Annotated in this window: 85 protein-coding genes, 1 tRNA gene and 1 pseudogene; 28 read left to right on the top strand and 59 right to left on the bottom strand. The window is 72.0% G+C overall.

The features are described from left to right. Positions 1 to 84: 84 nt before the first annotated feature. From ahcY to AB0J67_RS03220, 7 genes are all read right to left on the bottom strand, one after another. Positions 85 to 1,536 carry an adenosylhomocysteinase gene (gene ahcY / locus AB0J67_RS03250; protein WP_363475698.1) on the bottom strand — a complete coding sequence of 484 codons (1,452 nt, stop codon included), beginning with the start codon at positions 1,534 to 1,536 and terminating at the stop codon, positions 85 to 87. Positions 1,537 to 1,917: 381 nt separating this feature from the next. Beyond that, complete coding sequence (gene manA, locus AB0J67_RS03245; RefSeq protein WP_363475696.1) at positions 1,918 to 3,087, bottom strand: mannose-6-phosphate isomerase, class I; 1,170 nt, start codon at positions 3,085 to 3,087, stop codon at positions 1,918 to 1,920. A 2-nt stretch (positions 3,088 to 3,089) separates the two neighbouring features. Next, the gene (locus tag AB0J67_RS03240; RefSeq protein WP_363475694.1) at positions 3,090 to 4,028 is read right to left on the bottom strand and encodes a cation diffusion facilitator family transporter; all 939 of its coding nucleotides are present in this window, start codon (positions 4,026 to 4,028) and stop codon (positions 3,090 to 3,092) included. A gap of 46 nt (positions 4,029 to 4,074) precedes the next feature. After that, positions 4,075 to 5,277, bottom strand: coding sequence for an SIS domain-containing protein (locus AB0J67_RS03235; protein WP_363475692.1), 1,203 nt, complete (start codon positions 5,275 to 5,277; stop codon positions 4,075 to 4,077). Then, positions 5,277 to 5,459 (bottom strand): Trm112 family protein, encoded by a 183-nt coding sequence (locus AB0J67_RS03230; protein WP_363475690.1) that lies wholly within the window; start codon positions 5,457 to 5,459, stop codon positions 5,277 to 5,279. Before AB0J67_RS03230 ends, AB0J67_RS03235 begins: the two co-directional genes overlap by 1 nt. Before the next feature lie 95 nt (positions 5,460 to 5,554). After that, positions 5,555 to 6,934 carry a phosphomannomutase/phosphoglucomutase gene (locus tag AB0J67_RS03225; RefSeq protein WP_363475688.1) on the bottom strand — a complete coding sequence of 460 codons (1,380 nt, stop codon included), beginning with the start codon at positions 6,932 to 6,934 and terminating at the stop codon, positions 5,555 to 5,557. 158 nt (positions 6,935 to 7,092) lie between these two features. Further along, positions 7,093 to 8,526: an aldehyde dehydrogenase family protein gene (locus AB0J67_RS03220; RefSeq protein ID WP_363475686.1), complete on the bottom strand. Its 1,434-nt coding sequence runs from the start codon at positions 8,524 to 8,526 to the stop codon at positions 7,093 to 7,095. A gap of 84 nt (positions 8,527 to 8,610) precedes the next feature. Between AB0J67_RS03220 and AB0J67_RS03215 the strand changes: the two genes are divergently transcribed. From AB0J67_RS03215 to AB0J67_RS03200, 4 genes are all read left to right on the top strand, one after another. Beyond that, a complete protein-coding gene (locus AB0J67_RS03215) occupies positions 8,611 to 10,041 on the top strand; it encodes a gamma-aminobutyraldehyde dehydrogenase (protein WP_363475684.1) in 1,431 nt (476 codons plus the stop codon). Positions 10,042 to 10,043: 2 nt separating this feature from the next. Then, a complete protein-coding gene (gene gabT / locus AB0J67_RS03210; protein ID WP_363475682.1) occupies positions 10,044 to 11,321 on the top strand; it encodes a 4-aminobutyrate--2-oxoglutarate transaminase in 1,278 nt (425 codons plus the stop codon). Between the two features lie 187 nt (positions 11,322 to 11,508). Beyond that, on the top strand, positions 11,509 to 12,600 hold the full coding sequence (locus AB0J67_RS03205; RefSeq protein WP_363475680.1) for an LCP family protein: 1,092 nt from the start codon (positions 11,509 to 11,511) through the stop codon (positions 12,598 to 12,600). Positions 12,601 to 12,668: 68 nt separating this feature from the next. Then, positions 12,669 to 14,225: an O-antigen ligase family protein gene (locus AB0J67_RS03200; protein WP_363475678.1), complete on the top strand. Its 1,557-nt coding sequence runs from the start codon at positions 12,669 to 12,671 to the stop codon at positions 14,223 to 14,225. Positions 14,226 to 14,719: 494 nt separating this feature from the next. Here AB0J67_RS03200 and AB0J67_RS03195 read toward each other — a convergent pair whose 3' ends face one another. From AB0J67_RS03195 to AB0J67_RS03160, 8 genes are all read right to left on the bottom strand, one after another. Further along, entirely contained in the window at positions 14,720 to 18,289 is a 3,570-nt protein-coding gene (locus AB0J67_RS03195) for a M4 family metallopeptidase (protein ID WP_363475676.1), read from the bottom strand. A 350-nt stretch (positions 18,290 to 18,639) separates the two neighbouring features. Beyond that, positions 18,640 to 20,082, bottom strand: a complete 1,443-nt coding sequence (locus AB0J67_RS03190; RefSeq protein WP_363475674.1) for a trypsin-like peptidase domain-containing protein — start codon at positions 20,080 to 20,082, stop codon at positions 18,640 to 18,642. A gap of 161 nt (positions 20,083 to 20,243) precedes the next feature. Beyond that, positions 20,244 to 21,707 (bottom strand): sugar transferase, encoded by a 1,464-nt coding sequence (locus AB0J67_RS03185; protein WP_363475704.1) that lies wholly within the window; start codon positions 21,705 to 21,707, stop codon positions 20,244 to 20,246. A gap of 227 nt (positions 21,708 to 21,934) precedes the next feature. Beyond that, positions 21,935 to 23,077: an endo-1,4-beta-xylanase gene (locus AB0J67_RS03180; protein WP_363475672.1), complete on the bottom strand. Its 1,143-nt coding sequence runs from the start codon at positions 23,075 to 23,077 to the stop codon at positions 21,935 to 21,937. 106 nt (positions 23,078 to 23,183) lie between these two features. Next, positions 23,184 to 24,350 carry a polysaccharide pyruvyl transferase family protein gene (locus AB0J67_RS03175; protein ID WP_363475670.1) on the bottom strand — a complete coding sequence of 389 codons (1,167 nt, stop codon included), beginning with the start codon at positions 24,348 to 24,350 and terminating at the stop codon, positions 23,184 to 23,186. Continuing rightward, entirely contained in the window at positions 24,350 to 25,756 is a 1,407-nt protein-coding gene (locus tag AB0J67_RS03170) for an oligosaccharide flippase family protein (protein ID WP_363475668.1), read from the bottom strand. Before AB0J67_RS03170 ends, AB0J67_RS03175 begins: the two co-directional genes overlap by 1 nt. Continuing rightward, positions 25,737 to 26,618 (bottom strand): glycosyltransferase, encoded by an 882-nt coding sequence (locus tag AB0J67_RS03165; RefSeq protein ID WP_363475666.1) that lies wholly within the window; start codon positions 26,616 to 26,618, stop codon positions 25,737 to 25,739. The genes AB0J67_RS03170 and AB0J67_RS03165 overlap by 20 nt, the downstream gene beginning before the upstream one ends. A gap of 14 nt (positions 26,619 to 26,632) precedes the next feature. Next, positions 26,633 to 28,057 (bottom strand): hypothetical protein, encoded by a 1,425-nt coding sequence (locus AB0J67_RS03160; protein WP_363475664.1) that lies wholly within the window; start codon positions 28,055 to 28,057, stop codon positions 26,633 to 26,635. Positions 28,058 to 28,585: 528 nt separating this feature from the next. On the opposite strand from AB0J67_RS03160, the gene AB0J67_RS03155 reads away from it, so the two are divergent. Next, a complete protein-coding gene (locus tag AB0J67_RS03155; protein WP_363475662.1) occupies positions 28,586 to 29,401 on the top strand; it encodes a glycosyltransferase in 816 nt (271 codons plus the stop codon). A 72-nt stretch (positions 29,402 to 29,473) separates the two neighbouring features. Here the strand turns inward: AB0J67_RS03155 and AB0J67_RS03150 are convergent, their stop codons facing one another. From AB0J67_RS03150 to AB0J67_RS03110, 9 genes are all read right to left on the bottom strand, one after another. Further along, positions 29,474 to 31,003, bottom strand: a complete 1,530-nt coding sequence (locus AB0J67_RS03150; protein WP_363475660.1) for a TROVE domain-containing protein — start codon at positions 31,001 to 31,003, stop codon at positions 29,474 to 29,476. Positions 31,004 to 31,278: 275 nt separating this feature from the next. Continuing rightward, positions 31,279 to 31,424, bottom strand: a tRNA-OTHER gene (locus AB0J67_RS03145). 524 nt (positions 31,425 to 31,948) lie between these two features. Continuing rightward, complete coding sequence (locus tag AB0J67_RS03140; protein WP_363475658.1) at positions 31,949 to 33,211, bottom strand: saccharopine dehydrogenase C-terminal domain-containing protein; 1,263 nt, start codon at positions 33,209 to 33,211, stop codon at positions 31,949 to 31,951. Between the two features lie 105 nt (positions 33,212 to 33,316). Next, entirely contained in the window at positions 33,317 to 34,744 is a 1,428-nt protein-coding gene (locus AB0J67_RS03135) for an FAD-dependent oxidoreductase (RefSeq protein ID WP_363475656.1), read from the bottom strand. A 158-nt stretch (positions 34,745 to 34,902) separates the two neighbouring features. After that, positions 34,903 to 35,736, bottom strand: a complete 834-nt coding sequence (locus tag AB0J67_RS03130; protein ID WP_363475654.1) for an ABC transporter permease — start codon at positions 35,734 to 35,736, stop codon at positions 34,903 to 34,905. Then, entirely contained in the window at positions 35,736 to 36,659 is a 924-nt protein-coding gene (locus AB0J67_RS03125) for an ABC transporter permease (protein ID WP_363475653.1), read from the bottom strand. Before AB0J67_RS03125 ends, AB0J67_RS03130 begins: the two co-directional genes overlap by 1 nt. A gap of 1 nt (position 36,660) precedes the next feature. Next, a complete protein-coding gene (locus tag AB0J67_RS03120; RefSeq protein ID WP_363475651.1) occupies positions 36,661 to 37,752 on the bottom strand; it encodes an ABC transporter ATP-binding protein in 1,092 nt (363 codons plus the stop codon). 4 nt (positions 37,753 to 37,756) lie between these two features. Continuing rightward, entirely contained in the window at positions 37,757 to 38,944 is a 1,188-nt protein-coding gene (locus tag AB0J67_RS03115; RefSeq protein WP_363475649.1) for a spermidine/putrescine ABC transporter substrate-binding protein, read from the bottom strand. A 100-nt stretch (positions 38,945 to 39,044) separates the two neighbouring features. Next, positions 39,045 to 40,529, bottom strand: coding sequence for a gamma-aminobutyraldehyde dehydrogenase (locus AB0J67_RS03110; RefSeq protein WP_363475647.1), 1,485 nt, complete (start codon positions 40,527 to 40,529; stop codon positions 39,045 to 39,047). Positions 40,530 to 40,809: 280 nt separating this feature from the next. Here AB0J67_RS03110 and AB0J67_RS03105 point away from each other — a divergent pair, with 280 nt between their 5' ends. After that, positions 40,810 to 41,316 carry an Lrp/AsnC family transcriptional regulator gene (locus AB0J67_RS03105; protein WP_363475702.1) on the top strand — a complete coding sequence of 169 codons (507 nt, stop codon included), beginning with the start codon at positions 40,810 to 40,812 and terminating at the stop codon, positions 41,314 to 41,316. 96 nt (positions 41,317 to 41,412) lie between these two features. Here AB0J67_RS03105 and AB0J67_RS03100 read toward each other — a convergent pair whose 3' ends face one another. Continuing rightward, the gene (locus tag AB0J67_RS03100) at positions 41,413 to 42,648 is read right to left on the bottom strand and encodes a spermidine/putrescine ABC transporter substrate-binding protein (RefSeq protein ID WP_363475645.1); all 1,236 of its coding nucleotides are present in this window, start codon (positions 42,646 to 42,648) and stop codon (positions 41,413 to 41,415) included. Positions 42,649 to 42,942: 294 nt separating this feature from the next. On the opposite strand from AB0J67_RS03100, the gene AB0J67_RS03095 reads away from it, so the two are divergent. Further along, positions 42,943 to 44,289 carry an aspartate aminotransferase family protein gene (locus AB0J67_RS03095; RefSeq protein WP_363475644.1) on the top strand — a complete coding sequence of 449 codons (1,347 nt, stop codon included), beginning with the start codon at positions 42,943 to 42,945 and terminating at the stop codon, positions 44,287 to 44,289. Continuing rightward, positions 44,286 to 45,629, top strand: a complete 1,344-nt coding sequence (locus AB0J67_RS03090; RefSeq protein ID WP_363475643.1) for an FAD-binding oxidoreductase — start codon at positions 44,286 to 44,288, stop codon at positions 45,627 to 45,629. The genes AB0J67_RS03095 and AB0J67_RS03090 overlap by 4 nt, the downstream gene beginning before the upstream one ends. A gap of 243 nt (positions 45,630 to 45,872) precedes the next feature. Here the strand turns inward: AB0J67_RS03090 and AB0J67_RS03085 are convergent, their stop codons facing one another. Further along, complete coding sequence (locus AB0J67_RS03085; protein ID WP_363475641.1) at positions 45,873 to 46,232, bottom strand: DUF3499 domain-containing protein; 360 nt, start codon at positions 46,230 to 46,232, stop codon at positions 45,873 to 45,875. A 120-nt stretch (positions 46,233 to 46,352) separates the two neighbouring features. On the opposite strand from AB0J67_RS03085, the gene AB0J67_RS03080 reads away from it, so the two are divergent. Then, entirely contained in the window at positions 46,353 to 46,799 is a 447-nt protein-coding gene (locus AB0J67_RS03080) for a metallopeptidase family protein (RefSeq protein WP_363475639.1), read from the top strand. 109 nt (positions 46,800 to 46,908) lie between these two features. Here the strand turns inward: AB0J67_RS03080 and AB0J67_RS03075 are convergent, their stop codons facing one another. Both AB0J67_RS03075 and AB0J67_RS03070 read right to left on the bottom strand, forming a co-directional pair. Beyond that, positions 46,909 to 47,166: a WhiB family transcriptional regulator gene (locus tag AB0J67_RS03075; protein ID WP_203755039.1), complete on the bottom strand. Its 258-nt coding sequence runs from the start codon at positions 47,164 to 47,166 to the stop codon at positions 46,909 to 46,911. 320 nt (positions 47,167 to 47,486) lie between these two features. Continuing rightward, positions 47,487 to 49,994 carry a bifunctional FO biosynthesis protein CofGH gene (locus AB0J67_RS03070; RefSeq protein WP_363475637.1) on the bottom strand — a complete coding sequence of 836 codons (2,508 nt, stop codon included), beginning with the start codon at positions 49,992 to 49,994 and terminating at the stop codon, positions 47,487 to 47,489. 58 nt (positions 49,995 to 50,052) lie between these two features. Here AB0J67_RS03070 and cofD point away from each other — a divergent pair, with 58 nt between their 5' ends. From cofD to AB0J67_RS03045, 5 genes and pseudogenes are all read left to right on the top strand, one after another. Then, complete coding sequence (gene cofD, locus AB0J67_RS03065) at positions 50,053 to 51,012, top strand: 2-phospho-L-lactate transferase (protein ID WP_363475635.1); 960 nt, start codon at positions 50,053 to 50,055, stop codon at positions 51,010 to 51,012. Positions 51,013 to 51,049: 37 nt separating this feature from the next. Then, a pseudogene (locus AB0J67_RS03060) lies at positions 51,050 to 51,790 on the top strand (coenzyme F420-0:L-glutamate ligase); the annotation flags it as partial. A 255-nt stretch (positions 51,791 to 52,045) separates the two neighbouring features. Then, the gene (locus AB0J67_RS03055) at positions 52,046 to 52,465 is read left to right on the top strand and encodes a hypothetical protein (protein ID WP_363475633.1); all 420 of its coding nucleotides are present in this window, start codon (positions 52,046 to 52,048) and stop codon (positions 52,463 to 52,465) included. Beyond that, positions 52,462 to 53,709 carry a hypothetical protein gene (locus AB0J67_RS03050; RefSeq protein ID WP_363475632.1) on the top strand — a complete coding sequence of 416 codons (1,248 nt, stop codon included), beginning with the start codon at positions 52,462 to 52,464 and terminating at the stop codon, positions 53,707 to 53,709. Before AB0J67_RS03055 ends, AB0J67_RS03050 begins: the two co-directional genes overlap by 4 nt. Further along, complete coding sequence (locus tag AB0J67_RS03045; RefSeq protein WP_363475630.1) at positions 53,706 to 54,785, top strand: S8 family serine peptidase; 1,080 nt, start codon at positions 53,706 to 53,708, stop codon at positions 54,783 to 54,785. The genes AB0J67_RS03050 and AB0J67_RS03045 overlap by 4 nt, the downstream gene beginning before the upstream one ends. Here the strand turns inward: AB0J67_RS03045 and AB0J67_RS03040 are convergent. The 4 genes from AB0J67_RS03040 to AB0J67_RS03025 all read right to left on the bottom strand — a co-directional run bounded on the left by AB0J67_RS03040 (position 54,768) and on the right by AB0J67_RS03025 (position 59,639). Continuing rightward, positions 54,768 to 55,766: a winged helix-turn-helix domain-containing protein gene (locus AB0J67_RS03040; RefSeq protein ID WP_363475628.1), complete on the bottom strand. Its 999-nt coding sequence runs from the start codon at positions 55,764 to 55,766 to the stop codon at positions 54,768 to 54,770. The genes AB0J67_RS03045 and AB0J67_RS03040 overlap by 18 nt on opposite strands. 486 nt (positions 55,767 to 56,252) lie before the next feature. Further along, the gene (locus AB0J67_RS03035) at positions 56,253 to 57,284 is read right to left on the bottom strand and encodes a hypothetical protein (RefSeq protein WP_363475626.1); all 1,032 of its coding nucleotides are present in this window, start codon (positions 57,282 to 57,284) and stop codon (positions 56,253 to 56,255) included. Between the two features lie 10 nt (positions 57,285 to 57,294). Then, on the bottom strand, positions 57,295 to 58,395 hold the full coding sequence (locus tag AB0J67_RS03030; RefSeq protein WP_363475625.1) for a sugar phosphate nucleotidyltransferase: 1,101 nt from the start codon (positions 58,393 to 58,395) through the stop codon (positions 57,295 to 57,297). Between the two features lie 92 nt (positions 58,396 to 58,487). After that, positions 58,488 to 59,639, bottom strand: coding sequence for a glycosyltransferase family 1 protein (locus tag AB0J67_RS03025; protein WP_363475623.1), 1,152 nt, complete (start codon positions 59,637 to 59,639; stop codon positions 58,488 to 58,490). Positions 59,640 to 59,796: 157 nt separating this feature from the next. On the opposite strand from AB0J67_RS03025, the gene AB0J67_RS03020 reads away from it, so the two are divergent. Beyond that, complete coding sequence (locus AB0J67_RS03020) at positions 59,797 to 60,510, top strand: TIGR03089 family protein (RefSeq protein ID WP_363475621.1); 714 nt, start codon at positions 59,797 to 59,799, stop codon at positions 60,508 to 60,510. A 177-nt stretch (positions 60,511 to 60,687) separates the two neighbouring features. Here AB0J67_RS03020 and AB0J67_RS03015 read toward each other — a convergent pair whose 3' ends face one another. Continuing rightward, positions 60,688 to 62,628 (bottom strand): acetoacetate--CoA ligase, encoded by a 1,941-nt coding sequence (locus tag AB0J67_RS03015; RefSeq protein WP_363475619.1) that lies wholly within the window; start codon positions 62,626 to 62,628, stop codon positions 60,688 to 60,690. Between the two features lie 227 nt (positions 62,629 to 62,855). Continuing rightward, positions 62,856 to 63,308, bottom strand: coding sequence for a hotdog domain-containing protein (locus AB0J67_RS03010; RefSeq protein WP_363475700.1), 453 nt, complete (start codon positions 63,306 to 63,308; stop codon positions 62,856 to 62,858). A 239-nt stretch (positions 63,309 to 63,547) separates the two neighbouring features. Here AB0J67_RS03010 and AB0J67_RS03005 point away from each other — a divergent pair, with 239 nt between their 5' ends. Beyond that, on the top strand, positions 63,548 to 64,447 hold the full coding sequence (locus AB0J67_RS03005; protein ID WP_363475617.1) for a hypothetical protein: 900 nt from the start codon (positions 63,548 to 63,550) through the stop codon (positions 64,445 to 64,447). 154 nt (positions 64,448 to 64,601) lie between these two features. Here the strand turns inward: AB0J67_RS03005 and hrpA are convergent, their stop codons facing one another. Beyond that, the gene (gene hrpA, locus AB0J67_RS03000) at positions 64,602 to 68,579 is read right to left on the bottom strand and encodes an ATP-dependent RNA helicase HrpA (protein ID WP_363475615.1); all 3,978 of its coding nucleotides are present in this window, start codon (positions 68,577 to 68,579) and stop codon (positions 64,602 to 64,604) included. Positions 68,580 to 68,642: 63 nt separating this feature from the next. Beyond that, positions 68,643 to 69,611 (bottom strand): FAD-dependent oxidoreductase, encoded by a 969-nt coding sequence (locus tag AB0J67_RS02995; RefSeq protein WP_363475613.1) that lies wholly within the window; start codon positions 69,609 to 69,611, stop codon positions 68,643 to 68,645. A 170-nt stretch (positions 69,612 to 69,781) separates the two neighbouring features. On the opposite strand from AB0J67_RS02995, the gene AB0J67_RS02990 reads away from it, so the two are divergent. Together AB0J67_RS02990 and AB0J67_RS02985 are read left to right on the top strand one after the other, a co-directional pair. Next, a complete protein-coding gene (locus AB0J67_RS02990) occupies positions 69,782 to 70,738 on the top strand; it encodes an SCO2521 family protein (RefSeq protein ID WP_363475611.1) in 957 nt (318 codons plus the stop codon). An 11-nt stretch (positions 70,739 to 70,749) separates the two neighbouring features. Then, on the top strand, positions 70,750 to 71,718 hold the full coding sequence (locus tag AB0J67_RS02985; RefSeq protein ID WP_363475609.1) for a phosphatidylserine/phosphatidylglycerophosphate/cardiolipin synthase family protein: 969 nt from the start codon (positions 70,750 to 70,752) through the stop codon (positions 71,716 to 71,718). On the opposite strand, the gene AB0J67_RS02980 is transcribed toward AB0J67_RS02985, so the two are convergent. From AB0J67_RS02980 to AB0J67_RS02950, 7 genes are all read right to left on the bottom strand, one after another. Then, positions 71,681 to 72,688, bottom strand: a complete 1,008-nt coding sequence (locus AB0J67_RS02980) for an SCO2522 family protein (protein ID WP_363475607.1) — start codon at positions 72,686 to 72,688, stop codon at positions 71,681 to 71,683. The two genes, AB0J67_RS02985 and AB0J67_RS02980, sit on opposite strands and share 38 nt — an antisense overlap. Beyond that, positions 72,685 to 73,602, bottom strand: a complete 918-nt coding sequence (locus AB0J67_RS02975; RefSeq protein WP_363475606.1) for an SCO2523 family variant P-loop protein — start codon at positions 73,600 to 73,602, stop codon at positions 72,685 to 72,687. Before AB0J67_RS02975 ends, AB0J67_RS02980 begins: the two co-directional genes overlap by 4 nt. Before the next feature lies 1 nt (position 73,603). Further along, a complete protein-coding gene (locus AB0J67_RS02970; RefSeq protein ID WP_363475605.1) occupies positions 73,604 to 75,451 on the bottom strand; it encodes an SCO2524 family protein in 1,848 nt (615 codons plus the stop codon). Between the two features lie 21 nt (positions 75,452 to 75,472). Next, entirely contained in the window at positions 75,473 to 76,336 is an 864-nt protein-coding gene (locus tag AB0J67_RS02965; protein WP_363475603.1) for an SCO2525 family SAM-dependent methyltransferase, read from the bottom strand. Positions 76,337 to 76,621: 285 nt separating this feature from the next. Beyond that, a complete protein-coding gene (locus tag AB0J67_RS02960) occupies positions 76,622 to 78,040 on the bottom strand; it encodes a glycoside hydrolase family 18 protein (RefSeq protein WP_363475601.1) in 1,419 nt (472 codons plus the stop codon). 112 nt (positions 78,041 to 78,152) lie between these two features. After that, positions 78,153 to 79,184, bottom strand: a complete 1,032-nt coding sequence (locus tag AB0J67_RS02955; RefSeq protein WP_363475599.1) for a glycosyltransferase family 2 protein — start codon at positions 79,182 to 79,184, stop codon at positions 78,153 to 78,155. Between the two features lie 41 nt (positions 79,185 to 79,225). Next, positions 79,226 to 79,999 carry a VOC family protein gene (locus AB0J67_RS02950; protein WP_363475597.1) on the bottom strand — a complete coding sequence of 258 codons (774 nt, stop codon included), beginning with the start codon at positions 79,997 to 79,999 and terminating at the stop codon, positions 79,226 to 79,228. Positions 80,000 to 80,079: 80 nt separating this feature from the next. Between AB0J67_RS02950 and AB0J67_RS02945 the strand changes: the two genes are divergently transcribed. Together AB0J67_RS02945 and AB0J67_RS02940 are read left to right on the top strand one after the other, a co-directional pair. After that, the gene (locus AB0J67_RS02945; RefSeq protein WP_363475595.1) at positions 80,080 to 80,574 is read left to right on the top strand and encodes a TspO/MBR family protein; all 495 of its coding nucleotides are present in this window, start codon (positions 80,080 to 80,082) and stop codon (positions 80,572 to 80,574) included. Positions 80,575 to 80,650: 76 nt separating this feature from the next. Beyond that, positions 80,651 to 81,241: a DNA starvation/stationary phase protection protein gene (locus AB0J67_RS02940; protein WP_363475593.1), complete on the top strand. Its 591-nt coding sequence runs from the start codon at positions 80,651 to 80,653 to the stop codon at positions 81,239 to 81,241. Positions 81,242 to 81,406: 165 nt separating this feature from the next. Here the strand turns inward: AB0J67_RS02940 and AB0J67_RS02935 are convergent, their stop codons facing one another. Beyond that, positions 81,407 to 81,898: a general stress protein gene (locus AB0J67_RS02935; protein ID WP_363475591.1), complete on the bottom strand. Its 492-nt coding sequence runs from the start codon at positions 81,896 to 81,898 to the stop codon at positions 81,407 to 81,409. 92 nt (positions 81,899 to 81,990) lie between these two features. Further along, a complete protein-coding gene (locus AB0J67_RS02930) occupies positions 81,991 to 82,443 on the bottom strand; it encodes an SgcJ/EcaC family oxidoreductase (protein WP_363475590.1) in 453 nt (150 codons plus the stop codon). A 94-nt stretch (positions 82,444 to 82,537) separates the two neighbouring features. Between AB0J67_RS02930 and AB0J67_RS02925 the strand changes: the two genes are divergently transcribed. Next, positions 82,538 to 83,023 carry a MarR family transcriptional regulator gene (locus AB0J67_RS02925; RefSeq protein WP_363475588.1) on the top strand — a complete coding sequence of 162 codons (486 nt, stop codon included), beginning with the start codon at positions 82,538 to 82,540 and terminating at the stop codon, positions 83,021 to 83,023. Positions 83,024 to 83,026: 3 nt separating this feature from the next. Here the strand turns inward: AB0J67_RS02925 and AB0J67_RS02920 are convergent, their stop codons facing one another. Beyond that, positions 83,027 to 83,509, bottom strand: coding sequence for a hypothetical protein (locus AB0J67_RS02920; RefSeq protein ID WP_363475586.1), 483 nt, complete (start codon positions 83,507 to 83,509; stop codon positions 83,027 to 83,029). Between the two features lie 193 nt (positions 83,510 to 83,702). Further along, on the bottom strand, positions 83,703 to 84,857 hold the full coding sequence (locus tag AB0J67_RS02915; RefSeq protein ID WP_363475584.1) for an acyl-CoA dehydrogenase family protein: 1,155 nt from the start codon (positions 84,855 to 84,857) through the stop codon (positions 83,703 to 83,705). 170 nt (positions 84,858 to 85,027) lie between these two features. On the opposite strand from AB0J67_RS02915, the gene AB0J67_RS02910 reads away from it, so the two are divergent. Both AB0J67_RS02910 and AB0J67_RS02905 read left to right on the top strand, forming a co-directional pair. Next, positions 85,028 to 86,446, top strand: coding sequence for a UDP-glucose/GDP-mannose dehydrogenase family protein (locus tag AB0J67_RS02910; RefSeq protein ID WP_363475582.1), 1,419 nt, complete (start codon positions 85,028 to 85,030; stop codon positions 86,444 to 86,446). Positions 86,447 to 86,750: 304 nt separating this feature from the next. Beyond that, complete coding sequence (locus AB0J67_RS02905; protein ID WP_363475580.1) at positions 86,751 to 91,754, top strand: permease; 5,004 nt, start codon at positions 86,751 to 86,753, stop codon at positions 91,752 to 91,754. Between the two features lie 89 nt (positions 91,755 to 91,843). On the opposite strand, the gene purE is transcribed toward AB0J67_RS02905, so the two are convergent. From purE to AB0J67_RS02880, 5 genes are all read right to left on the bottom strand, one after another. Beyond that, on the bottom strand, positions 91,844 to 92,350 hold the full coding sequence (purE, locus tag AB0J67_RS02900) for a 5-(carboxyamino)imidazole ribonucleotide mutase (protein ID WP_363475578.1): 507 nt from the start codon (positions 92,348 to 92,350) through the stop codon (positions 91,844 to 91,846). Between the two features lie 91 nt (positions 92,351 to 92,441). Beyond that, the gene (locus tag AB0J67_RS02895; RefSeq protein ID WP_363475576.1) at positions 92,442 to 93,584 is read right to left on the bottom strand and encodes a 5-(carboxyamino)imidazole ribonucleotide synthase; all 1,143 of its coding nucleotides are present in this window, start codon (positions 93,582 to 93,584) and stop codon (positions 92,442 to 92,444) included. A gap of 16 nt (positions 93,585 to 93,600) precedes the next feature. Further along, positions 93,601 to 95,778: a hypothetical protein gene (locus AB0J67_RS02890; RefSeq protein WP_363475575.1), complete on the bottom strand. Its 2,178-nt coding sequence runs from the start codon at positions 95,776 to 95,778 to the stop codon at positions 93,601 to 93,603. Between the two features lie 127 nt (positions 95,779 to 95,905). Then, complete coding sequence (locus tag AB0J67_RS02885) at positions 95,906 to 97,915, bottom strand: thioredoxin domain-containing protein (protein ID WP_363475574.1); 2,010 nt, start codon at positions 97,913 to 97,915, stop codon at positions 95,906 to 95,908. Between the two features lie 160 nt (positions 97,916 to 98,075). Further along, positions 98,076 to 98,471: a hypothetical protein gene (locus tag AB0J67_RS02880; protein ID WP_363475572.1), complete on the bottom strand. Its 396-nt coding sequence runs from the start codon at positions 98,469 to 98,471 to the stop codon at positions 98,076 to 98,078. Between the two features lie 214 nt (positions 98,472 to 98,685). On the opposite strand from AB0J67_RS02880, the gene AB0J67_RS02875 reads away from it, so the two are divergent. Continuing rightward, positions 98,686 to 99,807, top strand: coding sequence for a DUF3626 domain-containing protein (locus AB0J67_RS02875; RefSeq protein ID WP_363475571.1), 1,122 nt, complete (start codon positions 98,686 to 98,688; stop codon positions 99,805 to 99,807). 3 nt (positions 99,808 to 99,810) lie between these two features. Here the strand turns inward: AB0J67_RS02875 and AB0J67_RS02870 are convergent, their stop codons facing one another. The 5 genes from AB0J67_RS02870 to mca all read right to left on the bottom strand — a co-directional run bounded on the left by AB0J67_RS02870 (position 99,811) and on the right by mca (position 105,982). Beyond that, complete coding sequence (locus AB0J67_RS02870) at positions 99,811 to 100,524, bottom strand: PspA/IM30 family protein (RefSeq protein WP_363475569.1); 714 nt, start codon at positions 100,522 to 100,524, stop codon at positions 99,811 to 99,813. Between the two features lie 17 nt (positions 100,525 to 100,541). Then, positions 100,542 to 102,146, bottom strand: coding sequence for a hypothetical protein (locus AB0J67_RS02865; RefSeq protein WP_363475567.1), 1,605 nt, complete (start codon positions 102,144 to 102,146; stop codon positions 100,542 to 100,544). Between the two features lie 63 nt (positions 102,147 to 102,209). Further along, positions 102,210 to 104,753: a bifunctional diguanylate cyclase/phosphodiesterase gene (locus tag AB0J67_RS02860; RefSeq protein ID WP_363475566.1), complete on the bottom strand. Its 2,544-nt coding sequence runs from the start codon at positions 104,751 to 104,753 to the stop codon at positions 102,210 to 102,212. A gap of 111 nt (positions 104,754 to 104,864) precedes the next feature. Continuing rightward, positions 104,865 to 105,086, bottom strand: coding sequence for a hypothetical protein (locus AB0J67_RS02855; RefSeq protein WP_363475706.1), 222 nt, complete (start codon positions 105,084 to 105,086; stop codon positions 104,865 to 104,867). Positions 105,087 to 105,091: 5 nt separating this feature from the next. Beyond that, positions 105,092 to 105,982: a mycothiol conjugate amidase Mca gene (mca, locus tag AB0J67_RS02850; RefSeq protein WP_363475564.1), complete on the bottom strand. Its 891-nt coding sequence runs from the start codon at positions 105,980 to 105,982 to the stop codon at positions 105,092 to 105,094. Between the two features lie 79 nt (positions 105,983 to 106,061). Between mca and AB0J67_RS02845 the strand changes: the two genes are divergently transcribed. Further along, the gene (locus tag AB0J67_RS02845; RefSeq protein ID WP_363475562.1) at positions 106,062 to 106,505 is read left to right on the top strand and encodes a DUF4307 domain-containing protein; all 444 of its coding nucleotides are present in this window, start codon (positions 106,062 to 106,064) and stop codon (positions 106,503 to 106,505) included. A gap of 122 nt (positions 106,506 to 106,627) precedes the next feature. Next, positions 106,628 to 107,116 carry a transcription elongation factor GreA gene (greA, locus tag AB0J67_RS02840; RefSeq protein ID WP_363475560.1) on the top strand — a complete coding sequence of 163 codons (489 nt, stop codon included), beginning with the start codon at positions 106,628 to 106,630 and terminating at the stop codon, positions 107,114 to 107,116. A gap of 79 nt (positions 107,117 to 107,195) precedes the next feature. Here the strand turns inward: greA and ilvA are convergent, their stop codons facing one another. Then, positions 107,196 to 108,422 carry a threonine ammonia-lyase gene (ilvA, locus tag AB0J67_RS02835; RefSeq protein ID WP_363475558.1) on the bottom strand — a complete coding sequence of 409 codons (1,227 nt, stop codon included), beginning with the start codon at positions 108,420 to 108,422 and terminating at the stop codon, positions 107,196 to 107,198. Between the two features lie 157 nt (positions 108,423 to 108,579). Beyond that, the gene (locus AB0J67_RS02830; protein WP_363475556.1) at positions 108,580 to 109,968 is read right to left on the bottom strand and encodes an amidase family protein; all 1,389 of its coding nucleotides are present in this window, start codon (positions 109,966 to 109,968) and stop codon (positions 108,580 to 108,582) included. Between the two features lie 134 nt (positions 109,969 to 110,102). On the opposite strand from AB0J67_RS02830, the gene AB0J67_RS02825 reads away from it, so the two are divergent. Next, complete coding sequence (locus AB0J67_RS02825; protein WP_363475554.1) at positions 110,103 to 110,729, top strand: hypothetical protein; 627 nt, start codon at positions 110,103 to 110,105, stop codon at positions 110,727 to 110,729. 78 nt (positions 110,730 to 110,807) lie between these two features. Beyond that, positions 110,808 to 111,398, top strand: coding sequence for a hypothetical protein (locus tag AB0J67_RS02820; RefSeq protein WP_363475553.1), 591 nt, complete (start codon positions 110,808 to 110,810; stop codon positions 111,396 to 111,398). Positions 111,399 to 111,440 lie beyond the last annotated feature (42 nt).

The following is a 111,440-nucleotide window of genomic DNA, read 5'->3' as shown; positions in this document are numbered from 1 at the left end:
CGGCGACCGCCGGCATCCGCTGAGGATTTCTCGCGATCCGGCCCGGCCGGGGCCGACACCGGCCTTCGCTCATGCGGTGGCGGCTCAGTACCGGTAGTGGTCCGGCTTGTACGGGCCCTCGACCGGCACGCCGAGGTAGTCGGCCTGCGGCTTGGTCAGCTCGGTGAGCCGGACGCCGAGCGCGGCCAGGTGCAGCCGGGCCACCTTCTCGTCCAGGTGCTTGGCGAGCGTGTAGACGCCGATCGGGTACTGGTCGAGCTTGGTGAACAGCTCGATCTGCGCGATGACCTGGTTGGTGAAGCTGTTGCTCATCACGAACGACGGGTGGCCGGTCGCGTTGCCCAGGTTCAGCAGGCGGCCCTCGGAGAGCACGATGATCGAGTGGCCGTCGGCGAAGCGCCACTCGTCGACCTGCGGCTTGATGTTGATCTTCTCGATCCCGGGCAGCCGCCCGAGCCCGGCCATGTCGATCTCGTTGTCGAAGTGGCCGATGTTGCCCACGATCGCCTGGTGCTTCATCCGGCTCATGTGGTCGGCCGTGATGACGTCCTTGCAGCCGGTCGAGGTGACGAAGATGTCGGCCGTCTCCACCACGTCCTCCATGGTGGCGACCTGGTAGCCGTCCATCGCCGCCTGCAGCGCGCAGATCGGGTCGATCTCGGTGACGATCACCCGGGCGCCCTGGCCGCGCAGCGACTCGGCGCAGCCCTTGCCCACGTCGCCGTAGCCGGCCACGACCGCGACCTTGCCGCCGATCAGCACGTCGGTGGCGCGGTTGATGCCGTCGATGAGCGAGTGGCGGCAGCCGTACTTGTTGTCGAACTTGCTCTTGGTGACCGAGTCGTTGACGTTGATCGCCGGGAAGAGCAGCGTGCCGGTCTGCTGCATCTCGTAGAGGCGGTGCACGCCGGTGGTGGTCTCCTCGGTCACGCCCTTGATGCCCGCGGCGATGTTCGTCCAGCGCTTGGCGTCCTCGACCAGGGAGCGCTGCAGCACGCCCAGGATGATGGCGTACTCCTCGGAGTCGGCGCTCTCCGGCGACGGCACCGCGCCGGCCGCCTCGAACTCCACGCCCTTGTGCACCAGCAGCGTGGCGTCACCGCCGTCGTCGAGGATCATGTTCGGGCCCGCGCCGTCCGGCCACTGCAGGATCCGCTCGGTGCACCACCAGTACTCCTCCAGCGTCTCGCCCTTCCAGGCGAACACCGGCACGCCGGCGGGGGCGTCGACGGAGCCCTCCGGGCCGACCGCGATCGCGGCGGCGGCGTGGTCCTGGGTGGAGAAGATGTTGCAGCTGGCCCAGCGCACCTCGGCGCCCAGCGCGACCAGCGTCTCGATCAGCACCGCGGTCTGCACGGTCATGTGCAGCGAGCCGGCGATGCGTGCCCCCGCCAGCGGCTGCGCGGACGCGTATTCGCGGCGTACCGCCATCAGGCCGGGCATCTCGTGCTCGGCGAGCTGGATCTCCTTGCGGCCGAAGGCCGCGAGGGAGAGGTCGGCGACCTTGAAGTCGCCGGGGGCAAGGGTGCGGGCCATAGATGAACTCCCAATCGGTCGGCTGACCAGTGCGTGCTACAGCCTACGCCGGGGGGCGCCTACGGCGGAGAACCGGTCGCCGGCGGTGGGTCGGCCGTCTCATACGTGTGGCCCGGTTCCCGGACGGACCCTCCGCCTCAGGAACCGGGCCACACTCCCCCCGGTTTGGTTCCCCCGCGCGTGACCCGGACGGTGATGATCCCGATAACGCTGCGTGGTTAAAAGGCTACACTCCGCGTTTCCGCTGTCAAGCAGAACCGACAAGTCGTACGGCGCGCCGCGGCGCGACACGTCTCCGGGCACGGAAAACGGCCCGCCGGTTGAGAAATGGGGATCATTTTCAACCGGGCGGACCGTCGTCCGTTATGGAATGCGGGCCGCTCAGAGCGAGGCCAGGTACGCCTCTCCCGCGCCCGAGAAGATCATCTTGCCGCCGTCCGCGGCGCCGAACGCGGCCTCGCCGCCGGACAGCCGCGCCGACCCGGCGCCGTCGCGGACGGTCACCGTGCCCTCGACGCAGAACGCGGTCCGCGGGCCCGCGGGCTCCAGCGCCGCCTCGCCGACCGCGCCGTCGAGCCGGACGCGGTGCAGGCGGAAGTCGTCGACCGGCACCGACCAGGTCACCACGCCCGGGGCCACCGGCTCGGGGTCGCGCACCGGGGCGTGCAGCGGCTCGAAGCGCAGCACCCGCAGCAGCTCGGGCACGTTCACGTGCTTGGGGGTCAGCCCGCCGCGCAGCACGTTGTCACTGGCCGCCATGATCTCGACCCCGGCGCCGCGCAGGTAGCCGTGCAGGTTGCCGGCGGGCATCCAGATGCCCTGGCCGGGCGCCAGCACCACGTGGTTGAGCAGCAGCGCCACCAGCACGCCGACGTCACCCGGGTAGTCGTGCGCGAGCAGCCGCACCAGCCCGCGCGGTCCGCCGCCGGCCGGGCCGTCAGGCAGTGCCCCGGACGCCGCCACGGCCTGCTCCACCAGCTCCGCCCGGGTGTGCGCGGGCCAGGACAGCAGCATGCGTACGGCCTCGCGCAGGTCGCCGACGGCCAGCGCGCCGACCACCGGCTTGAGCGAGGTGACGCCGAGCGCGTCCACCAGCTCCGCCGACTCCTGCGCCGGGCGGAACCCGCACAGCGCCTCGAAGTCGGTGTACGCCACCAGCAGCTCGGGCTTGTGGTTGGCGTCGACGTAGCTGCGGTGGGCCGCGTCACGCGGCACGCCCGCGGCGTCCTCGGCGGCGTAGCCGTCGGCCGCCTGGCGCGCGTCGGGGTGTGCCTGCAGGGACAGCGACCGCTCCGCCGCCAGCAGCTTGAGCAGGTACGGCAGGCGCGCGCCGTACCGGGACAGCGCGTCGGCGCCGAGCAGGTCGCCCGGCGCCGACGCGATCACGTCGGCCAGCGGTTCGCCGTCCACCAGTGAGGAGCAGTCGGGATGTGCACCGACCCACAGCTCGGCCTCGGGCCCATCGCTGGGCACGGGCCGGCCCTGCACCCGCGCGATGACCTCGCGCGAGCCCCACGCGTAGGGCCGGATCCGGTTGTGGAGTCGGCGCACGGTCAGCCCTTCTGGTAGTAGATGTCCGGCTCTAGGTAGATCACCCGGGCGATCGGGACGGCCGCCCGGATCCGGGCCTCCGCCGCGTCGATGCCCTTGGCCACCTCGTCCGCGGACTCGTCGTGCCGGACCGCGATCTTGGCTGCGACCAGCAGCTCCTCCGGGCCGAGGTGCAGGGTGCGCATGTGGATCACGCGCTCCACCTCGGGCCCGTCGGTGATGGCGGCGGAGATCGCCTTGACGTCCTCGTCGGTCGCCGACTCGCCCAGCAGCAGGCTCTTCGTCTCGACCGCCAGGATGATCGCGATGACCACCAGCAGCAGGCCGATCATCATAGTGCCCGCGGCGTCCCAGAGACCGTTGCCCGTGATGAGGGTCATCGACACGCCGAACAGGGCCAGGATCAGACCCACCAGCGCGCCGAGATCCTCCAGCAGGATCACCGGCAGCTCCGGCGCCTTCGCCCGGCGGACGAACTCCTTCCACGAGGCCTTGCCACGCACCGCGTTGGACTCGACGATGGCGGTCCGGAACGAGAACGACTCCAGGACGATCGCGACGATCAGCACCGTGACCGGCAGCCACTGCCAGCTCGTGATCGCGCCCCGGTCCGGCGAGTCGATCGCCTCGTGGTACTTGTGGTACGCCTCATACAGTGCGAACAGGCCGCCCACGCTGAACAGGACGATCGACACGATGAAGGCGTAGATGTACCGCTCCCGGCCGTAGCCGAACGGGTGCAGCGGCGTCGCCTCCCGCTTGGCCCGGCGGCCGCCGAACAGCAGCAGCACCTGGTTGCCCGAGTCGGCGACCGAGTGGATCGCCTCCGCGAGCATCGACGACGACCCGGACAGGGCCCACGCGATGAACTTGGTGATCGCGATGCCGACGTTGGCCAGCAGCGCCGCGACGATCGCCTTCGTCCCGCCGCCCGCGCTCACGCCGACACCCCGTAGTGCATGTAGTTGTTGAGCTCGCCTCGGATGCTCACTTGCGCAACTGCTCCTTCAGCTCCGTGACGGCCGGCACCGCCATCGGGTCCAGGCCATGCCCGAGGCCGAGGTAGACCGAGGCGAAGTCAGTCGCCGCGACCAGTGAGGCGAACCGCTCCAGCGCCGATCCGCCTTCGGCGGTGAGCACGTCCACCTCGATCCCGCGCCTCGCCGCGATGTCCTGCACCACCTCGGCTCGCCGGTCCGTCGTCTGCGCCGCACTGTTCTCGTCGGCGAGACCACCGTCGCACAGCAGCACCACGCGCAGACGCGGAGGGTCGGCCGTCACGCCGTCGAGCTCCGGATCAGCGAAGATGTCCCGCTCGGCCGCCGCGAGCGCGCCGAACACGCCGTCGAGCAGACCGACCCGGCCACGGCCGGCCTCGCCGAGCGCGTCGGTGACGATCGGGTAGCGGGCGTTGGCGGAGAGCATGTCGCCGTAGCGGACCGCCGCGACCGCGGCCAGCGGCGAGTCGCCCCAGATCACCGGAACCGAGCCGGCCAGGTTCAGGGCGAGCGTCTTGGCCCGGTTGACGAACGTCTCGGCGGTCGGGCGGCAGCGGTCGGCCTCCTGGTCCAGCCGGGTCGCGCTCTCCGCCAGGTCCGCCTCGTTGACCTTGACCAGGCCCAGGGCACGGGCGGCCAGCAGCACCGGCACGGTCAGGCCCCACAGGTTCGCCCGCGCCGCGCCGCGGCGGGGCACCGGGATGAACGGGGCACGGTAGCGCTCGGCCACCGACTGCAGCGGCGAGCCCGGCGCGCCGATGCCCACCAGCCGGGCGCCGCGGCGGCCCGCCGCCTCGGCCACGGCCAGCGCCTCGGGCGAGCGGCCCGACGCCGACACGGCCAGCACCACGTCGGCGGCGCCGATCCAGCCCGGCACCTCCACGCTGCGGTGGGTCAGCACCGGCACCAGGCAGCGCGGCCCGGCGATGGTGGTGAGGATGTCACCGGTGCGTGCCGCGGTGCCCGCGCCGACCACCACGACCGCGCGCGGCCGGCCCTCGTCGGCCAGGTGCGTCAGGTCCACCTCGGCGGTCAGCGACGTCGCCTCGCGCACCTGCGCCCCGGCCGACGCGATCGCCCGGAGCATGCCTCCGGGGTCGCGCGCGGCCAGCGCCGGCGCGTTGTCCAGCAGCGCCTCGTCGAAATAGCGGTTGCCGCGTACGCCGGCGGAGCCGTCGATGGGAGCGCCCATCACTCACCCGCCGGTTCGGTCAGCACCTCGTCGAGCAGCAGCACCGGCAGCCCGTCCCGGACCGGGTACACCCGGCCGCAGGAGGTGCAGGTCAGCGTCTGCGCGTCGGGGTCGTGCCGCAGCGGGGCGTGGTCCTCCGCCGGGCAGGCCAGCACTTCGAGCAGTTGCGGGGCGAGCGACACGTCGGTCTCCTTCAGATCACCGGCTGAGCCCGGAGCCACCCGGTCCGCCGCCGCTTGCGCGCCGCACCGGGTGACTCGCACGTTCCGCGAGCAGCCTACCCACGGACCAGCTTGAGCACCTCGTCGCGCAGCTGCGACATCCGCTGCTGCGTCGGGGCCTCGACGTTCAGCCGCAGCAGCGGCTCGGTGTTGGAGGCGCGCAGGTTGACCCAGGCGCCGTCGGCGAACGAGACGGTCAGGCCGTCCAGCTCGTCCTGCTCCTCGCCGGCGAAGTGGGACCGCACCTGCGCCAGCTTCGCGCCCTGGTCGGCCACCACCGAGTTGATCTCACCCGACGAGATGTAGCGCTCGTAGCGGCGGCCCAGCTCCGACAGCGGGCCGTCCTGCTCGCCGAGCGCCGCGAGCACGTGCATCGCGGCCAGCATGCCGGTGTCCGCACCCCAGAAGTCGCGGAAGTAGTAGTGCGCCGAGTGCTCGCCGCCGAACACCGCGCCGGTGCTCGCCATCTCCGCCTTGATGAAGGAGTGCCCCACCCGGGTGCGCACCGGGACACCGCCCTGCTCGCGCACGATCTCCGGCACGGCCGAAGAGGTGATCAGGTTGTGGATGATCGTCGCGCCCGGGTACTTCGCCAGCTCGCGCGTGGCGACCAGCGCGGTCACCGCGGACGGGGAGACCGGCGCGCCCTCGGCGTCGACCACGAAGCAGCGGTCGGCGTCGCCGTCGAAGGCCAGGCCCAGGTCGGCCCCGTGCTCGCGTACCGCGGCCTGCAGGTCCACCAGGTTCGCCGGCTCCAGCGGGTTGGCCTCGTGGTTCGGGAACGAGCCGTCCAGCTCGAAGTAGAGCGGGACGATCTCCAGCGGCAGCGCCGGCAGCACCGCGTCGCCGAGCACCGCGGGCACGGTGTACCCGCCCATGCCGTTGCCGGCGTCGACGACCACCTTCAGCGGCCGGATCCCGCTCAGGTCCACCAGCGTGCGCAGGTGCGCCGCGTAGTCGGCGAGCAGCTCCCGGGTCTCGATCGTGCCGGCCGGCTCGGGCATTTCCTCGCCCGAGTCGAGCAGCGCCTGGGCGCCGTCGCGGATCGCGGACAGCCCGCTGGCCTGGCCGACCGGCTTCGCGCCCGCGAAGCACAGCTTGATGCCGTTGTACTGGGCCGGGTTGTGGCTGGCGGTGAACATCGCGCCGGGCAGGTCCAGGATGCCGGAGGCGTAGTACAGCAGGTCGGTGGAGCCGAGACCGGCGTTGACCACGTTCATGCCCTCGGCGCGTACGCCGTCGGTGAACGCCTTGACCAGGGCCGGACCTGACTCGCGCATGTCGTGCGCGACCACGACGGTGCCGCGGTCCTCCCCCAGCGCCCGCAGCGTCCGCGCGAACGCCCGGCCCAGCGCGCCGGCCACCGGCTCGTTCAGCTGGTCCGGCACGGTGCCGCGGACGTCGTACGCCTTGACGATCTGGGACAGGTCAGACACGGCTACTCCTCATACCTCGACTAAACGCTCACCCTAACCACCGTCTGTCACGTACCCGGGACTGGCGCGCGAACAGTCCTGTGAACGGAGGACTCCGCCCACGGCCGTCGTCGCAGCGTGGGCGGAGTCCGTGCAGGCAGGTGTCGGATGGTCGGCACTCAGAGCTGGAGGCCCGTGAGCACCATCACTCGGGGGTCGGTGTAGTCGTCCATGGCGCTGCGCAGGCCCTCGCGGCCGGTGCCGGAGCCCTTGACCCCGCCGTACGGCATCTGGTCGGCGCGGAACGACGGCACGTCGCCGACGATCACGCCGCCCACCTGGAGCGTCGCGTGCGCCGCGAACGCCGTCTGCAGGTCGGCGGTGAACACCCCGGCCTGCAGGCCGAAGGCCGAGTCGTTGACCGCCGCGAACGCGGCCTCGTCCGAGTCCACGGTGGAGACCACCAGCACCGGCCCGAAGACCTCGTCGCAGGCGACCTTGGCGGTGGCGGGCACGTCGGCCAGCACGGTCGGGGCGTAGTTCGCCCCGTCGCGGACGCCGCCCACCAGCACGCGGGCCCCGGCCGCGACGGCCTCGTCGACCCAGCTCGCCACGCGCTCCGCGGCAGCCTCGTTGATCAGCGGGCCGACCTGGGTGTCCGGTGCGGCCGGGTCGCCGGTACGCAGGCCCCGCACCGCCTCCACCAGCTTCGGCACGAACGCCTCGGCCTGGTCGCGGTGCACGATGACGCGCTGCACCGCGATGCAGCTCTGCCCGGCCTGGTAGTTGCCGAACAGGGCGATGCGCTGCGCCGCCCAGGCCAGGTCGCGGTAGTCGGCGCAGACCACGGCCGCGGCGTTGCCGCCCAGCTCCAGGGTGACGTGCTTGTGCGGCACGGCGGCCTGGATCGCGGCGCCGACGGGGCCGGAGCCGGTGAACGAGACGACCGGCAGCCGCGGGTCGGCGACCAGCGCGGGCGCCCGGTCGTTGGGGATCGGCACGATGGAGAACATGCCCGCGGGCAGGTCGGTCTCGGCCAGCAGCTCGCCGAGCAGCAGCGCGGACAGCGGGGTGGCCGGGGCCGGCTTGACGATGATCGGGGCGCCGACGGCGATCGCCGGGGCGACCTTGTGCGCGACCAGGTTCAGCGGGAAGTTGAACGGGCTGATGCCGAGCACCGGCCCCTTGGGGAAGCGGCGGACGATCGCCATCCGGCCGGCCGCGGCCGGGTCGGTGTCCAGCCGCATCAGCTCGCCGGAGAACCGGCGCGCCTCCTCGGCGGCCCAGCGGAAGGTCGACACGGCGCGGCCCAGCTCGGCCTTGGCCCACATGAGCGGCTTGCCGTTCTCGGCGCAGATCAGCGCGGCCACCTCGTCGCCGCGCTCGGCCAGCCGCCGGCTCACGTGGTCGAGGGCGGCGGCGCGGGCCGCGGCGGGCAGCCGGGCCGCCTCCGGCGCGGCCTTCACCGCTGCGGCGACGGCGTTTTCGACCTGTTCAGGCGTAGCGTTGGCGGTCTGACCGACCACCCGACCGTCGTAGGGGTTACGGACGACGACGAGGTCGTCGCTCGACTCCGGGGAGCCCGCGATCCAGTACGGGGTCTGATCGGCCATGAGACCTACCCTACTGCACGAAAACAGTTGCTCAAGACCCTTGCTGGTTGCGGATTTCGTCGCGAGGATAGCGCTATGCCACCGATGACAGAGACACTGGCCAACTTCATCAACGGAAAGCACGTAGCGCCCGTGGACGGCGGCTACGCGGACCTGATCGACCCGTGCACCGGTGAGGTGATCGCGAGCGCGCCCGTCTCCGGCAAGCAGGACGTCGAGGACGCCATGGCCGCGGCGGCCGCGGCGTTCGAGACGTGGCGCGACACCACGCCGAGCGAGCGGCAGCGGGCGCTGCTGAAGATCGCCGATGCGGTCGAGGCGCGCGCCGACGAGCTGGTGCGGCTGGAGAGCCGCAACACCGGCAAGCCGCTGCACCTGACCGCGAGCGAGGAGCTGCCGCCGGCGATCGACCAGCTCCGCTTCTTCGCGGGCGCCGCCCGGCTGCTGGAGGGGCGCTCCGCCGGGGAGTACATGGCGAACCTGACCAGCTACGTGCGCCGCGAGCCGATCGGCGTGTGCGCGCAGGTCACGCCGTGGAACTACCCGCTGATGATGGCGGTGTGGAAGTTCGCCCCGGCGATCGCGGCGGGCAACACGGTGGTGCTCAAGCCGTCGGACACCACGCCGATGTCGACGCTGCTGCTGGCCGAGATCGCGAGCGAGTTCCTGCCGCCGGGCGTGTTCAACGTGGTCTGCGGCGACCGCGACACCGGACGCGCGCTGGTCGCGCACCCGACCCCGGCGCTGGTCTCGATCACCGGCTCCACCCGGGCCGGGTCCGAGGTCGCCGCCTCGGCCGCGCCCGCGCTCAAGCGGACCCACCTGGAGCTGGGCGGCAAGGCCCCGGTCATGGTCTTCGACGACGCCGACCTCGCCGCGGCCGCCGAGGGCATCGCGATCGCCGGGTTCTTCAACGCGGGCCAGGACTGCACCGCGGCCACCCGCGTGCTGGTCACCGAGGGGGCGTACGACGCGTTCGTCGCGGCGCTCACCGAGCAGGCGCGCAACCTGAAGACGGGCGCGCCCGACGACGAGGACGTGCTCTACGGCCCGCTCAACAACGCCAACCAGCTCGCCAAGGTCACCGGCTTCCTGGAGCGGCTGCCCGCGCACGCGCGCATCACGGCGGGCGGCGAGCGCGTCGGCGAGCGCGGCTACTTCTTCGCCCCGACCGTCGTCGCGGACCTGGTCCAGGGCGACGAGATCGTCACCGACGAGGTGTTCGGCCCGGTCATCACCGTGCAGAAGGTCGCCGACGAGGCCGAGGCGCTGCGGTACGCCAACGACTGCCGCTACGGCCTGGCGTCCAGCGTGTGGACGGCCGACCACGGCCGCGCGATGCGGCTGAGCAGGCGGCTCGACTTCGGCTGCGTCTGGGTGAACACGCACATCCCGCTGGTCGCCGAGATGCCGCACGGCGGCTTCAAGCAGTCCGGGTACGGCAAGGACCTGTCCGCGTACGGGCTTGAGGACTACACCCGGGTCAAGCACGTCATGCACAACATCGGAGAGTGACCGTGAGCGCCTCTTCGGACCTCCACGCCCGCCGCGCCGGAGCGGTGGCCCGCGGCGTCGGCTCGGTGCTGTCCTCCTACGTCGAGCGCGCCTCGGGCGGCACGCTGACCGACGTCGACGGGCGGGAGTGGATCGACTTCGCGGCCGGCATCGCCGTCACCAACGTGGGCAACAGCGCCCCGGCGGTGGTCGCGGCGGTGCGCGAGCAGGTGGAGCGGTTCACCCACACGTGCTTCATGGTGACGCCGTACGAGTCGTATGTGTCGGTCTGCGAGCGGCTCAACGAGCTGACGCCCGGCGCGCACGAGAAGCGCTCGGCGCTGTTCAACTCCGGCGCGGAGGCGGTCGAGAACGCCGTGAAGATCGCCCGGTACGCCACCGGGCGGCAGGCCGTGATCGTGTTCGAGCACGGCTACCACGGCCGGACGAACCTGACCATGGCGCTGACCGCGAAGAACATGCCCTACAAGCACGGCTTCGGGCCGTTCGCGCCAGAGGTGTACCGGACACCGATGTCGTACCCGCTGCACGACGGGCTGACCGGCGAGCAGGCGGCGGCGCGGGCGATCGATGCGATCTCGACGCAGGTCGGAGCGGGCAACGTGGCCGCCGTCGTGATCGAGCCGATCCAGGGCGAGGGCGGCTTCGTGGTGCCCGCGCCCGGGTTCCTGCCCGCGCTGGCGTCGTGGGCCTCGGCCAACGGCGCGCTGTTCGTCGCCGACGAGATCCAGACCGGCTTCTGCCGGACCGGCGACTGGTTCGCCAGCGAGCACGAGCAGGTGGTGCCCGACCTGATCACCACGGCGAAGGGCATCGCGGGCGGCCTGCCGCTGGCGGCCGTGACGGGCCGGGCGGAGGTGATGGACGCGGTGCACGTCGGCGGCCTCGGCGGCACGTACGGCGGCAACCCGCTCGCCTGCGCGGCGGCGCTGGCCTCGATCGAGACCATGCGCGAGCTGGACCTCGCCGCCGCGGCCCGCCGCATCGGCGCGACGCTGACCGAGCGGCTGACCACGCTGGCCGGCAAGTACCCGCAGATCGCGCAGGTGCGCGGCCGGGGCGCCATGGTCGCGATCGAGCTGACCAGGCCCGGCACCCTCGATCCGGACCCGGTCCTGACGGGCGCGGTCAACAAGGCCTGCCACGCCGCCGGCCTGCTCACGCTGACCTGCGGCACCTGGGGCAACGTCTTCCGCTTCCTGCCCCCGCTGGTCATCTCCGACGCCGAGCTCGACCGGGGGCTGGCCATCCTGGAGCAGGCATTCGGCGCCAGCGCGTAATCGTCCGCGACGGGCGATGGCGGGGATGCGGCTGCCGACCGTCGCAGCATGCCGTTTCCGCCATCGCCCGTGAGGTCTCTGCAGCGGCGCTGACCTGCTGTGACGATAGCCACTATTCGGCACCGGCCCCCGCTGGCTGATCACAGCAGGTCACCGAAACAGTCTCACACTCAGTAGGATCCCGGCCATGGCACGCCGGTCCCCCTCGCATTCTGTGAACCCGTCCCACTCCCGACACGCCGACGATGACGAGACTCAGCTCGTCGACCCCGCAGCGGAGTTGCCCGACGGCAAGCAGCAGTCGCGGCGGCGCCGGAAGGCCAAGCGCATCGTCCTGATCACCCTGCTGGTGATCGCGCTGCTCGGCGGCGGCGGCCTGGTGGCCGGCGGCCTCTACCTGCGCTCGGTCGACTCCGGCATCGAGCGCGTCGACGCCTTCGAGGAGATCCCCGAGGCGGAGCGGCCGGTGAAGGCCGAGCCCGAGACCAAGAACTACCTGATCCTCGGCAGCGACACCCGCGACCCGGACGCCACCGCCGGGTCCCGCACCGACACCATCATCCTGGCGCACGTGCCCAAGGACCACGCGAGCGCGCAGCTGATCTCCATCCCCCGCGACACCTGGGTCCACGTCCCCCGGGCCAAGAACGGCAACGGAGGGCGCGAAGCGAAGATCAACGCTGCGTACGCCTGGGGCGGCATCCCGCTGATGGTGCAGACCGTCGAGAAGTTCACCAAGGTCCGCATCGACAACGTGATCGTGATCGACTTCGCCGGCTTCAAGGAGATCGTGGACGCCCTGGGCGGCGTGGAGATCACCGTCGAGAGCAACTTCACCTCCATCCACCCGCCCTTCCGCCGCTTCACCGCCGGCAAGCAGGTCATGGACGGCGACGAGGCGCTGGACTACGCCCGGCAGCGCAAGCAGTTCGCCACCGGCGACTTCGCCCGGATCCAGCACCAGCAGCAGGTCATCAAGGCCATCGTGAACAAGGCCTCCTCCGGCGGCCTGCTGTCCAGCCCCGGCAAGCTGAGCTCCTTCCTCAACGCGACCGCGGGCGCTGTCTCGGTCGACCGGACCATGTCGCTGCTCGACACGGCCCTGGAACTGCGCGGCATCAAGGGCGGCGCGCTGGAGTTCTACACCAGCCCCACCACCGGCACCGGCCGCAAGGGTTCGGAGAGCGTCGTGCTGGCCGACACCGCCAAGGTGGGGCCGTTCTACGAGGCACTGGTGGCCGACGACATCGCGCAGCTCAAGGCACTGGCCAAGAAGTAACGCCCCAGCGGTCCGGCCCCCGACGCCCGGACCGCCGGCAAACCTAAGCAACACGGGGAAGTGCTGTTGTGAACGATCGGAACCCACCGCCGGCCGCGACCGGGGCGGGGCGGGCCGCGGGCTCGCGGCAGCACCGCGCGCGACGCGGCCCCGGCCCGATCTCCCGGGGCCTGTCCCTGGTGATCCTGCTGGCCGTCGCGGCCACCCTGGCCGAGGTCCTGCTCAGCACCGAATCCGGGCTGCTGGGCAGGCCCGCCGGCAGCTTCGACCTCGACGCGGGCACGGTGCAGATCCGGCCGGCCGACCTGATCCTCATCGTGCTCACCGCGGCGACCCTCCTCAAGATCCTGGTGGACCGGAGCTGGGGACGGCTCCGCAGCGGCGCCGACCTCGCCCTGCTCGCCGTGGTCCTCGTCATGGTGCTGTCGGCCGTCGTGAACGACGTCGCGGCGTCGCTCGCCGGTCCGGCGCTGCTGACGTACGTGCGCGGCATCGCCGTCTTCTACGCCCTCCGGGTCGTGGACACCTCCTGGGCCAAGCTGGGCGCGATCCTGGCCATCCCGGCCGCCCTGCTCGCCGCCAACGTCGGCGCGGCGCTGGCACAGCTCGCCCTCGGCTCCCCGGCCTACCGGGCCGTCGGCCACGACGACCTGGCCTGGGCCGATCAGGACCGCGTGCAGGGGCTGCTGGCGCATCCGCAGCAGCTGGGGTACGCCCTCGGTCTCGCGCTGCTGGGCCTGACGGCGTGGCTGGCGGTCCGCGACCGCGTCGGGCCCGCCTGGTGGCTCGCCGTCGCCGGGTCCGCCGTCGCGCTGGCCGCCACCTACTCGTGGGAGTCCGTGGCCGCCGCGCTCGCCGGCGTCGTGCTGGTCGCGGTGCTGCTCCGCGCGCACCGCGGACGCGTTCTCGCGGTGGGCCTGATCCTCCTGACGTGCACGGCCGCGGCGGTCGCCGTCCGGCCCGGCACCGACCGGCCGGCACCGGCCGCGAGCGCCGCACCGACCGGCGCGGCGACCTCCTTCGCCCCGCAGCCGGACACGTCACCGGCCCCGGGTGCGGCCGACGACCGCCGCTCGGGCGTCATGGAGGCGGTCCAGAAGCTGCAGAGCCGGCCGCTGCTGGGCCACGGCACCGGCCGGTCCGCCGAGATCGTCGCGGTGGACGGTGCCGCCGCCTCCCCGCCCGGCACCGGGTCCGGGCAGCTCGACTCCTTCTGGCTGCGGCTGGTGGTGGAGACCGGGCTGATGGGCCTGATCGTCTACCTGGTGTGGCTGTTCGCCGTGGCCCGGGACCTGCTGACCCCCACCGCTCCAGCCGGTGTCCGCGGCCCCCGGCCGGTGCCGGACACCCGCGCCGTGTGGGCCGTCGCGGCGGTGCTCTTCGCGGCGCTGGCCTCGGTGGTGTCCCCGGCCCTGGCAGACCCGGTGCTGCCCGCGCTGCTGTGGACCGTGGCCGGCGTCGCCTGGTGGGCCAGGCAGCACGCGCAGGCCGTCCAGTCCTCCGTGGCCTCGGCCGAGACCGCGATGCTGCCCAGGATCCGCGACGTCGTGGGCAACATGAACCAGACGGAGATCCTGTCGAAGGACGCCATCGCGGCGTACGACCCCGAGTCGCGCCAGCGCTGAGCGAGCCGTCCCGTCGCTCCAGGACCGCGCCACCCCGGCGCGTCACCAACGGAGGCAGGCCGACAGTCCCTCGGCCCGATCCCGGCAACGGAGCATCGACGTCGGCGAGCTTGCGCACGAGCAGCGGCGCTACCTGATCGAAGCTCCGTTCCTGCTGTCAGAACAGCAGGAACGGAGCTTCGTGTCATCAGGCGCGCAGCTGACGAACCGACGCGCAGCGCGATGAGCAGAGACATGCAGCTTGACGAGCAGACGCGCAGCCCGATGAGCAGGGGCCAGCCGCGATGACTGCTCCGGGGTTCTCCGTCACGTTCGGACGGTGCGGCCTGCCCGACGGAGACCGCCCGGCTGCCCCGCCGCCGCTGCCGCCACCGCGTGGGACGACCGGATGCTCGTCGACGGAGGGATCGGCGGCCCTCGCGCACGGTGGCCGGGAACAGCGGAAGGGCCCGCCGAAGCGGGCCCTTCCTTGATGCTTCAGTACCGGTGCGGACTCAGCCGAGACCGCCACCGAACTTGGCCGACACCATACCGCCGCCGACCATGCCACCCTGGGTGTAGCCCTGGATGGTGCCCGTCCCGTACGCCGGCAGGAAGTGGATCATGCCCTGATCCACGAAGCCCGCGTCCTCGAGGGGAACGCCCACGAACAGGTCGAACTTGGTGCTGTTGCGGATCTTCGACGCGAGCAGCGCGGTGCCGAACTGGTCACCGGTCTCGGCCGTGTCGGTCACCCCGTTCGCACCCTGCTGCCAGATCGCTCCGGCGGTGGTCAGGCCCGTGGTCGAGCCCGGCAGGGTGATCACGGCACCGGCGTCGGTGGCCGCGCCGAGGTCCTCGCTCGGAGCCGCCGCGGCGACGTCGGCCTTGCCGTCGGCGTTCAGGTCACCGACGGTGACCGTCGCACCGAAGCGGTCGCCCGCCTCGGCGGTGTCCGGGACGACCCCGGCACCCTGGCGCAGGACCTGGCTCGACGCGGTGGTCAGGCCGGTCGTGGTGCCGCGGATCAGGAAGATCGCACCGGCACCGGTGTCCTCGCCCGGCGCGCCGACCGCGAGGTCGGCCTTGCCGTCACCGGTCACGTCACCGGCGCCCAGCGCGGCGCCGAACTCGTCGCCCGCCTCGCTGCTGTCCGCCAGGCCGCCCTGCTCGAACGCCTGCGACCCGGTCGCGGTGATGCCGGAGGCCGAGCCGAGCAGGACCGTCACCGAGCCCGCACCGTTCTCGCCGGGAGCGCCGACCGCGAGGTCGGTGCGCCCGTCACCGTTGAAGTCGCCCGCGGCCAGGGCCGCGCCGAACAGGTCGCCGTCCTCGGCGGTGTCCGGGATGGCACCGGTGTCCTGGGTGAACCAGTTGGCGGTGCCGGCGGTGACCACGAGCCGGTTGACCGAGCCGTAGATCACCTTCACGCCGCCGCGGTTGCCGGTGTTGCCCGGCGCGCCGACGGCGATGTCGCCGAAGCCGTCGCCGTTGAAGTCACCGGCGGCGACCGCCGCACCGAAGCGGTGCGGGCCCGTGCCCGGAATCGTCGCCGAGGCCGGGATGGAGGCCGAACCCTGTGCGGTCAGACCCCAAACCGTGCCACGCAGCAGGGTGAGCGCGCCCTCGTTGACCGGGCTGCCGGGCGAACCCGCCGCGATGTCGGCGAACCCGTCGGCGTCGACGTCAGCGGTCGCGACCGCGGCGCCGAAGTTGCCGTTGCCGGCCGAGGTGCCGGCCACGTAGGCGTTGTCCTGGCTGTAGAGCTGGTTGCCCAGCGGGTCCACGCCGCCCGAGTGGCCGTACATGGCGCGGATCGCGCCGCCGCCGTTCTGGCCGGAGATCTGCCGGCCCGGCTCGCCGATCGCCAGATCGCCGTAGCCGTCACCGTTGATGTCGTTGGTCAGCGGGCGCTTGCCCGAGCAGTTGTAGACCCGCAGGTTGTCGATCCACCAGCCGTACGCGGCACTGGCCGGGTCGACGCCGTCGGTCTGCACCTCGAAGCGCAGCTTCACCTTCTTGCCCTTGTAGGCCGTCAGGTCCACCCGGCTGGAAACCCAGCCCAGGCTGTCGCCGCTGAACCATTTGCCGCCGAAGTCGTACAGCGGCTTGGTGGGACCGTTGACCCATCCGGACGTCAGCGCCGTCCACGCGGTGGAACCCTCGACCTGGAGCAGCACGCGGCCGCCGTCGAAGTAAGTCAGCGGGTTCTCACCGTCGTTGCCGATGTAGTCGAACGAGTAGTGGTGGTTGAAGTACGCGTACACCGGCCCGGCAGCGGGCAGCTGCAGGTAGGCGCTGCGGGCCACCCAGTGCGTCGACGCCGCGGCGTCCGGGTACGGGTCCGGGATGTAGAGCGCGTTGCCCGCCGAGTGGCTGGGGCGCACGCCGCCGTCGATCGAGGCGGAACCCGACTCGGACCAGCCGGTGAACAGCGTGGGGCTGGCCGGCCAGTTGAAGTTGTCGAACAGCGCGTTGGTGCTGGTCGCCGGAGCGGTGCAGCGCGGCGCCTGCGGGAGGTACCCGTCCACCACCGACGGGGTCGACATCTTGGTCGCGCCCGTGGCGTAGAGGGTCGACGTGCAGTTGGCCTGCGTGATGCCCAGCGAGGCGTCCTTGGTCAGGTTGATGCACGCCTGGTGCAGCGCGTACGCCAGGTCGGTGTAGTCCGAGCCCGCGGTCAGCAGGTTCTCCGCCGCCAGCCAGATCCGCGCCGTCTTGCGGACGTCGCCGATCGGGTTGATGGTGAAGCCGCCGAACGTGCCGCCCTCGGTCATGAGGTAGGCCGTCTTGTTGCCCACACCGCTGTTGATGTGCACACCGGCGTTGTCGTACGGGTGCGACCACCACAGCGGGCTGGCCGTCGAGTCCGGCTGGTCGTGCAGCGCCGGGTTGGCCATGTCGCGGATCGCACCGCCGGGGATGTCCTCGGCGAGCTGCCACTTCGCACCGGCGCTGTCGTCACCCGCCGGCGGGCCGCTCGACACCTGGTCGAACGCCTCACCCAGCACGTCGGAGATCGACTCGTTGATCGCGCCGGACTGGCTGTAGTACAGCAGCTTCGAGGTGTACTCGGTGACGCCGTGGGTGAACTCGTGTCCCACCACGTCGTCGGCCGAGGCGTAACCCGCGCCGTAGGTCATCTGGTGGCCGTCCCAGAACGCGTTCGCGTACGGGCAGGAGCCACCGGCCGGGCAGAAGTTCACCGCCGAGATGAGGTCCATGCCGGCGTTGTCGATGCTGTTGCGGCCCATGCTCGTCAGGAAGTCACGGAACGCGCCCGACAGGTTGTAGGCCGCGTCGACGTCGGCGACGCCGGTGGCGCCCTGGCCCTCGGTGCGGGCGACGGGGGCGCTGCCCGGGCACAGGTTGTCCATGGTCGGGTTGTTGCCGAAGTTGCAGACGGTGCGCGCGCCGTTGGCGTGCGCGGTCTGCGAGAAGCTCAGCGCGACCCGGCCGTCGTCGGCGTTGACCAGAACGTACTGGCGGATCGAGCGGTCGGCGGTGCTGCGGACCTCGATCTGCCAGACGGCCCGGGTGCTGCGCACGTCGAAGGCCCCGATCAGGGCGGGGTCGTACGCCGAGAGCACCGGCTTGGAGGCCTTCAGCGTCTTGGCCGCGACCTTCTCCGCCTTGGCGGTGCTGGCGATGGCGGCGTCCTGGGCCGTCTTGGCGGTCACCTTCGCCGACCCCGAGAAGTCGGCCGCGGTGGTCTCGCCGTTGATGCCGACGAGGCTGCCGTCCTTGTCGACCTGGACGTTGAGCTCGCCGCCGATGACCGGCAGGCCCTGCAGGGTCTGCTGGAAGCGGAGCACCTTGGCGCCGCCCTGGGTGTCCGTGCGGACCAGGCCGAGTTCGCGCTGCGCGTCGCGCACCCCGAACAGCCCGGCGTAGCGGTTGAGGTGGGACCGGGCCGCGTCCTCGGGCGACGTGACCGCCCGGCCGTTCAGCGACTTGGCCTTGATGGACTTGCCGGCGGCCGGTCCGACGGACCGCACCCGCCCTGTCTCGTCCCGCTTGACGGTGACCGTCTCCTGCGCGGGCTCGGCCGTGGCCGGATATCCCGCCACGAGACCGCCGGCCACCAGTGCGGCAGCGACGGTAATGGCCAGCCTCGAGGCGGACCATCGCAGAGTATTCAAGATGTACCCCCGGTGGGTGATGCTGACCGAAGGACCGTAGTCGTCACGGAAGCCTGATTGGATCAGCTTTTACTCCGGGCATATCCACCGAACGCCTGAGTGACATCCGTTGACCAGGCGACCTTACGCTGCGAATTTGTACTATCACAGCCCTAATGTGAGCAAGAGCACTCGAAGGTGGCAGCCGCCGAATGGCCTGCGCCGCAGGCGTTCCAGGCTCGGACGTAACCTGTGCGCGGATGCGCCCAGGTACGTCCGAATTGCCTGGTCCGTGAATCTCCTGGTGCCCGAGCTCAGGCCCGCGGCGGCAGCGGCTCGGTGGGCGGGCCCGAGTCGTCGCCCCCGGACCACGTGGCAGGCGGCGCGGGGATCGGCGGCGGTGGCGGCACCTGGTACGCGTCGGCCGGCGCGGGCGGTTGCGGGGTCGGCACGTGCTCCGGAGCGGGGATCATGACCGCAGGGTGCTCGCCGGCGGTCTGGCCCCACCAGGTGCCCGGCGGCGCCGAGTAGGGCTGGGCCGAGGTCGGCGCCCACGGACCCGCGGAGATGGGCATCAGGCCCTCGTAGGGATGTGCGACGCGGCGGCGTCGGCGGGTCGCCAGGTAGACGACCACGCCGACCAGGCCGAGCAGCAGCACGGCGGCGAGCGCCAGGACCACCGGGTTGAGCAGCGGGTTGGCCGAGTCCCCCGAGCCGGCGTCGCCCTCGACCGCGAGCCGCTCGGCGGCCTGCTGGCGGTAGCTCGCGGCGGACTTGTTCGCCGGCGACGCCGCCAGCGTCTTGTCGAACTGCTCGACCGCCTCGGCGTAGCGGCCGCCGAAGTACGCGTTCAGCCCGGCCCGGTACGCCTGGTCGCCGGGGCTCAGGGCGTTGGCGACGTTGACGCTGTCCAGCAGCGACTTGATCGTCGCGCTGTCGGTGATCAGCCGGTTCAGCCGGTCCCCGCGCGGGTTACCGTTGATCATGCCGACGACGCGCCCGGCGGCGTCGAACACGGGCCCGCCGTGGCTGTAGCCGCCCAGGTCGGTGTCCATGCGGTAGCGCGGCGCAGCGCCCGACTTGTCCACTCCCACGATCTTGCTGGGCTTGGTGCGGACCGTGTAGGTGCCGCCGCGCGCGTTGGTGTCGTTGGTGCCGTACCCGGCGATGAAGTAGCCGGACGACGGGTTGATCTCGAAGTTGTCCGCCAGCACGACCGGGAGGTTCTCCGCCTCCAGCTTGACCAGCGCGACGTCGCCCTCGTTCAGCTTCCGGTCGGCCAGCACCTCACCCTTGATCGCCGGCGCCTGCTGCTGCCCTCCGGTGCCGATGCCGAGCTGGCCGTGCAGCTTGCCGCGCACCACGGGATCGCCGCTGAGGTCGGAGAAGAGGGCGGTGTCCACCACCCGTGCGGCGTAGGAGTCCAGCTGGTTGGGGGCGATCTCCTTCTTGCTCAGCTTGTCGCTGGCCAGCGTGTACGCCGCGGCCCACACGACCGACTCGGCCGTGGGCTGGACGCAGCGGCCGCTGGTGACCACCCAACCCGCCGCGCTCACGACGAACCCGCTGCACCGAAAGCTCGCGACCACGGGCGTGTCGGAGAGCGGCTTGCCGGTGACCTCGTCCTGGAACTGCCCCTCGTAGAGGGTCTCGAGGAACACCAGGGACGGTGTCGTGATCGCCTTGGCCCGCTCCTCCAGCGAGTACTCCGGCGCGGCGGCGATCGCCGGCGCAGGGGCGCCGACGAGCACTGCCACGGCCGTCAGCAATGCTCCAAGGGCATGCGTCGACATTCCGCGCAGGGGCATATCGATCTCCGGAAGGGGTGAGGGTGCGGCAGAGGGATACGTCGCAGGGTATTACACCCACTCCGGAGAGGTTCACCCCGCCGTTCGGCGAGAGGGCGCGGTCTGCTCGGTCAGTAGGCTCCGCGGCTGGCCAGGACCACGCTGACGGTGCGCCACAGGATGCCCAGGTCGTAGGCCAGCGACCAGTTGTCGACGTAGTACAGGTCGAGCCGGACGGCCTCCTCCCAGCTGATGTCCGACCGTCCGGAGATCTGCCAGAGACCGGTGATGCCCGGTCGCACCAGCAGCCGCCGGCGCACGTCGCCCTGGTAGGCGTCGTCCTCCGTGGGCAGCGGGCGGGGGCCGACCAGCGACATCTGGCCCATCAGCACGTTGACCAGCTGGGGCAGCTCGTCGATGGACAGCGCGCGCAGCCAGCGCCCGATCCCGGTGACCCGCGGATCGTCCTTGATCTTGAAGAGCAGGCCGTCGCTCTCGTTCTGGTCGCGCAGCGCCTCCAGCCGCTGCTCCGCGTCCACGTACATGGTGCGGAACTTCCAGACCCGGAAGGCCTTGCCCTGGTAGCCGATGCGGGTCTGCCGGAAGATGGCCGGCCCCCGGTCGGTGAGGCGGATCGCGATCGCGATGCCGATCAGGAAGGGGCTCAGCAGCACCAGGCCGACCAGCGCGGCGATCCGGTCCAGCAGGATCTTGGTCAGCAGCGAGAGGCCCGAGATGGTGGGCTCCTCCACGTTCAGCAGCGGCAGGCCCTCCACCGGCCGGACGTGGATGCGCGGGCCGGTGACGTCGGTCACCTGCGGCACCACCACGAGGTCCAGGCCGGTGCCCTCCAGCTGCCAGGCCAGCTTGCGCAGCTCGTACGACTCGAGGCTGGCCGGCCCGCACACGGCGATGGTGTCCGCCCCGATCTCGCGGACCAGCGGCACCAGCTCCCAGCCGACGTACACGGGGATCGGGGCGCTCACGGCCTCACCCGCGCGCGGGTAGGAGGGCAGGTGGATGGCGACGGGACGCAGGCCCGCGGCCGGGTTGCGCGAGGCGACCGTGTAGACGGCCATCGCGTCCGAGATCGTCCCCACCAGCAGCACGCGCTGCGAGGCACGCCGGCCCTTGCGGCGGAACCGGTGCAGCACCAGCCGCGCGACGAACCGGCCGAGCAGCGTGTACAGCACCATGGCGACGATCACCACGACCACCGTCATGCGCGACAGGTCCTTCTTGAAGGCGAAGGCCAGGAACGACACCGTCGCCGCCATCGCCAGCGTGGCGCGGAAGACCCGGGTCAGCTCCTCGGTGCCGATGCCCAGCGCCCGGCGCTGGTAGGCCCCGCAGGCCCAGAGCAGCAGCACCCAGCCCAGCGGCACCCCGACGTTCGCCACCAGCAGGAACGTGCTGACCTGACCGGCCAGCACGGGATCGTTGCGGAACCCGGCGTCGGCCTTCTCGAAAAGGGTGATCGCGGTGCTGCCGGCCGCCAGCGCGGCCAGGAAGTCCAGCAGGACGAGCCAGCCGACGTACGGCCGGTGCCAGCTCGCCCGGGGCGTGCCGGTGCGGGCGAAGACCGAGCGCGGCATGCCGTTGGCCGGTGGGACGATCACACCGAGGGCGGGGTCGAACGTCGGCGTCTGCCCGTCCGACAGCCTCGGCATGACCTTGGTGTCTGTGGTCACCCTTCGCGCCTTCCCGATCGCGTGCGCCCCGTGCGCCGCTGCGCTGAGCACTTTATGCAATGTGCGCTGATCTGCCTAGCCCTGGGCGAGACAGTGACCGTCCGGACCGGCCAGGTCGGACCAGCGGCCAGTCACGGCGTCGCGGAGGCCGTGGCCGGACGGGGGCGGCCGGCCGCCGCGAGCCGGCTCTCCGTGAGCAGCCTGCGCAGCGCGGTGTACGCCGGTTTGGGCCCGAACTCGGCGTTGTACACGCAGGCGGCGCCGTAACCGCGGTGGTATCCGGGAATCCAGCTGTGCCCGTCCGTGAAGCCCCACAGCGTGAACGACACGCAGGACGGCTGGTCCATGCAGACCGCCAGCACCTGCCGGTAGGCCCGCGCCTGCTGCTCCAGCTTCTGCCGGTTCGCCGGGAGCTTGATCCGGACGTCGAGCTCGGTGACCGCGACCTTCAGACCCGCCGCCGTGAACCGGGACAGGTTCTCCGGCATGCGCACGGGGGGCGCGGCGGCCTCGATGTGGAACTGGAAGCCGACCCCGTGCACCGGCACGCCTTCCGCGCGCAGCCGGGTGACCAGCTGGTACAGCATGTCGGACTTCGTGCCCCGCCCTTCCGCGCCGTAGTCGTTGATGAACAGCACGGCCTGCGGATCGGCCTCGTGCGCCCAGCGGAACGCGTCGGCGATGTAGCCGGGGCCCAGCTTGCGCAGCCAGATCGTGTCGCGCAGGGCGGAGCCGTCGTCGGCCAGCACCTCGTTGACCACGTCCCAGGCCCAGATCCTGCCCTTGTAGCGGGACACCACGTTGGTGATGTGCTGGCGCAGCAGCTCGCGCAGCTCGTCGGGCGAGGTCACCCGCGACAACCAGAACGGCAGGTCGGTGTGCCACACCAGGGTGTGGCCGTAGACCGACTGCCGGTTGGTCTTGGCGAAGTCGACCAGCCGGTCGGCGGCCGCCCAGTCGTACTCACCCCGGGACGGTTCGAGCTGGGCCCACTTCATCTCGCTCTCGGCGGTCACCGCGTTGAACTCCCGGGCCAGCACCTTCCGGTAGGACCAGTCCGCGTTCAACGTCTTGACGCGCACCGCCGTGCCGACGCGCAGCCCCTGCGGGGCGAACGCGCGCAGCGACGGCTCCGCGGGCGAGGGCTCGGGCGCGGGCGCCGGCGCGGCGGCCGGCGACCCCTGCGTCCGCGAGTCCCACGCGCTCTTTCCCGCGGTCAGCGCGATCACGACGAGGACCAGCACGACGCAGACCGCGAAGATGTTCGCGGCCATGTCAGCGCGTCGGGACCGGATCACCGCGCGACCGCCTCTCTTCTCGTACCGGAGCGGACCCGACCGGGGGCTACCACGACGACGCGGACGGCCCCCACCCGGGCAGCTAGCCGCGAACGGCCCACGGAGCGGCGGTGAAGTTGATCCGCGCGCGGTGGGCGAACTCCTCCCGGTCCAGCGCGGGCATCTGGTTGGTGTCCAGTATCGCCGCGAGCGCCCCCACGACGGCGTCCGGGTGGTCGGGCACCCGGCCCAGCCGCAGGCCCGCCGGCTGGCCCAGCTCGTCGAGCAGGTGATCGCACTTGGGCTGGTATGGCACGAGCGCGAACGGGACGCCGGCGACGTACGAGAAGATCGCGCCGTGCAGCCGCATGTGCAGGCCGAGGTGGCACTCCTTCATCGCCTGCCACGTCGCCCGCACGCCGTCGGCGGCCGTCACCACCCGCACGTCGCACAGCCCCTCGACCGCCGCCCGCAGCCGCTCGCTCACCCGCACGTCACCGTGCACCGGGTGCGTGTTGAACACGAACACGGTCACGTCGACGGCTTCCTTCTGCACGAAGTCGCGGATGCCCTCGATGAGCACGTCCTCGCGCAGCTGCGCCTCGCGCCCGGCCGACTCGTAGTCCACGCCCAGCAGCGTCACGCCCAGCCGGGGCCGCACGCCGTAGGACGGGCGCGCGACCGGCGGCAGCTGCTCGCCCAGCGCCTCGGGCAGCAGGCCCGCCAGGTCGCCCGCGGCGACGAGCTGCCCGCCGAAGCCGGCCTGGCGCAGCACGTCGACCGAGGCCTGGTCGCGGACCGCGATGTAGTCCATGGTCTTGATGACCTCGGTCAGCCGCTTCTGCGAGGCCGGGTCGAGGAACGGCCCGATGGAGACGCCCACGGCGGCCATCGGGCGGCCCGCCGCCCGGGTGAACAGCGAGTACATCCGCTTCTCGCTGAGCGGGCCCATCTCCCGGAACACCGAGCCGCCGCCGAAGAGCACCATCGACGCCTCGCGCATCAGGCTGGCCCGGCTCAGCAGGGACCCGACGCGGTTCTTCAGACCGTGCTCGCCCTCGTACCACCGGGGGTCGATCCGGGTGCGGTCGGCGGGGAGGTCGACGATCGGCGGCGCGGCGAAGATCGGCTGCTCGCTGCCCCAGTACGCGGACAGGGCCCAGTCCAGCACCACGCAGAAGGCGTTGTCGCCCACGTTCTCCATGCCGTAGTAGCCGACCACCAGCGGGTTTCTCGCCGCTGCACGAATACTGTCCCGATCGTTGCGCACTAGCCGTCCCTCGTGAGTCTCTTGCGAATCTGTGCCCAGCTCGGCACCGGGGCGCCGGCCACCACGTTGCGGACGACCTCCTGCCAGAACATGCCGAACAGGGCGGCCTCGGCCACGACCGTGGCGATGGCGCCACCCAGCATCCCGTACAGGGGCAGCGTGACGATCAGCCCCACCACGTAGATGCCGGCGCCGATGCCCTGGTAGACGACCTTCCGGCGGAGCAGGCCCCCGGTCGTCAGCAGCGAGGCCACGCCCGCGCCGGCGAAGCGCAGCGGGATCGCCGCGGCGAGCACCGCCATGACGGCGACGGACTCCTGGTACTCCCCGCCGAACACCACCGGGATGCCGAACCAGCCGACCGCCCCGACGAGCACGGCGATCACTGTGCCGAACGCCAGCATGCCGGTCGACCCGAAGCGGTACGCCATCAGGACGGCCTCGTTGTCGGAGCTCGACCAGCGGTGCAGCTTGCCGAGCAGGAACTGCTGGAAGACGACGCGCGGGATCAGGTAGACGGCGGCGAGCACGCTCATCGGCACGGCCATCAGCGCCGCGGCCTCGGGGCTCAGGAACTCGCCGATCACCACCGTGCCGCCGTTCATACCCACCAGGTAGAACACGTTGCCCAGCATGAACGGCGACGCGGCCGCGACCAGCGCGCGCCATGCCTGCGGCGGGGCGCCGCCCGCCCGGACCAGGCCGTGGCCCTCCAGCCGGGTCCGCCCGGTCCAGAAGGGACGCAGGACGACCAGGCACGGCACCACGGCGACCAGTGCGGTGGCCGCGTAGCCGAGTGCCACGCCGAACAGCGACAGGTCGAGCCACCAGGCGAGCAGGACCACGCTGATCCGCCCCACGTGCGGCAGGAACTGCAGGATCGCGACCGCGGAGTAGCGGCCCTGCAGCTGCAGCGCCGACGCGGCGCAGCTCGCCGCCGCCTGGGAGAGCACCACGGAGGCGAGCATGATCCGCACCGAGCCGTGCGTGGTCTGCACGCCCTCCAGGACTCCCCAGCCGACCAGCACGGCCGCCAGCACGGCGGTGCCTCCCAGCACCAGCCACAGCGACCGCCGGACCCAGCGGAACGCCGCGGCGCCCTCGCGGCCGAACACCTGCAGCCACAGCTCGGGGACGCCCGCCACGGCGAGCGGGGCGGTGAGCGAGATCAGGGAGAGCACGGTCATCAGGAAACCGAACTCGACCTGGGGCAGCGTGCGGGCGAGCACGATCTGCGTGCCGAACGCGGCGAGGGTGACCCCCACCTGGCTCAGCCCCAGCAGGCCGACGCTCACCGCGGTGCGGCGCAGCCGTCCCCCGGCGGGTGGCGCCGCGTGGCGCCGCACCGCTCCGGTGGCCGGCCGGCCGTCCGCGCCGTCCTTCTCGTCAACGGCCGATGCTGACAAGCCACTTCCCTATCTCGCTCATCGCCCGCAGCCCTTTGATCATCAGGCCGAGCCCCGGCCGGCGCCGCGGGCGGTACGTCTCGATGAGCGAGAACCAGATGCCGAGTCCGTCCAGCCGGCCGCGGGTGACGTTGCCGTCGTGCCGCCGGAAGCTGATGATCGGGTGGGCCAGGTGCTGCGGCCGGACCCCGGACCGCAGCGCGCGCAGCATCAGCTCGATGTCCTCGAAGATGCGCAGCGACTCGTCGTAGTGGCCGATCCTCTCCAGCAGCGCCCGCTCGACGGTCGTGCCCGAGTGCTTGAAGGGCAGCCGCGGCCGGGTGAGCACGCCCATGAGCATGCCCTGCGAGGAGCGGTACTCGGGCAGGCGGATCCGCTTGCGCGAGCCGTTGGAGTAGAGCTCCTCGTAGTCCGCGTAGATCCAGTTGGTCCCGGTGCTGGCGATGAGGCGCTCCAGCTTCATCAGCGCGTCCGGGCTGAGCTCGTCGTCGGAGTCGAGCACGGTGATGTACCGGCCGGCGGCCGCCCGCAGCCCCGCGTTGCGCGCGGGGGCGATGCCCGTCGGGGGCTGCCGGATGACCCGGATCCGGCCGTCGTAGAGCACGCCGGCCTTGGACAGCACCTCGGTGACGGGGATCTGCGAGCCGTCGTCGACGATCATGACTTCGAAGTCGGTGAAGTGGTTCGCCAGGACGCTCTCCACGGCCTTCACGAGCAGGACCGGGCGGTCCCGCACCACGATGCAGACCGAGAAGGTCGGGGTCACCGGCCGGGTCGGTGCGGTCTGGGGCAGGCCCGACTCGAACACCGGCGGCTGGGTGGCGCGCTGCACAGGGACGGCCGCGGGTGCGGATGCCCTCACTGGAGATTCTGTATTCATTGACGTTCCCCGTTATCGGCTCCGGTCGCCACACGACCGGAAGCCGCCCGATTACCAGAGATCACGATGATCACGATGTGGCAGAAGAGAAACAACCACATGAAGTACGGGTACGACATCGGCTTTTGGGTCAGCCCGAAGACGAACATCGTGACGTACAGCACAATCAGCGCGTGCCGGCCGGCACGGTCGCAGAAGCGCGAGGTGAACCGGTAGAGACCCGCGAAGACCGCCACCACCAGCAGCAGGCCCACGACTCCCCAGGTCACGGCCACCCGAACCAGGTCGTTGTGCATGTCCCAGGGCTCGTAGCCGAACCCGAAGCCCCACACGTCGGCCGACGCCTGGCCGAAGATGTCCGCCACGTCGCCCCAGACGGCACCGCGGCCGTGCATGAAGTTGTCGGAACGGATGTCCAGCGAGCCGATCTCGGTGAAGGTGATCACCACCCGGGACCAGATCGTGGGCCCCCACTGCCAGGCCGCGAAGCCGGCCACCAGCAGCACACCGCCGAGCGTGTACCAGACGGCCCGCTTGCTCACCGCTCCGGACCGCGCGGCCCGCACGAGCAGGCCCAGCCGCGGCACCTCGAACGCCGCCACGATGATCACCAGGCACACCAGGGTCAGCCGGTGCAGGCTGACCGCTCCGGTGGCCACGAACAGCACCATGAGGGCGTAGCGCTTCACCGCGGTCAGCGGCAGGTGGTCACGCATCAGGTACAGCAGGAGCACCGCGAAGATCAGCAGCCGGCCCAGCGACATCGGGTGGTAGTAACCGCCCGAGGCGCGACCGATGAAGCCCTGCGGCAGCTGGAAGAAGAAGGAGTACGGCACCACCCCGGCCACCTGGAGCCAGGCGATCAGGCTGTGCACGAACGCACCGGCGAGGATGACCCCGGTCACCAGGCGCAGCCGGCCCACCGCGAACCACTGCGGCCGCCGGAGCAGGACCGGCAGCAGCAGCAGCGGCGCGAAGCCGGTGAAGGTGCGCACTGCCTCGTTCACGATGCCGGAGTGCGGGGCGATGTAGCCGCCGTAGATCGACGTGCGCCGCACGTCGAACAGGGCCAGCAGGTCTGCCCGGCCGGACGTGGCCAGGTAGGCGAACACGGACAGCAGCAGCACGAAGGCGACGCCGAAGATGGCGACCAGCAGCGATCCGGGCACCGTGCGCAGATCCCAGGCGACGATGGCGAAGGCGACCACCATGCAGCCGGAGCCGGCGACGGTCAGCAGCACCCCGAGGTCCACGGCGTTGGCGGCGGACTTCTCGCTGACGATGTCCAGGAACGGCTTGATCGCGATCAGCGCCAGCGACAGCGTCGTCATGAGCTGCGCGAGGCGCTCCAGCCGGGAGCGGGAGGCCGGCAGGTCCGGCGAACCGGCGAGGTCCGCGGGCGCGGTTATGGATCCCTGCATCAGCCCGCTGCCGAATTCGTGGCAGAACGAGACGAATAGCTCAGAAAGGCGGATTCCACGAACTGGTCCACGTCGACGTGACCATTCGCAGTAAGGAGCCAATTTCGGCTATCGACCCTTGTGTCCACTTTGCCTCTATCTCGCGTCGAGCATTCCCCGCAGGTAAAACGAGGAGACAATAACAGTCCCGAGGCCGGGTCGCCGAGTCCAGAACGGCGGCAACCGCCCTGGCCAGCACGTCATCGACGCAGCGCGATCGGGGTCTGGGACTTCCTGCGGCACAGGGCCTCGCCCGCCCCACGTGATCATCTTGCCGGGGCGCCTCTTCAGGCGATTCCTGAGCGCACAAATCGGACTAGAGGGGACTCTCCGCCCACGAGCAAAGGGCGGCGCAGATCACCACCTCGACCTTGCGAGATGCGACTGACATGCGGCAAGCTGTCGCCCGTGCATAACGGATCGCCGCCTGTCGCCACCGAGCTGCCCGAACAGCCAATTCTTGACCGACGGCCGACGCGGACAATCAGTGTGATCGTCGCAGCGCACAACGAAGCCACGGTTATCGGCAAATGCCTTGATTCCCTCCTTGAGGGAACAGAACCGGATGAGCTGGACATCATCGTCGTGGCGAACGGCTGCAGCGACGCGACCGCGGCGGTGGCCCGCACCCGGCGCGGCGTGCGCGTCATCGAGCTGACCGAGGCGGGCAAGGCCCTGGCCCTCAACGCCGGCGACGCCGCGGCGACCACCTTCCCGCGGGTCTACCTCGACGCGGACGTGGTCCTCACCAAGGGCGCGCTGAGCGAGCTCGCCGACGCCCTGGACGAGCTGGCCCCCCAGGGGGTGCACGCGGTGATGCCGCGGCGCAGCCTGGTGACCACCGGCCGGACGCTGCCCGTCCGCGCCTACTACGCGATCAACTCCCGGCTGCCGATCTTCGAGGACGCGCTCTTCGGCCGGGGCGTGATCACCCTTTCGCGGGCCGGCCGCGCCCGGTTCGACAGGTTCCCCAACCAGGTGGCCGACGACCTGTTCCTGGACTCGCTGTTCGACTCCGCCGAGAAGCGCCAGATCGCGACCGCGACGTCGTTCGTGCAGACCCCGGTCCGCGCCCGCGACCTGATCCGCACGCTGGCCCGGGTGCGGGCCGGCAACGTCCGGCTGCGCGCGACCCACACCGGCATCCGCGAGACCAAGCGCTCGTCCTGGCTGCGCGACGTCGTGCTGCCCCGGCCCACCCTGCTCCCCGCCGCGGTGTGCTACGTCGCCATCACCGTGATCGCCGCGCTGCGCGCCCGCCGCCAGCGCGAGGGCAGCTGGGGCCGGGACAACTCGACGCGCTGAGCCGCGCCGCCCGCCTGCGACCGCAAAACAGCCGCGGACCCCCTCTTCGGAGGGGGTCCGCGGCTGTTCGGGTCAGAACGGCCAGGCGGCCCGCTCGCCGGACTCGATGAGGCCGATCATGCCGAACGCCGCGTCGGTGAGGCCGCCGAAGGTGTGGCGCCTGCCCGTGGCGGGCGTGTGGCCCAGCCGGTAGCCGGCCAGGTTCCAGGTGTAGACCGGGACCGTCGCCGGCACCGCGGCGGCCACGTCGCTGCTGCCGTGCCAGTTCGCCTGCTCGTCGGTGAGGATCACGACGCGGTCGTGCTTGGCGTAGTGCTTGCGCACCGCGTGCTCGGTCGCCGTGCCGCCGCCGAAGAACCAGCCGCCGCTCTTGAACCGCTGCACCGCCTTCAGCACCGACTCACCCCGACGCAGGTCGAACACCTTGGTGTCGTTCGAGAACGACACCACCGTCGCGTCCGCGGCCCGCGCCGCCAGCGCCAGCCCGAACATGGTGGCCGCATCCCAGCAGCGCAGCGAGCCGTCGCGGCTGAAGGTGCTGTTCATCGACCCCGAGGTGTCGATGAGGATCAGCGTGCGGCCGGCCAGCCGGGGCACGCTGCCCAGCGCGGACTGCAGCGCCTGCTCCAGCGGGTACGCCCAGCGCAGGCTCGGCGCCGCGTTGTACGCCGACAGGAATCGCATCGGCAGCACCCGCGACCGGGCCACCTCGTCCGGATCGGACAGCTTCGCCGCGACCGTGGCCGCTACCGCGTCGCTCACCCCGGCCTGGTCGAAGTTGCGCAGGTTGCGCAGCAGCGCGAGGTAACCCATCGACGGGATCACCGCCGACCAGGCCGCCGCGTCCAGCGGACCCTGCCGCCAGCCGGCCAGCGCCTCCCAGGTCATCCCGGCCGCCGCCAGCACCCGCGGGTCCTGCACGGCACGCCGCTGCTCGGCCGGCAGCGCCGCCAGCTCGGCCCGCGCCCGCAGCACGCCCAGCGCCTCCGGGATCGGGTTGTCCCGCCGGTGGCGCCGGTCGAGCGCGTGCCGGAACAGCTCGCCCTGCGCCGCGTCGCGCGGGGTCGGGTGGGTCAGCTCCAGCACGTCGGCGAACCGCAGCGCGTGGCTGTCCGAGTCGTACTTGAGCAGGCTGCGCTCGTGGTAGAGGCGCACCGCCGCGTCGGCGATGCCGCGCTTGACCGGCTTGGGCAGCGCCCGGCCGTACGCCGAGAGCCAGTACGCCAGCGCTTCGCCGGGCTCGTCGGCCCGCTGCAGCGCCGCGGCGACCATCGCGCGCGAACCGGGGATGCCGGCCGCGACCTGCGCCTTCGCGCCCTCCAGCGCGGCCACCACGGAGGCGCTGCGCAGGTTGGCGCCCAGCCGCAGCCACGGCACGAACCGGGTGAACCACTGAGGGTCGGCCACGGCCACCTTGGCGACCAGGTCGCGGAAGCGGTTGTCGCGGTCGTCGGCGCGCTCGTAGAAGGTCTGCTCGCCCACCATGTTCGACACCGCCAGCAGGAACAGCTCCAGCTTCGGCTCGCGGGCGTACCCTGGCGCGCCCTGGGCGGTCTTGCCCGCCGGGCGCTTGAGCAGCGTCGTAACGTTGAACTTGGCCATGTCCCCTCCCCCGGGGGTCAGGCGGGCGCGCGAAACCCAGCCACGGAGTACGGGGAAGGGAGACGCGCCTCCCGAGATCAGATCGGCGGCGGTGTGTGACGGCACTGCCGTCGTTCATAGCGAATGAAGTAACCGCTGCCAGCGCACCGGGAGGTGCGGGATTGAATCTAGGTCCCGCCCCCTTGCGGGGCAACGGATTTAGTCCGGTGGCACGCCCGAGATCGAATCGGCGACGGCGCGATGGCGCTCTACCGCTGAGCTACCGGGCCCCGAAAAGGCCCGGGCGGGAGTCGAACCCGCGACCTCCCCATTAAGATTGGAAGTAGCCGTCACCTGCGCACCGGGCGTGCCACTGGACGTCTTCCGAGATCAGAGTCGGCTGCGGCACATTCGGCTGCTCTACCACCTGAGCTACCGAGCCCCTGAGGCTCGGACGGGACTCGAACCCGCGACCCGCCGATCCCGAAGTATCCACTGCCTGCGCACCGGAAGACGTGACTCGAATCTAGATCCCCGACGGCACCGTCGCAATCGGATTCCGGGGCGCCCCAATGGCTTATGGGCGGGCCGGAAAAGCACACGACCGGCCCGAGATCGAGGGGGCGACGGCAGCCCGTTTCCGGGCCCAGTTCACAGGCCGCACCAGCGGCCTCCGTGGAGTATCCGTCGCCGGCGCACCGGGCCGGTCGTCGACGCGTCCTCCGAGATCAGAAGTCGGCAGCGGCGACGCTACTGCTCTGCCATTTGAGCTACCGAGCCGCGAATGGCCCGGGCGGGAGTCGAACCCGCAACCCGTAGAGGAAGAAGTAGCCGCTGCCTGCGCACCGGAGAACGCGAAGATCAGGCTAGGCGCACCTCTCCTGCCCGGCAACCGGTTTGCCGCCGTGGCCTACTCGTCTCGGGATGTGCGTACATCCCGCAACGAGTAGGCCACGACGGCACCTGTCAGGCGGGGATCTGCTCGCGGGCCGGCTGGGTCACCGCCCGGAACGGCTGCTGGTCGCGCATGCCCCAGGGCGAGCCGTACGCGGTCAGCAGGTCCAGGAACGGCACCGGGTCCAGCGCCTCGGGGCCGAGCACCCCGACGCCCTGCCACACGCCCCCGGCGAGCAGCTCCAGCGCGACCACGGGGTTCACCGCGGTCTGCCACACCACCGCCTGGTGGCCGTACTCGCGCATGGACCACTCGTTGTCGACGACGTGGTAGAGGTACATCTCCTTGGGCGCGCCGTCCAGGCCCCTGCCCTTGACCCAGGTGCCGGCGCAGGTCTTGCCCTTCATGCGGGAGCCCAGCGTGGCCGGGTCCGGCAGCTGGGCGGCCAGCACGTCCCGCGGTGACACCATGACCTGCGACTTGCCGCCGCCGATGGCGACCGGCCTGGTGGAGTCGAGGCCGAGCTTGTGCACCGTCTTCAGGATCTCGATGAACTCGGTGCCGAGGCCGTACTTGAAGGTCACCCGCCTGGCGTCGACCCAGCGCGGGATGAGCAGCACCTCCTCGTGCTCCACGTTGACGCACTCGACGGGGCCGATGCCCTCCGGGAAGTCGAACACCTCGGGCTCGCTGAACGGGGCGGTGGTGAACCAGCCGCGCTCGCGCTCCCAGACGATCGGCGGGTTGAGGCACTCCTCGATGGTGGTCCAGATGGAGAACGACGGGGCGAAGTCGAAGCCCTCGACGGTGATGTTGGAGCCGTCGCGCACCCCGATCTCGTCGATCTCGGAGAACAGGCGGTCGGCGGCGTACCGGGCGAAGATGTCGGACAGGCCGGGTTCCACCCCGATGCCGACCAGGGCCAGCCGCTGCGCGGCCGCCCAGGCGACGGCCTTGCCGAACTGCTCGTCGCCGAGCATCACCCCGGTCTTGGCGTACGGCTCGGTCGGGTGCGGGCGCGACAGCGACATGGCCATGTCGAGGTAGTCCGCGCCGGCGTCGAACGCGCCGTCGAAGATGGGCATCACGAAACGGGGATCGACCGCGTTCAGCACGTGCGTGATGCCGTGCGTGCGGCACAGCTCGGCGACGTCGCCGGGGCGCGAGGCGTCGAGCCTGGCCGCGAGGAAGCGGTCGTCGAGCCCGGAGACGGCGCGCCGGGCCCGCTCCAGGGAGTAGTCGGCCACGACCATGAGCTGGAAGAAGTCACGGCGAGCGGCGATGGCGGCTGCTGCACTGCCGACGCCACCAGCGCCGACCAGCAGGATGCGCATAAAGGTCCCTTCAACGTCGTGGCGACAATCGCCACGAATGGTGCATTCAAGGTTTGTGGTTCTCCCGCGTCCCCGGCGCGGCGCCGGGGGCGGCGGGACGGGGTGTCAGGAGTCGAAGCCGAGACCGGCGTGGTCCAGCGTGCGCAGCCAGAGGTTGCGCCTGCCCTGGTGTTCGTCGGCGCGCGCCAGCGACCAGCGGGTGAGCTGGATGCCGAGCGAGCGCAGCGGTTCCGGCGGCAGCGGCCAGGGCGTGGACCGTACGAAGTCCAGCCCGGTGCGCTCCGTCTTCGCGCCGGCCAGGTGGTCGAGCATCACCTGCGCACCGAAACGGGTCGCCCCGACGCCCAGCCCGGTGTAGCCGGCCGCGTAGGCCAGCCGGCCGTCGAAGGCCGTGCCGAAGAAGGCGCAGAACCGGGTGCAGGTGTCGATCACCCCGCCCCAGCTGTGGGTGAACCTCAGGCCCTCCAGCTGCGGGAACGTGGTGAAGAAGTGCTCGGCCAGCCGGGTGAAGGTGGCTTCCCGCTGTTCGAGGGTCGGCGCGATCCGGTTGCCGAAGTGGTAGATCGCGTCGTAGCCGCCGAACAGGATCCGGTTGTCCGCCGTGAGCCGGTAGTAGTGGAACTGGTTCGCCGAATCGCCCAGCCCCTGCCGGTGGCGCCAGCCCAGCGCACCCAGCTGCTCCGTGGTGAGCGGCTCGGTCATCAGGGCGTAGTCGTACACCGGGATCAGGTAGCGCTTGAGCTTGCGCAACAGCGGGCGCGCACCTGGGATGCTCAGCGCGCTGGTCGCCAGCGCCACCCGGGACGCCCGCACCTCGCCGTGCGGCGTGCGCAGGGTGAGCCCGTCGCGCCCGCTGCTCAGCCCGAGGACGGGGGTGCCCTCGTAGATGCGCACGCCCAGCGACAGGCACGCCTGCCGCAGGCCCCAGGCCAGCTTCGCCGGGTCGACCATGGCCACCCGGTCGCGGTCCCACCAGCCGCCCAGGTAGGTGGGCGAGTCGACCTCGGCCCGCACCTGGTCGCGGTCGAACACCTCGGCGCGGTAACCCATCGACCGGGTCAGCTCCGCCGACTCGTGCAGCCAGTCCAGCTGGTACGCGGAGGTGGCCACCTCCAGCTCACCGGTGCGCTCGAAGTCGCAGTCGATGGCATACCGGCCCAGCGTGTCCTCGATCTGGTCGAGGTTCTCCCGGCCGAGCCGTTCCAGCTCGGTGATCTCGTCCGGGAAGCGGTCCACCCCGTTGGCGAGCCCGTGGGTCAGGCTCGCGGAGCAGAAGCCGCCGTTGCGTCCGGAGGCGGCGTGGCCGCACACCCCCGACTCGAGCAGGACCACGTCGGCCGACGGGTCGCGCTCCTTGGCCAGCAGGGCCGTCCACAGGCCGCTGTAGCCGCCCCCGATCACCGCCAGCTGCGCGGTGGTCGCGCTGGTCAGCGGGGGTACGGGTGCCGGCCGCTCGGGCCGGTCCGTCCAGTACGGCGTCGGCGACGCATCCGCAAGCGCCGACGCCCACAGTTTTGATCCTTTGGCCCGCATGAGCCGATCTCCTCCTTCTACAACCGGGGAGCGAGTTTGACGCTCCTTTTTCCTGATTAATCCCCGAATAAACGGAAAGTCCGGGGATGCCAAACGGCCGCCGAGCCGGCACCTCCACGAATCAGGGCGTGGAGGCCGGTCGGCGGCCGTTCAGAGAATTAGGAAGTCGCCGCGCGGCGGGCGGAGCGGCGGCGGTTGCGCAGCTGGCCCGCGATGACGAACGCGAACGAGATCAGGAACATGGCACTGGCGATGGCGTTGACCTGCGGCGGGATGCCGCGCAGGTTGGACCCCCAGATGAACATCGGGAAGGTCTCGTAGCCGCTGGTGCCGGTCACGAAGTTCGTGATGATGAAGTCGTCGAAGCTGAGCGAGAACGCCAGCAGCGCCGCCGCCACGATGCCGGGCAGCACGAGCGGCAGGATGACCAGACGGAACGCCTGCCACGGCGTCGCGTACAGGTCCATCGCCGCCTCCTGCAGCCTCGGATCGAGCCCGGCCAGCCGTGCCTTCACGGTGACCACCACAAACGATATGCAGAACATGACATGCGCGATGAGGATCGTCAAGAAGCCCAGCGGCACCTGCCACCCTATGAACAGGGTCAACAACGAGGTGCCCATCACGATTTCCGGCGTCGCCATCGGCAGGAAGATCAGCGTGTTCGTGCCCGAACGCCCCAGGAACCGGTAGCGGACCAGGGCGAACGAGATCAGGGTGCCCAGGATCGTCGAGATCAGTGTCGCACCGAACCCGATGTAGATGCTGCGCATCAGGGAGTCGCAGATCCCGGCCGCGCCGCAGATGTCGGTCCAGTTGTTCCAGGTGAAGTCGAACGTCTGGAAGTCGAGCACGTACGTGGTGTTGCGGCTGCCCGGCTGGTTGAACGACAGCAGCAGCACCACCGCGATCGGGACGAACAGGTACAGCAGGATCAGCAGCCCCACCAGCAGCACCCACTTGTCGGCGATCCAGCGCCACAACGCGTGCATCAGACCACCTCGTCCGTTCCCGCGGTGCTGACGTACACCGTCACCAGCACCAGGATCGTCACCATCAGCATCACCGACAGCGCCGACGCGATCGGGTAGTCGTTGACCACCAGGAACCGCGACTGGATCACGCTGCCGATCATCTGGGTGTTGGGCCCGCCCAGCAGGTTGGCGTTGACGTAGTCGCCCGCCGCCGGGATGAAGGTGAGCAGCGTGCCCGCCACCACGCCCGGCAGGGACAGCGGCAGCGTCACGCGCAGGAAGCTGCGCACCGGCCCGTGGTAGAGGTCGCGGGCGGCCTCCAGCAGCCGCACGTCCAGCTTGTCCAGGCTGGCGTACAGCGGCAGCACCATGAACGGCAGGAAGTTGTAGACCAGGCCCGCGATCACCGCGAACTCGGTCGCCAGCAGCCTGCCGTCCGGCCCGAGCAGGTGCGCCCACTTCAGGAAGTCGACTACCGGCCCGCTGTCGGACAGGATCGCCTTCCAGGAGTAGGTGCGCACCAGGTAGCTGGTGAAGAACGGCGCGATCACGCCGACCAGCATCAGGTTCTTCCAGCGCCCGCCCTTGACCGCGATGGCGTACGCCAGCGGGTAGCCCAGCAGCAGGCACACCGCCGTGGTGATCAGCGCGTACCACAGCGAGCGCAGGAACTGCACGTGGAACATCTGCCACGCGTCGGCGTAGTTGCTCCACGACCAGTCGAACACGTACCCGGTCTCCACCGACCCGGCCGGGTTCCACAGGCTCGCCATGAACAGCTGGACGACCGGGTAGGCGAAGAACACGGCCAGCCAGAGCAGGCCGGGGGCGAGCAGCGCGTACGGGATCCAGCGCCGCCGCCGCATCCCGGCCGGCGGTTCGACCGGGACCTCCGCGGCGACGGCGCCGGTGCCCGACGCGGTGGGCAGGAGGGCCGCCACGTCAGCTCCCCACGAGGAAGGAGTGCGCGGGCAGCCAGTGCACCGCCACCTCGGCGCCCGGCGCGGCCGGGTCGGCCAGGCCCGAGTTCGGCACGAACACGGTCAGCTCACTGCCCCACGGCGCGCGCACCAGGTACTGCGTGGAGACGCCGGTGAACGAGGTGTCGGTGATGACGCCGCGCACCGCGGCGTGGCCCGAGGGCACCGCGTCCAGCCCGTCGCACAGGTGCAGCTTCTCCGGGCGTACGCCCAGCAGGGCGCTGCCCGAGGTGACCCGGCACCGGGTCGCGGGCAGCGCCAGCCGGTTGCCGTGCGCGTCGACCGTGACGTCGCCGTTCGCGTGCCCGGTCACCTCCGCCGGGATCAGGTTGGACTGGCCGAGGAAGTTGGCCACGAAGGCCGAGGCGGGGAACTCGTACATCTCGGCGGGCGCGCCGAGCTGCTCGATGCGGCCCGCCTGCATCACCGCGACCGTGTCGGCCATGGTCATGGCCTCCTCCTGGTCGTGGGTGACGTGCACGAACGTGATGCCGACCTCGGTCTGGATGCGCTTGAGCTCGATCTGCATCTGCCGGCGCAGCTTCAGGTCGAGCGCGCCGAGCGGCTCGTCGAGCAGCAGCACCTCGGGGTTGTTGACCAGGGCCCGGGCCAGCGCCACCCGCTGCTGCTGCCCGCCGGACAGCTGCGCCGGGCGGCGCGACCCGTACCCGCCGAGCTGGACCAGGTCGAGCATCGCGGCGACCTTGCGGTCGGCGTCCTTGCGGCTCACACCCTTGCGCCGCAGCCCGAACGCCACGTTGTCGGCGACGCTCAGGTGCGGGAACAGCGCGTAGCTCTGGAACACCGTGTTGACCGGCCGCTTGTAGGGGCGCATCCGGGTGATGTCCAGGCCGCCGAGCGTGATCCGCCCGGCGGTCGGCTCCTCCAGGCCCGCCACCATCCGCAGCGTGGTGGTCTTGCCGCAGCCCGACGCACCCAGCAGCGCGAAGAACGAGCCGTCCGGGATGGTCAGGGTGAGGTCGTCGACGGCGCGGAAGCCGCCGAACGTCTTGGTGACGTTCTCCAGCCGGAGATCCTGGTGCTGCCCCTTCACTCGCTCACGCCCCGATCGCAGCCTGGAACTTGCCCTGGTACTCCTTCTCCTGCGCCTCGGTCAGCGGCATGAAGATCTTGGTCTTCGCCTGCATCGCGGCGTCGGGGAAGATGAGCGGGTTCTCGGCCAGCTCGGGGTCGATGTCCTTCATCGCCTCCTGGGCGCCGGCCACCGGGCACACGTAGTTGACGAACGCGGCCAGCTCGGCGGCGACCTTCGGGTCGTAGTAGTAGTCGATCAGCGCCTGGGCGTTGCTCGCGTGCGTGGCGGTGACCGGGATCAGCATGTTGTCGCTCCAGAGCATCATGCCCTCGTCCGGCGTCACCAGCTTGATCTTCGGGTTGTCGAAGCCGAGCTGGATCACGTCGCCGGACCACGCGATGCAGGCCGCGATGTCGCCCTTGGCCAGGTCCTGCACGTAGTCGTTGCCGGTGAAGCGGCGGATCTGCCCCGAGGACACCCCGCCCTTCAGCTTCTCCAGCGCGGCGTCGAAGTCGGCGGAGGTGAAGTTGCCCGGGTCCTTGCCGATCGACAGCAGCATGAAGCCCATGGTGTCGTGCATCTCGGTCAGGAAGGTGACCTTGCCCTTCAGGTCCGGGCGGGTCAGCAGCTCGTCGACCGTGCGCACCTCCTTGGTCACCCCGGTGTTGACGCCGATGCCGGTCAGGCCGGACTGCCACGGCGCGGCGTACTCCATGTTGGGGTCGAACTGGCGGCCGCGCAGCGACGGGGCGAGGTTCTTGGCGAAGGTGGCGACCTTGTCCGCGGCGAACTTCTGCGCGAACCCGTTGCGGATGAACGTGGCCGCCATCCAGTCGGTGAAGACCACGATGTCGCGGTTGATCGTCTGGCAGGCCGCGAGCTGCTGGCGGATCTTGCCGTAGAAGTCGTTGTTGTCGTTGATGTCGGCCGTGTACTCCACGTCGATGCCGGTCTTCGCCTTGAACGCGACCAGCGTCGGCCGGAGCTCCGGGTTCTTCTCGTCCTCGTCGATGTACTCCGGCCAGTTGGAGAAGAGCACCTTGCGCTCGGTCGCCGACAGGTCCTGGGTGGTGCACTTCGGCCCGGCGGCCTGCCCGCCGTTGCCGTTGCCGTTGGTGCCCTGGGTGCCGCACGCGGCCAGCGCGCCGCCGGCCACCGCGAACGCTCCGGCGGCGAGGGTCCCGCGCAGCACGTTCCGGCGTGACGGCATCGCCGCCAGGAGGGCCTGGGCCGGCGGGGAGAGTGGTATGCGACGAGCCATCGGATGTTCCTTCACTGCCGGAGGGGTTGACAGGCGCGTTATCACTTACTTACTGGCTGAAGACGGTGCGGTGCCACGGCTTGGCGGCCACCGCCGTGCGGTCGTACATCACGTGCTTGATCTGCGTGTACTCGTCGAACGAGTACGTGGACATGTCCTTTCCGAAGCCGGAGCGACGGTAACCCCCGTGTGGCATCTCGCTGATGATCGGGATGTGGTCGTTGACCCACACACACCCGGCGCGCAGCTCGCGCGTGCCCCGCAGCGACCGGTGGACGTCGCGCGTCCACACGCTCGCCGCCAGGCCGTACGGCGTGTCGTTGGCCAGGGCCACACCCTCATCATCGGCATCGAAAGGTAGCGCGACCAGCACCGGGCCGAACACCTCCCGCTGCACGACCTCGCTGTCCTGGGCGGCGTCGACGATCAGCGTCGGCGCGTAGAACGCACCGTGCGCCAGCCCGTCGGGCACCCGCCCGCCGGCCACGATCTTGGCACCCGCCGCGCGGGCCCGGTCCACGAACCCCGCCACCCGGTCGCGTTGAGCCATGCTGACCAGCGGGCCGATGTCGGTCGCCGGATCGCGCGGGTCGCCGGGGCGCACCCCCTCGAACAGCTCGGCCACCCGGGCGACGAACCGGTCGTAGAGCGGGCGCTGCACGTAGGCGCGGGTGGCGGCGGTGCAGTCCTGCCCGCTGTTGATCAGCGAGCCGGCCACCGCGCCCTGCGCCGCGGCCTCCACGTCGGCGTCGTCGAACACCAGGAACGGCGCCTTGCCGCCCAGCTCCAGGTGCACCCGCTTGACCGCGCCCGCGGCGGTCGCGCCGACCTGGCGGCCGACCTCGGTCGAGCCGGTGAAGCTGACCATGTCGACGTCCGGGTGGGCGACCAGGGCCGCGCCCGCCACCGCGCCGCGGCCGGTCACCACGTTCACCACGCCCGGCGGGATGCCCGCGTCCAGGCAGGCCTGGGCGAACATGACGCTGGTCAGCGGGGTCAGCTCGGCGGGCTTGAGCACGACGGTGTTGCCCGCGGCGATCGCGGGCAGGATCTTCCAGGCCGCCATCTGCAGCGGGTAGTTCCACGGCGAGATCGAGCCGACCACGCCGACCGCCTCGCGGCGCACGTAGCTGGTGTGGTCGCCGGAGTACTCCCCCGCTGCCTTGCCCGACAGGTCCCGGGCCGCACCGGCGAAGAAGGCGGTGTTGTCGATCGTGCCGGGCACGTCGAACTCGGTCGCCAGGCGCACCGGCTTGCCGGTCTGCGCCACCTCCGCCGCGACGAACTCCGCGGCCCGCTCGGCGAGGATGCCGGCGAGGCGGTGCAGGGCGGCGGAGCGCTCGCCGGGCGTCGCGCCGGACCAGCCGTCGAAGGCGCCCCGCGCGGCGGCCACGGCCGCGTCGACGTCATCCCGGCCGGCGAGCCCGTACGTCGCGACGGTGGTGCCGTCAGCCGGGTTGACCACCGAGAAGCGCTCGCCCGACGTCCCGTCGGCGGTCCGTTCACCGATCAGATTCGGCGAGAAGCCGGTCATGTCGCCCCCTCTGTCGGCTGGTTGACAACCTGCGGCGCGACGATCCTGACATGACGTGCGCCACATGACAAGGGATTCCGTGGCGAATTAGGGAGCGGGCTACGGATTCCGGCAGCGAATATCGCGACTCGATGTCGTTTCCGTTACAAGGACGTCCACCAAGTGTCGGAATCGTCTGCCTCGTAGCGATACGATGCCCGGGTCGGGTCCCCACCCCTGGTCGATCCCTCCCTCTGACACGCCGCAGGAGGCCTCATTGCCGACGCCCGCCGAACCAGCCGTGCCGCGCGCCGCCATCCGCCGTCACCCTCAACTGAACCATGCCAACCATGCGCTGCTCGACGACATCGCCAAGCAGATCATCGAGCAACTGCAGGAAGACGGCCGGCGACCGTACGCGACCATCGGCCGGGCGGTCGGCCTCAGCGAGGCGGCGGTCCGGCAGCGCGTGCAACGGCTCATCGACGCGGGCGTCATGCAGATCGTGGCGGTCACCGACCCGCTCCAGCTCGGACTCGGCCGGCAGGCGATGATCGGCGTCAAGACCACGGGTGACCTGGAGGGCATCGCCGACGCGATCGCCGCCATCGACGAGGTCGACTACGTGGTCATCACCGCGGGGTCGTACGACCTGCTCCTGGAGGCCGTCTGCCGCAACGACGACCACCTGCTGGAGATCCTGCACGAGGTGCGCGCCGTCCAGGGCGTCATCGGCGCCGAGGTCTTCGTGTACCTGAAACTGCGCAAGCAGACCTACTCCTGGGGCACCGGCACCAGCACCGCCTGACCGGCCCCCGTTTTTGCATAGACGTTGGCCTATCTGGATGAAGTCGATCTACAAAAAGTCATCCCGATAGGCCAACGTCTATAGAAAACCCGGGCGTCAGACACCCATGACGGCGGAGAACTTCGCCTGGTACTCGCGCTCCTCGGCCTCGTTCAGCGGCGCGAAGGCCTTCACGTTCGCCAGCATCGCGTCGTCCGGGAAGATCAGCTTGCTCTCGGCCAGCTCGGGGTCGATCTTGGCCATCTCCTCCTGGGCGCCGGCCACCGGGCAGACGTAGTTGACCCAGGCGGCGAGCTCGGCGGCGACCTTCGGGTCGTAGTAGTGGTCGAGCAGCGTCATCGCGTTGGCCGCGTGCGTCGCGGTCGTCGGGATCACCGCCGCGTCCGACCAGATCAGCAGGCCCTCGTCCGGCGTCACGAACTTGATCTTCTCGTCGTTGAAGCCGAGCTGGATCGCGTCGCCGGACCAGGCGACCGCCGCCGCGACATCACCCTTGGCCAGGTCCTGGACGTACTCGTTGCCGGTGAACCGGCGGATCTGCCCGGACTCGACGGCCTTGCGCAGCTTCTCCAGCGCGGCGTCGAAGTCCTCCGGCGTGAAGTCCGCCGGGTTCTTGCCCAGCGACGCGATGAGCAGGCCCATCGTGTCGGGCATCTCCATCGGCACGGTCACCCGGCCCTTGAGGTCGGGGCGGGTGAGCAGCTCGTCGATGGTGCGCACCTCCTTGGCCACCCGGGTGTTGACCGCGATGCCGGTCAGGCCGGACTGCCACGGCACCGCGTAGCGCAGCTCGGTGTCGTACGGGCGCGCCTTCAGCGAGGGCAGCAGGTTGCGGTGGTAGTTGGCCATCTTCGCCGCGTCGAGCGGCTGGGCGAAGCCGTGCCGGAGGAACTTGTTGACCATCCAGTCGGAGAACACCACGATGTCGCGGCCGATGGTCTGGCATCCCGCGAGCTGCGTGCGGATCTTGCCGAAGTACTCGTTGTTGTCGTTGATGTCCTCGGTGTACGCCACCGTCAGCCCGGTCTTCGCCTGGAAGGCGGCCAGGGTGGGATGGCGCGACGAGTCGTTCTCGTCGACGTCGAGGTACTGCGTCCAGTTGGAGAAGGCGACCGTGCGCTCGGTCGCCGAGACGTCCGGGGTGACGCAGGCGGCGGCGCTGGTGGCAGCGGTGCCGGGCACGCCCTTGGCGCCGCAGGCGGTCATCACGGCACCGGTCGCGGCGACGGCTCCGCCGGCCAGGGCTCCCTTGAGCACGCGCCGCCGGGACGGGCTGGCGGCGGTAGCGGCGAGCAGGGCACGGGCCGGGGTCGACAGGGAACGAGCGCGCAATCGAGGCACCTCTCGGCGGGTGGGCGGCGTTGACCCACGGGTCGGGCGGGCGACCCGCAATTGTGCCCAAAACCGCCCGCCACCTGCCTGCTCGGGTGCGGCACCTCACAAATCGCCCGCCCCGCCCGCAAGCGCCCCATCGGCTCGCTTACCGCCCCGACCTGACTACGAAATCCGTAGGTCATATGCGAAAATACTGTTGAGAGGGTTGCCGTATCTCGAAGACGTATGCGATAACCGTAGGCATCTGAACCGTAGGCACTGCCGCAACGTACGGATGAGTGAGGCCTCACGATGGGCAAGGAAACCGATCACCTCTGGATGCACTTCACCCGCATGGCCGCCTACCGTGACGGCGACGTGCCGACGATCGTGCGAGGTGAGGGCGCGTACGTCTGGGACAGCAAGGGCAGGCGCTACCTCGACGGCCTCGCCGGCCTGTTCACGGTCAACGTCGGCCACGGCCGCTCCGAGCTGGCCGAGGCCGCCGCCAAGCAGGCGCACGAGCTGGCCTACTTTCCGCTGTGGTCGTACGCCCATCCGAAGGCGATCGAGCTGGCGGACCGGGTCGCGGGCCTGACCCCCGGGGATCTGAACCGGGTCTTCTTCACCACCGGCGGCTCCGAGGCGGTGGAGAGCGCCTGGAAGCTGGCCCGGTCCTACTTCAAAAAGGTGGGCCAGCCGCTGCGGCACAAGGTGGTCAGCCGCTACCTCGCCTACCACGGCACCTCGCTGGGCGCGCTGTCGATCACCGGCGTGCCGGCGTTCCGCGCCGAGTTCGAGCCGCTGGTGCCCGGCGGCATCAAGGTGCCGAACACGAACTTCTACCGCGCCCCCGAGCACGGCGACGACTACGAGGCGTTCGGCGTGTGGGCCGCCGACGAGATCGCCCGCGCCATCGAGCGCGAGGGGCCGGAGACCGTCGCCGCGGTGTTCCTGGAGCCGGTGCAGAACGCGGGCGGCTGCTTCCCCGCCCCGCCCGGCTACTTCCAGCGGGTACGCGAGATCTGCGACCGCTACGGCGTGCTGCTCGTCTCCGACGAGGTGATCTGCTCCTGGGGCCGGCTCGGCGAGTACTTCGGCGCCCAGCACTACGGCTACCAGCCCGACATCATCACCACCGCCAAGGGCATGACCTCGGGATACTCCCCGCTCGGGGCGATGATCGCCAGTGACCGGCTGATCGAGCCGTTCCTGGCCGACGGGCAGATGTTCGCCCACGGCATCACCTTCGGCGGCCACCCGGTCAGCTGCGCGGTCGGCCTGGCCAACCTGGACATCTTCGAGCGGGAGAACCTCACCGCCCACGTACGCGAGCACGCGCCCGCGTTCCGGTCCACCCTGGAGAAGCTGTACGACCTGCCGATCGTCGGTGACGTGCGCGGCGAGGGCTACTTCTACGGCATCGAGCTGGTCAAGGACCGGGGCACCCGGGAGACGTTCAACGCCGAGGAGTCGGAGAAGCTCATCCGCGGCTTCCTGTCGACCGCGCTGTTCGAAGCGGGCCTCTACTGCCGCGCCGACGACCGGGGCGACCCCGTCATCCAGCTCTCCCCCGCGCTGACCTGCACCCAGGAGCAGTTCGACGAGATCGAACAGATCCTGCGCGACGTGCTCACCCGGGCCTCGTCGCTGCTGTGACCAGCCTCTGGTCGGACACCGCCGGCGCGGTCACCGCATCCGCGCGCGGGGCGCTGCCCGGCGACCTCGACGTCGACGTGGCGATCGTCGGCGCCGGGTACACGGGGCTGTGGACGGCGTACTACCTGCGCCGGGCCGACCCGGGCCTGCGGATCGCGGTCGTCGAGGCCGAGCACGTCGGGTTCGGCGCGTCCGGCCGCAACGGCGGCTGGTGCTCCGGCCTGCTGCCCGTGCCGCTGCCGAAGCTGGAGAAGCGGCACGGCCGGGCGGCCGCGATCGCGTTCCAGCAGGCGATGATCGACACCGTCGACGAGGTTGGCCGGGTCGCGGCCGCCGAGGGCGTCGACTGCCACTGGGCCAAGGGCGGCGCGCTCGGCCTGGCCCGCACCGGGGCGCAGTGGCGGGCGGCCCGGGAGGAGGCGGCGCTGGCCGCGTCGTACGGGTTCGACCTGCACCTGCTCGACCGCGCCGCGGCGCTGGACCGGTGCGGGGCGACCCGGGTGCACGGGGCGACCTGGTCCCCGCACTGCGCGGCGGTGCACCCGCTGCGCCTGGTCCGCGGGCTCGCCGCGACCGTCGAGCGGCGCGGCGTCGCGATCTTCGAGCGGACCCGGGTGCTGGAGCTCGTCCCGCGCGGCGCGGGCGATCACGGCCCGCTGCTGCGCACCGAGCGCGGGACCGTACGCGCCGGGGTCGTGGTGCGCGCGACGGAGGGGTACACGCCCACGCTGCCCGGCCACCGGCGCGACCTCGTGCCGATCTACTCCCTCATGATCGCGACCGAGCCGCTGCCGAAGGCGTTCTGGGACGAGGCCGGGCTGGACCGGCGGGAGACCTTCACCGACCACCGGCGCCTGGTGATCTACGGCCAGCGCACCGCCGACGACCGGCTCGCCTTCGGCGGGCGTGGCGCGCCGTACCACTTCGGCTCGACGGTGCGCCCCGCCTTCGACCACGAGCCCGCCGTGCACCTGGCGCTGCGCGACACCCTGATCGACCTGTTCCCCGCACTGGACGGCGCCCGGATCACCCACGCCTGGGGCGGCCCGCTCGGCATCGCCCGCGACTGGCACCCCTCGGTCGGCCTGGACCGCACCACCGGCCTGGCCTGGGCCGGCGGCTACGTCGGCGACGGCGTCGCCGCCACCAACCTGGCCGGCCGCACCCTCGCCGACCTCATCACCGGCCGCGAGTCACCCCTGACCGTCCTGCCCTGGGTCAACCACCGCTCCCGCCGCTGGGAGCCCGAACCCCTGCGCTGGCTGGGCATCAACACCGCCCTGCGCGCCGTCACCACCCTCGACACCCTCTCCCACCGGAAAGGAAGGGCACCTTCTTAACGCTATCCGTAGCGGAAGGGCACCTTCTTAACGCCGCGTGCGCGGGCCGTCGGCGCCGGGCTGCGCGTGCCTGGGCGGCGGTAGCCGGGCCTCCTCGGCCATGATCGGTGTTCTAGGTCAGGAGCTCTGGTGGGAGTGCACTTCTCGACCAGAAACAGTGATCTCCACCAGCCGCCCGCGAGGGCGGGGTTAAGAAGGGCACCTTCTACTACGCATAGCGTTAAGAAGGTGCCCTTCCTATCTTCAGTTCGGGGGGATGACGCGGAGGTGGCCGCGGCGGCCGGGGGTGGGCGGGCCGTGGGGCGGTTCCGGCGGGGCCTGCCGGGGCGCGGGGCGGGCCGCTTCGCGGACGGCCTCGGCCAGGGCGACCAGGTCGTCGGTGGTGGGCGGCGGCGGCTCGAACTCGCCGTCGTGGCGGACCAGGTCCCAGCCGCGCGGCGCGGTCAGGCTCAGCGCGTGCGGCTCGCACAGGTCGTACGTGTGCGGCTCCTGGTACGCGGCGAGCGGGCCGACCACCGCAGTGGACTCGGCATAGACATAGGTCAGCGTTGCGACCGCCTGCCGGGGGCAGCCGTTACGAGAGCAACGCCGTGGAGACCTCACGGCGTGTGACGTTAGCGCCCCGCCGGGCATCGGCTCACCCGTTGCGCCGCGACACGCCGAGGGAAGGATCACGCCCCGGTACCGGGACCCGGGACTGGCGCGCGGAGATACATTGGCGAAGTGACCAGTCCCGCCCGCCGCCGCCCGACCCTCGCCCGCCGACGCCGCGACCGCCACGGCAGGGGGATGCGGGGCCGGCTGGTGCCCGCGAGCGTGCCGCTGGCCCGGACCAAGGCCGAGGTCTTCGACGAGCTGGTGCTGGACACGGTGGAGTCGCTCGAGGCGCGGTTCGCGACCGAGCTGGCCGGGGTGGAGTTCGCGGTCGAGGACGTGCCGCCGGACCTCAACGTCTACGACTCGGACGTGCTGGAGGACGGGCGGGTGCCGCTGGCGCGGCTGCTGCCGGGACGGCCGGGCCGGCACGGGGTGCCGCCGCGGATCGTGGTCTACCGGCGCCCGCTGGAGTTCCGCGCCTCGGACCGGGACGACCTGGGCGAGCTGGTGCGCGACGTCATCGTGGAGCAGGTCGCGAACCTGCTCGGCCTCAACCCGGACGACCTGGCCTGAGGCCACGGCGGGGTCGGCACGCCGGTGTGATCTTGTAGCGAGCCGGGTCGGCGCGCGGTGGAAGCGCTGCCGGGCCGTCCCCCAACGGCCCCGGCAGCCTCCACGTATGTCAGACCGCGCGGCGCTTGAGCTTGCGGCGCTCGCGCTCGGACAGTCCACCCCAGATGCCGAAACGCTCGTCATGCGAGAGCGCGTACTCCAGGCACTCGGACTTGACCTCGCAGCGCGAGCAGATGCGCTTGGCCTCGCGGGTAGAACCACCCTTCTCGGGGAAGAACGCCTCCGGGTCAGTCTGGGAGCACAGCGCGTGCTCCTGCCACTCGGGCGCGTTGCCCAGCAGATCCGCCACGACGGGGCGACCGTCCATCTCCGCTGCCTCCTTATTGCGCGCCGGCACGCGACCGACGCAACCCCCCACCTGGAGAGCGTTTGTCCACATAGGCGGTTTTGTGGATGCCGCTACCTCCAGCCCCACGCAAAATTACACGCGTGTCGTACGTGCACCGTCAAGGTGACTCTGGTACACGTCCGGCAGGGCCGTTCGGCTCGGTCTTCACCGTCCCGCCACTGCCCTATCGATTCAGACCCGAAACCGGTGACGGCATGCCGGGCGTGTCGCGACGAAATTCTGCTGGCGTGTCGAACTTGACGGCAGGTCGCTGACTACCTTCGGACAGGAGTGAGCGGCTAGCGGACGTAACTCGTCGTCCGCTGGCGGGCGGGGCGGCCGGCGGCCGCGGCGATGGCGTGCAGCTGTTCCACCGTACGTGCCGAACCGTGCGCCGATCCGGCCATTCGGGAGATCGTCTCCTCCATGAGCGTGCCGCCGAGGTCGTTGCAGCCGCCGTTGAGCATGGCCACGGTGCCCTCGTCGCCGAGCTTCACCCAGGAGCACTGGATGTTCGGGATGCGACCGTGCAGCAGCAGCCGCGCCATGGCGTGCACCACGCGGTTCTCCCGCCACGTCGCCCCCGCGCGGGAGATGCCGGCCAGGTAGATCGGGGCGTTGGTGTGCACGAACGGCAGCGCCACGAACTCGGTGAAGCCGCCGGTGCGGTCCTGCAGCCCGGCCAGCACCCGGAAGTGGCCCAGCCAGTGCCGCGGGTGGTCGACGTGGCCGTACATCATCGTCGAGCTGGACCGGATGCCCAGCCGGTGCGCCGTCTCGACGGTCTCCACCCAGGCGGAGGTGGGCAGCTTGCCCTTGGTCAGCACCCAGCGCACCTCGTCGTCGAGGATCTCGGCGGCGGTGCCGGGGATGGTGTCCAACCCGGCCTCGCGCAGCCGCGTCAGCCAGTCCTGGACGGACACTCCGGCCTTGGCGGCCGCGGTGACGATCTCCATCGGCGAGAAGGCGTGCACGTGCATCCCCGGCACGCGCTCCTTAACCGCGCGGACCAGGTCCGGGTACACCGACACGGGCAGCTGCGGGTCGATGCCGCCCTGCACGCAGATCTCGGTGGCCCCGTCGCGCCAGGCCTCCTCGGCCCGGTCGGCGACCTGCGCCACGCTCAGCCGGTACGCGTCGGCGTCCCGCTCGCGCTGCGCGAACGCGCAGAACCGGCAGCCCACGTAGCACACGTTCGAGAAGTTGATGTTGCGGTTGACCACGTACGTGACGTCGTCGCCGACGGTGTCGCGGCGCACGTCGTCGGCGATGCGGCACAGCTCGTCCAGCGCCGCGCCGTCGGCGTGCAGCAGTGCCAGCGCCGCCTCCTCGTGCACCGGCTCCAGCAGCGCCGCCGGGTTCTCCCGCGCGATCCGCAGCCCGGCCGCGAGCGCGCCCACGCTGACCGCGGGCCCGGCGTCACGGGCGGCCGCCTCGCCGACCGCCGACCAGTCGCCGTACACCGTGTCGAAGTCGCCGCGCCGGTCCTCGGCGCGCCCTTCGGCGTCGATCTCGCGGTGCAGGTCGACGCGGCCGGTGCCGCCCTCGACCTCGGGCTCCTGCCAGGGACGGCCGGTGACGGGCGCGTCGGCGACGGCCATGCCGTCCGCGTCGGCCAGCGCCCGCACGTGCGGGTGCAGGCGCGGGTCGAGCCAGCGGTCCCCGCCGCGCACGTAGCCCGGATACACCGTCAGCCGCTCGCGCAGCTCGAACCCGGCGTCCTTGGTCAGCGCCGCCAGCTCGTCCAGGTGCGGCCAGGGGCGCTCGGGGTTCACGTGGTCCGGCGTCAGCGGCGAGACCCCGCCCCAGTCGTCGATGCCGGCCTTGACCAGCAGCTCGAACGAGGCGTCGATCAGGTTCGGCGGGGCCTGGATCCGCATGCCCGGCCCCAGCAGCAGCCGGGTCACCGCGACCGTGGCGGCCAGGTCGCGCACCGAGGCGTCGGGCGTGGAGCGCATCGCGGTGTCCGGCTTGGCCCGGAAGTTCTGCACGATGACTTCCTGCAGGTGGCCGTACTCGCGGTGGCTGCGGCGCAGCTCGAACAGCGCGTCGACCCGCTCGGCGTGCGTCTCGCCGATGCCGATCAGGATGCCCGTGGTGAACGGCACCCCCACCCGGCCCGCGTCGGCCAGCACCCGCAGCCGGACCGCCGGCTCCTTGTCCGGCGAGCCGTAGTGCGGGCCGCCCGGCTCGGACCACAGGCGCGTCGCGGTCGTCTCCAGCATCATGCCCATGCTCGGCGCCACCGGCCGCAGCCGCTGCAGCTCCGCCCAGCTCAGCACGCCCGGGTTGAGGTGCGGCAGCAGCCCGGTCTCCTCCAGCACCGCGATCGCGACCGCACGCAGGTAGTCAACCGTGGAGGCGTACCCCCGCTCGTCCAGCCAGGCCTGCGCGGCGGGCCACCGGTCCTCCGGGCGGTCGCCCAGCGTGAACAGGGCCTCCTTGCAGCCCAGCGCCGCGCCCTGCCGGGCGATCGCCAGCACCTCGTCGCGGTCCAGGTACGCCGCCGGGAGCCGGTGCGGCACCGTCGCGAACGTGCAGTAGTGACAACGGTCACGGCACAGCCTGGTCAGCGGGATGAACACCTTCTTCGAGAACGTGATCACGCCCGGCCGGCCGGCGTCGCGCAGGCCCGCGTCGCGTACCCCCGAAGCCAGGGACAGCAGCTCGTCGAAGGCCGCACCATGCGCGCTGAGCAGGGCCGTCGCCTCCGCGGCGTCCAGTGCGCGGCCCGCCGCGGCGCGCTTGAGCGCACGCGAGATCTCCGCGTCGGTGACCTTGGACTGCGCTGCGACCTCGCTGGACATGGTCGCCAGCCTACGACCCTGGCCCCGGCGTCCCACCGCGGTGCGGGAGGATGTCGCCATGCGGATCGTGGTGCTGGCAGGCGGCATCGGCGGGGCGCGCTTCCTGGCGGGGGTACGGGCGCACGCCCGCGCCACCGGCGCCGAGGTGACCGCCGTCGTGAACGTGGGCGACGACGTGTGGATGCACGGGCTGCGCATCACCCCCGACCTCGACTCGGTCATGTACACCCTGGGCGGCGGCATCGACCCCGAGCGCGGCTGGGGCCGCGCGGGCGAGACCTGGACCGTCAAGGAGGAGCTCGCGAAGTACGGCGCCGAGCCCACCTGGTTCGGCCTCGGCGACCGCGACATCGCCACCCACCTGGTCCGCACCCGCATGCTCAACGCCGGCTACCCGCTGTCCGCGGTCGTCGCGGCGCTGTGCGACCGCTGGCGGCCCGGCGTCACCCTGCTGCCCGCCACCGACGACCGCCTGGAGACCCACGTCGTCGTCACCGACGCCGAGGGCACCCGCGCCATCCACTTCCAGGAATGGTGGGTACGCCACCGCGCCGCGCTGCCCGCCGAGCAGTTCCGCTTCGTCGGCGCCGACACCGCCAAACCCGCCGCCGGGGTGCTCGACGCGCTCGCCGCCGCCGACGTCGTGCTGCTCGCCCCGAGCAACCCCGTCGTCTCCATCGCGCCGGTGCTCGCCGTCGCCGCGCTGCGCGAGGCGCTGGTCGCGGGCTCCGCGCCCGTCGTCGGCATCTCCCCGATCATCGGCGGCAGCGTGGTACGCGGCATGGCCGACAAGTGCCTCGCCGCGATCGACGTCGCGTGCACCGCCGAGGGTGTCGGCCGCCTCTACGGGGCGCGCGCCGACGGTGGCGTACTCGACGGCTGGCTCGTTGACACCGGCGACGCCGCGACCGACGTCCCCGGCGTACGCGTCGCCGCCGCGCCGCTGTGGATGACCGACGACGACGCCACCGCCGCCATGGTCCGCGCGGCACTGGAGCTGGGAGGAGCCGGAGCATGAGCGTCCACGGCCCGATGACGCGCGGCGAGGTGGCGGCATGATCGACGGGTTCACGGTGCTCGCCGTGCGGGGCATCCCGGACGTGCGGCCCGGCGACGACCTCGCCAAGCTGATCGTCGCCGCCGCGCCGTGGCTGGCCGACGGCGACATCCTCGTGGTCACCAGCAAGATCGTGTCGAAGGCCGAGGGCGCCCTGGCCGACGTGCCCGAGAGCGGCCCCGAACGCGAAGCCGCCCGCGAGCGCATCCTGCAGTCGCAGACCGCCCGCATCGTCGCCACCCGCGGCCACACCCGCATCGTGCAGACCCACCACGGCTTCGTCATGGCGTCGGCCGGCATCGACAACTCCAACGTGGAGCGCTCGCAGCTCGTCCTGCTCCCCGAGGACCCCGACCGCTCCGCCCGCGCCCTGCGCCGGACCCTGCGCGACGAGTACGGCCTCGACGTCGCCGTGATCATCAGCGACACCATGGGGCGGCCGTGGCGCAACGGGCTCACCGACGTGGCCCTCGGCTGCGCCGGCATCGAGCCGCTGCGCGACTACCGCGGCGAGACCGACCCGCACGGCAACGAGCTCCACATCACCCAGATGGCCGTCGTCGACGAGCTCGCCGCCGCCGCCGAGCTGGTCAAGGGCAAGGTCGACCGGGTGCCGGTCGCGGTCGTACGCGGCCTGCTCACGTCCACCCGCGACAGCAGCGGCGTCATCCCCACCCTGATCCGCGACGCCGAACACGACCTCTTCTCCCTCGGCACCGCCGAAGCCCGCGCCCTCGGCCGCACCGACTGACGTACTTTTTTCGGGGCGATGATCGCTGTTTTCGGTCAGAAAGTGCAGTGAGACCACAGGTTTTGACCGGAAACAGCGATCTTCGCGGCCGTGTGGCACGCGGTTATCCACAGGGGGTGGCGCTAGGGCTGCGCTGAGTAGGGTCGATCCGTTACCCTCCCCGTCAGGCGTCGCGTCCGGCCCGGTGTGGACCGTGGAGTGCCGGGGCGCCGACTCACAGCGCGCTTCTTTGGGGAGGGAAGCATGCCTGAACGACCCGTGCACGGCAGGCTCACCGTCGACCTGGCCGGCCTACGCGAGATCAGCGCGGACCTGCGCCGCGACACCGACGAGGACCTACGGCCCGGCTTCGCCACGGCCCAGCGGCAGATGCGGTACGGCGCCCGCTTCTGCCTCGCGCTCGACTGCGCAGAAGGCCGAGCCGCTAGAGCCTCAGTGAATGACGTGCTCGTCAAGCACCGCGCGAATGCCGAGTACCAGCTGCGCGTGGCTGAAGCCCTTGCCATCGCACTTGAGCGAATCGTCGAGAATTACGCCGATGCGGACGCACGAGCGGCGGCTCGTGTCACCGAGGTGGAAAGCGAGCTAAGTAAGGTGGTCGCTCAGCTGGAGAAGCGCGATGTTCCCATTCCGTCGCACCCTCAGCGAGGGATGCTGGCATGACTTCGGGGCCAGTGGGCATGCTGCCCGAAGAAGCCGGATACGTCGCCAAGCCACAGAATGCTCTGAAGACCTGGCCGACACAGGGCGAGACCAATTGGGCCTCGGTCGATCCGCCGCGCGTGTGGGACATGATCCGCCATGAGGACGACAGCCTGGGCTGGGAGCAGGTCAAGGGCCTTCGCTCCCTCGCTTCGCTATTGATCTCACAAGCAGACCGGTTGTCCCAGCGCCGGGACGCTCTAGCTCAGCTGTGGCCAGCCGAGCAGAGCCGTGCCGCGACGATGGCACTGCGCCGCATTGACGATCTGATCGCCAGCATGCGGATGGACGGCGAAACGGCGATCCAGAATGCGTTGGCGATCGACGGGATCATGACATCCACCGCCAAAGCCAAGCGTGAGGTCCACCAGATCGTGCAGGCCTGGGAAACGACCACCAACGAAGGCGGGCCGGAGTGGTGGGATCATGAGGCTACGCGGCTCAGTTACCTCACCGAGCAGACGATGGTAGCCACTGAACGCGCCATTCGCGATCATCGAAGCCAGATTACGATGCCCGCTGAGCCCAGCTCCCGAAACGTGGAGTCGCCACCGACAGAACCGGTCCCAGGCCCAGTCCCCCAGCCAACCAGAGCGAAGCGGACTATCGGCTACAGCCCCGGGACGGTTCACTCACCGAACCCGGTGCCACCGACATTGCCCGGTTTCCCTCCGTTGATCACTCCGCCACCTGACGACTCGGGTCCGGTGCTGCAGAGCGTGCCACCGCCCGTGCCAGCGGTTCCCGGCCAGCCTGTGTCCATGATGCCGATCGCCCCAGGCAGCCCTTATGCGCCCTACGGAGGCGCTTACGTGTTGCCAGGACCAGGCGTCGGCAGGGAGGGCTACGTCGTCGCGCTCCCACAGCCGGGCTCCAATGGCACCCCCACCGTCGCGTCGCCGATTCGTGGCGGGTCATCTGGCATGCCCGCGATGATGCCCATGCCCATGGGAGGACCCGCCGGCCAGGCGCGCGGCGGCGGTGAAGGTTACCGGCGCAGTCCCGACACACGCTGGGATGTGGCACATGGGGTGTCGCCGATCATTCAGCCAACCAGCTTGCCACCCGCGGCCGACCCGACTCCCGAGCAAGTCGAGGAGGACTTTCGGGCTTGGTTCACCCAAACAGCCATGCCATGGCGTAACGAGGAATCGACCGAGCCTGCTCCCACCGTCACCATTCGCCGAGGAGCCACTGAACCGTGAACCGTTTGCACCGCGCCACGCTCGCTGTTTCGACCGCCTTTCTCGTCTCCGTTCTCGGTAGCCCGGGCGCGTCGAGTGCCTCGGCGGACCAAATTTCGGAAGGGCAGTGGTTCCACAAGTTCCTTCGGACTGACGAGGCTCACAAGATCACCCAGGGTGCCGGGGTCGTCGTGGCAGTCGTGGACTCTGGAGTGGATGCGACCCATCCAGACCTGCGGGGTTCAGTGAAGCCTGGAGCCGACCTCACCCGTGAGGGACCTGGTGACGGGCGGGTCGATGAGTTCGGTCACGGGACGGGCATGGCTGGGCTCATCGCCGCGCATGGTCGGGTGCGAGGCGTGGCGCCCGCGGCGACGATCATGCCGGTTCGTAACTCGATTCGCGGTCTCACCAACACCGCTGAAATCGCCAGCGGCATCGAGTGGGCAACAGCACAGGGAGCGGACGTCATCTCGGTTTCGCTCGCCAACGACTTCGATGACGCGCTCCTGCGAGAGGCGGTCAGGAAAGCGATCTCCGCCGACATCGTCGTGGTGGCCAGCGCAGGAAACAAGCCAGTGGATAAGACCGTCGGCTATCCAGCGGCGATACCGGGCGTGCTGGCAGTGGCTGGCGTGGGCAGGGACGGGCAGCCCGCGGCAACCTCCGTGTCCGGCGCCGCGGTTGTCATCTCCGCGCCCTGTGACGGGATCACCAGTACCGGACTAGACCACCTCTGGCGTACCACGTCAGGGACGTCAGACTCGACGGCCATCGTCTCCGGGGCCGTGGCGTTGGTGCGCGCCAAGTATCCAGAGTTGTCTGCGGCTGATGTCATCCACCGCATCACCGCGACGGCGGTGGACAAGGGACCTGCAGGAAGGGATCCGCAGTACGGCTACGGCGTGCTCGACATCGTCGCTGCACTGACAGCGGACGTACCCCCGCTCGCCTCACCCACACCTAGCGCCTCTGCGAACCGCCCTACCGAGCCGGACTCGAACGGCTCGAAGACGTTCATGCTGATCGCCGGTGCCGTCGTCATCGTCGTTGGTGTCCTGGCACTGCTCCTGATCAGGTCACGGCGTAGGCGCTGAGCGGCCGGCGAGCATCGCGTACCCCAGTTGCGTCAGCGTGTGGTGCACCGTGTTCCGGTCCCGCACGCTGTGCAGCAGGCCCGCGTCGCGCAGCACCGCGACATGCTGGCTGACGGCGGCCGGTGACACGTCGAGCCGCCGGGCCAGTTCGGTCGTGGTGCTGCCCTGGGCGACCAGGTCCAGCACCGCGGCCCGGGTCCGCCCGAGCAGCGCCGACAGCGCCTCACCGCTGCGCACCACGGCTGCCCGTGCCTCCTGGTGCACGGAGTACACGAGCACCGGTGGCAGCTCCGGGTCGAACAGCGTCACCGGCTTGGTCGGCGTCTTGAAGTACGACGGCATGAGCTGCAGCCCGCGCCCCTCCAGGTGGACCTCCCGGTGGGACGGGTAGTCCGCGACCTCCAGCACGCTGCCGTCGAAGCGCACCGTCGGGTGCAGGCTGTTCAGCAGCCCTTCGGTCCCGGAGTCGATCATCGTGCGGGCGCGCAGGCCGCGGTCGGCGTCGACGGCGGTGCGGACGCGGTCCCACATCGGGGCGATGGCCGTCTCGTGGTAGCGGCTGATGGCGGTGCCGAGTTCGTCGAGGGCTCCGGTCTGCCCGCTGCCGACGTCGTCGACGTTGGCGGGCAGCGAGCCCTGCGCGTCGCCGAGCGAGTTGATCTCCTTGCGCAGCCTGCCCTTCGGGGTGGTCAGCACGGCGTCGAGACCTGCGCTGATGCCCCCGGTGCCCTCGGGCGGGGTGAGGAAGTCGGGGAAGTAGCCGACGGGCGGGTTCAGTGCGAGCAGCAGCCCGACCTCGTCGCGCAGCAGGCCGCCCGGCTTCAGGTTGCTGATCATGTTGCGCTTCCACCCGGTCAGCAGCGGGTCGGTGCCGCGCATGCGGAGCAGGTGGATGCTGAGCGCGAGCTCCCACAACGGATCCGGCACCGTCGCGATCCGCGTACGGATCAGGTCGGTGCTGGTGAAGTGGATACGCAGCATGGACTCTCCGGATGAGGGGGTGCCGCTGACTCTACCGGCGGACGTGACCAGCGTCTTTAAGTCACAGCCGAATGTCGTGGACCGGTCACTGTTCGGTGGACGATCCTTGTCGGGCCTGGGGAGCCGGGACGGCGTTCACGCGGAGGGTGCCCGTCCCTGGACCGTACGGGGGCGTACGGGGCGATGCGGCAGCGGCTGGTCAGAGTGCCGGGGGGCGATCTGACCGGCCGCTCCGTGCGTCAGCACCCTGGTGCGCCCGCAGGTGTCGTGCTCTTTCGGGGAAACAGCATCCTTCCCACCCCGAACAAGCCCACTTTCCCTGAAACCGCACCCAGCCACACGGCACCGCAAGCCACTACGACACCCAGCCACACGGCACCGCGAACCACCACGACACGCAGCCACACGGCGCGCAACCACCACGGCACGCAGCCACACGGCGCGCAAGCCGCTACGGCACGCGGCCATGTCAGGGGCGGTGCGGGGTTAGGGCCCGGTCAGCCAGAGGGCGATGCGGTGGTCCTCGTCGGCGACGTACACCGGGTGCCCGTCGTGTTCGGACACGCCCTCGACGTGGTGCAGCGGCGCGAGGTCGGCGACCGGCTCGGGCGCGATGAGCCCCGCTCCCGCCGCGTCGGGCAGGCGGAACCGCAGGTGGCGGCAGGTCGCGTGGCGGGCGTGCGGGTGGTGTTCGAGCAGGATCGAGCCCTTGTCGAGCGCGTCGATCGAACCCACGACCACGTCGTACGCCCCGTCGGCGCGTGCCGCGAGCGCCCGCACCCCGAGCGGGCCGGACCCGGTCCCGGTCAGCGCGTACACCCCGGCCACGTCGAGGGTGCCGCCGGTGAACAGCCCCGGCAGGCCGGTCAGCTCGACGAGGATCGGCTCCCCGGCGGCGGTCACCGGCCAGCGCAACCCGGCCAGCAGGGTGCCCCGGGCGGTGAACGCGGCGCCTTCGATGTTGACCGGGTGGTCGCCGGGGGCGAGCTGCGCCGTCCACCGCTTGCCCTTGGCCGTGCCGCGCCGCAGCGCCTCGGTGACGAACCCGGCGTGCACGGCGTCGGCGACCGGTTCAGGCGCGGCCGGGTGGCCGGTGACGGCGAGCGCGGCGAGGGCGTCGTTCACGGCCCGGTGGAGCGCGAACCGGTGCCGGACGATTTCCAGCCGCGGCGCGGCGGACTCGCGGAAGCGGGCCACGAAGGCGCGCTTGGGCCGCAGCGGGCCGGCCTTGGAGCCGAAGTGCGAGCCGAGCACGTACACCCAGCCGTCGTGGCGGGCCAGCGCCTCGCCGTCCTCGGTGCGCCCGGCGTGCTCGCCCGCGTCGGCCTTGACGTGCTCGGCGCGCCACTGCCCGTCGGGCTGCTCGACGAGCAGGGCCAGGCACTGCTCGACCGGGCCCTCGTCGAGCACGGTCCAGTAGGCGCGGCGTGCGCCGAGCTCGGCCAGCAGGCCGGCGTCGTGCACGGGCAGCAGGTCGCTCGCTTCGTTGCCCGCCGCGGTCAGCTCCACCAGTCGCATGGCGACCAGACTAGATCCGGCTGTCGCCCCGCTCCTTGAGCTCGTCGACGAGCTTCTTGACGTCCTGGGCCCGGTCGCGCGGGCAGACCAGCACGGCGTCGGGGGTGTCGACCACGATCACGTCGCGCATGCCGAGCGCGGCGACGAGCCGGCCGGACTGCGGCACGACGACGGTGCCGGCGCAGTCGTGCAGCAGCACCTCGGGCTTGCCGCCGTCGAGGGTGGCGCTGTCGCCGACCACGACGTTGCCGTCGTCGTCGCCGGGCAGCACGTCGCCGAGGGTGTGGAAGTCGCCGACGTCGTTCCAGCCGAAGTCGCCGGGGACGGTCGCGACCAGCCCGGCGGCGGCCGCACCCTCCATCACCGCGTAGTCGACGGAGATCTTGGGCAGGGTCGGCCAGATCTCGCCGAGCACCCGGTCGCGGTCCTCGGTGTCCCAGGCGGCGGCGATGCGGACCAGGCCGTCGTGCAGCTGCGGCTGCTGGCGGGCCAGCTCCTTGAGGAAGACGTCGACGCGCCAGACGAACATGCTGGCGTTCCACAGGTGCCGGCCGGACTGCACGTAGCCGGTCGCCACGTCCAGGGAGGGCTTCTCCTTGAACTCGTCGACGGTGCGGATCGGGCCGTCGACGACGGCGCCGCACTGGAGGTAGCCGTACCCCGTCTCGGGGTGGGTGGGCGTGATGCCGACCGTCATGAGCAGGCCGCGGCGGGCGCCGGCCTCGGCCTGGCGCAGCACCTCGGTGAACCGGGCGCCGTCGCGGACCAGGTGGTCGGCGGCGAACGAGCCCATCACGGCCTCGGGGTCGCGCTGCGCGATCACCGCGGCGGCCAGGCCGATCGCGGCGCAGGAGTCGCGCGGGCTCGGCTCGATGAGGATGTTGGAGTCGGGCAGGTCGGGCAGCTGCCGCGCGATCCCGGGCGCGTGCGCCACGCCGGTCACCACGTACGTGTCCGCGAGCGCCGCCACCGGGGCGAGCCGCGCCAGGGTGGCCTGGATGAGCGTCTCCGCGGTGCCGGTCAGCGGGTGCAGGAACTTGGGGTTCGTGGCGCGCGACAGCGGCCAGAGACGGGTTCCACTTCCACCTGCGGGAATGACGGCGTGCAGCATCCGACCATCATGCCTGACCGAGGCGACCCGGCAGCGCACCCCGCCCGTGACACAAGCCGCATTCGCCTGCTAGGGGCGGGGTGCGTGTTGCATCACCGGTGGTGGTGGCGGATCGACCGCTGCCACGCGGCTACGTGCGCCTCGGCGCTGGAGTTCCAGCTGAACTCCTTGGCCCGGGCCAGGCCCGCCGCGGCCAGCGCGTTGCGGCGCGGCTGGTCGTCGAGCAGGGCCGCGAGGTCCTTGGCGATGTGGTCGGCATCCTGGCCGGTGTAGGCGACGGCGTCGCCGCCGACCTCCGGCAGGGACAGCCGCGGCGTGGTCAGCACCGGAGCCCCGCAGGCCATCGCCTCCAGGATCGGCAGGCCGAAACCCTCACCATGGCTGGGGTACGCGCACAGCACCGCCCCGCCGAGGAAGCCCGGCAGGTCGGCGTACCGCAGATAGCCTGGGCGCAGCAGCCGCAGGTGCGCGGGGACCTCGCCCGCCACGCGGTCGATCTCGTCGTCGTGGCCCTGGCCGCCGGCCAGCACCAGCGCCGGCGGGTCGACCCGGTCGCGCACCGCCGCGATCCAGCCGCGGACCAGGTTCGGCACGTTCTTGCGGGGCTCCTTGGCGCCGAGGAACGCGATGTACGACTGCTCGCCGAGCCCGAGCCGGGCCCGCACCCGGGCCTTCTCCTCCTCGCCGGGCACGTGGAACGCGGTGTGGTCGACGCCGTGGTATGCCACGTCGATGCGGGTCGGGTCGGCGTCGAGCAGCCGGATCAGCTCGTCGCGGGTGGCCTTGCTGGGCACGATCACCCGCTCGGCCCGGCGCAGCGACGTCTTGATCGCGGAGCGGAAGAAGGTGCCGCGCGACTTCTCGTAGTGCTCCGGCTCGGTGAAGAAGGTGGCGTCGTGCACGGTCACCGTCACGGGGCAGCCGGCCCGCAGCGGGCAGGTGTAGAACGGCGAGTGCAGCACCTGCGCGCCGACCTGCTGGGCGAGCAGCGGCAGGCCGGTCTGCTCCCAGGCCAGCCGGGCGGGGCGGTGCGCCACGGCGGCGGGCGCCGCGACGACCTGCGCGTGCGGCAGCGTACGGGCGTAGCGCTCCTGGTCGGTGCGCTGCGACACGACGACGAGGTCGATGTCGGAATGGTCGGCGAGGGCGCCGAGAAGCCCGTCGAGATACCGGCCCACGCCGCCGCGATCGGCGGGCACGCTGGTGGCATCGACAAGCACCCGGGGAGAGCGAGCGATCGTCACGGTGAACACTCCTTGTGGGGGTGTGCAGCGCAGCCCAGTCGACCGCCGCTCTGCGGTTGTGAGACTGTGCGCTGTTTCACAGCAGTCAGGCTTCAGACTACGCCCGACATGCCCCGAGGCAAGGTCCACGACGCGGCAGTGTCGGTAGCCTGACCACGTGTCCACTATCGGTCAGCTTTTCGCCGCCGCCGTCGCCACCGATCCGGCAAAACCGCTTCTCACCTGGTACGACGACGCCACCGGCGAGCGTACCGAGCTCTCCGGCGCGACCCTGGCCAACTGGGTGGCCAAGACCGCGAACCTGCTCGTCGACGGGTGCGGCCTGGGCGCCGGAGACGTCGCCCGGATCGCGCTGCCGCCGCACTGGCAGACCGCGTCGATCATGCTGGCGGCGTGGACGGCCGGGCTGGCCGTGTCGCACTCCGCCGACCTGCCCGCCGACGTCGCCTTCGTCGAGCCCGAGGCCGGTCCCGCCGCCCCCGACACGTACGCGGTGAGCCTGCACCCGTTCGCCCTGCCGCTGCGCAACCTGCCCGCCGGGGTGTCGGACTGGGTCAGCTCGGCGCGCGCCCACGGCGACTTCTACGGCGGCCCGCCCGCCGACCCCGGCGCCGCGTCGCTGGTCGGCCTGCCCGGCGGTGGCGGCTCCATCACCCACGCCGACCTGGCCGAGCGGTCCCTGGCCCGCGCCAAGGAGCTGGAGATCAACAAGGGCGACCGCGTGCTCATCGACCTGGGCGCCCACCCCCGCCCGCTGGACTGGCTGACCGCCCCCATCGCCGCCGGCGCGAGCCTCGTCCTCTCCCACAACACCGCCGCGGGCATCCTCGACACCCGCGCCGCCACCGAACACGCCCGCCTCATCCCCTGACCCCCGAGACCCCCGGGACGGGACCCCCGGGCCACCCGGCCCCGGCCCAGCCGCGCCGCGACCCGGCTCAGCACCGCGGGCGCAACTCTTGAAGACTCGCGGCATCGGAGCAGCCCGCAGGGCACGAGTCTTCAAAGTTGCGGCAGGTGGCGGGGGCACCCGAGGGGCGCGGGACGGTCAGCGGGACTTGGCGAGGGTTTCGAAGGCGAGCAGGGACTCGGGGTTCGCGAGGGCGCCCTTGGCGGCGGCCGCGTCGACGGGGGTGCCGGTGAGGATGCGCTTGACGGGGACCTCGAGCTTCTTGCCGGACAGCGTCCGGGGGACGGCGTTGACCTGGTAGATCACATCCGGGATGTGGCGGGGTGACAGGGCGGTGCGCAGCTCGCGGGCGATCTTGGCCTTGAGTGCCTCGTCGAGTGCCAGGCCGGGCTGGAGCACGACGAAGAGCAGCAGCTCTCCCGCGCCGCCCTCGTCGTCCTCCAGGTGGACCACGACGGAGTCGGCGACCTCGGCCATGCCCTCGACCACGGAGTAGAACTCGGCGGTGCCCAGGCGCACCCCGCCCCGGTTGAGGGTGGCGTCCGAGCGGCCGGTGATCACGCAGGTGCCGCGCTCGGTGATGGTGATCCAGTCGCCGTGCCGCCACACCCCCGGGAACACGTCGAAGTACGCCTCGCGGTAGCGCGAGCCGTCGGCGTCGCCCCAGAAGCCGACCGGCATGCTGGGCATCGGCGCGCTGATCACCAGCTCGCCGAGCGCGTTCTCGACCGGGTGGCCGGTCGGGTCGAACGCCTCGACCTTGGCGCCGAGGCAGCGGGCCGCGATCTCGCCGGGGTAGACGGGGTTGAGCGGGGTGCCGCCGACGAAGCCGGTGCACACGTCGGTGCCGCCGGACAGCGACAGCAGCAGCAGGTCGGGGTTGACGTTCTCGTACACCCACCCGAAGCCCTCGGCGGGCAGCGGCGCCCCGGTGGAGCCCAGCCCGCGCAGCTTCGACAGGTCGGCGACCTCCCGCGGGACGATGCCCTCCTTGCGGCAGGCCAGCAGGTACGGCGCGGACGTGCCGAAGTAGGTCATGCCCGCCTCCTCGGCGAGCCGCCACAGCGCGCCCAGGTCGGGAGCGGCCGGGTTGCCGTCGAACAGCACGATCGCCGCGCCCACGGCCGGGCCGGAGACCAGGTAGTTCCACATCATCCAGCCGGTGGTGGAGAACCAGAAGTAGCGGTCGCCCGGCCCCAGGTCGTGGTGCAGGGCGAGCATCTTCAGGTGCTCCAGCAGGATGCCGCCGTGCCCGTGCACGATCGGCTTCGGCAGGCCGGTGGTGCCGGAGGAGTAGAGGACGTAGAGCGGGTGCGCGAACGGGACCGCGGCGTACGCCATCGGCTCGTCGGTGTCGGCCGCCAGCTCGCCGAGGCCGACCTGCCCCGCGGTGTACGGCAGCAGCACGGTGTGCGCCAGCGACGGCAGCGCGGCCTGGATCGCGGCGACCTCGCCCGTGCGGTCGATCAGCTTCTCGCCGTACCGGTAGCCGTCGACGGCGACCAGGACCTTCGGGGAGATCTGCTGCCAGCGGTCGGTGACGCTGCGGGTGCCGAACTCGGGCGCGCACGACGAGAAGATCGCGCCGAGGCTCGCCGTGGCCAGCATCAGCACCACGGTCTCCGGGATGTTCGGCAGGTACGCCGCGACCCGGTCGCCCTCGCCGACGCCGAGCCGCCGCAGCCCGGCCCGCGCCCGGCGGACCTGCTCGCGCAGCTGCGCGGCGGTCAGCACGACCGGCTCGCGGGTCTGCGAGTAGCCCAGCACCACGGCCTCGTCGTCGGCGACGCCCGGCATACGCAGCACGTGCTCGGCGTAGTTCAGCGTCGCGCCGGGGAACCACCGCGCGCCCGGCATGGTGGCGTCGGGCAACACATCCGTGGGCTGATCATGTGCGATGACCTCGAAGTAGTCCCAGATCGAGGACCAGAAGCCGGCCAGGTCGGTGGTGCTCCAGCGCCACAGCTCGTCGTACGAGGAGAAGGTGAGCCCGCGCTCGCGCTCCAGCCAGCCGATGTAGTCCCCGATCCGGGAGCGCTGCCTGACATCTGCCGGTGGGGTCCAGAGCGCCTCGGTCATCATGATCCTCTCCCGCGAAACCTCATCGTGCCGCAGTTCGCATCCTGCCGCATGGCACGACGGACCATTCTCCGACCTGGGACGGCCGCCTCGCGGTGGGTCCGGGCACATCACCGGGCACCCGCCGGTGTCCCCGCCGCCCACCCCGCTCCGACGCGCGAAGCTCCGTTCCGGCTGTCGGAGCAGCGGGAACGGAGCTTCGATAAGGCTTAGGTCGCGCGGCGTGGTCAGGCGCCGTCGGCGCGGTGCTTGTCGATGGCGCGGCGGCGGGCCAGGCGGTGCTCGCGGCGGATCTCCGCCTCGTGGAAGCGGCGCACGTCGTCGGGGGTCTCCGGCAGCACCGGCGGCACCGCCCGCGGGTTGCCCTCGGCGTCCACGCCCACGAACACCAGGTACGCCGTGGCGACGTTGACGGGCTCGCGGTCGGCCTCGTTCCAGCGCTCGGCGAGCACCGTCACGCCGATCTCCAGCGAGGTCTTGCCGGTCCAGTTGACCTGCGCCTTCGCGTGCACCAGGTCACCGACCCGCACCGGCACCATCAGCGTGATCTCGTCGATGGCCACGGTCACCGCGTTGAAGCCGCAGTGCCGGGCCGCGGCGGCGCCCGCCGCGTCGTCCACGAACTTCATGATCACGCCACCGTGCACGGTGCCGTAGAGGTTCACGTCCTGGTTGGTCATGATGCGGCTCAGCGTCACCCGCGAGAACGCGGTCGGCCGGCCCTGCTGGCTGTCGAGCACACCTCACCGTACGGCCTGGACGCCGCCCCCTCGCACCCGCACCGCAAACAGTAAGCCGCGGCACACGCCGCCGCGCCGCAGGTGAACGCGCGATGCGGCAACGGTTGACGACCCCGGCGCGCGCCGTTGGCGTCGATACGCCATTCTTGGAACGCCCAGCAGTCGTCACCCCCGGAGGCATGGTGCGCCACATCGGTTCGTTCCTGCTAGCGCTGGTGTTCGCACCGGCGGTGTTCCTGCTGACAGGCACGGGACTCAGCGCCTTCCAGACCATGTGGGTCGCCGGTGGAGCGGCGTCCGCGGTCCTCGACGCCACCGTGGCCCTCGGCGCGCTGCTGCTCGCCGGAGCCCTCTACGCCGTGCTCACCATGGTGCGGCTGTCGCCGGTCGGCCCGTTCCTGGCCGGGCTCGGCCTGCTCGGCATGAGCGTCTGGGCGGCCGCGCACACGGCGTCCTACGAGGACACCTTCGCGATGCTCGACGTCCACATGGGCGGCGCCGTCGGCCAGTCGGGCCTGGGCGTCGTGCTCGCCGTGCCGCTGCTGGCCACGGTCGCCAGCCCGCGCCGCTGGCGCAAGCACGAGCGGCTCGCCGACGAGACGGTCGCGCTCGCGGCGTACCCGTTGCAGCAGGGCCGGCCCGGAGCGCCCGTCGACGCCACCCGCCAGTTCACGGCGCAGCCGGGCGGCACGGCGTACACCGGCCTGCCGGACGTGCCGCCGCCGTCGCTGCACTACCCGCGCGCGACCCCGCAGAGCATCCCGACGGTCAACGTGCCACCGGCACCGCCCGTGGCCGCCCCCGTGGCCGCGCCACCCGTCGCCGCCGCGCCGACCGTGCCGACCGCCTCGTCCAGCGCGCCGACCGCGCACGTGCCGCCGGTCGCGCCCGCCCCGCCCGCCGGGGACGCCCCGCCGCTGCCCCGCCGCAACCCCGCCGGGGCCGCCCAGCCCGCCATCGCCCAGCAGTCCCCCAGCGCCCCACAGCCCCCCACCCCACCGCCCCTGCCCGAGGAAGCGACGGTCATGCTCATCGACCCCGCCGACCAGCAGACAATCAAGATCGACAAAAAGGACTGACAACCAGTCCCCCGAAAACCCCAGCGGGAGCCACCCTCTCACCACCGGAGGGCGAGGCTCCCGCTTTCCGTTTCGTCGATCATGAAGTTAGGGAAGCGACACGCCGTCGAACATGCCCATAAGTTCATGATCAACGCCGAAACCCCCGGGGGGGTCAGGTGGGGAGGGTGGATAGGGCTCGGTAGATGCGTTTGTCGGAGACGGGGTAGGGGGTGCCGAGGGACTGGGCGAAGTAGCTGACGCGGAGTTCCTCGATCATCCAGCGGACCTCGGCGAGGGTGTCCCAGCCGGGGGCGCCGGGGCGGACGGCGGCCTTGGCGTCGGTGTACTCCTGCTGGACGTCCTCGATCAACAGGAGGCGTTCGCGGTCGCGTTGGGGCTGCTCGGGGAGTTTGGCCAGGCGCTGTTCGATGGCGCGCAGGTAGCGGACCAGGTCGGGGAGGCGGCGCAGGCCGGTGGCGGCCACGAAGCCGGGGTAGACCAGGCCGGTGAGCTGGGCGCGGATGTCGGCGACCGAGCGCACCAGCAGCACGTTCGTGATCGACTTGAGCCGCCGGTCGATCTCGTACGCCGACGACAGGATCGGCTCCAGCTGCTGCAGGATCTCGTACATGGTGTCCGGCATGTCGGCGCGTGCCTTGGCGACCAGGGCGGCGAACGCGTCGGCGTCCCAGGCGGGGCCGCCCGCCTCGATGATCACCTTGTCGACGGCGGTGGTGACGACGTCGTCGAGCAGCTTGCCGACGCTGCCGTGCGGGTTGCGGCTCAGTGCCAGCTTGGCCTGGTTGGTCAGGCGGCCCTGCAGCGACTTCAGCGGCGGCGGTGCGCCGAGCAGCACCAGGCGGCGGGTGCCCCGCCACATGGCGGTCCACTGCTCCCCCGGGCTGTCGAACACGCCGACGCCGACGGTCTCGCCCTCGTCGACCAGCGCCGGGTAGCCCTTGACGGCGTACCCGCCGCGCTGCCGCTCGACGACCTTGGCCAGCGGGCCGATGGTCCACGCCGTGAGGCCGTGCTGCTCCAGGTCGTCGGCGGCGGCCGCGACGGCGGCCTGGGCCTTGTCGCGCAGCCTGCGCTTGAGCTCGGCGAGGTCCTTGCCCTCGGCGAGGCGGGCACCCTTCTCGTCCTCCACCCGGAAGGTCATCCGCAGGTGGTCGGGCACCTTGTCGGGCTCCCACGCCTCGCGTGCCACCACGACGCCGGTCATCGCCCGCAGCTGCCGTTCCAGCAGCGCCAGCAGCGGCTGGCCGTCGGGCTTCTGCCCGGCGATCGCCTCGCGTACGTAGTCGGGCACCGGCACGAAGTTGCGCCGGACCGACTTGGGCAGCGAGCGCACCAGCGCCACCGCCAGCTCCTCGCGCAGGCCGGGGATCTGCCAGTCGAATCCGGCCGGGGTGATCTGGTTGAGCAGCGGCAGCGGGATGTGCACGGTGACGCCGTCGGCGTCGGTCCCGGGCTCGAACTGGTACGTCAACGGCAGCTCGAACTCGCCCTGGCGCCACACGTCCGGGTAGTCGCCCTCGTCGACCCCGCCGGCAGCCTCGTTGACCAGCATCGACTTCTCGAAGTCGAGCAGCTCCGGCGTCTGGTGGCGGGCCTTCTTCCACCAGCTGTCGAAGTGGCGGCCGGAGACGACGTCGGCGGGGATGCGGGCGTCGTAGAAGTCGAACAGGGTGCCGTCGTCGACGAGGATGTCGCGGCGGCGTACCCGGTGCTCCAGCTCTTCCACCTCGGCGAGCAGGTCGCGGTTGGCATGGAAGAAGTCGTGGTGGGTCTCCCAGTCGCCGTCGACCAGCGCGTGCCGGATGAACAGCTCCCGGGACAGCGCCGGGTCGATCCGGCCGAAGTTGACCTTGCGCTTGGCCACGATCGGGATGCCGTAGAGCGTCACCTTCTCGTACGCCAGCACCGCGGCCTGCTTCTTCTCCCAGTGCGGCTCGCTGTACTGCCGCTTGACCAGGTGCTCGGCGAGGCTCTCGGCCCACTCGGGCTCGATCTTGGCGGCGATGCGGCCCCACAGCCGGGAGGTCTCGACCAGCTCGGCGACCATCACCCAGCGCGGCGACTTCTTGAACAGCGCCGAGCCCGGCGAGACGAAGAAGCGGCCGTTGCGGGCGCCGATGAAGTCGCGCTTCTCGGGGTCGTACAGGCCGATGTGCGACAGCAGCCCGGACAGCAGCGACTGGTGCAGCCGCTGCGGCTCGGCCGGGACGGTGTTGAGCGTGAAGCCCATGCCCTTGACCACCTGGCGCAGCTGCGACTCCAGGTCCTGCCATTCGCGGATGCGCAGGTAGTGCAGGAAGTCGGTCTTGCACATCCGGCGGAACTGGTTCGACGACAGCTCCTGCTGCTGCTCCTTGAGCCAGTTCCACAGGTTGAGGTACGCGACGAAGTCGGAGTCCTTGTCCGCGAAGCGGGCGTGCTTCTCCGCCGCGGCCTGCTGCTTGTCGGCGGGGCGCTCGCGCGGGTCCTGGATGGACAGCGCCGCGGTGATGATCAGCACCTCGCGCAGGCAGCCGTTGCGGTCGGCTTCCAGCACCATGCGGCCCAGCCGCGGGTCGACCGGCAACTGCGCCAGCTTGCGGCCCAGCGGGGTGAGCCTGCCGGGCTCGCCGCGCACCGGCGCCTCCAGCGCGCCCAGCTCGTGCAGCAGGTCGAGGCCGTCGGCGATGTTGCGCCGGTCCGGCGGGTCGATGAACGGGAACGCCGCGATGTCGCCCAGCCCCAGCGAGATCATCTGCAGGATGACCGAGGCCAGGTTGGTACGCAGGATCTCCGGCTCGGTGAACTCGGGCCGGTTGACGAAGTCCGTCTCGTCGTAGAGCCGGATCGCGATGCCGTCAGAGGTGCGCCCGCAGCGGCCCTTGCGCTGGTTCGCCGAGGCCTGCGAGACCGCCTCGATGGGCAGCCGCTGCACCTTGAGCCGGTGGCTGTACCGGGAGATGCGGGCGGTGCCCGGGTCGACCACGTACTTGATGCCGGGCACGGTCAGCGAGGTCTCGGCCACGTTGGTGGCGAGCACGATGCGCCGCCCAGTGTGCGGCTGGAAGACCTTGTGCTGCTCGGCGGTGGACAGCCGGGCGTACAGCGGCAGGATCTCGGTGTGGCGCAGGTTGCGTTTGCGCAGCGCCTCGGCGGTGTCGCGGATCTCGCGCTCGCCGCTGAGGAACACCAGCACGTCGCCCGCGGCCTCCCCGGCCAGCTCGTCGACGGCGTCGGAGATCGCCTGGATCTGGTCGCGCTCCTCGTCACCCTCCTCCTCGTCGCCCGCGACGACCAACGGGCGGTAGCGGACCTCGACCGGGTACGTCCGGCCGGAGACCTCGACGATCGGCGCCGGGACCGGCTCGCCGCCGCCCGCCGGGGCGGTCGCGAAGTGGGCCGCGAACCGCTCCGGGTCGATCGTCGCCGAGGTGATGATCACCTTGAGGTCCGGGCGGCGCGGGAGCAGCTGCTTCAGGTACCCGAGGATGAAGTCGATGTTGAGGCTGCGCTCGTGCGCCTCGTCGATGATCAGCGTGTCGTACTGCGAGAGCATCCGGTCGTGCTGGATCTCGGCGAGCAGGATGCCGTCGGTCATCAGCTTGACCATGGTCTTGTCGCCGACGTGGTCGGTGAACCGGACCTTCCAGCCGACGGTCTCGCCCAGCGGCGTGGCCAGCTCCTCGGCGATGCGCTCGGCGACCGTGCGCGCGGCCAGCCGGCGCGGCTGGGTATGGCCGATCAGCCCGCGCACCCCGCGCCCCAGCTCAAGGCAGATCTTGGGGATCTGGGTGGTCTTGCCCGAGCCCGTCTCGCCCGCGATGATCACGACCTGGTGGTCGCGGATGGCGTCGGCGATGTCGTCGCGCTTCTGGCTGACCGGAAGCTCGGCCGGGTAGGTGACCGCGGGCACCGCGGCGGCCCGCAGCGCGAGCTTCTCCTCGGCGGCGCCGACCGCCGTGGTGATCTGCGCCATAGCGGCGTCCAGGGCGTCGCCGGGCTTCATCCTGCGTACGCCGTCGAGGCGCCGGGCGAGCCGGCGCTGGTCGGGCGCCATCAGCTCGTCGACGCGTTTACGCAGCTCTGCGAGCTGGCTGGGGTTGCGGGGCGGCCTGTTGCGGCGCGCCGCCGGCTCGGACTGCGATGTCATGACAGCCGCAAGGATAAGCCGCTGCCCCGCCCGGACGACCAGCGGTTTTCCCCGAGTGGCCGATCACAGCCCGCGGAGCAGCGACAGCACCTCCTCGGCGCACCCCCAGGAGAGCGTCACGCCGCACCCGGAGTGCCCGTAGTTGTGGATCACCATGCGTCCCTCGATCAGCTCCGGCTCCAGCCGGATCCCCGGGGCGCGGTTGGGCCGCAGCCCGACGCGCCGCTCCCGGACCCGGGCACCCGCGAGCCGCGGCTCGATCGCGGCGCAGCGCTCGATGATCCCCTTCTCCACGTCCGGGTCCGGCTCGAGCCCGTGCGCCGGGTCGTGCGGCACGGAGATCCCGCCCAGCACCACGTGGTCGCCGTGGGGCAGGAAGTAGGTGAGGTCGCCGGCCTCCGCGTCGTCCTGGAAGAACCAGTCCACGCCCGGGTTGTCGACGACCACGAGCTGGCCGCGCGAGGCGGTGAGCTGGTGGTCGCCGGTCAGCTCGCGGGCGCCCAGCCCGGTGCAGTTGATCAGCACGCCCGGCAGGTCGACCTCGCCGAACGAGCGCAGCGGCCCGGCGAGCTGCCGCACCGCGACCCCGGCCCGCTCCAGCCGGCCGGTGAGATAGCCCAGGTAGACGGGCATGTCGATGAGCGGAATGGTGTGCCACCACCCGACCTGGAACCGCTCCGGGAGCTCCGAACTGTCGCAAAGCCGATAGTCACGCAGAGCAGTCGCCCAGTCCGGCGGATCGACCGCGTCGGGTGACGCCTCGATGCCGCGGACGAACCGCACGCCGCACGATCCGTCCGCCGGCAGCCGCGCGAACTCGCCCAGCGTCGTGTCGCTCCAGCGCGGCACCCGCTGATCCACCACCATGTACGGGCCCCAGCTCGCACCGGCGAGAGCCGAGGTGGTCCGTGACGGCGGCCGCGCGGCGATCACCTGGACCCGGATGCCCGCCTCGGCGAGGCGGACGGCCGTGGTGAGGCCGGACACCCCCGCTCCGATGACGACTGCCTCCGGCCCTGAAGTAGCCACCATCCGCTTAGATTAACTTACATGCAAAGATGTAAGGACCGCTGCGTAAGCCTAGGTCACGCTACGTGTTCAAGCTTGAACCGTCGGTCTATTGTGGCCTGCGGGTGGCTTGCCACACCCGTGCCCATGGGATGAAATCGATCGATCACCATCGTCACCGCGGGGAGTTGGCATTGGCGACCACCAGCGAGACCGCCGAGGTCGTCATCGGCGAGGTGCACACGGCCCTGCTGCAGAACTCCACCGCCGTGTCCGCCGCGACCACCACCGCGCTGCTGGCGCTGACCACCGGCGAGCGGGTGCGCCGATCCGAGCGCCCCATCGCGTACGCGGTCTCCCCCGCCCGGTTCACCGGCGTGGACTGCGACCTGCCGGCCGTCCCGGTAACCGGGCGCCAGCCGGACCTCGCCCGCGTGCGCGCCGTCGGCACCGTCGCCTCGCGGGCCGTGCTCACCGGCGGCCACGTGCTGCAGGGCTCGGCGTTCGCCCGGGTCACCGCGGCCGACTCCCGGCACCGCCGGCCCTGGTCGCACTACCTCTCCCGGCCCGGTGTGCTGGAGCTGGTGGGCAGGTCCGGCGGCCTCGACGTCGCGGGCGGGCACCTGCTCGCGGCCGACCACCCGGGGCTGCTCGACCTGGGCGCGATCGGCGGCCGCACCGTCGACGCGGTGCAGGCGTCGAGCCGCGTCGACCGGCGCGCACCGTTCCGCACCGTCCGCACCGGCCTGCGCTGGGCCGTCTGCGAGCGCGGCGGGTTCGAGTTCCGCCTGGTGGACCACGCCGCGCGGACCATCCGGCTGCCGCGCACCGCCGCCGACGCCGAGGCCGTGGCCGTCCTCTGCGAGGACATCGCACTGCACGACTGGCTGCTGACGACACTGCTGTCGCTGGTCAGCCGCAATCCCGCCGGGTCGGCGGAGCGGCGGCAGGTGGTCGCGCGGCTCGCTCCCGCGGCCGACTACCTGCTGCACCTGTGGATGCCCGCCGCCCGGACCGACGCCGCGCTGGCGCCGTTCTGGCAGGGCATCGAGCAGCGTCCCGGCATGACCCGACAGTGGCAGACGAACGTCGACCGGGTGCGCGACCAGCTGGCGCTGGCCGTGATCGAGGCATCCGTTCGCCGCCCGTGACAGGGGGGACCATGGCCAAGCCGAACGAGTTCGCCAACCGTACGCCGATGAAGATCCTGATCAGCCTCGCCTTCTTCTCGATCACCTTTCTGGCCACCTGGACCTTCGAGGTGCTCGGGGACGCCGACGCCAAGGTGCTGACCGGGTTCGGGGCCTCGCTGTTCGTGGCGGGCGTCGCCTTCGTGGTGCAGTTCCTCTACGACGTCGAGAAGCGGCTGGACATGATGGAGGCCGAGCTGGTGCGCACCTCGCAGACCAACGAGGAGCGGATCAACCAGGGCTTCCAGAAGATCAACGCGGCCACCAACCTGTTCAGCCTGGTGGAGGCGTCGGCGCTGAAGACCGACGCGATCACCCAGCTGGTCGGCAACTCGGTGCGCATCAAGCCCAACCCGCAGCTCGTGTTCGACCTCGCCCAGCACGAGATCCACCGGCTGTCGGAGATGCTCAAGACGCTCGGCGACTCCGGCGACCTCACCTACGAGGGCGAGGACCGCGACTGGCTGCTCGGGCTCACCAAGCATGTGAACCACACCCTCGACGCGATCAGCACCACGCTCGACGTCGGCGGCGGCCAGGACTACCTCAACGGCAGCCTGTGGCAGAGCGACCTGGGCCAGCGCTACCTGGAGGCGCAGCGCGACGCGATCAAGCGCAACGTGCGGGTGCGGCGCATCTTCATCCTGGACCGGCCGGACCTGCGCGGCGACGACAACTTCCGGCGCATCGTGGAGATGCACGACGACCTGCGCATCGAGGTGAAGGTGCTGGACCCGACGCTCCAGTCGCGCCAGTTCGTCCCGCCGATCTTCGACTTCATCATCTTCGACAGCGTGGTCAGCTACCAGACGTCGGCCGCCCCGGCGACCGACCGCCGGACCCCCATCGCGAGCACCCAGCTGGTCACCCACCCGGCGAAGGTGCAGCGCAACATCGAGCGCTTCAACGACCTGTGGAAGCTCGCGACTCCGGTGGAGTGACCCGCCACGGGTCGGCGAAGAAGGCGTACTCGACGCGCCGGAGGACGTCGGCGGGCAGGGCCAGGCCCTCCGCGGCGGCGCGGGTGAGCACCAGCTCGGTCACGGCCCGCTCGACGGCCACCTGGCCCAGGATGGTGCGCACGGCGTCCTCGACGGGCAGGAAGCGCGACGGCATCGCGGTGAACGTGCGGTACGCGAAGAACGGGCGGGCGCCCCGGCGCAGCTCGATCACCGGGGGCAGCTCCCGCCAGGTCGGCGGCAGCGGGTCCGGCGCGGGCACCGGCCGGGCCACCGCCCGGCCCTCGTCGCGCAACAGCCCCAGCCGCAGCAGCTGCCACACCGCCGCGAGCATCGGGCAGGACCACCGGCGCTCGCCGCGGACCTCGTCCCACAGCTCCACGTCCAGGAAGATCGAATGGTTGTTGGCCAGCGTCTGCCGGGGCGGGCGCCACCCCGGCCGGTCCTCCATCGCCTCGCCCGCCTCGCCGGTGTGCGGCGAGCGCTCGCCGTTGCACAGCCAGCCGGTCTCGGTGACCGGTGGCCGGCTGCCGTTGGTCTGCCGGGGCGGCTCGGCGACCAGCCGGTCCTCGACCAGCCGCGCGGGCTGCGTGGCGCCCGTGGCCGCGCACGACGACTCCCGCGCGAGGTAGTCGATGACCAGCCCGGACTCCTCCGCCGCGTGCCGCAGCATCGGCACGATCTCGGCCGGCGAGCCGAACGGCGTGAAGTAGTCGTCCACCAGGAAGCAGGTGCTGATCCGCGCCTGGCCGCCCAGCGCCGCGCGGCACCGCGCCTGCGCCGCCTCGGCCCACGGCCGGACCTCGGCGAACAGCTCCCGCAGCCGGGCCGGGCCGCCCCTGAAGTCGTCCATGTAGAGGTGGCCCAGCTCGACGGACAGGTGGGACAGCGGCAGGCTCTCCGTCCGCGGTTCGTCGCCACTCTCCAGGAAGGCGACGTCCAGGTCGGTCACACGCCCTCCCAGGCGGAGTCCTCGGTGAGCAGCTTGGCGATCAGATCGAACGCGTCCACGGTCGCCATGTTGGCGATCTGCTTGGTCACCGTGTCCGCGTCGGAGATGAGCTGCTCGCGCAGTTGCAGCACCGGCTCCAGCGGCACCGAGCCCAGCGTCACCGCCTGCCCCAGCTTCTCCTGGCCCGCGAGCTGCTGCAGCTCGCTGTTGTACGCCTGGAACCACTCCATCTGCGGCGGGCGCAGCCCCGACAGCTGCTCCGAGCGCGGATCGACCACCGCCGTCCGCACGAACCGGATCGCCTGGCTCAGCCGCACGGGATCGTGCCCCCGGCTCTGCCCCATCGCGATGATGCCCCGCTCGCCGTGCACCAGGCCCGAGGCGGCGAGGATGTGCTGGCGCGTCCAGCGGTGGAAGACCAGCCAGCGCGCCGTGGTGCCGCGCAGCGGCGGTGCGGCGAGCGCGGCGAGCACGATGTCGGTGGCGTAGGACCGGCCGGAGCTGAGATCGACCAGCGTGATGTCGAACTCCTCCTCCATCCGCAGCAGCAGCCGCACGCAGCGCTCGACGATCTCCTCCGTCGCGGCGAACTCGGCCCCGCCGCTGTCGCCGGGGACGAGGACCAGCCGGCCGGCGCCGTCCGGCCGCCCGCGCAGGCTGAGCCGGTCGGACTCGGCCCACACGTCCACCCGGAACGGCTGGGGCGCCTTGCCCCGCAGGTACGAGTGCAGCCCGCCCCTGCTCGTCCCGCGCAGCAGGTCGTTGATCGCGAAGATGGCGCCCGCGGTCGGCGAGCCGAAGTCGAAGTCCAGGTAGCAGACGTCACTGCCCTGCAGCGACCGCCGGTAGACGAGGTTGCTGCTGGTCACCGACCTGCCGGTGCCGCCCTTGTCGGAGGTGGCGAAGACGAGCATGTCAGGACGCCCCCGTCACGTCGCGGCGTGCCTCCGCCAGGCTGTCCAGCTCCCGCAGCACCTCGAAGACCAGCGCGACGGCCGTGCCGGGCCGCTCCTCGGCGATCTCGCGCGCGTGCCGCAGCCGGGTGTGCATGGCCCGCAGCGCGTTGCGCATGGTGGAGCCGACCTCGGTGGAGACGAACAGCTGCTGCTGGTCGTAGAGGTGCTCGGCCTCGGCCAGCAGGTGGTCGGCGAGCCCGGCCAGCTCGTCGCTGCGCAGCGGATGGGTGCCGGCGAGGTCCGCCGCGAACACCAGGCTCTCCACCACCCGGACCGTGTGGTGCCAGCTGAGCCGCCCCCCGCCGTCGGTCGGAAAGCCGGGGAACGCGGGCTCGGGGTGGTCCCACAGGCCGCGGCCCGTGCCCTCCTGGAGCCGGCGTTTCACCAGGTGGTCCCAGATGTTGTCGGCGAGGTCCAGCAGCTCGCCGCGCAGCGACACGTTGTTGATGTTGCGGGCGACCCTGATCGTCCGCTTGAGCAGCAGCGGGGCGAAGTCGGCGGCGACCCAGTTGAGCTTGGGGCCGGCCAGCTCGCCTTCCAGCTCGATGCCGACGCCGGGCATGTGCATGGCGACCTGGGTGTCGCCCGCGATGGGGCGGCGGGTGATGCGGGCCCGGCCGGCCAGGTCGGTCAGCACCCGGCCCAGCCGGCTCAGCTCGGCGTCGCTGCTGCGGTTCTCCAGCAGGCCCCGGGTGGCGATGGAGGTCACCAGGAGGCTGAAGTAGTCCGACTCCTCACCGTCGGTGGTGCGCCAGGGCAGATCCTCCAGCGGCCAGCGCCCCGCACCGAAACTCGCGATCACCGACCAGTAGTTCTGGGTCAGCTCCCAGCGCAGCTGCAGCGCGGACGCCAGGCGCAGCTGCTCGTCGTCCAGCAGGCGCAGCAGGCGGGTACGCGCGGTGAACAGGTCGGCGATGCCGTCGAGCGCCAGCACGGTGAAGTAGAGGTACGGCGCGTCGAAGGCGTACCCCTCCTGCTGCGACGCGACGTCCTCGACGAAGTCGACCTTCGGCGCGCCCTTGGTGATCCCCCAGGACCAGCCGCACTCGAACAGCATCTGCGGCGACTCGAGCTCGGTCAGCTGCTCGATGCCCACCGTCAGGTCGCGCAGGCCGGCGATGGTCGGGCGCAGCGCCTGCCGCAGCTCGGTGACCAGCCGGTGTTCGGACAGGTTCGCCTGGTTGATGGTGCGGATCAGGACCCGGCCGTACTCCGAGCCGGCGTCGTAGGTGAGCACCGAGAAGCTGCGGAGCAGGCCGACCATGGCCGCGGTCAGCCGCTTGCGGGCCAGGGCCACCAGGTCGTCCAGCTCGTCGAGCTGCGGCTGCTGGTAGGAGCCCGGGGTCAGCGAGTCGCGGTAGACGCCGACGAAGCCCAGCGTGGCCAGGGTCAGCGTGATCGACAGCGCGTACGACTCGACGACGTCGACCGACTGCTGCTGCGCGGTGAGCGGCTGGTCGGCCTCCCCCGAGGCCAGGTAGGAGCCGCCGGGGAAGATCGGGTGACCGTCGTCGTCCGCGTACCGCCGGTGGTAGTCGATGAGCGCCTTGACCAGCACCTGGGGAATGCGCAGCCTGCTGCCCAGGGCCGACAGCGCCACGGCCACGTCGTCCTCGGTCTGGTCGGGCTGGTCGAGCTTGAAACGGGGGATCTCCGTCGCGGGGAGCATGAGGCACAGCAGCTGCTCGGCATCCAGGATGGAGTCCCAGCGGCTCTGGCCGCCCCATCTCCAGTTGCCGTCGGCATACGACGCCCGTGCGGCGGACTTCCAGATCTCGAGCAGCTGTTGCCGTGGTTGGATCTTCATGGTCGCCCGGCCACCGTCCCGTCAACTCAGCGCGCGCGCCACTCCCGTCGCGAGGATCATGCCGCCGTACCCGCGACGCAGCGGCGTCTCGGTCTCCACCATGTCGATCGTAAGCTGCTCCGCAACAAGCGATAGACAGTCTTCCACCTCTGCCGGACCGACGGCAACGGCCGGGAAGAATGTCCCACCGACGGTGTAGCCCACGGAGTGGGCCATGAACGCGGCGGCGAACGGCGCACCCGGCCGCAGCGCCCGGCCGAAGCGGCGCACCGCGCCCCAGAACTCCTTGGGATCCTGGGTGAGCGACTCCGCGACGAAGAACATCGTGCCCATGTCCCAGTTGGCCCTGGGCAGGTCGAAGATGCTGCGCAACGCGACGTGGGACTTCCTGCCGAGGCTCTCGCGCGGGTTCGTCACGTCGCGGTAGGCGGCGAACTTGCGATACGCGTTCCAGAACACGTCCCAGTGCGTGTCGTAGTAGTCCCGCTGCGCCTGCAGCCAGCGCACGTTGGACGCCGAGAAGTCCCACAGGTCGATGTCGGCGCAGAACGGCAGCATGGCCATGGCCGGGTAGAGGTTGGCGCCGCTGCCGATGTCCAGGCCACGCGGGGCGGCCGGCAGGGAGGCCGCGTGCCCGGAGAGGAAGGTGGCCACCCGCCGCATGATCTCGGCGTCGTCGTCGCGCAGCCGCAGGTAGTTGTGCGCGCGATACCACTCGGAGTCGAAGTCGTCCCAGGGGAAGTCGGAGTTGCGCCTGGTCCTCGACAGGCGCCGGACGTCGAACCCGGCCACGCGGATCGCCCGGCGCGTCAGGGTGACCCGCCCCAAGTCGAACCTGGCGAAGCGGATCGCCCGCCGGGCCGCGGCGGCCGCAGAACTCCCCATCGTGCCCTTCGCTCTCTGGCCGGCTCAGGACACCGGATCACTCGCCCCAAGCCCCACGGTCAACCCGTGCGCGTCAGCTCCACGGCAGCGCCAGGGCACACCCGTTGAGCAGACAACATTGATCTCGTTGTGTCAACATCCCTGGGAACCATTGTGGATGCCTCGACGTCGAATGCGCTCTGAATCTCCAACGACGCGGCTCGTTCGGGGACGCGATGTGGCCGATCTACGTGCGCGAACAGCCTGATCGGGTGGCCCCTGGCACGGGGCCACCCGATCAGGAGGTCAGCGCAGCACCGGGCCCAGCGCGCCGATCAGCGCGTTGTCGTCGGAGTCCTGGCTGAGCTCCCACGCCATCGCGCCGCGCAGGCCGAGCAGCTTGATCAGCGCGGTGCGCTCGGCGAGCGACTTCGGATCGGTGTACACGATCGTGGTCGGCGCGGTGACCGTGCCGGTCGCGAGCACATGCTCGGCGGCCGGATGCCACAGGTACGGCTCACCGGCGAACACGTTCCACTTGCGGGTCCAGCCGTTGCCGGCCGTCCCGTCCGGGGACAGCACGCCCGCCACGTCGACCAGGTCGTGGTACGACGGCTGCGGCTTGGAGTCCCAGACCAGCGAGTCGGGGTTCATGCCGGTGTTGTCGAACGCCTCATAGAGGCCGTCCGGGTTGCGGATGTACTGCACGCCGTAGAAGGGCACGCCGACGACGATCTTGTTGGCGGGCACCCCCTGGGCGAGGTAGTAGCCCACGGTGCCGACGGTGTTCCAGGTCCAGTCGTCGGCCTCGGGGTCGCGGGGGTCGCGGGTGAACAGCGTGCTGGGGCCCGCCACGGAGCCGCCGGGCACGTTGAAGTCGTAGGTCATGATGTTGACCCAGTCCAGCGTCTTCACGAACTCGCGCAGCTCGTAGTACTTGGTCGAGCTCTTGGCCGCTGGCAGCGCCGCGGTGAGCAGGTAGTGCTTGCCGTCGGCGCGGCCCTGCGCGTCGAGCTGGCGGCGGAACTCCTGCGCCAGCAGCGTCGCGTTGTGGCGGTCCTCCGGGCCGTAGTCGACGTTGTTGTCGGCCTTGGCGGTCGGGTACTCCCAGTCCAGGTCGATGCCGTCGAAGATGCCCTTGGCGACGCCGATGCCGCCGGCGTCCTCCGGCCAGCCGCCGGTGGGCAGGTTGCCCTTGATGAAGGTGTCGATGCAGGCCGCGACGAACGCCTGGCGGCGCTCGGGGGTCTTGGCCACGCTGGAGAACCAGGTCGACTTCGTCCAGCCGCCCAGCGAGATCTCGATCTTGAGGTGGGGGTTGGCCGCCTTCAGCTTGCGCAGCTGGTTGAAGTTGCCGTAGACGTTCTGGCCGGGGTACGTGTCGGCGACGCCGTCCACGGTGTTCTCCGGACCCCAGTAGACCTGCTGGTAGTCGGCCCACGGGTCGAGCACGTCGCAGCCGACGGCCCCGGTCGCCTGGTTGAACGTCGGCACGCCGAAGGCGTACTGGATGACGTTCAGCTTGTCGGCGGGGATGTCCTTGACGAAGTAGCCCCGCCCGTAGACGGACCAGTTGGTGAAGTAGGCGGAGATCACCTTCTTCGGCGCGTCCGGCTTGGGGGAACCGCCCCCGGACGCGGCCGCGGGGCCGGCGGCCAGGAAGCCGGCGCCCAGGGCCAGGGCGAGCGCCCCGGCGACACCCGGGCGGAGCAGAGATCTGAGCATATGCACTCCCATCGTTCGTCCAATGCGAACCTTCACGCGGGAGCGCTCTACAGTCAAGAGACCTAACAGTTAGATTTCCTTAGTATCCCGAAGACGGCCGGGACTGCCCAGGTCAGCCGCTCCGGCCCGCGCGGGCCCGGGTGGCCCCGGCGTCGCGCCCGCGGCGCTGGCGGACCGGCTCGTCGGCGAAGTCCGGCTCGTCCGGCTCGGCGTCGGCGAGCGAGTCGGAGCCGATGAAGTACGCCGGGCGACCCTGGATGCCCTGGTAGATGCGGCCGATGTACTCGCCGAGCAGGCCCAGGCAGATGAGCTGGCAGGCGCCCAGGAACAGCACCACCAGCGACAGCGAGGTCCAGCCGGGCACGACGGCGCCCGTCGAGTACGCCCACAGCACCCGCACCGCGGCGATCAGGCAGGCCAGCGCGCCGACCGCGCCCAGCCAGATGGCCAGGCGCAGCGGCGCGGCGGTGAAGCTGATGACGCTGTCCACGGTCAGCTTGATCATCTTGCCGAGCGGGTACTTGCTCGCGCCCGCCGCGCGCTTCTCCCGGACGTAGGTCACCTCGCCGCTGGGGAAGCCGAGCCACGGCACCAGCAGGCGGTAGACGGGGGCCTGCTCGGGCAGGGCGCGCAGCGCGTCGACCATGGCCCGGCTGAGCAGCCGGAAGTCGCCCGCGCCGAAGGGCATCTTCTTGCCCACGATGCGGCGCATCAGCCGGTAGTAGAGCCCGGCGGTGCCGCGCTTGAACGCGGTGTCGCTGGCCCGGTCGCCGCGCACGCCGTACACGATGTCAAGACCCTGGGACTCGGCGAGGTCCAGCATCTCGGCGATGACCTCGGGCGGGTCCTGCAGGTCGGCGTCGATGGTGACCACGTAGTCGCCGCGGGAGCGGTGCAGGCCGGCGGTGAGCGCGGCCTGGTGGCCGCTGTTGCGGCGCAGCCGGACCAGGCGCAGCTGCGGCCACTTCGCCGCCATCAGCGTGACGAGCGACGCGGTGTCGTCCCGGCTGCCGTCGTCGACGGCCACCACCTCGTAGCCGCGGCCCAGCCCGTCGAGGACGGGGCGCAGCCGCGCCACGAGCAGGGGAAGCACCGCCTCCTCGTTGTACATCGGGATGACGACGGACAGTCTCGGCTGGGTCACCCCGAAACCATAGCCATCCGGGGCGGTTTCCTTAAGCGCCGTCAGATGGAGAAATCTGGATCGTTGCGGATCACGGAGAACGTCGCACCCTGCGGATCCTTCAGGATGGCGAAGCGCCCGGCGGCCGAGTTCTCCGGCGGCATGACCTTGGTCGCGCCCAGGTCGAGCGACCTGGCGTACGCCGCGTCGCAGTCGTCGACGGCGAAGTACACCGACCAGTGCGGGTCCATCGGCCCCCAGGCCGGGTCCCTCGGCAGCGCCCCGGCCACCGGCCGCCCCTCCGCCTCGAACAGCGTGTACGTCATGCCCTCGGCCATCGACACATCGCGCATGGACAGGCCGAAGACCTCCTGGTAGAAGACCTTCGCCGCGTCGATGTCGGAGGTGGTCAGCTCGTTCCAGGTGACGCTGCCCGGCTCGTTGGCCAGCTCGAACCCGGCGAACTCCAGCGGCTGCCAGACGGAGAAGAAGGCGCCCTCGGGGTCGGTGAACACGGCCATCCGGCCCTGGCCCATCACGTCCAGCTCGGGCACCACCACCCGGCCGCCGTGCTCCTCCACCTTGCGGGCGGTGTACTCGGCGTCGTCGGCGGCGAAGTACGTCGACCAGGAGCTGCCGCGGGCGACGTCGGTGGCCGGCCCCAGCCCGGCGACCTGCCGGCCGTCCTTGCGGAAGATCCGGTAGTCGCCCGCGTCCGGGCCCATGTCCGCCGCGGTCCAGCCGAACAGGCCGCCGTAGAAGTCGACCGAGGCGTCCAGGTCCGTGCTGCCGAGGTCGGCCCAGCACGGAGTGCCCTGCTCATACTTCTGCGCCATGCCTGCCATCCTCGCAAAACGGATGGTGGCCATCGCCGTTTTCCGGTTTTGTCACAACCCGCGTGGGATACCCCTCAGGGATGAGCACCGACGTCGTACGCCGTCCGCCCGGCAGCCTGTGGGCGCTGGCCGGATTCGGACTGGCCGTCCTGATCACCGCCGTCATCGGCGGGCTCGCCGCGGCCGACGCGGGCGGGCAGTACGCCGCGCTGGCCCAGCCCGCCTGGGCGCCCCCGTCCTGGCTGTTCGGCCCGGTCTGGACCGTCCTCTACGTGCTGATCGCGATCTCGGGCTGGCTGGTCTGGCGCCGGACCGGGTTCGGCCCCGCGCTGTGGGTGTACGCCGGGCAGCTGGTGCTCAACGCGCTGTGGACGCCGCTGTTCTTCGGCGCCGGCTGGTTCGGCTGGGCGTTCGCGGAGATCACCGTGCTGTGGCTCGCCATCGGCGCGACGGTCGTGCTGTTCGCGCGGATCTCCCGCGCGGCGGCCTGGCTGCTGGTGCCGTACTGGCTGTGGGTGAGCTTCGCGGCCGCGCTCAACTTCGCGATCTGGCAGCTCAACCAGGGTGCGTCCTGAAAGACTGGCTCCGGTGTCTGGTCAGGAGCCTGCGCTGGACCGCTCCGCGCGGGCCGCAACGAGAGGAACCCGTCACATGGCCACCAAGTCGCCCGCCAAGGCCGCCGCCACCCATGGCAGCCAGCCCGCGCTCCATCAGAAGGGCGTGCAGATCCAGGAGTTCGGCACCGTCCGCCAGCTGCCCGTGGGCCTGTCCCACGACGCGCGCATGTACTCCTGCGAGCGCCTCAACCAGTGCCTGGCCGACACGCAGATCCTGTACAGCCTCTACAAGAAGCACCACTGGCTGATGCGCGGCCCGACCTTCTACCAGCTGCACCTGCTGCTCGACAAGCACGCGGGCGAGCAGCTGGAGCTCGTCGACGTGATCGCCGAGCGGATCCAGAGCCTCGGCGGCGTGGCCATCGGCGACCCGCGCCACGTCGCGGAGATCACCGTCATCAAGCGCCCGCCGGACGGCGTCGAGGAGGTCCCCGCGATGATCTCCCGCCTACTCGAGGCCCACGAGACCATCCTCATCGCGGCGCACGACGCCGCGTCCCGCGCCGACGAGATGGGCGACGACGGCACCAACGACCTGCTCGTCTCCCAGGTCATCCGCACCGGCGAGATGCAGGCCTGGTTCCTCGCCGAACACCTAGTCGACACCCCCCTCGTCGAAGCCTGACCCCCGCCCCCACCGACGCGTCGATCATGAACTTGCGGACGTGTTCGGCGGCGTGTCGCCACCCTGCCACCGTGATCACCAACGCGGCCCGCGGTCGGGTGGGTGATCACGGTGCTGGGGTGGCGACACGCCGCTCATCACGTCCGTAGGTTCATGATCAACGCGTCAGGGGGCGGTGGGGGTCTGGTCGAGGAGGCGGAGGGCTTCGTCGGCGGAGGCGGTGTCGACCAGGATCTGGTAGCGGTCGGCCTGCATGGCCGAGACCGAGGAGAAGTCGTGGCGGCGGCCGCTCAGCGCGTGCCCGGCCAGGCCGAACAGGGCGCCCGCGACCGCGCCGAACAGCGCGCCGTAGAGCACCAGCAGCAGCAGCGACATCAGCGGGGTGATCCAGTTGAAGAAGCCGAACAGCCAGGCGAACAGGCCGCCCACCAGCGCCCCGTTGAGCGCGCCCTGGCCCGCCGCGCGCAGGTTCGTCATCCGGCCGGTGACCTGCTCGACGAGGCTGAGCCCGCGGCCGGCGATCGCCGTACGCTCCACCGGGAAGCCCTGGTCGGAGAGGTGGTCGACGGCGCGCTCGGCCTCGGCGTACGTCTCGTAGGTCGCGATCACGACCTGGCCGGCGGCCTTGCTGTCCGCGGCCCACTCGGTCTGTGTCATGGGAGCCTTCCCTCATCACGGCTGGTGTCGCCGCTCGGGTACCCGGGCCGGGGGCGGGCCAATCACGACCGTCGGCGCCGGACGTTTCGCTGCTAGCGGACGGCGGGCCGGGTGCCGGGCGCGAAGCGGAACTGGATCGTCTCCAGCAGCGGGCGGCGGCGGGTGTTGTGGAAGGCCGCGACGCGCCAGCCGTCGGGTTCGCGTACCAGCGTGTAGGTCTGGATCTTCGACAGCGCGGGGCGGCGGTCGCCCTTGACCGTGTCGCCGCGGCCGACGACGACGGCGGTGTCCGGCCCGAGGAACGTGGTGGCGACCGTCTCCGACACCATCCGGGTGCCCTTGGTGAACGCCCGGAACAGGGCGCGGTGGCTCTCGGTGATGTCCGCCCGGCCGCGGTAGACGGTGCCGACGAAGGTCACGTACGACGCGTCGTCGGTGAAGGCGCGACCGAACGCGTCCGCGTCGGCGGCGTCCCAGGCGCGCACGATCGCGGTCAGCACCTGCTGGATCGACGCCAGATCGGCGGTGCGGTCGGGGTGGCTCACGGGTTCCTCCTAGCATGTGACCGGGTACACAGATACTGCACGGGTGCAATATCTGCACGCATGCAGAGATTAGCGCAGAGGAGCCCGCGACGCCATGCCCGACGACTCACCGGCCGCCGGCCTGCCCGCGGGGGCGCACGAGGCGTTCCGGCGCCACCTGGACGCGGTGACCGCGTACACGCAGGCGGCGGCCGACGCGGCGGGGATGCACCCGACCGACTGGGCCGCGCTCAGCGTGCTCAACCTGGCCGGGCGGCTCACCTCGGGCGAGCTCGCCGCGCGCACCGGCCTGACCACCGGCGCCACCACCAGGCTCATCGACCGGCTGGAACGCGCGGGCCACGTCCGGCGCACCACCGACCCGGCCGACCGGCGCCGGGTGCTGGTCGAGCCGCTGCCCGCGCTCGACGTGGCCGCCATCGTCGACCCGGCCCGGCAGCGGCTCGGCGAGGTGTTCGCCCGCTACCGGCCCGAGCAGCTGGCCGTGCTGTTCGACTACTTCGGCCGCGCCGCCGACGCGCTGCTCGCCGCCACCCACGAGGTGCGCGCGGACGCCGCCCGCCGCCGGCGGCCCTCCTGAGGATCAGCCGGACCGGTGCGGGCCGAGTGCGGCGCGGCGGCCCTCGTCCGGCGCCCAGGGGGCGGCACGTCGGCCAGGTGCGTGATCTCGCTCGCCGAGCATGTCGGCGATCATCTCGGTGAGCTCCAGCCGGGCCGGCGGCTCCAGCTCGACCTGGCGCAGGATCTCCTGGAAGCTCGCGGCGGCCACGTCGAGATCGGACAGCTCGTCGTAGGGCGCCCGGCCGCCGCGCAGCAGGTACCGGTCGAGGTGGGCCTGGCCTAGGGCGTACATCAGCTCGGGGTCGTCGTCGCGCACCGCCGGCGGGACCCCGGCGGCCTCCACGAGCGCGACGACGGCCCGGTCCAGCAGCTCCAGGCCCTCGGGGTCGGGTTCGGACTCGGGCACGTGGTCGAGGTAGCGCAGCCAGGCGGCGCGGGCCCGCTCGACCGGCGGCCCCGGATCGTCCGCCGGCCCGGCGCCCCCCGCACCGGCGTCGCGCGTCATAGCCGCCCCCTGTCCGTCGGAGTCCCTCGCACCGACCGCGCGGCGGGACGGTCTCCCCCACCACCCGGACACCGGAGGACTGACGGACAGCAGCCCACTAAAATAGACATTGGCCTATCTGGATGACTTTTCGAAGATCGAACTCATCCAGATAGGCCAACGTCTATAGCAAGGGGCGGCGCCGCGCCCGGCGTCAGATGACGCCCTTGAGAAGCTGGCGGGCCATCACGATGCGCTGCACCTGGTTGGTGCCCTCGTAGATCTGGGTGATCTTGGCGTCGCGCATCATGCGCTCCAGCGGGAAGTCCTTGGTGTACCCGTACCCACCGAGCAGCTGGACCGCGTCGGTGGTGATCGCCATGGCCACGTCGGAGGCGAAGCACTTCGCGGCGGCGCCGTAGTAGGTCAGGTCGGCGTCGTCGCGCTCGGAGCGGGCGGCGGCCGAGTAGGTCAGCTCGCGGGCGGCGGTCAGCCGCATGCCCATGTCGGCGAGCATGAACTGCACGCCCTGGAAGTCGGCGATCGGCTTGCCGAACTGGCGCCGCTCCTTGACGTACGCCAGCGCCGCGTCCAGCGCGCCCTGCGCGATGCCGACGGCCTGGGCGGCGATGGTGACGCGGGTGTGGTCCAGGGTGCGCATGGCGGTGGCGAAGCCGGTGCCGGGCGCGCCGATCATGCGGTCGGCCGGGATCCGCACGTTGTCGAGGTAGACCTCGCGGGTGGGCGAGCCCTTGATGCCGAGCTTGCGCTCGGGGGCGCCGAAGCTGACACCCGGGTCGGACTTCTCCACCACGAACGCGGAGATGCCCTTGGCCCCGACGCCGGGCTCGGTGACCGCGAACACGGTGTAGTACTCGCTGACGCCGGCGTTGGTGATCCAGCGCTTCACGCCGTTGAGCACATAGTGATCTTCGTCACGAACTGCCCGGGTTGTCATGGCTGCGGCGTCGCTGCCCGCCTCGGGCTCGGACAGGCAGTAGGAGAACATGCCCTCGCCGGCCGCGACCTTGGGCAGGTAGCGCTGCTTGAGCTCGGCGGACGCGGACAGCAGCAGCGGCATGGTGCCGAGCTTGTTGACGGCCGGGATCAGCGAGGACGAGGCACAGGCGCGGGCGACCTCCTCGATGACGATCGCCGTGGCCAGCGCGTCCGCACCGGCGCCGCCGTACTCCTCGGGGATGTGCGGGGCGTGGAAATCCGACGCCCGCAGCGCGTCGAGGCTGGCCTGGGGAAACTCACCGGTCTCGTCGGCGTGCGCGGCGTTGGGCGCGACCTTGGCGTCGCACACCTCCCGCACGGCCTCACGGATCGCCACGTGCTCCTCGGAGAGCTGGTAAAACGCGAACATCCGTAGACCTCCTCCGACCTGGTGTTCGTACCGGTCGGTAGCTTAACGTTCGGTCAGCTAAGCTCGTCCACCCCCCACGGTAAACTTTCCTCTGGGCTGGACAGGGCGTAGGCTCCTCATCTGCTCAAACCCGTTCACCCCCCAAACCTTGCGGATCTAGGAGACAGCGCGTGACCCTCCCGTACGCGAGCCAGCCCGCCCCCGTCACCCCTCCCTCCGGTGCCGCGCGGCCCCGGTTGACGTTCATCGGCACCGGCTATCTGGGAGCCACGTACGCCATCTGCTACGCCGAACTCGGCTACGAGGTCATCGGCTTCGACGTGGACGTCGACAAGATCGAGAAGCTCGGTCAGGGCCAGGTGCCGTTCCACGAGCCCGGACTCGACGAGATGCTGCGGCGCAACCTCGCCGCCGGGCGGCTGCGCTTCACCACGTCGTACCAGGAGACCGCCGACTTCGGCGACGTCCACTTCATCTGCGTGGGCACCCCGCAGCGCGCCAACGGCCTGGGCGCCGACCTGACCTACGTCGAGGCGTCGGTCACCAACCTGTCCCAGCACCTGACCCGCAAGGCGCTCATCGTCGGCAAGTCCACCGTGCCGGTGGGCACCGCGGAGTGGGTCGAGCAGCTCGTCGCCAAGCACGCCCGCCCGGAGCTGGCCGTCGAGGTCGCGTGGAGCCCCGAGTTCCTGCAGGAGGGCTTCGCCGTCGACGACGTCATGCGCCCCAACCGCATCGTGGTCGCCACCAAGACCGAGTGGTCGAACTCACTGCTGCACGCCGCGCACAAGGGCGTCTTCGACCTGGCCGCGACCGAGGACCGCGAGGTGCCGGTGGTCGCCACCGACTTCGCCACCGCCGAGCTGGTCAAGGTCGCCGCGAACTCGTTCCTCGCCACCAAGATCTCGTTCATCAACGCCATGGCCGAGGTGTGCGAGGTCGCCGGCGGCGACGTCACCCAGCTCGCCCGCGCGCTGGGCTACGACCCGCGCATCGGCAACCGCTTCCTGCAGTCGGGTGTCGGCTTCGGCGGCGGCTGCCTGCCCAAGGACATCCGCGCCTTCCAGGCCCGCGCCCAGGAGCTGGGCGCCGGCGAGGCGCTGCGCTTCCTGCACGAGGTCGACCTGATCAACCTGCGCCGCCGCCAGCGCGTGCTCAACCTCGCCGCGGGCCTGCTCGGCCGCCGCTTCGGCCCCGCCGGCCCGGACCTGTCCGGCACCCGGATCGCCGTGCTCGGCGCCACCTTCAAGCCCAACTCCGACGACGTACGCGACGCGCCGGCGCTCGCCGTGGCGGGCATGCTGTCGCGCGCCGGGGCCGACGTGCACGTGTACGACCCGCAGGGCATGGAGAACGCCAAGCGCTCGCTGCCCGAGGTCGAGTACGCCAAGTCGCTGGTCGACGCGGTGACCGACGCCGACCTGGTGTGCGTGCTCACCGAGTGGGCCGAGTTCCGTAACGCCGACCCGGTGGCGCTCGGCGAGGTCGCCAACACCAAGCTGGTCATCGACGGCCGTAACTGCCTCGACGCCTCGGCGTGGAAGTCGGCCGGCTGGACCCTGCGCGCCCTGGGCCGCCCGACGGTCTGACCCGCCGCCCGACCCTCTCGAAAGCCCCGTTCCGCCCCGCGGAACGGGGCTTTTCGCGTCGCGCCGGCCGGCCGCGGGCGGCACCGCGACGCTCGCCGGCCGGTGCCCTCGCGCCGGTGCGGCAGCCGCGACTCGCCGCGTGCCGTCGATGATCTCGATCGCGATCTTCGGGCGCGAACGCGTGCGCTGCCGCTACCTGACTGAAATGGGGCTTTTCAAAGGTCACTCCGATTAGGCATGCTGCCGGTAATCGATCCACACGCCGCGTCGTCGTCCGGTGACGTGCCGGGAGTCGGAGGTAGCCATGGCTGCGGCCACCAGCACGTGCTCCATGTGTGGCCGGGAGCGGGAAGACCCCACCGTGCGCTGCCCGCACTGCGGCAACACGCCGGAGCAGCTCGCGGCCGAGGTGGCCCGGCTCAACAAGGCCATCGCCGACATGAACGCCGAGGACGTGCGCCTGGCCGGCGAGCGCAAGCGGCTGAGCAGCAAGCTGCAGGCGGCGCTTTACCAGCGCGACATCCTCGCCCACGCCGAGGCGCAGCGGCAGAAGAAGGCCACGCCCAAGCAGCGCCGCTGGATCCCCAAGCCGCCCGGCGCGAAGGACCCCGCCGACCCGGCGCAGCCGGCCGCCGCCGCGAGCCCCGGGGTGCCCCGGCAGACGCCGCCCAGCCCGCCCGGCCCGCCCGGCGACGCCCCGCGGCGTACGGCGCCGCGCGTCGCGCCGCTGGCCGAGCCCGAGCCGGAGGCCTCGCCGCGCTCGGTGCAGAACATCATGCTGGCCCTGGGCTCGCTGCTGATCGGCATCGCCGCGGTCGTGTTCGCCGCCGTCGCGCTCAGCAACGTGGCCCCCGGCATCCGGCTCACCGTGCTGGCCGTGGTCACCGCCCTGCTGCTCGGCATCGCGCCGAACCTGGTCAAGGGCGGGCTGTCGTCCACCGCCGAGGCCCTGGCCGGGGTCGGCCTGGCCCTGCTGCCCATCGACGGCTACCTGCTGGCCCAGCTCAGCATCGTCGACACCTCGCTGGTGATCGTGGCGGGCCTGGTCTTCGCCGTCACCGCCGCGATCGCCTACCTCTACCACCGCGCCACCGGCCTGACCATCCCGCGCTACGCGGTGGTGCTGGCCATCCAGCCGGTGCTGCCGCTGCTGGTGTACGACCTGATCAACGGGCCGGCCGGGTGGGCCGCGGTGCTCACCGTGGTCGCCGCGCAGAACGCCGTCATCGCGCGCGCCGTCGAGATCGCCAACGCGACCGGCACCCGCGCCGTGCTGCCGCACAGCGTCGCCGCCTTCATGCGCCGGCCCGCGACGCCGCCGACCGCCACCCGGGAGTCCGCGTTCTGGCTGCGCGAGCTGGCCTGGATCCTGCACGGCCTGGCCATCGCCGCCGCCGCGGTGTACGCCGTCGCGGCGCTGCTCACCGCCGACACCGTGCCCTCGGTCGGCCGCGCCGCGGCCAGCCTGCTGTTCGCCTCGGCGGTCGCCCTGATCGGCGCGCTGATGCTGCGCCGGGCACCGCTGAGCGAGCTCGCCGCCGGCGCCATGGTGCTCGCCGTGATCGGCTCGGCGGCCCGGGTCGCCGTGGTCGCGCTGCCCGACCGCGCGCTGCTGGTCATCGCGGCCGCGGTGGCGATCACGGGGATCGGCGTACGCGCCGTGCCCGAGGCGACCCGGCGCGGGCCGCAGCTCGCCTCCACCCTGGCGCTGGTCGTGCTCGGACTGTTCGTCGCGGGCACCGCGCTGCGGGCCGCGTTCGCCCCGGTCGCCGCGGTGTGGCCGTTCGGCGACGCGGACGTGTCCGGCTTCGGCGCCGAGGTCGCGCAGCGGGCCGGTCATCCGGGCTGGCCCCTGGTCGCCACCGTGGCGCTGCTCACCGTGGCCGCCGCGCTGGCGCTGCCCGCCGCCTGGCGGCACGAGACCGTCGTCGGCGGCGCCGCGCTCACCGCGCTGGCCGCGCCGGCCTCGCTGGAGCTGGGCTGGGTGGCCACCCAGTGGCTGCTGGCGATCGCGGCGATCCTGCTGCTGGCGGCCGGGATCGGCGCCCCCGGGATCGGCTCCGCCGGGACCGGCTCCGCGGGAATCGGCTCCGCGGGCGGCACCCCGTGGGCCGCGACGACGCCGCGGGCGGCCCGCGCCCACCTGATCGCCTCGTTCGTGGTCGGCATGACCGCGGTCGGCGTCGCGCTGGCGCACACCTGGTCGACGGCCGGGCTGATGGTGGCGTTCACGGTCGCGGGCGTGCTGCTGGCCGGCGCGCAGCGGATGCTGCCCGGATCCGGCGCGGACGGTGACACCCGGATCGACGGCCTCCACGCCGCACCCGGCGCGGCGTCCGGTCACCCCACCCTCGGCCTCGCCACCCCCGGGCCGGTGGGCGCTGCCGCCCCACCCACCTCCAGCCCGACGGCGCTGCTCGGCGACGCCGCGGCCGGGGCCGCCGCGTTCGCCGCGCCGATCGCGGTCGGCACCGGGGTGCTCACCCTCTTCCCCGCGGCCGGGCAGCAGGTCGCGCTGGCCACCGCCTTCCTGGCCTGCGCCGCCACCCTCGGGCTGGTCGCGCTGCGCCTGGTCGCGCACCGGCGCCTGGGCACTCCCCTGTCGCTGGGCGCCGGGCTCGGCGCGCTGGTGGTGGCCGGGGCCGCGTTCGGCGTCGCCGGCGCGACCGGGCTCGACGCGTGCCTCGGCGCGCTGCTGCTGATCTCGGCCATCCTGCTGGCGCTGGCGCCCTCGATCGACTCCGGCCGCCGCGCCGACCGCGCCCTGGACGGCGCGGACTTCGCCGCCGCAGCGGTCACCACCGCGCTGGTCGCCGCGCTGGCCCGCACGGCCCACCTGATCGCCCCGCAGTACTGGCTGGTCCTGTCGGCGCTGCTGGTGCTCGCCGTGGGCGGCTGCGTCCGGCTGCTGCCCGAACAGCTGCGGCGCGGGCCGGTCGCGGGCAGCGCGGTGGCCGGCGGGGTGCTGATCGCCGTCGCCGGCTACCCGGCGCTGGCCGGCGGCATCAAGGCGCTCGCGCTGCCGGGCGAGCTGTGGGCCGCCGACCTGGCCCCGATCGGCGGCGAGGTCGGGTTCGGCTGGCAGGCGCCCGTCGCGCTGGTCGTGCTCGCCGCGGCCGCCGCGGTCACCCTGCCCCCGCCGCGCAGCCACCAGGTGGCCGCGGTCGCCGCGATCCTGGCCACCGTGGGCGCGCCCGCCGCGCTCGGCTGGCCCTGGTGGGCCCCGATCGTGCTCGGCCTGACCATCGCCACCGGGTACGCGCTGGCCGCGGCGGTGGCCGACGACGCGCGTGCCGGATACACCCGGCTGGCCGTGGCCACCGCGGTCGCGCTGCACGCGCTCGGCGCCGCCCTGGTGCGCCCGTGGACGACCGCCGCGGCACTCGGCATGATCGCGCTCGTCGGCGCGGCGATGGTGCTGATGGCGGTGCTGATGACCGACCAGGCCAAGCAGGCCGACGTGCCACCGCCCGCCCACCTGGACGTGCTCGGCGGCGCGGGCGTGCTCGCCGTGCTGCTGGCCGGCCCGGCCGCGCTGGCGGCGCTGGCCGCCAACGCGGGCAAGCCCACCGACATCGTGCTCACCGCCGCGCTCGGCGGCACCAGCATCGGGCTGGCCGCGCTCGCCGCCGCACGCCGGCCCGCCGCGCCCTACCTGGGCTGGGGCACCGTCGGCGTGGCCGTCTCCGGCACGCTGATCGCCCTGCTCGCGCTGCCCACCCCGCACCCGGCCGGGGTGTACGCAGCCGCGGCCGTGCTGCTCGTGGTGCTCGCCGAGCTGCTGCGCACCAGCACCCGCGACCAGCTCGGGCTCACCCCGGAACGGGTGGCCGCGCCGGCCCGGCGCCGGGTGCCGAGCCAGGGCCCGCAGCGCTGGCGCGTCGGGTTCGACGCCCGCCTGGAGCTGATCGAGCGCAGCCGCCGCTGGCCGTCGTATCCGGGCGCCATGGCCGCGACCGCCGCGGCCGCACCCGCCCTGCTCGCGCTGACCTCGCTCGCGCCCGCGCTGCACGAGGCCCTGGTCCGGCCGTACGACAGCCTCGACGCGATCTGGGCCGGGCCGCCCGCGGCCGTCGCCGCCACCGGGGACCTCGCCGCCGTGCTGACGGCCGTGCTGCTCACCGTCGCGGCGGGCATCGCCGCAGTCGGCTTCGGCGGCGGCCCGACCAGGGCTGTCTCCGTGGTCGTGCCCGGTGCCGCGGTCACCCTGCTCATCGCCCCCGCCGGCCTCGGCCTGGCCTGGCCGGCCTCGGTGCTGGCCGGGCTCGGGGTGTTCACCGTCTGCATGCTCAGCGTCGCGCTGACCGAGCCGCCCACGGGTGAGGAGACCGACCGGCCGATCCGGCTGGCACGCGTCGCGGTGCTGCTGCTCGGCCTCGTCGCGGGCGGCGCGGGCCTGGCCGGCGCGCTGGCCACCCCCGGCATGACGATCTTCACGTTCGGCGGTGCCGTTGCTGTCGGCGCGGTCGCCGCGCTCGGCGGGAAGTCGCAGCGGGCGCGCATCCTCGGCTGGCTGGGCGCGGCGCTGGCCGCGCAGCTGTTCGTGCTGACGGTGAGCCTGCGCATCGGGGCGAAGCCCGAGTGGGCGGCGTTCGGCGTGCTGGCCGTCGGGGCGATCCTGATCGTCGGCGCGGCCCTGCACCCGCGGTTCACCAGGCCCGAGGCGCTGCGCGAGGCCGCCGCGGTCGAGTGGGCCGGGTACACCGCGGGCGCCATCGCGCTGGCGCTGGCCGTGCGAGCTCCGTCGCAGGTCGCCGCGCTGCTGGTGGGCTGGGGCGCGGTGCTCGGCATCGCGGCCACCCGGGCCGGCCGTCCTCCGGCGCAGCGCCGCGTGCTGTTCTGGGCCGCCGCGGCCAGCGAGATCGCCGCGTGGTGGCTCATCATGCGCACCGCCGAGGTCGCCCTGCCCGAGGCGTACACGCTGCCGTTCGCGCTGCTGGCGCTCGCGGTCGGGCTGCTGGAACTGCGGCAGCGCCCGCAGCTGGGCAGCTGGGCGGCGTACGGGCCGGCGCTGATCGCGGGCTTCGGCCCCACCGTGGTGGTGGTGCTGGTGACCACCACCAACCCGATCCGCGAGGTCGGGCTGCTGATCGCCGCGATCATCACGCTGGTGGTCGGCTCCCGCTACGGCCAGCAGGCCCCGGTCGCGGTCGGCGCGGCGGTCACCGTGATCGCCGCCCTGCACGCGCTCACCCTGGTCGGCACGACCTGGCTCGGCGTCCTGGTCGGCGGCATCGTCCTGATCGTCCTCGGCGCCAACTCCGAACGCCGCCGCCGCGCCACCGACCGCTACAAACAACTCCGCTGACCGCCAAGATCGTCCGACTTGCCAGGCACATGGGCGTATGCGCGGTCAAGATACGCACAGGTGCCAGGCAAGTCGGACGATCTTGGCGGTCAGAGGGTGGACTGGAGGGCGGCGTCCTTCTGGGCGACCAGCTCGGTGAGGCTGTGGGCGTAGTCGGCGAGCCTGGCGCGCAGGGTGGCGTCGTGGGCGCCGAGGATGCGGGCGGCGAGCAGGCCCGCGTTGCGGCCGCCGGCGATGGAGACCGTGGCGACCGGGATGCCGGCGGGCATCTGCACGATGGACATCAGCGAGTCCATGCCGTCGAGGTACCTCAGCGGCACCGGCACGCCGATGACCGGCAGCGGCGTCACGCTGGCGACCATGCCCGGCAGGTGGGCGGCGCCGCCCGCCCCGGCGATGATGACCTTGAGGCCCCGGTCGGCGGCGGACTGGCCGTAGTCGATCATCAACTGCGGCGTGCGGTGCGCGGACACGACGCGCACCTCGTACGTCACGCCGAACTCGGCCAGCGCCTCGGCGGCGGGCTTCATCACGGGCCAGTCCGAGTCGGACCCCATGATGATCCCGACCTGCGGTGCCGGGGTCTGGTCAGTCATGCCTGCTCCTCGCTGCGCTGGTCGGCGGCCTGCGCCGAACCGGTCATCTGTCGCTCGCCGAGCGGTGCCGGGCCGGCCACCGCCGGCGCGTTCACGCCGGCGCCTGCCCGTACGTCAGCCAGTGGGCGGCGCGGGCCGCGCGGCGGCGGCAGTCGGCCAGGTCGCCGCCGAGCGCGGTGACGTGCCCGATCTTGCGGCCGGGCCGGGTCTGCTTGCCGTAGAGGTGCACCTTCACACCGGGCTCGGCGGCCATCAGGTGGTGCAGTCGCTCGTCGACGGACAGGCCGCCCTCGGGGCCGCCCAGCACGTTGACCATGACCACGGCGGGCGCGGCGAGCGAGGTGTCGCCCATCGGGTAGTCCAGCACGGCGCGCAGATGCTGCTCGAACTGCGACGTGCGGGCACCCTCGATGGTCCAGTGCCCGGAGTTGTGCGGCCGCATCGCCAGCTCGTTGACCACGAGGCCGGTCGGGGTCTCGAACAGCTCGACCGCGAGCAGGCCGACGACGCCCAGCTCGTTGGCGATGCGGATGGCGAGCTGCTGGGCCGCGATCGCGACCTCCTCCGGCAGGTCGGGGGCAGGCGCGAGCACCTCGACGCAGATGCCGTCGCGCTGCACCGTCTCGACCACCGGGTACACCGCGACCTGGCCGTACGGCGAGCGGGCGACCTGCACGGCGAGCTCGCGGCGCAGCTCGACCTTCTCCTCGACGATCAGCTCGGCGCCGCTGGCCAGCAGGTCGATGATCTCCTCGACGTCGTTGACGACGAAGACGCCGCGGCCGTCGTACCCGCCGCGGGCGGTCTTCACGACCGCGGGCAGGCCGAACTCGACCAGCTCCGCCGCGGTGGAGATCGGCGCCCAGCGCGGCACGGGCGCGCCCAGCGCGGTCAGCCGGCGGCGCATCTCGTGCTTGTCCTGGGCGTAGCGCAGCGCGTCGGCGCCGGGGAAGACCTTGTGGCCCTCGGCGGCCAGGGCGCGGATGTGCTCGCCCGGCACGTGCTCGTGGTCGAAGGTGACCACGTCGCAGGACTTGGCGAAGGTGCGCAGGGCGGCCAGGTCGGTGTGGCTGCCGAGCTGCACGTCGGCCGCGACCAGGGCCGCGGACTCGTCGACGTCGTTGGCCAGCACCCGCAGCGACTGGCCGAGGGCGATCGCCGCCTGGTGGGTCATACGGGCGAGCTGGCCGCCGCCGATCATGCCGACGACAGGGAGGCCGGTGCGTGTGTCCATCGCTACGGAAGTCTAGTCAGCGCCGTCGGGCCGGGGCCTTCGCGCCCTTGCGGCCGGTGGGCTGGGCCACCCGCCGCGGCGCGGCCAGCGCCAGCACCAGCGGGGTGCGCTCGTCACCCTGCCCGAACGGGTTGTACTCGCACAGCCGGGCGAGCAGCCCGGCGGGCGGCTCGCCGGGCCGCGACCAGCCGAGCAGCCGCGTGCCGTCCTCGTCGGCGCCGATCACGGCGCAGCCGGACAGCATGGCGTACACGTCGTCGGGCAGGGTCTTGCGCAGCGCGGCGACGATGTCCTCGGCGACCCGGTCGGCGTTGGCCGGCGGCGGCACCACGGCCAGGTGCGCGGGCGGGCAGGCCTGCTCGCGGGGCGGGCAGACCGAGCGGGCCAGCGGCCCGGCGGCGCGCTCGGCCCAGGCGTGGCGGCCGAGCCGGGCGCAGAGCACGGCCAGCCCGAGCCGCACCTTCCCGGCGTGGTCGAGGGCGACCTGCATGCTCCACGGGTCGGCCAGCCCGATCGCGGGCCCGGCGACGCGCACCAGCGCGCGGGCGTACGAGCCGGGCTCGATCTCCCAGATGGCGCGGGCCAAGCCCTGTGCCACGGCGACCGGCTTGGCCGCGACGAGCAGGTGCCACGGCTGGCGCAGCGCCTGCCGGGTCGGCTTGTCGGCGCCGTGCGCGAACTCGGCGACGTACCAGGCGAACTTCTCGGCGATCCGGTCACCGGCCGCGATCGGCTCGGTGAGCAGGGCGTGCGTGAGCCACTCCTGCCCGGCGGCGGTGATCGCGGCCCGCTGCGGGGCCTGGCGCGCGGCGGGCACCTCGGGCTGGCGCTCGTACGGCGCGACCACCGTGACCAGCCAGCGCTCCAGCAGGTAGCACCGCCACAGCCGGGCCACCTCGGCCTCGGAGGCGGCCGTCAGGTGCTGCATCACGGCGAGCCCGGCGTGGTCGGTCGGGCCGTGGTGCGGGTAGAGCAGCGCCCCGATCATCTCGGCGCGCAGGCGCAGCAGGATCTCGCGCAGCGGCGGCTCCAGCGTCGCCGCGGCGGGCGCGGCGCTCGCGGCCCGCACCGAGACCGGCGGCAGGGTGCGCTCGGCCAGCCCGCGCAGCTCGCCGCGCAGCGCCTCGTCGGTGGTGTCCAGGTCGCGGTACGGGAAGCGCAACGCCACGCCATACCGGGAGGCGACCCGGTCGGCGAGCCGGGACAGGTGCCCCACCGGCCCGTGCCAGCCCGCCGCGCCGAGCAGCGCGTCCACCTCGCCGCCGGTGGACCGGGCGACCGCCCAGGCCAGGTATGCGGGCAGGTCGGGCACGGGCTCGCCGAGGTCGGCGAGGAACCCGTCGACGTCGATCTCGTCGGCGAAGAACGGCAGCGCCCGGTGCCGCACGCTCGCGTCGGGCAGCGGCCCGAGCAGCGCGGCGGCGTACGCGGAGGAGTCCATCGGCAGGCCCGGGAAGTTCACCGAGTAGACGGGCAGCCCGCGGTGCTGGGGGTGTTCGGACAGCGCCGCGCCGAGCACGGCCGCGCCGGGCAGCCCGGGGCCGAGCAGCACGCCGAGGCGGCCCTCCCCCACCGAGCCGAGCAGCGCCATCCGGCCGCTGATCGCCGGGCCGCGGCGGCGGGCCGGCGGGTGCGCCCGGACCAGCCAGCCGTCGGTGTGCCCGGCCGAGATCTCCACGACCTGGTCGGGCAGCACCCGGCGGATGCCCTCGAAGAAGGTGGCCGCGCCCTCGTCGCAGCCGCCGACGGCGAGGAACCGGGCGACCGTCTCCGGGTCGGGCCGGGCGGGCACCCCCGCGGCCAGCAGCGCGGTCGGCTCGCTGGCGACGAGCACCGCGCCGCGGCTGCGGGCGTAGTAGAGCGGCGGGCCGTCGCCGCTGCGGGCGAGCACCAGGCCGTCCGGGTCGGCCATGATCACGGTGTACGGGTCGGCGCCGCCGACCAGGCCCATCGGCCCGCGCTCGGCGTACCGGTTGGCCAGGGTGCTCAGCTCGACGATGCCGTCGACGATCAGCGTGGTCGTGTCGAGCCGGTGCACGATCGGCAGCGCCGCCCGGACCAGCAGTTTCGCGGAGCCGTTGACGCCGCGGGCCTCCTCGGAGCCGCGGGGGGCGAGCGCGCGCGACAGCGCGGTGAGCGTCTCGGTGGAGCTGCGATCGGAGCCGAAGCTCAGCAGGGCGGCGAGACCGGCCACGCGACCATCTCCTCAGGCTGGCCGACGGTGACTTCGCCGCTGCGGGGGCAGGGGCAGGCACGCCACTGTCGTCGGGGGAGCCTTCAGACTAGCCAGTATTGTCCGTTTGGCCTCTCATATCGTGCTATCAGCCGAGAATTGTCGCCAGTTCGACAGTTGTCGTCACCGGACGGTCGCACACGAAACCCCGGCACACGTACGCCGTGGGCAGGCCGTCGACCATCGTGCGGCCCGTCAGCAGCGGCACGCCCGGCGCGTCCGGGTGACCCGCCACGATCACCGCCCCGGGCGGCGCGTGCTCGATCGCGGTCAGCAGCAGCGGGTCGGACTCCGGGTCGGTGGTCGCGATGGCGATCTCGTACGGCCCGGACAGCAGCGCCTCCGCCCCCGCCGCGGCATACCCCGCGAACCGGGGGTGGCCCGCCAGCAGCGGCGCCACCGTGGACAGCGCCCGCTCGGCCATCTCCCGCCAGCGCGGCTCGCCGCTCAGCGCCGCGTAGCTCAGCAGCGCGTTGACCAGCGACGACAGCCCCGACGGGGTGGCGTTGTCGGTCGGGTCGGCGGGCCGGATCACCAGCCGCTCGGCGTCGTCGGCGGTGTCGTGGAAGCCGCCCTCCCCGTCCCGGAAGCGCTCCGCGGCCACGTCCAGCAGCACCCCCGCCGCCGCCAGCCAGCGGCCGTCGCCGGTGACCTGATGCAGCGCGCAGAACGCCTCGGCCACGCAGCCGTGGTCCTCCAGCACCCCCGCCGGCTGCCCCACCACGCCGTCGCGCGACACCCGCCGCAGCCGCCCGTCGACCAGGTGCCGGGTCAGCAGCAGCTCGCCCGCCTCCACCGCGACCGCGCGGAAGTCGACCTCCTCGACGTCGGCCTCGCCGCCGACCTCGGTGTAGTTGCGCCAGAACTCGCACAGCGCGGTGATCGCCAGGCCGTTCCACGACGCGACCACCTTGTCGTCGCGCATCGGCTGCGCCCGGTCGCGCCGCGCCGCCATCATCAGCCCGCGCACCCGCGCCCAGCGCTCCTGCACCTCCGGCGCGGCGTCGTCGATGTCGCGCCGCAGCACCAGCACCGACGCGCCGTGCTCGAACGTGCCCGCGTCGGTCACCCCGAACAGGTCCGCCGCGAACGCCGCGTCCTGCTCCCCCAGCACCTCGACCAGCTGCGCCGGGGTCCACGAGTAGGTGGTGCCCTCCACGCCCTCGGTGTCGGCGTCCAGCGCCGAGGCGAACCCGCCCTCGGCCGTCTGCAGGTCGTTGACCATGAACAGCGCCGTCTCGGTGGCGATCCGCTGCGCCAGCGGATCCCCGGTCAGCCGCCAGATCTCGTTGTACGCCCGCAGCAGCAGCGCGTTGTCGTACAGCATCTTCTCGAAGTGCGGCACGGTCCACGTCGCGTCCACCGCGTACCGGTGGAAACCACCCGCGAGCTGGTCGTAGATGCCGCCGCGGGCCATCGCCTCGCCGGTGTGCCGAGCCAGCTCCAGCGACTCCGCGTCACCGGCGCGCCGGTGGTGGCGCAGCAGGAACAGCATCAGCATGTGCGGCGGGAACTTCGGCGCCCCGCCGAACCCGCCCCGCACCGTGTCGTAGTCGCCGCGCAGCAGCTCCACCGCGTGGTCCAGCAGCTCCTTGGTGATCTCGCCACCGCCGCCGAGCGGGTTGCGGGCGATCGCCTCGACGACCGCGTCGCCCTGCTCCAGCACCTGCCGCCGCTGGTCGCGCCACGCGTCCGCGACCGCGCCCAGCAGCCGCGTGAACTGCGCCTTCGGGTAGTACGTGCCGCACAGGAACGGCTTGCCGTCGGGCGCGGCGAAGACCGTCATCGGCCAGCCGCCCTGCCCGGTCATCGCCTGGGTCGCCGACATGTAGACCGCGTCCACGTCGGGCCGCTCCTCGCGGTCCACCTTGATCGCCACGAAGTTCTCGTTGACGATGTCGCCGACCACCGCGTCCTCGAACGACTCGTGCGCCATCACATGACACCAGTGGCACGCGGCGTACCCCACGGAGATCAGCACCGGCACGTCCCGCTGCTTCGCCTCCGCGAACGCCTCCTCGCACCACGGCCACCAGTGCACCGGGTTGTCGGCGTGTTGCAGCAGGTACGGCGAGGTCGCGTCACCCAGTCTGTTCACGCTTCCACTCTTTCACAGCAGTCCGCGCCGTGCCCCGGTGCCCCTTTTGTCACCGAAGGAAGGGCACCTTCTTAACGCTATGCGTAGCGGAAGGTGCCCTTCCCACCCTTATGGATGCCAAGCCTCAGCGGCTTGACATCCATAAGAGCATCCCTCGCCGTCAGTGGGCGAGGAACGCCGCCACGCCCACCACGACCGAGGCGACCCCCAGCGCACCCGCGACGACCGCACCGGGGTTGCCGTTGCCCATGCGGAACGGGAAGCGGTCACCGCCCGCCTCCGCACCCTTGCGCAGGACGTAGACCGCGTACGCGTTCAGCAGGCAGGAGCCCACCGCGACGGCGGGCGCCAGGGGGTAGACACCCACCAGCGCCAGCCACAGGCTCGCCACGAACCCGATCGCACCCGCCACGAAGGCCGGCTCGGCGGCGGGAAGCCAGGTCCTGGCCTCCGCGTGCTCCGCCTGGGCCGCCCGTCGCTGAGCACGCCGCTCCAGAGCCGACCCGTCGGCTCTGCTCTTCTCGGCGGCCGACCGCCGGCGTCGATACTTCGGCATGCCCGACAGTCTCGCCCACCCACTCCACCCCGCAGAAGCTGACCGCAGGGTGAAGATCACCGTTTCCGGTCAGCACGTGGAGTCCGACCTGACTTCCTGACCCGAGACAGCGATCTTCACCACCCACGAACCACCCCACCCCCAAACAGCGTTGCCCGCGGCGCAAAGGTGTGATGGGGTCGCGCCCATGACGGGCGGGACGGATCAACGCGACATGCTGACGTCGGCGCAGCTGGCGGCACTAGACCACGTGACGGCGTACGCGGACAAGCGGCGCACGGAGGCGCTGGAACGGCTGGCGGGTGTGCCGGACGTCGCCGAGCTGATCGCGAACGTACGCGCGCACGGCCGGGTCACCCTGAACTTCCACCCCGACCGGCTGCTCGCCGACGGGCGCACCGTCGCCGAGTCGATGGCGGCCGACGGCCGCTACCGCAGCCAGTTCGAGACCGGTGTCACCAACGGCAGCCGCACCGCGTTCCTCGGTGGCTTCCGGGACCGCTGGGAGCAGGCGCTGTTCGGCACGGCGTATCACGGCCCGGACGTCCTGCCCGCCGAGCGCCCGCTGTACGGCGGCCTGAACCTGCTCGCCCACCCCGACGGCGCGTCGCCCCGGTTCGGGTCGTGCCACGTACGGCTGCGCCCGGAGGTGAGCGCGCGCAGCACGTTCACCGTCGGCGACAGCCATCTCGGCCCGGCCGACGTGGGCACCCTGGAGGCCTTCGAGTGCGTCCTCGCCGGCCTGGTCGAGCAGGCCCGCGAGACCGGCGTGACGCTCGGGCGCGCGGGGGTGGACCCGCTCGCGATGCTGCGCGGACTCGCAGACCACGTGCCGTCGCGCGAGCCGGGACGCGCGCTCGACGACTACCTCGAAGCCCAGGTGCACGGTCCGGTGGACCTGGCGGCCGACGCCGAGGCGCTGGTGCTCGACCCGAGCTTCCGGGACACGCCCAGCGGCGACCTGCTCACCGAGCTGGCCGCCCGCTGCGGCATCGCACTCGAATGGCATGCCGGGTTCGAGCTGCACCCGGCGCGGTTCGGGCCGGACTTCCGCGGACCCGAGGCGCCGCGGTTCGCGGCCCACGTGGTCGAGCGGTTCGGGGACGGACGGTGGTGGCTGGACGCCGAGCTCGTCGGACGGGCCGCCGCGGCCGCCGCCCGCGACCCGCTGGCCTGGTCGTCGTGGGGCACCGAGGACGAGGTGCTCCAGCTCGTCAAGTACCTCTGGCACACCCTGGTCCATGCGGGAGGCCCCACCGCCTCCGCACCGGACATCGGCCTGCCTGGGCGAAGCCCCGACGCCGCCGGAACGGCGGGGCCGGAGCTTCGCCTCTGACGGTCAGCGGGAGCCGGACTTCATCGCGGCCAGCCGGGACTCGATCTCGTCATCGCGGGCGTCGGCGGTGAGCTGCTCGAACTGGGCGTCGAGAGTGGAGGCCTGCAGCTCCTCCCGGCCCTTGACGCGGGCCTCCTCGCGGCGGATCTTCTCCTCGAAGCGGGCGATCTCGCTGGTGGGGTCGAGGACGTCGACGCTGCGCACGGCGTCCTGGACCCGGCCGCGCGCTTCGGCGACCTTGCCGCGGGCGACCAGCTCGTCCCGCTTGCCGCGCAGCTCTTCGAGCTTGCTGCGCATCTGCGCGACGCCCTGCTTGAGCTGCTCGGTGACCTGCGTCTGCTCGGCGATCATCGGACCGAAGCTCTTGACGTCGTTCTCGTACGCGATCTGCTTGCCGATGGCGATCCGGGCGAGGTTGTCGAACTTGTCCGCCTCGGTGGGGCTCTTCGCCCGCATCTGGTCCGCCTTGGCACTGGCGGCCTGGGCCTTGACCTGCCACTCGGCCGCCGACTTCGCCGCCTCCGCCGAGTCCGACTCCAGCAGGCGCAGGTTGCCGATGGTCGTCGCCACGGCGTTCTCGGCCTCGCTGATGCTCGCCGTGTAGTCCCGCACCATCTGGTCGAGCATCAGCCGGGGATCCTCGGCCGAGTCGATGGCTTCGTTGATGTTGGCCCGGATCAGCTGGCTGATCCGTCCCATGATCGATTGTGCCGCCATGGTGTTCTCCCCCTCTGTCACTTCTCCGGTCGCGTCCACGTGCTGGGGCCGCCGAACCGGCCCTGAACCGTCTGCGACCCGGGGGCCGTCGCGTCGTCCCGGTGGTTCGCCTCGCTGGTGAGGCCGATGCGGAAGCCGCCCGTGCCGCCGCCGAGCATGCTGTCGAGCAGGATCCCGCCGAGGATGGCCCCGCCCATGCCCCCGGCGGCGGCCGTGCCGAAGCCGCCGGGGCCGCCGATGACCACCCGGCCGCCGCCCATCGGGCTGCCGTACCCGGACGGGAAGGACCAGCGCTCGACGTCGTCGCGGGCCGAGTCGACGGCCTGCGAGGCGAGGTCGTGCGCCCGCTCGGCGGCGGCCAGCGCGGTCACCGGGTCGCTGCTGTTCTCGGCGTGGTCGAGCTGGGCGTGGGCTTCGGACAGCCGGGCCCGCGCGGTGGAGCCGACCGCACCGCGGCGGGTGGTGACGTAGTCGGTGGCGGACCCGACCGCGGCGCGGGCCGCGTACAGGGCTTGTTCGAGCTGGCGGCGGGCGTGCTGGGACCGTTCGGCGGCGTCGCGCATCGAGCCCATGGCCTCGGCCAGGCCCGCCGCGGCGGTCTCCAGGCGGCGCATCATGCCCAGCGGGTCGGTCCTCGCCCCCGCCAGGTGCACCCGCACGTCGCCGGTGACCTGGTCGGCGCGGGCCACCGCGGCGGCGAGGTTCATCCGGTCGGCGCCGCCCGTGCCGTCGGCGGCCTGTAGCGCGGCCTTGCCCGCGGCGACCTCGGCCTGCACCTCGTCCAGCAGCCGGGTCACGTTGGCCCCGGCGGCGTCCAGCTCGGCGGCGGCCCGGTCCAGCGCGTCCAGCAGGTTCGACGCCTGGCCGACGGCCTGCTCCGCGCCCCGGATCGCGAGCGCGGCCCGGCCGCGGTCGGCGGCGGCCAGCGCGGTCGCGGCCTCGTGCAGTTGCCCGTCGGCGAAGTCGAGCCGGGCCGTGGCCTCGGTGACGTTGCCCGCGATGGGCGTCAGCGCACCCTCGGTGTAGCGGTCGGTGAGGCGGGTCAGCGTGGCCTCCGCGGTCGGCAGCGCCTGCCGCAGCTGCCCGGCCCGCGCGGTCAGGCTCGCGCTGAGCTCCTCGGCGTTGGCCTGCATGGCGCGCAGCCGCTCGAACGCGTCCGCCTCGGTGTCCAGCCGCCGGTCCACCGCCGTGCAGCGGTCCACGATGTCGCGCAGCAGCTGGCGGCGGGTGGGCTCGTCCTCGGGGAGCTCGTCGTCGAGCTGGTGCCGGATCCGGAACGCCCCGCCCAGCTGCTCCTTCGCGGCGGCGACCGCGGCGGCGTACGCGGTGACGGCGTCGGCGCCGTACTGCGCGACGGCGAAGCCGAGCTCCTGCTCGCTGGTGCGCACGGCGTTGTCCACGGCCACCAGCTGCGCGTTCGCGTACGTGTTGAGCTGCTGGGTGGTGTACGCGGCGAACGGGTCGGCCGGGCCGGCGGGCGCCTGCGGGGCGGAGTCGGGCCGCCCCTGCGCGCGGCGCCGGCGCCGCCCGAACACGGTCAGCCCGAGCACGACGGCCAGCACGGCGACCACGAGGCAGCACAGCACCGAGAAGAGGTCGACTTCGCTGGTCTGCACCGGCACGTGATCACGATATCGCCCGGAATGTCCCGCAACCGGACTAATAGGTCGCGGCGAATGGCCCGGTCAGGGGTGCGCGGTGCCGGTCTTCGGGCGCACCGGCCGCACCGGGCGCGCCGCCTTGGCCAGCGCGTGCAGCGAGTCGGTGATCTGGTCGGCGGGCAGCGGCCGGGAGAAGTGGAAGCCCTGGCCCGCGTCGCAGCCCAGCCGGCGCAGGGCGGTGCGCTGGTCGGCCGTCTCCACGCCCTCCGCCACCACCCGCAGGCCGAGCTGGCGGCCCAGGTCCACCACGGCCTGCACGATGGCGGCGGCCTGCTTGGACTCGGCCATCCGCGCCACGAAGGTGCGGTCCACCTTCAGCTCGTCGACCGCGATGCGGGTGAGGAAGGTCAGCGACGAGAACCCGGTGCCGAAGTCGTCGACCGCGAACCGTACACCGAGCTCGCGCAGCTCGCGGAGCACCTGGTCGGTGACGGGCAGCGGGCTCAGCACGACCGTCTCGGTGATCTCCAGGACCAGCTTCGAGGCCGGCATGCCGTGCCGGCGCAGCAGCTCGGCGACCTCGGTGGGCAGCTGCGGGTCGAGCAGGCTGCGCGGCGACAGGTTGACCGCCACCGGCACGTCCAGACCCTGGCGCCGCCACTCCGCCGCCAGCGCCAGCGCCTGGTCGAGCACGTGCCGGGTGAACCGGCCCAGCAGGTCGCTCGCCTCCACGGCACGCACGAAGTGCTTCGGGGTGAGCAGGCCGCGGCGCGGGTGGTGCCAGCGGATCAGCGCCTCGACGCCGGTCGGCGCACCGGTCTGCAGGTCGACCGCCGGCTGCAGGACGAGGTGGAGCTGGTCGTCGGCGGCCAGGGCGGTGCGCAGCTCGGCCACCAGGGCCAGCCGGTCGGTGCTGGTGCGGTCGCGGTGCGGGTCGTAGCCGGTGACCCGCGCCCCCGACTCCTTCGCCTGGTAGAGCGCGATGTCGGCGCGGCGCAGCAGCTCGGTCAGGTCGAACTCGCCGGCCGTGGCCACCACCACCCCGACGGAGACCTCCGCCGACAGCGTCACCCCGGCCACCTCGGTGGGGGTGGCCAGGGCGGCGGTCAGCATGCGGGCCCGGCGCTGCGCCACCACGGTGGCCGCGGTCAGCCGGTCGGCCTCCTCGTGATCCGGGGACAGCCCCGGCAGGTCCGTCACCAGCAGCGCGAACTCGTCCCCGCCGAGCCGGGCCAGCAGCTCACCGTGGCCGACGTCGCCCGACAGCCGCGTCGCCGCGGTCTGCAGCAGCTCGTCCCCGGCGAGGTGGCCCAGCGTGTCGTTGACCTCCTTGAAGTGGTCCATGTCGAGCAGCAGCAGGGCCACCGGCGTACGCGTGTCGAGCCCGCGCAGCACCGCGTCGCCGCGGTCCATCAGCGCGTCGCGGTTGAGCAGCCGGGTCAGCGGGTCGTGATGGGACTCGTACATGGTGCGTTCGCGCAGCTCGCGCAGGGCGCTGTGGGTCGCGGCGTCGTGCAGCGCGGCGGCCAGGGCGTCGCCGAACGCGGCCAGCCGGTGCTGGTCGTTGAGGCCCCACGCCCGCTGGCGCAGCGGCCGCAGGGTGAGCACGCCCACCCGGCCGCCGGCCACCTCCAGCACCCGGGTCAGCGGCGGCAGGCGGTCGGTCTCCACCGCGGGCACCGCCGGCGCCGGATCGATCAGGATCTCGTCACCGGTACGCGAAGACCAGCGATACCTGGTCTGCGAGCCCAGCACGGTGAGCTCGACGCCGCGCACCGGGAACAGCGCGCGGGCCGCCTGCAGGCCCTCGCGGGCCACGGCGACCTCGTCCAGCCGGTGCAGCGAGCGGCTGGCCATGGCGAACGCCCGCCAGGTGCGGCGCTCCTCGTCCTCGTGCACGCGGTGCACGTAGAGCTGGTGCAGCAGCCACAGCAGCGGCGGCAGCACCCACAGCCAGCTGGTGCCCCACAGCCGCACGGCGACCAGGCCCAGCGCCACGTTGCCGACGATCATCACGGGGGTGCCGCGCAGCGCCTGCCACACCACGCCCACCATGGACTGCCCGTCGCGCACGGCCAGGTGCACCGCGAGCAGGCCGGCGCTGGTGAGCAGGTAGGTCAGCGCGGCCAGCACCACCACCGCGGCGGCCTGCGCCGACATCGGCAGCACCGCCACCCCGCTGCCCCACACGACCAGCGCCGCGAACCCGGCGGACAGGGTCAGCGAGGCGGCCGCCCGGACCGTCTCGATCGGACTGGTGCGGTTGCCGGAGACCAGCGACACCACGGGTTTGGCCAGCAGCACGCCGGCGCCCGCGGCGGCCGGCACCCAGGACACCGGGACCAGGATGAAGCCCACGATCAGCGCGGCCTCGCCCCAGTCGACGTCGATGCTGGTGGAGCCGACCCGCATGCGCAGGCCGAACAGGTGCGCCAGGGTGATGAGCCCGATGAGGAGCAGGAGCTGCGCGAGGTCGCCCTCGTGCACGCCGAGGATCAGGCCGATCCCGGCCACCAGCACCCCGGCCACCACCAGGACGGTGATGACGGCGCGGGCACGTGACGTCAGCGAAGCGGCGCCGGACCGGCGATACAGCCCGTCCACCGCACGCGTCAGCCAACTGCCCATCTGGTGCCCCCTGTCCGAGCGCACGTGCGGCGGAGGGCGGTCGCCTTCAGCAAGGCCACGTGCTCTCCGGCCGGACGGCACCGCCCCGGGCCGGGGTCATCTCGCTCCGCCTCAGCGAGGGTCCGGCACGGCGGGCAGGTCCGTCGGCGCGCCGTCACTCATGCTCGCCGAATCGAACGTCTCGGGCAACCGCTTGAGTCGCTGATTCATGTTGCGAATCAGGAAAACAGTTGCGGCGGCCAGGAGCAGGATCAACAGCAGCGCCATCGGTCCGGCGAGGCCGTCGCCGGACCGGGTGTCACCGAAGTTGTTGTCGGCCAGGAACTCCAGCATCTGCCTCACCTATCCGTCCGCGCCGGCTCGCGTACGCCGGCGAACAGGTCTTCCTCGGGGATCGCGGTGGCCACCGTGGACCGGACCAGCTGGTAGTCCTCGGTCGGCCAGGACGTGCGCTGCACGGTCAGCGGCGCGCGGAACCAGGGACCGTCGGGGTCGATCTGGGTCGCGTGCGCGCGCAGCGCGTCGTCGCGCAGCTCGAAGTACTCGCCGCAGGGCACCCGGGTGGTGATCCGCGGCGACTTGTCGCCCTGCCAGTCGTCGTTGAGCCGCTCGCCGTAGGGCGACTCCAGCCCGGCGGCCAGCATGCCCTCGTGCAGGGCGGTGAACTTCACCTTGGTGAAGCTGATGTGGTAGTAGACCTTCGGCACGTCCCACGCCTCGCCGAACTCGCCGAACCGCGCCGGGTCGGCCGCGGCCTCGATCGCGGCCATCGAGATCAGGTGGGTCTGGATGTGGTCGGGGTGCGGGTAGCCGCCCTCCTCGTCGTAGGTCAGCACGACCTGCGGCCGGAACTCGCGGATCAGCTTGACCAGCGGCGCCGCCGCCTCCTCGACCGGCACCCGGGCGAAGCAGCCCTCGGGCAGGCCGGACGGGTCGGCGGGGTCGTAGCCCTCGATCCAGCCCGAGTCGACGAAGCCCAGCCAGGCCTGGTCCACGCCGAGGATGTCGCGGGCCGCGGCCATCTCGGCGCGGCGGATCTCGGCGATGTTCTCCCAGACCTCCGGGCGGTCCAGTTTCGGGTTCAGCACGTCGCCCCGCTCGCCGCCGGTACACGTGACGACCAGCACGTCCGCGCCCTCCCGGACGTAACGTGCCATCGTCGCGGCACCCTTGGACGACTCGTCGTCCGGGTGCGCGTGCACCGCCATCAGTCGCAGCCGCTGCGTCACCGTGCTCTCCCCACGTGCGAGAATCGACCCCAACAGTGTTCCTCACGCCTCCGACACGCCTAGCGAAGGACCCCCACCGGTGACCGAGACCTCCACCGACACCGCCGCCGGCCAGGTGGCCGAGCGCGCGCCGTGGCCGGCCGGGCGTTACGGACGCCGGCGCGAACGCCGCGGCCTCTCCCGCCCCGCCGTGCTGGCCCTGGCGGCGGTGGCCGCCCTGGTCTTCACTCTGATCGGGGTACGCCTCTACAGCGCGTACGGTGACGGAGACTACACAGCGTCGGTCACCAAGTTCGACGAGATCACCGACACGCAGGTCGTGGTGACCTTCCTGATCCGGATGCCGGCCGACGGCGAGGCCGTGTGCCTCGTCCGGGCCAGAGACAAGAACGGCGCCGAGGTCGGTCAGCAGGAGGTCGCCGTGCGGCCCGGCCCGGAGCCGGAACGCACGATGGTCACGCACCGCCTCGTGACCACGGCCCGCCCGGTGACCGGTGAGGTTAAGGGCTGCCACCCCGCCTGATCCGCTGGTAGGTTGGTAACTTCGCCCATCGCGCTCAAGGAGGCGGTTACCTCTTTGGCGCCGGCGGTCGACGCACCGCCCCGCATGAGTCCCAGAACCCGTAAGACCTGAGGAGAACGCCCGTGTCCACGACTGATGCCACCTGGCTGTCCCAGGACGCGTACGACCGGCTCCAGGCCGAGCTCAACGAGCTCATCGCCGCCCGCCCCGCGATGGCCGCGGAGATCAACGCCCGCCGCGAAGAGGGCGATCTCCGGGAGAACGGCGGCTACCACGCCGCGCGCGAGGAGCAGGGCAAGGCCGAGGGGCGCATCCGCCAGTTGCAGGAGCTGCTCCGCGTGGCGCGTGTCGGCGAGGCGCCCAAGGGAGACGCCGTCTCCGTCGGCAGCGTGGTCACCATCTACTTCGACGACGACACCGAGGACACCGAGACGTTCCTGCTGGGCTCGCGCGAGATCGCGGCCACCACGGACCTCACCGTCTACTCGCCCGAGTCGGCGCTCGGCCAGGCCATCACCGGCGCCCGCAAGGGGCAGACCGTCACCTACACCGCGCCCAGCGGCCACGACATCAAGGTGACCATCGTCTCGTTCGAGGCCTTCGGCGGCTGACACCCGCCCGTTCCCGTGACCGGAGCTCCGTGCACGCCGCCCCCGGCCGCGTACACGGAGCTTCGATCATGAAGGGGTCTCAGCTGAACGGAGTGCCCACGTCCACCTGGTAGCCGGCGCCACGCAGCGCGGTGACGAGCTGGTCGGAGTGCTCCGCGCCGCGCGTCTCCACGCTCAGCTCCACCTCGACCTCGCCCAGGTGCAGCCGCGGGTCGTGGCGCTGGTGGGCCACGTCGAGCACGTTGGCCCGCAGCTCGGCGATCAGGCTGAGCAGCGCGGCGAGCTGCCCCGGCCGGTCCGCGCAGCGCACGTTGACGTGCAGGTAGCGCCCGGCCGCGCTGAGGCCGTGCTCGATCACCCGCAGCAGCAGCAGCGGGTCGATGTTGCCGCCGGACACCACCGCGACCGCCGGGGTGCGCACCTCCACCTTCCCCGCCAGCAGCGCGGCCACGCCGACCGAGCCGGCCGGCTCGGCGACCAGCTTGCCCCGCTCCAGCAGCATCAGCAGCGCCCGCGAGATCTCCTCGTCGGTGACCGTGACGACCTCGTCGACGAGCTTGCTGATGTGGGCGAAGGTGAGGTCGCCGCAGCGCCCCACCGCGATGCCGTCGGCGATCGTGGCGACGTTCGGGATGCGCACGGGGCGCCCGGCCCGCAGCGCGGGCGGGACCGCCGCCGCACCGGCGGCCTGTACGCCGATCACGGTGATGTCGGGGCGCAGCGCCTTGGCCGCCACGGCCAGGCCCGAGATCAGCCCGCCGCCGCCGATGCCGGTGATGATGGTCTGTGCCTCGGGGACCTGCTCCAGGATCTCCAGCCCGACCGTGCCCTGCCCGGCGATGACGTCCGGGTGGTCGAACGGGTGGATGAACACCGCCCCCGTGCGCTCGGCGAACTCCTGCGCGGCGACCAGCGCCTCGTCGACCGTGCTGCCGATCAGCTCGATGCGCGCGCCGTACCCCTTGGTCGCGGCGACCTTCGGCAGCGGGGCGCCCACCGGCATGAACACGGTGGCCTTGGTCTTGCACAGCCCTGCCGCGAGCGCGACGCCCTGGGCGTGGTTGCCCGCGCTGGCCGCGACCACGCCCCGCGCCCGCTCCTGCTCGCTCAGCCGGGAGATCCGCACGTACGCGCCGCGCACCTTGTACGACCCGGCGCGCTGCAGGTTCTCGCACTTCAGCCAGGTCGGCCCGCCGAGCTTCGCGGACAGCGGCCGGCACGGCTCGACCGGGGTGGTGCGTACGACGGAACGCAGGCGCTCGCGCGCCGCCTCGATATCAGCCAGGCTGACCAGCTCAGGTGTCACACGCCGATCGTGCCACCACGACCCGCCCCACCGCCCCACGGGCCTCGGCCGATCTTCCTCACAGATCAACGCCTCGCCAGGACAGCACGGGCCGGCTCGCAGATCAGCGCTCGGCCCACGCCGCCGGGGCAGCGCGGGCCGAGCTTCGGTCAGGGGCTCAGTTCGGGCGGGGGAAGCCCGGGGCGTGGCGGCGCCAGGGTGCGGCCAGTTCGAGCTGACCCGCGACCGCCAGCAGCAGCAGCTCGGTGCCGGGCGGGCCGACCAGCTGCACCGCCGCGGGCAGGCCGTCGGGGCGTACGCCGACCGGCAGGGTCAGCGCCGGGAACCCGGTGATGTTCCACGGCGCCGCGAACGGGGCGTTGCGCACCTGCGCCGCCACGTTCGGCAGCCAGCCGCGCCGGTGCCACTGCGCGGCGCGCAGCGGCGGCCCCGTCAGCACCGGCGTGAGCAGCAGGTCCACCCCGTTGTCGACGAAGAAGCCCAGGCTGCGGGTGCGGAAGTCGGTGCGGTCCTGCTCGCGCACCAGCCCGCGCCGCCACGCCCACGCGCCCGCCGCGATCAGCCGGCGGCTGCGCTTCTGCAGCTTCGCCCGGTCCACCCCGGCCGCCTCCGCGTCGCGATACCCGGCCGCGAACCAGGTCGCCAGGCCCCGCAGGCCCAGCGAGGCCGGGTACACCGGATCCGCGGTCAGCAGGTCGTGGCCGCACTCGACCAGCAGCCGGGTGGCGTCGCTCACCGCCGCCCGGTTCGCCGCGTCGGCGCTCGCCCCGGCCACCGGCGAGCGCAGCGACACCGCGATGCGCAGCCGGCCCGGCTGGCTCAGCGGCTGCGGCGTGCGCCCGGCCAGCACCGCGTGGCCGAGCGCGGCGTCGGCCACCGTGGTGGCCAGCACCCCGTGCTCGACCAGGCCGAACCAGTCGTCGGCGCCCATGTTCACCGGCAGCACGCCGCGACCCGGCTTGAGCCCGATCAGGCCGCAGCAGGCGGCCGGGATGCGGATCGAGCCCAGCCCGTCGTTGGCGTGCGCGATCGGCACCAGGCCCGCGGCCACCGCGGCGGCCGAGCCGCCGGACGAGCCGCCGGGCGTGCGCTCCAGCGCCCACGGGTTGCGCGTCACCGCCGAGTCGTCGTCGGTCACGCCCCACAGCCCCAGCTCGGACATCCGGGTCGTGCCGATGACCACCGCACCCGCGCCGCGCAGCCTGCGTACCAGCTCGTGGTCCTCCTCGGCCACGGTCTGCCGGGCGCCCGCGGAGCCGTGCCACGTCGGCAGGCCCGCGACCGGGGTGTTCTCCTTGACCGCGATCGGCACCCCGGCCAGCGGCAGGTTGCCCATGTCGCCCTGGTCGTCGACCTTCTCCGCCTCCGCGGCGGCCTCGGCCGAGCGCACCGTGCGAAACGCCGCGACGACGGGGTCCGTCCTGTTCAGATAGTCGAGGTGGTCCGCGACGACCTGCGTGGCCGACGTGTCGCCACGGCGGACCGCGCGCGCGATCTGCTTGGCGGTGGCCCCGACCCAGGTGTCTGCCATCTCATCCTCCACCACGTCGCTGCCTGCGGAACGTGCCGCGCCTTCTGGACGGGCCCCGTTCCGAACCGGGGATCCAGTATGGAGTGCGGTGACGCGATGTGAGCAACCGGAGCCTTGCCGCGATCGGTTTCATTGGCGATGCTGGGCTGATGCAGCCGGACAAGGGTCGCGATTGGACCGTGCCCGTCATCGTGGGCGCGGTGTTGCTGGTGCTCGTCCTGGTGCTGTGCGTCGCCGGCGGCGCCGCGGCCTACCTGCTGGCCCGTCGCGGTGATCCCGCCCCGGTGGCCGCCGCCTCGCCCAGCCGCAGCCCCAGCCCCGCCGCGGCCGCCCCATCGCCGAGCCCGGCGTCGCCCGCCCGCTGCCTGGTCGGCCGGTGGAAGGAGACGTCGTACACCGGCAACGCCGACATCTACGGCGCGAACGTCCAGCTCACCGGCTCCGGCGCACTGTTCGACTTCCGCGCCGACGGCACCCTGGTCGCCGTACACAAGACGACCCGCAGGGGCACCAGCAGCGGCGACCGTTACGAGGTGATCCACAACGGCACGATCACCATCAGCTACGAGGCCGACGACAAGATGATCCACTACAGCAACGTGCGGGCGACCGGCACCACCACCTGGAAGGTCAACGGCAGCACCCGCGGCCGGCAGAACCTCAGCTCCACCCTCGACCCCGAGCGGTACACCTGCAAGGGCGACAAGCTGCGCCTCTACGGCGAGAACTTCGCCGTGGAGGCCGACCGCATCCTGCCCCCCGGCCGCCCGGTCTGATCCGGCACCGGTCTTGCCGCGGCGGATCCCATTGGCGATGCTGTGCCGATGCAACCCGAACCGCGTCGTGATTGGACCGTGCCCGTCGTCATCGGCGTGGTGCTGCTCGTCGTCGTGCTGGTGGTGTGCCTGACCGGCGGCGCGGCGGCGTACCTGGCGACCCGCGACCGGCCGGGCGCGCCGTCGCCGTCCGCCTCGCCCAGCCGCAGTCCCGCCGCGGCCGCCCCGTCGCCGAGCCCCGTCTCCCCCGCGCGCTGCCTGATCGGCCGCTGGAACGAGACCTCGTACACCGACTACTCCGACATCTACGGGGTGAAGGTGCAGGTCAAGGGGGCGGGCTCGACGATGGACTTCCGTGCCGACGGCACGGTGGTGATCGTGCGCAAGGTGACCCTCAGGGGCGTCGCCAACGGCGACCGGTACGAGGTGATCATGAACGGCACCCACACGATCAGCTACCAGGCAGGCGACGACGTCATCAACTACAGCAACCCGCGCTCGACCGGCACCATCACCTGGAAGATCAACGGGAAGGTCCGGGACCGGGAGAACCTCATCTGGATCACCACGCCCGACAACTACACGTGCACCAGCTCCCAGCTGCGCATCTACGGCGCCGACTACGCCATGGAACTCGACCGCGTCCAGCCCCCGGGCCGACCGGTCTGACCGTGTCCGGCGGCGCCGGTCCAGCGGCGCCGGTCCAGGGGT

It is taken from the genome of Catellatospora sp. NPDC049609, from assembly GCF_040675365.1.
Classification (GTDB): Bacteria; Actinomycetota; Actinomycetes; order Mycobacteriales; family Micromonosporaceae; genus Catellatospora.
The sequence above is the reverse complement of the archived record's forward strand: the minus strand, read 5'-3'. Positions and strand labels throughout refer to the sequence as shown.

Excerpts from the sequence above, each read along its gene's own strand:
- ahcY (WP_363475698.1), bottom strand. The coding sequence starts at position 1,536 with ATGGCCCGCACCCTTGCCCCCGGCGACTTCAAGGTCGCCGACCTCTCC.
- AB0J67_RS03235 (WP_363475692.1), bottom strand. The coding sequence starts at position 5,277 with ATGGGCGCTCCCATCGACGGCTCCGCCGGCGTACGCGGCAACCGCTAT.
- AB0J67_RS03220 (WP_363475686.1), bottom strand. The coding sequence starts at position 8,526 with ATGGCCGATCAGACCCCGTACTGGATCGCGGGCTCCCCGGAGTCGAGC.
- AB0J67_RS03215 (WP_363475684.1), top strand. The coding sequence starts at position 8,611 with ATGACAGAGACACTGGCCAACTTCATCAACGGAAAGCACGTAGCGCCC.
- AB0J67_RS03205 (WP_363475680.1), top strand. The coding sequence starts at position 11,509 with ATGGCACGCCGGTCCCCCTCGCATTCTGTGAACCCGTCCCACTCCCGA.
- AB0J67_RS03185 (WP_363475704.1), bottom strand. The coding sequence starts at position 21,707 with ATGCCGCGCTCGGTCTTCGCCCGCACCGGCACGCCCCGGGCGAGCTGG.
- AB0J67_RS03180 (WP_363475672.1), bottom strand. The coding sequence starts at position 23,077 with ATGGCCGCGAACATCTTCGCGGTCTGCGTCGTGCTGGTCCTCGTCGTG.
- AB0J67_RS03160 (WP_363475664.1), bottom strand. The coding sequence starts at position 28,057 with ATGCAGGGATCCATAACCGCGCCCGCGGACCTCGCCGGTTCGCCGGAC.
- AB0J67_RS03150 (WP_363475660.1), bottom strand. The coding sequence starts at position 31,003 with ATGGCCAAGTTCAACGTTACGACGCTGCTCAAGCGCCCGGCGGGCAAG.
- AB0J67_RS03140 (WP_363475658.1), bottom strand. The coding sequence starts at position 33,211 with ATGCGCATCCTGCTGGTCGGCGCTGGTGGCGTCGGCAGTGCAGCAGCC.
- AB0J67_RS03135 (WP_363475656.1), bottom strand. The coding sequence starts at position 34,744 with ATGCGGGCCAAAGGATCAAAACTGTGGGCGTCGGCGCTTGCGGATGCG.
- AB0J67_RS03130 (WP_363475654.1), bottom strand. The coding sequence starts at position 35,736 with ATGCACGCGTTGTGGCGCTGGATCGCCGACAAGTGGGTGCTGCTGGTG.
- AB0J67_RS03115 (WP_363475649.1), bottom strand. The coding sequence starts at position 38,944 with ATGCCGTCACGCCGGAACGTGCTGCGCGGGACCCTCGCCGCCGGAGCG.
- AB0J67_RS03110 (WP_363475647.1), bottom strand. The coding sequence starts at position 40,529 with ATGACCGGCTTCTCGCCGAATCTGATCGGTGAACGGACCGCCGACGGG.
- AB0J67_RS03095 (WP_363475644.1), top strand. The coding sequence starts at position 42,943 with ATGGGCAAGGAAACCGATCACCTCTGGATGCACTTCACCCGCATGGCC.
- AB0J67_RS03075 (WP_203755039.1), bottom strand. The coding sequence starts at position 47,166 with ATGGACGGTCGCCCCGTCGTGGCGGATCTGCTGGGCAACGCGCCCGAG.
- AB0J67_RS03070 (WP_363475637.1), bottom strand. The coding sequence starts at position 49,994 with ATGTCCAGCGAGGTCGCAGCGCAGTCCAAGGTCACCGACGCGGAGATC.
- cofD (WP_363475635.1), top strand. The coding sequence starts at position 50,053 with ATGCGGATCGTGGTGCTGGCAGGCGGCATCGGCGGGGCGCGCTTCCTG.
- AB0J67_RS03055 (WP_363475633.1), top strand. The coding sequence starts at position 52,046 with ATGCCTGAACGACCCGTGCACGGCAGGCTCACCGTCGACCTGGCCGGC.
- AB0J67_RS03050 (WP_363475632.1), top strand. The coding sequence starts at position 52,462 with ATGACTTCGGGGCCAGTGGGCATGCTGCCCGAAGAAGCCGGATACGTC.
- AB0J67_RS03040 (WP_363475628.1), bottom strand. The coding sequence starts at position 55,766 with ATGCTGCGTATCCACTTCACCAGCACCGACCTGATCCGTACGCGGATC.
- AB0J67_RS03035 (WP_363475626.1), bottom strand. The coding sequence starts at position 57,284 with ATGCGACTGGTGGAGCTGACCGCGGCGGGCAACGAAGCGAGCGACCTG.
- AB0J67_RS03030 (WP_363475625.1), bottom strand. The coding sequence starts at position 58,395 with ATGCTGCACGCCGTCATTCCCGCAGGTGGAAGTGGAACCCGTCTCTGG.
- AB0J67_RS03015 (WP_363475619.1), bottom strand. The coding sequence starts at position 62,628 with ATGACCGAGGCGCTCTGGACCCCACCGGCAGATGTCAGGCAGCGCTCC.
- AB0J67_RS03010 (WP_363475700.1), bottom strand. The coding sequence starts at position 63,308 with ATGACCAACCAGGACGTGAACCTCTACGGCACCGTGCACGGTGGCGTG.
- AB0J67_RS03005 (WP_363475617.1), top strand. The coding sequence starts at position 63,548 with ATGGTGCGCCACATCGGTTCGTTCCTGCTAGCGCTGGTGTTCGCACCG.
- hrpA (WP_363475615.1), bottom strand. The coding sequence starts at position 68,579 with ATGACATCGCAGTCCGAGCCGGCGGCGCGCCGCAACAGGCCGCCCCGC.
- AB0J67_RS02995 (WP_363475613.1), bottom strand. The coding sequence starts at position 69,611 with ATGGTGGCTACTTCAGGGCCGGAGGCAGTCGTCATCGGAGCGGGGGTG.
- AB0J67_RS02985 (WP_363475609.1), top strand. The coding sequence starts at position 70,750 with ATGGCCAAGCCGAACGAGTTCGCCAACCGTACGCCGATGAAGATCCTG.
- AB0J67_RS02975 (WP_363475606.1), bottom strand. The coding sequence starts at position 73,602 with ATGCTCGTCTTCGCCACCTCCGACAAGGGCGGCACCGGCAGGTCGGTG.
- AB0J67_RS02970 (WP_363475605.1), bottom strand. The coding sequence starts at position 75,451 with ATGAAGATCCAACCACGGCAACAGCTGCTCGAGATCTGGAAGTCCGCC.
- AB0J67_RS02965 (WP_363475603.1), bottom strand. The coding sequence starts at position 76,336 with ATGGGGAGTTCTGCGGCCGCCGCGGCCCGGCGGGCGATCCGCTTCGCC.
- AB0J67_RS02960 (WP_363475601.1), bottom strand. The coding sequence starts at position 78,040 with ATGCTCAGATCTCTGCTCCGCCCGGGTGTCGCCGGGGCGCTCGCCCTG.
- AB0J67_RS02950 (WP_363475597.1), bottom strand. The coding sequence starts at position 79,999 with ATGGCGCAGAAGTATGAGCAGGGCACTCCGTGCTGGGCCGACCTCGGC.
- AB0J67_RS02945 (WP_363475595.1), top strand. The coding sequence starts at position 80,080 with ATGAGCACCGACGTCGTACGCCGTCCGCCCGGCAGCCTGTGGGCGCTG.
- AB0J67_RS02940 (WP_363475593.1), top strand. The coding sequence starts at position 80,651 with ATGGCCACCAAGTCGCCCGCCAAGGCCGCCGCCACCCATGGCAGCCAG.
- AB0J67_RS02935 (WP_363475591.1), bottom strand. The coding sequence starts at position 81,898 with ATGACACAGACCGAGTGGGCCGCGGACAGCAAGGCCGCCGGCCAGGTC.
- AB0J67_RS02925 (WP_363475588.1), top strand. The coding sequence starts at position 82,538 with ATGCCCGACGACTCACCGGCCGCCGGCCTGCCCGCGGGGGCGCACGAG.
- AB0J67_RS02920 (WP_363475586.1), bottom strand. The coding sequence starts at position 83,509 with ATGACGCGCGACGCCGGTGCGGGGGGCGCCGGGCCGGCGGACGATCCG.
- AB0J67_RS02915 (WP_363475584.1), bottom strand. The coding sequence starts at position 84,857 with ATGTTCGCGTTTTACCAGCTCTCCGAGGAGCACGTGGCGATCCGTGAG.
- AB0J67_RS02905 (WP_363475580.1), top strand. The coding sequence starts at position 86,751 with ATGGCTGCGGCCACCAGCACGTGCTCCATGTGTGGCCGGGAGCGGGAA.
- purE (WP_363475578.1), bottom strand. The coding sequence starts at position 92,350 with ATGACTGACCAGACCCCGGCACCGCAGGTCGGGATCATCATGGGGTCC.
- AB0J67_RS02895 (WP_363475576.1), bottom strand. The coding sequence starts at position 93,584 with ATGGACACACGCACCGGCCTCCCTGTCGTCGGCATGATCGGCGGCGGC.
- AB0J67_RS02880 (WP_363475572.1), bottom strand. The coding sequence starts at position 98,471 with ATGCCGAAGTATCGACGCCGGCGGTCGGCCGCCGAGAAGAGCAGAGCC.
- AB0J67_RS02875 (WP_363475571.1), top strand. The coding sequence starts at position 98,686 with ATGCTGACGTCGGCGCAGCTGGCGGCACTAGACCACGTGACGGCGTAC.
- AB0J67_RS02870 (WP_363475569.1), bottom strand. The coding sequence starts at position 100,524 with ATGGCGGCACAATCGATCATGGGACGGATCAGCCAGCTGATCCGGGCC.
- AB0J67_RS02860 (WP_363475566.1), bottom strand. The coding sequence starts at position 104,753 with ATGGGCAGTTGGCTGACGCGTGCGGTGGACGGGCTGTATCGCCGGTCC.
- AB0J67_RS02855 (WP_363475706.1), bottom strand. The coding sequence starts at position 105,086 with ATGCTGGAGTTCCTGGCCGACAACAACTTCGGTGACACCCGGTCCGGC.
- AB0J67_RS02825 (WP_363475554.1), top strand. The coding sequence starts at position 110,103 with ATGCAGCCGGACAAGGGTCGCGATTGGACCGTGCCCGTCATCGTGGGC.